The 110,135-nt window shown below is 61.6% G+C and carries 112 protein-coding genes and 4 pseudogenes (1 of these 116 running past the window's edge); 60 read left to right on the forward strand and 56 right to left on the reverse strand.

The window, feature by feature from the left end; genetic code table 11:
• The first annotated feature begins 459 nt into the window (after positions 1-459).
• Entirely contained in the window at positions 460-663 is a 204-nt protein-coding gene (locus ACVIIW_RS19330) for a DUF2934 domain-containing protein (RefSeq protein ID WP_456705196.1), read from the forward strand.
• A gap of 615 nt (positions 664-1,278) precedes the next feature.
• Here ACVIIW_RS19330 and ACVIIW_RS19335 read toward each other — a convergent pair.
• From ACVIIW_RS19335 to ACVIIW_RS19360, 6 genes are all read right to left on the reverse strand, one after another.
• Positions 1,279-1,449, reverse strand: a complete 171-nt coding sequence (locus tag ACVIIW_RS19335) for a DUF2934 domain-containing protein (protein WP_456702177.1) — start codon at positions 1,447-1,449, stop codon at positions 1,279-1,281.
• A 36-nt stretch (positions 1,450-1,485) separates the two neighbouring features.
• Positions 1,486-1,689 carry a CsbD family protein gene (locus ACVIIW_RS19340; RefSeq protein WP_456702178.1) on the reverse strand — a complete coding sequence of 68 codons (204 nt, stop codon included), beginning with the start codon at positions 1,687-1,689 and terminating at the stop codon, positions 1,486-1,488.
• A 359-nt stretch (positions 1,690-2,048) separates the two neighbouring features.
• Complete coding sequence (locus tag ACVIIW_RS19345) at positions 2,049-3,080, reverse strand: sensor histidine kinase (protein WP_456702179.1); 1,032 nt, start codon at positions 3,078-3,080, stop codon at positions 2,049-2,051.
• Between the two features lie 260 nt (positions 3,081-3,340).
• Positions 3,341-4,063, reverse strand: a complete 723-nt coding sequence (locus tag ACVIIW_RS19350; protein ID WP_456702180.1) for an SOS response-associated peptidase — start codon at positions 4,061-4,063, stop codon at positions 3,341-3,343.
• 2 nt (positions 4,064-4,065) lie between these two features.
• Positions 4,066-4,368 carry a hypothetical protein gene (locus ACVIIW_RS19355; protein WP_456702181.1) on the reverse strand — a complete coding sequence of 101 codons (303 nt, stop codon included), beginning with the start codon at positions 4,366-4,368 and terminating at the stop codon, positions 4,066-4,068.
• Positions 4,365-4,874 carry a hypothetical protein gene (locus tag ACVIIW_RS19360; RefSeq protein ID WP_456702182.1) on the reverse strand — a complete coding sequence of 170 codons (510 nt, stop codon included), beginning with the start codon at positions 4,872-4,874 and terminating at the stop codon, positions 4,365-4,367. Before ACVIIW_RS19360 ends, ACVIIW_RS19355 begins: the two co-directional genes overlap by 4 nt.
• A 246-nt stretch (positions 4,875-5,120) precedes the next feature.
• Between ACVIIW_RS19360 and ACVIIW_RS19365 the strand changes: the two genes are divergently transcribed.
• Positions 5,121-5,636: a hypothetical protein gene (locus tag ACVIIW_RS19365; protein ID WP_456702183.1), complete on the forward strand. Its 516-nt coding sequence runs from the start codon at positions 5,121-5,123 to the stop codon at positions 5,634-5,636.
• Positions 5,633-6,496 (forward strand): Kiwa anti-phage protein KwaB-like domain-containing protein, encoded by an 864-nt coding sequence (locus tag ACVIIW_RS19370; RefSeq protein WP_456702184.1) that lies wholly within the window; start codon positions 5,633-5,635, stop codon positions 6,494-6,496. The genes ACVIIW_RS19365 and ACVIIW_RS19370 overlap by 4 nt, the downstream gene beginning before the upstream one ends.
• 147 nt (positions 6,497-6,643) lie before the next feature.
• Here ACVIIW_RS19370 and ACVIIW_RS19375 read toward each other — a convergent pair whose 3' ends face one another.
• The 6 genes from ACVIIW_RS19375 to ACVIIW_RS19400 all read right to left on the reverse strand — a co-directional run bounded on the left by ACVIIW_RS19375 (position 6,644) and on the right by ACVIIW_RS19400 (position 15,166).
• A complete protein-coding gene (locus ACVIIW_RS19375) occupies positions 6,644-7,372 on the reverse strand; it encodes a GIY-YIG nuclease family protein (protein WP_456705197.1) in 729 nt (242 codons plus the stop codon).
• A gap of 154 nt (positions 7,373-7,526) precedes the next feature.
• Entirely contained in the window at positions 7,527-12,401 is a 4,875-nt protein-coding gene (locus tag ACVIIW_RS19380) for an NACHT domain-containing protein (RefSeq protein WP_456702185.1), read from the reverse strand.
• Positions 12,398-13,420, reverse strand: coding sequence for a hypothetical protein (locus ACVIIW_RS19385; protein WP_456702186.1), 1,023 nt, complete (start codon positions 13,418-13,420; stop codon positions 12,398-12,400). Before ACVIIW_RS19385 ends, ACVIIW_RS19380 begins: the two co-directional genes overlap by 4 nt.
• Complete coding sequence (locus ACVIIW_RS19390; protein WP_456702187.1) at positions 13,417-13,914, reverse strand: hypothetical protein; 498 nt, start codon at positions 13,912-13,914, stop codon at positions 13,417-13,419. Before ACVIIW_RS19390 ends, ACVIIW_RS19385 begins: the two co-directional genes overlap by 4 nt.
• A gap of 341 nt (positions 13,915-14,255) precedes the next feature.
• Entirely contained in the window at positions 14,256-14,666 is a 411-nt protein-coding gene (locus ACVIIW_RS19395) for a hypothetical protein (protein WP_456702188.1), read from the reverse strand.
• 68 nt (positions 14,667-14,734) lie between these two features.
• Positions 14,735-15,166 (reverse strand): EF-hand domain-containing protein, encoded by a 432-nt coding sequence (locus tag ACVIIW_RS19400; protein ID WP_456702189.1) that lies wholly within the window; start codon positions 15,164-15,166, stop codon positions 14,735-14,737.
• Between the two features lie 423 nt (positions 15,167-15,589).
• Between ACVIIW_RS19400 and ACVIIW_RS19405 the strand changes: the two genes are divergently transcribed.
• The 4 genes from ACVIIW_RS19405 (at position 15,590) to ACVIIW_RS19420 (ending at position 20,170) form a co-directional block, all read left to right on the forward strand.
• Complete coding sequence (locus ACVIIW_RS19405) at positions 15,590-15,892, forward strand: DUF485 domain-containing protein (RefSeq protein ID WP_456702190.1); 303 nt, start codon at positions 15,590-15,592, stop codon at positions 15,890-15,892.
• Positions 15,889-17,580, forward strand: a complete 1,692-nt coding sequence (locus tag ACVIIW_RS19410; RefSeq protein WP_456702191.1) for a cation acetate symporter — start codon at positions 15,889-15,891, stop codon at positions 17,578-17,580. The genes ACVIIW_RS19405 and ACVIIW_RS19410 overlap by 4 nt, the downstream gene beginning before the upstream one ends.
• A 114-nt stretch (positions 17,581-17,694) precedes the next feature.
• Positions 17,695-19,497 carry a putative nucleotidyltransferase substrate binding domain-containing protein gene (locus ACVIIW_RS19415; protein ID WP_456702192.1) on the forward strand — a complete coding sequence of 601 codons (1,803 nt, stop codon included), beginning with the start codon at positions 17,695-17,697 and terminating at the stop codon, positions 19,495-19,497.
• A gap of 1 nt (position 19,498) precedes the next feature.
• A complete protein-coding gene (locus tag ACVIIW_RS19420) occupies positions 19,499-20,170 on the forward strand; it encodes a 3'-5' exonuclease (protein WP_456702193.1) in 672 nt (223 codons plus the stop codon).
• 147 nt (positions 20,171-20,317) lie between these two features.
• Here the strand turns inward: ACVIIW_RS19420 and ACVIIW_RS19425 are convergent, their stop codons facing one another.
• The 3 genes from ACVIIW_RS19425 to ACVIIW_RS19435 all read right to left on the reverse strand — a co-directional run bounded on the left by ACVIIW_RS19425 (position 20,318) and on the right by ACVIIW_RS19435 (position 21,910).
• Positions 20,318-20,629 (reverse strand): cytochrome c, encoded by a 312-nt coding sequence (locus tag ACVIIW_RS19425; protein WP_456702194.1) that lies wholly within the window; start codon positions 20,627-20,629, stop codon positions 20,318-20,320.
• A 97-nt stretch (positions 20,630-20,726) separates the two neighbouring features.
• Positions 20,727-21,290 (reverse strand): hemerythrin domain-containing protein, encoded by a 564-nt coding sequence (locus ACVIIW_RS19430; protein WP_456702195.1) that lies wholly within the window; start codon positions 21,288-21,290, stop codon positions 20,727-20,729.
• 167 nt (positions 21,291-21,457) lie between these two features.
• Positions 21,458-21,910 (reverse strand): pyridoxamine 5'-phosphate oxidase family protein, encoded by a 453-nt coding sequence (locus tag ACVIIW_RS19435; RefSeq protein WP_456702196.1) that lies wholly within the window; start codon positions 21,908-21,910, stop codon positions 21,458-21,460.
• Positions 21,911-22,179: 269 nt separating this feature from the next.
• Between ACVIIW_RS19435 and ACVIIW_RS19440 the strand changes: the two genes are divergently transcribed.
• The gene (locus ACVIIW_RS19440; protein ID WP_456702197.1) at positions 22,180-22,341 is read left to right on the forward strand and encodes a hypothetical protein; all 162 of its coding nucleotides are present in this window, start codon (positions 22,180-22,182) and stop codon (positions 22,339-22,341) included.
• Positions 22,342-22,493: 152 nt separating this feature from the next.
• The gene (locus tag ACVIIW_RS19445) at positions 22,494-24,782 is read left to right on the forward strand and encodes a heavy metal translocating P-type ATPase (RefSeq protein ID WP_456702198.1); all 2,289 of its coding nucleotides are present in this window, start codon (positions 22,494-22,496) and stop codon (positions 24,780-24,782) included.
• A 136-nt stretch (positions 24,783-24,918) separates the two neighbouring features.
• Here the strand turns inward: ACVIIW_RS19445 and ACVIIW_RS19450 are convergent, their stop codons facing one another.
• The gene (locus tag ACVIIW_RS19450; protein WP_456702199.1) at positions 24,919-25,368 is read right to left on the reverse strand and encodes a c-type cytochrome; all 450 of its coding nucleotides are present in this window, start codon (positions 25,366-25,368) and stop codon (positions 24,919-24,921) included.
• Between the two features lie 284 nt (positions 25,369-25,652).
• On the opposite strand from ACVIIW_RS19450, the gene ACVIIW_RS19455 reads away from it, so the two are divergent.
• The 4 genes from ACVIIW_RS19455 (at position 25,653) to ACVIIW_RS19470 (ending at position 28,223) form a co-directional block, all read left to right on the forward strand.
• Positions 25,653-25,895, forward strand: coding sequence for a hypothetical protein (locus ACVIIW_RS19455; RefSeq protein WP_456702200.1), 243 nt, complete (start codon positions 25,653-25,655; stop codon positions 25,893-25,895).
• 190 nt (positions 25,896-26,085) lie between these two features.
• Positions 26,086-26,529 (forward strand): baeRF12 domain-containing protein, encoded by a 444-nt coding sequence (locus ACVIIW_RS19460; RefSeq protein ID WP_456702201.1) that lies wholly within the window; start codon positions 26,086-26,088, stop codon positions 26,527-26,529.
• A 97-nt stretch (positions 26,530-26,626) separates the two neighbouring features.
• The gene (locus tag ACVIIW_RS19465) at positions 26,627-27,070 is read left to right on the forward strand and encodes a CBS domain-containing protein (RefSeq protein WP_456702202.1); all 444 of its coding nucleotides are present in this window, start codon (positions 26,627-26,629) and stop codon (positions 27,068-27,070) included.
• 40 nt (positions 27,071-27,110) lie between these two features.
• On the forward strand, positions 27,111-28,223 hold the full coding sequence (locus tag ACVIIW_RS19470) for an OpgC domain-containing protein (protein WP_456702203.1): 1,113 nt from the start codon (positions 27,111-27,113) through the stop codon (positions 28,221-28,223).
• A gap of 38 nt (positions 28,224-28,261) precedes the next feature.
• Here the strand turns inward: ACVIIW_RS19470 and ACVIIW_RS19475 are convergent, their stop codons facing one another.
• The 4 genes and pseudogenes from ACVIIW_RS19475 to ACVIIW_RS19490 all read right to left on the reverse strand — a co-directional run bounded on the left by ACVIIW_RS19475 (position 28,262) and on the right by ACVIIW_RS19490 (position 33,132).
• On the reverse strand, positions 28,262-29,857 hold the full coding sequence (locus ACVIIW_RS19475; protein ID WP_456702204.1) for an MBL fold metallo-hydrolase RNA specificity domain-containing protein: 1,596 nt from the start codon (positions 29,855-29,857) through the stop codon (positions 28,262-28,264).
• Positions 29,854-30,774 carry a ribose-phosphate pyrophosphokinase gene (locus tag ACVIIW_RS19480; RefSeq protein WP_456702205.1) on the reverse strand — a complete coding sequence of 307 codons (921 nt, stop codon included), beginning with the start codon at positions 30,772-30,774 and terminating at the stop codon, positions 29,854-29,856. The genes ACVIIW_RS19475 and ACVIIW_RS19480 overlap by 4 nt, the downstream gene beginning before the upstream one ends.
• Positions 30,771-32,304, reverse strand: a pseudogene (locus tag ACVIIW_RS19485) (thymidine phosphorylase family protein). Before ACVIIW_RS19485 ends, ACVIIW_RS19480 begins: the two are co-directional and overlap by 4 nt.
• A gap of 120 nt (positions 32,305-32,424) precedes the next feature.
• Positions 32,425-33,132 (reverse strand): c-type cytochrome, encoded by a 708-nt coding sequence (locus ACVIIW_RS19490; protein ID WP_456702206.1) that lies wholly within the window; start codon positions 33,130-33,132, stop codon positions 32,425-32,427.
• A 117-nt stretch (positions 33,133-33,249) separates the two neighbouring features.
• On the opposite strand from ACVIIW_RS19490, the gene ACVIIW_RS19495 reads away from it, so the two are divergent.
• Positions 33,250-34,008, forward strand: coding sequence for a CBS domain-containing protein (locus ACVIIW_RS19495; RefSeq protein WP_456702207.1), 759 nt, complete (start codon positions 33,250-33,252; stop codon positions 34,006-34,008).
• A 75-nt stretch (positions 34,009-34,083) separates the two neighbouring features.
• Here ACVIIW_RS19495 and ACVIIW_RS19500 read toward each other — a convergent pair whose 3' ends face one another.
• The gene (locus ACVIIW_RS19500) at positions 34,084-34,296 is read right to left on the reverse strand and encodes a hypothetical protein (RefSeq protein WP_456702208.1); all 213 of its coding nucleotides are present in this window, start codon (positions 34,294-34,296) and stop codon (positions 34,084-34,086) included.
• A 410-nt stretch (positions 34,297-34,706) separates the two neighbouring features.
• Between ACVIIW_RS19500 and ACVIIW_RS19505 the strand changes: the two genes are divergently transcribed.
• Positions 34,707-35,306, forward strand: a complete 600-nt coding sequence (locus ACVIIW_RS19505) for a S1C family serine protease (protein ID WP_456702209.1) — start codon at positions 34,707-34,709, stop codon at positions 35,304-35,306.
• 134 nt (positions 35,307-35,440) lie between these two features.
• On the opposite strand, the gene ACVIIW_RS19510 is transcribed toward ACVIIW_RS19505, so the two are convergent.
• Together ACVIIW_RS19510 and ACVIIW_RS19515 are read right to left on the reverse strand one after the other, a co-directional pair.
• Positions 35,441-36,163 (reverse strand): CBS domain-containing protein, encoded by a 723-nt coding sequence (locus ACVIIW_RS19510; protein ID WP_456702210.1) that lies wholly within the window; start codon positions 36,161-36,163, stop codon positions 35,441-35,443.
• Positions 36,164-36,251: 88 nt separating this feature from the next.
• The gene (locus ACVIIW_RS19515) at positions 36,252-36,773 is read right to left on the reverse strand and encodes an Hsp20/alpha crystallin family protein (RefSeq protein WP_456702211.1); all 522 of its coding nucleotides are present in this window, start codon (positions 36,771-36,773) and stop codon (positions 36,252-36,254) included.
• Between the two features lie 538 nt (positions 36,774-37,311).
• On the opposite strand from ACVIIW_RS19515, the gene ACVIIW_RS19520 reads away from it, so the two are divergent.
• The 4 genes from ACVIIW_RS19520 (at position 37,312) to ftsH (ending at position 42,439) form a co-directional block, all read left to right on the forward strand.
• Complete coding sequence (locus ACVIIW_RS19520; RefSeq protein ID WP_456702212.1) at positions 37,312-38,586, forward strand: efflux RND transporter periplasmic adaptor subunit; 1,275 nt, start codon at positions 37,312-37,314, stop codon at positions 38,584-38,586.
• On the forward strand, positions 38,583-39,809 hold the full coding sequence (locus ACVIIW_RS19525; RefSeq protein WP_456702213.1) for an ABC transporter permease: 1,227 nt from the start codon (positions 38,583-38,585) through the stop codon (positions 39,807-39,809). Before ACVIIW_RS19520 ends, ACVIIW_RS19525 begins: the two co-directional genes overlap by 4 nt.
• The gene (locus ACVIIW_RS19530; RefSeq protein ID WP_456702214.1) at positions 39,802-40,488 is read left to right on the forward strand and encodes an ABC transporter ATP-binding protein; all 687 of its coding nucleotides are present in this window, start codon (positions 39,802-39,804) and stop codon (positions 40,486-40,488) included. Before ACVIIW_RS19525 ends, ACVIIW_RS19530 begins: the two co-directional genes overlap by 8 nt.
• Positions 40,489-40,633: 145 nt before the next feature.
• Positions 40,634-42,439 carry an ATP-dependent zinc metalloprotease FtsH gene (gene ftsH, locus ACVIIW_RS19535; protein WP_456705198.1) on the forward strand — a complete coding sequence of 602 codons (1,806 nt, stop codon included), beginning with the start codon at positions 40,634-40,636 and terminating at the stop codon, positions 42,437-42,439.
• Positions 42,440-42,490: 51 nt separating this feature from the next.
• Here the strand turns inward: ftsH and ACVIIW_RS19540 are convergent, their stop codons facing one another.
• From ACVIIW_RS19540 to ACVIIW_RS19550, 3 genes are all read right to left on the reverse strand, one after another.
• Positions 42,491-42,850, reverse strand: coding sequence for a hypothetical protein (locus ACVIIW_RS19540; protein WP_456702215.1), 360 nt, complete (start codon positions 42,848-42,850; stop codon positions 42,491-42,493).
• A 255-nt stretch (positions 42,851-43,105) separates the two neighbouring features.
• Positions 43,106-43,447 (reverse strand): c-type cytochrome, encoded by a 342-nt coding sequence (locus ACVIIW_RS19545; RefSeq protein ID WP_456702216.1) that lies wholly within the window; start codon positions 43,445-43,447, stop codon positions 43,106-43,108.
• Positions 43,447-44,280: a universal stress protein gene (locus tag ACVIIW_RS19550; RefSeq protein ID WP_456702217.1), complete on the reverse strand. Its 834-nt coding sequence runs from the start codon at positions 44,278-44,280 to the stop codon at positions 43,447-43,449. The genes ACVIIW_RS19545 and ACVIIW_RS19550 overlap by 1 nt, the downstream gene beginning before the upstream one ends.
• A gap of 127 nt (positions 44,281-44,407) precedes the next feature.
• On the opposite strand from ACVIIW_RS19550, the gene phbB reads away from it, so the two are divergent.
• The gene (gene phbB, locus ACVIIW_RS19555) at positions 44,408-45,133 is read left to right on the forward strand and encodes an acetoacetyl-CoA reductase (RefSeq protein ID WP_456705199.1); all 726 of its coding nucleotides are present in this window, start codon (positions 44,408-44,410) and stop codon (positions 45,131-45,133) included.
• Positions 45,134-45,184: 51 nt separating this feature from the next.
• Here phbB and mgtA read toward each other — a convergent pair whose 3' ends face one another.
• Complete coding sequence (gene mgtA, locus ACVIIW_RS19560; protein WP_456702218.1) at positions 45,185-47,728, reverse strand: magnesium-translocating P-type ATPase; 2,544 nt, start codon at positions 47,726-47,728, stop codon at positions 45,185-45,187.
• 127 nt (positions 47,729-47,855) lie between these two features.
• Between mgtA and ACVIIW_RS19565 the strand changes: the two genes are divergently transcribed.
• Positions 47,856-49,685, forward strand: coding sequence for a PHA/PHB synthase family protein (locus ACVIIW_RS19565; protein WP_456702219.1), 1,830 nt, complete (start codon positions 47,856-47,858; stop codon positions 49,683-49,685).
• Between the two features lie 9 nt (positions 49,686-49,694).
• Here ACVIIW_RS19565 and ACVIIW_RS19570 read toward each other — a convergent pair whose 3' ends face one another.
• From ACVIIW_RS19570 to ACVIIW_RS19585, 4 genes and pseudogenes are all read right to left on the reverse strand, one after another.
• On the reverse strand, positions 49,695-50,678 hold the full coding sequence (locus ACVIIW_RS19570) for a zinc-dependent alcohol dehydrogenase family protein (RefSeq protein ID WP_456702220.1): 984 nt from the start codon (positions 50,676-50,678) through the stop codon (positions 49,695-49,697).
• 128 nt (positions 50,679-50,806) lie between these two features.
• Positions 50,807-51,511 (reverse strand): annotated as a pseudogene (locus tag ACVIIW_RS19575) (helix-turn-helix domain-containing protein).
• 207 nt (positions 51,512-51,718) lie between these two features.
• A complete protein-coding gene (locus ACVIIW_RS19580; RefSeq protein WP_456702221.1) occupies positions 51,719-52,180 on the reverse strand; it encodes a phage holin family protein in 462 nt (153 codons plus the stop codon).
• Positions 52,181-52,456 carry a hypothetical protein gene (locus ACVIIW_RS19585; RefSeq protein WP_456702222.1) on the reverse strand — a complete coding sequence of 92 codons (276 nt, stop codon included), beginning with the start codon at positions 52,454-52,456 and terminating at the stop codon, positions 52,181-52,183.
• 159 nt (positions 52,457-52,615) lie between these two features.
• On the opposite strand from ACVIIW_RS19585, the gene ACVIIW_RS19590 reads away from it, so the two are divergent.
• The 7 genes from ACVIIW_RS19590 to ACVIIW_RS19620 all read left to right on the forward strand — a co-directional run bounded on the left by ACVIIW_RS19590 (position 52,616) and on the right by ACVIIW_RS19620 (position 61,825).
• Positions 52,616-53,752 carry an MlaE family ABC transporter permease gene (locus ACVIIW_RS19590; RefSeq protein ID WP_456702223.1) on the forward strand — a complete coding sequence of 379 codons (1,137 nt, stop codon included), beginning with the start codon at positions 52,616-52,618 and terminating at the stop codon, positions 53,750-53,752.
• Positions 53,753-53,754: 2 nt separating this feature from the next.
• On the forward strand, positions 53,755-54,534 hold the full coding sequence (locus tag ACVIIW_RS19595) for an ABC transporter ATP-binding protein (protein WP_456702224.1): 780 nt from the start codon (positions 53,755-53,757) through the stop codon (positions 54,532-54,534).
• Between the two features lie 3 nt (positions 54,535-54,537).
• Positions 54,538-55,647 carry an ABC-type transport auxiliary lipoprotein family protein gene (locus ACVIIW_RS19600; RefSeq protein ID WP_456702225.1) on the forward strand — a complete coding sequence of 370 codons (1,110 nt, stop codon included), beginning with the start codon at positions 54,538-54,540 and terminating at the stop codon, positions 55,645-55,647.
• A 237-nt stretch (positions 55,648-55,884) separates the two neighbouring features.
• Positions 55,885-56,727: a universal stress protein gene (locus tag ACVIIW_RS19605; protein WP_456702226.1), complete on the forward strand. Its 843-nt coding sequence runs from the start codon at positions 55,885-55,887 to the stop codon at positions 56,725-56,727.
• A gap of 397 nt (positions 56,728-57,124) precedes the next feature.
• Positions 57,125-58,912, forward strand: coding sequence for a sensor histidine kinase (locus ACVIIW_RS19610; protein WP_456702227.1), 1,788 nt, complete (start codon positions 57,125-57,127; stop codon positions 58,910-58,912).
• Positions 58,909-60,267, forward strand: a complete 1,359-nt coding sequence (locus tag ACVIIW_RS19615; protein ID WP_456702228.1) for a sigma-54-dependent transcriptional regulator — start codon at positions 58,909-58,911, stop codon at positions 60,265-60,267. Before ACVIIW_RS19610 ends, ACVIIW_RS19615 begins: the two co-directional genes overlap by 4 nt.
• A 286-nt stretch (positions 60,268-60,553) precedes the next feature.
• Positions 60,554-61,825, forward strand: coding sequence for an MFS transporter (locus ACVIIW_RS19620; protein ID WP_456705200.1), 1,272 nt, complete (start codon positions 60,554-60,556; stop codon positions 61,823-61,825).
• A 94-nt stretch (positions 61,826-61,919) separates the two neighbouring features.
• Here ACVIIW_RS19620 and ACVIIW_RS19625 read toward each other — a convergent pair whose 3' ends face one another.
• On the reverse strand, positions 61,920-62,246 hold the full coding sequence (locus ACVIIW_RS19625; RefSeq protein ID WP_456702229.1) for a hypothetical protein: 327 nt from the start codon (positions 62,244-62,246) through the stop codon (positions 61,920-61,922).
• 205 nt (positions 62,247-62,451) lie between these two features.
• Positions 62,452-62,676 (reverse strand): hypothetical protein, encoded by a 225-nt coding sequence (locus tag ACVIIW_RS19630; RefSeq protein ID WP_456702230.1) that lies wholly within the window; start codon positions 62,674-62,676, stop codon positions 62,452-62,454.
• A gap of 366 nt (positions 62,677-63,042) precedes the next feature.
• On the opposite strand from ACVIIW_RS19630, the gene ACVIIW_RS19635 reads away from it, so the two are divergent.
• The 4 genes from ACVIIW_RS19635 to ACVIIW_RS19650 all read left to right on the forward strand — a co-directional run bounded on the left by ACVIIW_RS19635 (position 63,043) and on the right by ACVIIW_RS19650 (position 65,739).
• Complete coding sequence (locus ACVIIW_RS19635; protein WP_456702231.1) at positions 63,043-63,597, forward strand: TetR/AcrR family transcriptional regulator; 555 nt, start codon at positions 63,043-63,045, stop codon at positions 63,595-63,597.
• A gap of 57 nt (positions 63,598-63,654) precedes the next feature.
• Positions 63,655-64,848: an MFS transporter gene (locus tag ACVIIW_RS19640; RefSeq protein WP_456702232.1), complete on the forward strand. Its 1,194-nt coding sequence runs from the start codon at positions 63,655-63,657 to the stop codon at positions 64,846-64,848.
• A 214-nt stretch (positions 64,849-65,062) separates the two neighbouring features.
• Positions 65,063-65,407, forward strand: a complete 345-nt coding sequence (locus ACVIIW_RS19645) for a DUF4118 domain-containing protein (protein ID WP_456702233.1) — start codon at positions 65,063-65,065, stop codon at positions 65,405-65,407.
• A 134-nt stretch (positions 65,408-65,541) separates the two neighbouring features.
• Positions 65,542-65,739 (forward strand): hypothetical protein, encoded by a 198-nt coding sequence (locus tag ACVIIW_RS19650; RefSeq protein WP_456702234.1) that lies wholly within the window; start codon positions 65,542-65,544, stop codon positions 65,737-65,739.
• A gap of 204 nt (positions 65,740-65,943) precedes the next feature.
• Here ACVIIW_RS19650 and ACVIIW_RS19655 read toward each other — a convergent pair.
• Positions 65,944-66,165: pseudogene (locus ACVIIW_RS19655) on the reverse strand (LysR family transcriptional regulator); the annotation flags it as partial.
• Positions 66,166-66,410: 245 nt separating this feature from the next.
• Here ACVIIW_RS19655 and ACVIIW_RS19660 point away from each other — a divergent pair.
• The 4 genes from ACVIIW_RS19660 to ACVIIW_RS19675 all read left to right on the forward strand — a co-directional run bounded on the left by ACVIIW_RS19660 (position 66,411) and on the right by ACVIIW_RS19675 (position 70,940).
• Complete coding sequence (locus ACVIIW_RS19660; protein WP_456702235.1) at positions 66,411-68,264, forward strand: putative bifunctional diguanylate cyclase/phosphodiesterase; 1,854 nt, start codon at positions 66,411-66,413, stop codon at positions 68,262-68,264.
• A gap of 158 nt (positions 68,265-68,422) precedes the next feature.
• Positions 68,423-68,635, forward strand: a complete 213-nt coding sequence (locus ACVIIW_RS19665; protein WP_456702236.1) for a hypothetical protein — start codon at positions 68,423-68,425, stop codon at positions 68,633-68,635.
• A gap of 147 nt (positions 68,636-68,782) precedes the next feature.
• Positions 68,783-70,306, forward strand: a complete 1,524-nt coding sequence (locus ACVIIW_RS19670; protein WP_456702237.1) for a Do family serine endopeptidase — start codon at positions 68,783-68,785, stop codon at positions 70,304-70,306.
• A gap of 271 nt (positions 70,307-70,577) precedes the next feature.
• The gene (locus ACVIIW_RS19675; protein ID WP_456702238.1) at positions 70,578-70,940 is read left to right on the forward strand and encodes a hypothetical protein; all 363 of its coding nucleotides are present in this window, start codon (positions 70,578-70,580) and stop codon (positions 70,938-70,940) included.
• A 7-nt stretch (positions 70,941-70,947) separates the two neighbouring features.
• On the opposite strand, the gene ACVIIW_RS19680 is transcribed toward ACVIIW_RS19675, so the two are convergent.
• Together ACVIIW_RS19680 and ACVIIW_RS19685 are read right to left on the reverse strand one after the other, a co-directional pair.
• Positions 70,948-71,241: a DUF6496 domain-containing protein gene (locus tag ACVIIW_RS19680; RefSeq protein WP_456702239.1), complete on the reverse strand. Its 294-nt coding sequence runs from the start codon at positions 71,239-71,241 to the stop codon at positions 70,948-70,950.
• 70 nt (positions 71,242-71,311) lie between these two features.
• Positions 71,312-71,506 carry a DUF3072 domain-containing protein gene (locus ACVIIW_RS19685; RefSeq protein ID WP_456702240.1) on the reverse strand — a complete coding sequence of 65 codons (195 nt, stop codon included), beginning with the start codon at positions 71,504-71,506 and terminating at the stop codon, positions 71,312-71,314.
• A 115-nt stretch (positions 71,507-71,621) separates the two neighbouring features.
• Between ACVIIW_RS19685 and ACVIIW_RS19690 the strand changes: the two genes are divergently transcribed.
• The 3 genes from ACVIIW_RS19690 to ACVIIW_RS19700 are packed head-to-tail and all read left to right on the forward strand — an operon-like array spanning position 71,622 to position 72,323.
• Positions 71,622-71,843, forward strand: a complete 222-nt coding sequence (locus ACVIIW_RS19690) for a hypothetical protein (protein WP_456702241.1) — start codon at positions 71,622-71,624, stop codon at positions 71,841-71,843.
• Between the two features lie 34 nt (positions 71,844-71,877).
• Positions 71,878-72,087 carry a hypothetical protein gene (locus ACVIIW_RS19695; protein ID WP_456702242.1) on the forward strand — a complete coding sequence of 70 codons (210 nt, stop codon included), beginning with the start codon at positions 71,878-71,880 and terminating at the stop codon, positions 72,085-72,087.
• 35 nt (positions 72,088-72,122) lie between these two features.
• Positions 72,123-72,323, forward strand: coding sequence for a hypothetical protein (locus ACVIIW_RS19700; protein WP_456702243.1), 201 nt, complete (start codon positions 72,123-72,125; stop codon positions 72,321-72,323).
• 52 nt (positions 72,324-72,375) lie between these two features.
• Here the strand turns inward: ACVIIW_RS19700 and ACVIIW_RS19705 are convergent, their stop codons facing one another.
• Together ACVIIW_RS19705 and ACVIIW_RS19710 are read right to left on the reverse strand one after the other, a co-directional pair.
• On the reverse strand, positions 72,376-72,609 hold the full coding sequence (locus ACVIIW_RS19705; protein WP_456702244.1) for a hypothetical protein: 234 nt from the start codon (positions 72,607-72,609) through the stop codon (positions 72,376-72,378).
• 73 nt (positions 72,610-72,682) lie between these two features.
• Positions 72,683-72,940, reverse strand: a complete 258-nt coding sequence (locus ACVIIW_RS19710) for a hypothetical protein (protein WP_456702245.1) — start codon at positions 72,938-72,940, stop codon at positions 72,683-72,685.
• Positions 72,941-73,082: 142 nt separating this feature from the next.
• Between ACVIIW_RS19710 and ACVIIW_RS19715 the strand changes: the two genes are divergently transcribed.
• Positions 73,083-73,304, forward strand: a complete 222-nt coding sequence (locus ACVIIW_RS19715) for a hypothetical protein (protein ID WP_456702246.1) — start codon at positions 73,083-73,085, stop codon at positions 73,302-73,304.
• On the opposite strand, the gene ACVIIW_RS19720 is transcribed toward ACVIIW_RS19715, so the two are convergent.
• Both ACVIIW_RS19720 and ACVIIW_RS19725 read right to left on the reverse strand, forming a co-directional pair.
• Positions 73,301-74,794, reverse strand: a complete 1,494-nt coding sequence (locus tag ACVIIW_RS19720) for an HWE histidine kinase domain-containing protein (protein WP_456702247.1) — start codon at positions 74,792-74,794, stop codon at positions 73,301-73,303. The genes ACVIIW_RS19715 and ACVIIW_RS19720 overlap by 4 nt on opposite strands.
• Positions 74,795-74,807: 13 nt before the next feature.
• Complete coding sequence (locus ACVIIW_RS19725; protein WP_456702248.1) at positions 74,808-81,104, reverse strand: HAMP domain-containing protein; 6,297 nt, start codon at positions 81,102-81,104, stop codon at positions 74,808-74,810.
• 293 nt (positions 81,105-81,397) lie between these two features.
• On the opposite strand from ACVIIW_RS19725, the gene ACVIIW_RS19730 reads away from it, so the two are divergent.
• Entirely contained in the window at positions 81,398-81,697 is a 300-nt protein-coding gene (locus ACVIIW_RS19730) for a hypothetical protein (RefSeq protein WP_456702249.1), read from the forward strand.
• 5 nt (positions 81,698-81,702) lie between these two features.
• On the opposite strand, the gene ACVIIW_RS19735 is transcribed toward ACVIIW_RS19730, so the two are convergent.
• Positions 81,703-82,215, reverse strand: a complete 513-nt coding sequence (locus ACVIIW_RS19735; protein ID WP_456702250.1) for a DUF4142 domain-containing protein — start codon at positions 82,213-82,215, stop codon at positions 81,703-81,705.
• A gap of 95 nt (positions 82,216-82,310) precedes the next feature.
• Between ACVIIW_RS19735 and ACVIIW_RS19740 the strand changes: the two genes are divergently transcribed.
• From ACVIIW_RS19740 to ACVIIW_RS19750, 3 genes are all read left to right on the forward strand, one after another.
• Positions 82,311-82,505, forward strand: a complete 195-nt coding sequence (locus ACVIIW_RS19740) for a hypothetical protein (protein WP_456702251.1) — start codon at positions 82,311-82,313, stop codon at positions 82,503-82,505.
• A 118-nt stretch (positions 82,506-82,623) separates the two neighbouring features.
• A complete protein-coding gene (locus tag ACVIIW_RS19745; RefSeq protein ID WP_456702252.1) occupies positions 82,624-82,755 on the forward strand; it encodes a hypothetical protein in 132 nt (43 codons plus the stop codon).
• Positions 82,756-82,840: 85 nt separating this feature from the next.
• Positions 82,841-83,047, forward strand: coding sequence for a hypothetical protein (locus tag ACVIIW_RS19750; RefSeq protein WP_456702253.1), 207 nt, complete (start codon positions 82,841-82,843; stop codon positions 83,045-83,047).
• A 132-nt stretch (positions 83,048-83,179) separates the two neighbouring features.
• Here ACVIIW_RS19750 and ACVIIW_RS19755 read toward each other — a convergent pair whose 3' ends face one another.
• A complete protein-coding gene (locus tag ACVIIW_RS19755; RefSeq protein WP_456702254.1) occupies positions 83,180-83,422 on the reverse strand; it encodes a hypothetical protein in 243 nt (80 codons plus the stop codon).
• Between the two features lie 172 nt (positions 83,423-83,594).
• Here ACVIIW_RS19755 and ACVIIW_RS19760 point away from each other — a divergent pair, with 172 nt between their 5' ends.
• Positions 83,595-83,753: a hypothetical protein gene (locus ACVIIW_RS19760; protein WP_456702255.1), complete on the forward strand. Its 159-nt coding sequence runs from the start codon at positions 83,595-83,597 to the stop codon at positions 83,751-83,753.
• On the forward strand, positions 83,737-83,931 hold the full coding sequence (locus ACVIIW_RS19765) for a hypothetical protein (protein ID WP_456702256.1): 195 nt from the start codon (positions 83,737-83,739) through the stop codon (positions 83,929-83,931). Before ACVIIW_RS19760 ends, ACVIIW_RS19765 begins: the two co-directional genes overlap by 17 nt.
• On the opposite strand, the gene ACVIIW_RS19770 is transcribed toward ACVIIW_RS19765, so the two are convergent.
• From ACVIIW_RS19770 to ACVIIW_RS19795, 6 genes are all read right to left on the reverse strand, one after another.
• Complete coding sequence (locus ACVIIW_RS19770) at positions 83,925-84,389, reverse strand: DUF3147 family protein (protein WP_456702257.1); 465 nt, start codon at positions 84,387-84,389, stop codon at positions 83,925-83,927. The two genes, ACVIIW_RS19765 and ACVIIW_RS19770, sit on opposite strands and share 7 nt — an antisense overlap.
• Positions 84,389-84,736 carry a DUF3147 family protein gene (locus ACVIIW_RS19775; RefSeq protein ID WP_456702258.1) on the reverse strand — a complete coding sequence of 116 codons (348 nt, stop codon included), beginning with the start codon at positions 84,734-84,736 and terminating at the stop codon, positions 84,389-84,391. Before ACVIIW_RS19775 ends, ACVIIW_RS19770 begins: the two co-directional genes overlap by 1 nt.
• Positions 84,733-85,308: a phosphatase PAP2 family protein gene (locus ACVIIW_RS19780; protein ID WP_456702259.1), complete on the reverse strand. Its 576-nt coding sequence runs from the start codon at positions 85,306-85,308 to the stop codon at positions 84,733-84,735. The genes ACVIIW_RS19775 and ACVIIW_RS19780 overlap by 4 nt, the downstream gene beginning before the upstream one ends.
• An 80-nt stretch (positions 85,309-85,388) precedes the next feature.
• The gene (locus ACVIIW_RS19785) at positions 85,389-86,279 is read right to left on the reverse strand and encodes an SDR family oxidoreductase (protein WP_456705201.1); all 891 of its coding nucleotides are present in this window, start codon (positions 86,277-86,279) and stop codon (positions 85,389-85,391) included.
• A gap of 215 nt (positions 86,280-86,494) precedes the next feature.
• Complete coding sequence (locus ACVIIW_RS19790; protein ID WP_456702260.1) at positions 86,495-87,046, reverse strand: DUF4142 domain-containing protein; 552 nt, start codon at positions 87,044-87,046, stop codon at positions 86,495-86,497.
• 87 nt (positions 87,047-87,133) lie between these two features.
• Positions 87,134-87,361 carry a hypothetical protein gene (locus tag ACVIIW_RS19795; RefSeq protein ID WP_456702261.1) on the reverse strand — a complete coding sequence of 76 codons (228 nt, stop codon included), beginning with the start codon at positions 87,359-87,361 and terminating at the stop codon, positions 87,134-87,136.
• 152 nt (positions 87,362-87,513) lie between these two features.
• On the opposite strand from ACVIIW_RS19795, the gene ACVIIW_RS19800 reads away from it, so the two are divergent.
• The 3 genes from ACVIIW_RS19800 (at position 87,514) to ACVIIW_RS19810 (ending at position 91,029) form a co-directional block, all read left to right on the forward strand.
• Positions 87,514-87,888 (forward strand): PRC-barrel domain-containing protein, encoded by a 375-nt coding sequence (locus ACVIIW_RS19800; RefSeq protein WP_456702262.1) that lies wholly within the window; start codon positions 87,514-87,516, stop codon positions 87,886-87,888.
• Between the two features lie 367 nt (positions 87,889-88,255).
• The gene (locus ACVIIW_RS19805) at positions 88,256-89,413 is read left to right on the forward strand and encodes an HlyD family secretion protein (RefSeq protein WP_456705202.1); all 1,158 of its coding nucleotides are present in this window, start codon (positions 88,256-88,258) and stop codon (positions 89,411-89,413) included.
• Complete coding sequence (locus ACVIIW_RS19810; RefSeq protein WP_456702263.1) at positions 89,410-91,029, forward strand: DHA2 family efflux MFS transporter permease subunit; 1,620 nt, start codon at positions 89,410-89,412, stop codon at positions 91,027-91,029. Before ACVIIW_RS19805 ends, ACVIIW_RS19810 begins: the two co-directional genes overlap by 4 nt.
• Positions 91,030-91,169: 140 nt before the next feature.
• On the opposite strand, the gene ACVIIW_RS19815 is transcribed toward ACVIIW_RS19810, so the two are convergent.
• Positions 91,170-91,634, reverse strand: a complete 465-nt coding sequence (locus tag ACVIIW_RS19815; protein ID WP_456702264.1) for a winged helix-turn-helix transcriptional regulator — start codon at positions 91,632-91,634, stop codon at positions 91,170-91,172.
• Positions 91,635-91,797: 163 nt separating this feature from the next.
• Between ACVIIW_RS19815 and ACVIIW_RS19820 the strand changes: the two genes are divergently transcribed.
• The 6 genes from ACVIIW_RS19820 to mauJ all read left to right on the forward strand — a co-directional run bounded on the left by ACVIIW_RS19820 (position 91,798) and on the right by mauJ (position 98,648).
• A complete protein-coding gene (locus ACVIIW_RS19820) occupies positions 91,798-92,535 on the forward strand; it encodes an SDR family oxidoreductase (protein ID WP_456702265.1) in 738 nt (245 codons plus the stop codon).
• A 58-nt stretch (positions 92,536-92,593) separates the two neighbouring features.
• Complete coding sequence (locus tag ACVIIW_RS19825; RefSeq protein ID WP_456702266.1) at positions 92,594-93,595, forward strand: NAD(P)H-dependent flavin oxidoreductase; 1,002 nt, start codon at positions 92,594-92,596, stop codon at positions 93,593-93,595.
• Between the two features lie 107 nt (positions 93,596-93,702).
• Positions 93,703-94,122 (forward strand): hypothetical protein, encoded by a 420-nt coding sequence (locus ACVIIW_RS19830; protein WP_456702267.1) that lies wholly within the window; start codon positions 93,703-93,705, stop codon positions 94,120-94,122.
• Positions 94,123-94,240: 118 nt separating this feature from the next.
• Positions 94,241-95,806, forward strand: coding sequence for an alkaline phosphatase D family protein (locus tag ACVIIW_RS19835; protein WP_456702268.1), 1,566 nt, complete (start codon positions 94,241-94,243; stop codon positions 95,804-95,806).
• 306 nt (positions 95,807-96,112) lie between these two features.
• Positions 96,113-96,931 carry an aldo/keto reductase gene (locus ACVIIW_RS19840; RefSeq protein ID WP_456702269.1) on the forward strand — a complete coding sequence of 273 codons (819 nt, stop codon included), beginning with the start codon at positions 96,113-96,115 and terminating at the stop codon, positions 96,929-96,931.
• A 322-nt stretch (positions 96,932-97,253) separates the two neighbouring features.
• The gene (gene mauJ / locus ACVIIW_RS19845) at positions 97,254-98,648 is read left to right on the forward strand and encodes a methylamine utilization protein MauJ (RefSeq protein WP_456702270.1); all 1,395 of its coding nucleotides are present in this window, start codon (positions 97,254-97,256) and stop codon (positions 98,646-98,648) included.
• A gap of 201 nt (positions 98,649-98,849) precedes the next feature.
• On the opposite strand, the gene ACVIIW_RS19850 is transcribed toward mauJ, so the two are convergent.
• From ACVIIW_RS19850 to ACVIIW_RS19865, 4 genes are all read right to left on the reverse strand, one after another.
• Complete coding sequence (locus tag ACVIIW_RS19850; RefSeq protein ID WP_092227754.1) at positions 98,850-99,068, reverse strand: hypothetical protein; 219 nt, start codon at positions 99,066-99,068, stop codon at positions 98,850-98,852.
• A 104-nt stretch (positions 99,069-99,172) separates the two neighbouring features.
• On the reverse strand, positions 99,173-99,625 hold the full coding sequence (locus ACVIIW_RS19855) for a hypothetical protein (protein WP_456702271.1): 453 nt from the start codon (positions 99,623-99,625) through the stop codon (positions 99,173-99,175).
• 60 nt (positions 99,626-99,685) lie between these two features.
• Positions 99,686-100,918: an aminotransferase-like domain-containing protein gene (locus ACVIIW_RS19860; RefSeq protein ID WP_456702272.1), complete on the reverse strand. Its 1,233-nt coding sequence runs from the start codon at positions 100,916-100,918 to the stop codon at positions 99,686-99,688.
• A gap of 231 nt (positions 100,919-101,149) precedes the next feature.
• The gene (locus tag ACVIIW_RS19865) at positions 101,150-101,653 is read right to left on the reverse strand and encodes a DUF3124 domain-containing protein (protein ID WP_456705203.1); all 504 of its coding nucleotides are present in this window, start codon (positions 101,651-101,653) and stop codon (positions 101,150-101,152) included.
• Between the two features lie 91 nt (positions 101,654-101,744).
• On the opposite strand from ACVIIW_RS19865, the pseudogene ACVIIW_RS19870 reads away from it, so the two are divergent.
• The 4 genes and pseudogenes from ACVIIW_RS19870 to ACVIIW_RS19885 all read left to right on the forward strand — a co-directional run.
• Positions 101,745-101,949 (forward strand): annotated as a pseudogene (locus ACVIIW_RS19870) (cation:proton antiporter); the annotation flags it as partial.
• Positions 101,950-102,084: 135 nt separating this feature from the next.
• The gene (ribB, locus tag ACVIIW_RS19875; RefSeq protein WP_456702273.1) at positions 102,085-103,161 is read left to right on the forward strand and encodes a 3,4-dihydroxy-2-butanone-4-phosphate synthase; all 1,077 of its coding nucleotides are present in this window, start codon (positions 102,085-102,087) and stop codon (positions 103,159-103,161) included.
• A 133-nt stretch (positions 103,162-103,294) separates the two neighbouring features.
• Entirely contained in the window at positions 103,295-104,509 is a 1,215-nt protein-coding gene (locus ACVIIW_RS19880) for an acyl-CoA dehydrogenase (RefSeq protein ID WP_092227544.1), read from the forward strand.
• Between the two features lie 168 nt (positions 104,510-104,677).
• Positions 104,678-105,595, forward strand: a complete 918-nt coding sequence (locus ACVIIW_RS19885) for an MBL fold metallo-hydrolase (protein ID WP_456702274.1) — start codon at positions 104,678-104,680, stop codon at positions 105,593-105,595.
• A gap of 52 nt (positions 105,596-105,647) precedes the next feature.
• Here ACVIIW_RS19885 and ACVIIW_RS19890 read toward each other — a convergent pair whose 3' ends face one another.
• The 3 genes from ACVIIW_RS19890 to ACVIIW_RS19900 form a co-directional block, all read right to left on the reverse strand.
• On the reverse strand, positions 105,648-106,502 hold the full coding sequence (locus ACVIIW_RS19890; RefSeq protein WP_456702275.1) for a DUF1499 domain-containing protein: 855 nt from the start codon (positions 106,500-106,502) through the stop codon (positions 105,648-105,650).
• 302 nt (positions 106,503-106,804) lie between these two features.
• Positions 106,805-108,010, reverse strand: a complete 1,206-nt coding sequence (locus ACVIIW_RS19895; RefSeq protein ID WP_456702276.1) for an ABC transporter substrate-binding protein — start codon at positions 108,008-108,010, stop codon at positions 106,805-106,807.
• A gap of 152 nt (positions 108,011-108,162) precedes the next feature.
• The gene (locus tag ACVIIW_RS19900) at positions 108,163-109,791 is read right to left on the reverse strand and encodes a fatty-acid--CoA ligase (RefSeq protein WP_456702277.1); all 1,629 of its coding nucleotides are present in this window, start codon (positions 109,789-109,791) and stop codon (positions 108,163-108,165) included.
• 65 nt (positions 109,792-109,856) lie between these two features.
• Here ACVIIW_RS19900 and ACVIIW_RS19905 point away from each other — a divergent pair, with 65 nt between their 5' ends.
• Positions 109,857-110,135, forward strand: partial view of an extensin family protein gene (locus tag ACVIIW_RS19905; protein WP_456702278.1) — the 5' end (the start) only. The gene runs 801 nt beyond the window's last position; the window shows 279 of its 1,080 coding nt (coding positions 1-279); it begins with the start codon at positions 109,857-109,859; the stop codon falls past the right edge of the window.

Genomic DNA, 110,135 nt, shown 5'->3' on the forward strand with positions numbered 1-110,135 from the left:
GCTCGGCGATGTACTTTCGGCTTTCGTGATCCCCACCGTTCGGCAATTCCGCGCAGACCTCTTCTAAGACGACGTCCATGTTCGCTTGAACCCGTTCCTCAAACTCGCTCATGCCCTGCCTCTCTACGGCGACCAGCAAGGAAAGCTATGTTGGCTTTGCCCGCAGGTACAGCGCATTGCCTTAAAGGGGTTAAGAGCCTCTTGTGTACAAAAGTGAACTCCCAGTTCGACGTTTGTAGAAGTTGGCCTGCCGGCGAAACAATCGCGCGCCGATGGAGTCGTCTTCAGCAAAGGAGGACGGGAGCGGTTCAGATGGACGAACGGGGAAAACTGGAGCACCAAATCGAACTAGCCACAAAGGCGGCCGCCTAAATTCGGGACGAAACCACTGCCAGCCAATTCAGACGGTTTGCCGACCAGCTAAGGCAAAGGCTTTTCCCATCCCCTCGAGATCAGCAGATCGAAACGCGAGCGCATGATCTCTGGGAACAAGCAGGCAGGCCTGGGGGGCGCGACCTGGATTTCTGGCTTGAGGCGGAGCGAGAATCAGGCGGCAATCGAGCGAGACTTCTGACTAAGGGACCCCACGTATGGTCACTACGAGCTCGAACCTTTGAAGTCTGCGATCCTAGGTCTATGGGCGCAGCCAGCCCGATACATTAACCGCTTTTAACAACCCCGCAGTCGAAATTCACAGCACGTTCATGGCGCTGGCTCTAACCCTGCTTTTTTCCATGCAGGCTGGATGATGAGCGCCCTTGATCAAATGGCTTTGGCGCCGATCCCGGGACGAGAAGGCCATGTCCAGTTCGCAATCTCGTCGACGATGTTGGACCGCGTTGTCGGTCCTAATTGCCCTCACAGCGAGCTCCTTGCAGGCCGGAGCCGATACTGCGACGCAATCAGAATGCCTCGCAGCGGCCATCAAGCAGTACAAGCTGCAGAGCATCGAACTCTCGAAACGACTTGAACTGCGGCCTTCATTGGAATCTATGGAAGATGTCCTTGTTCGAAGGCGGCTGGAAGAAGCTTACTGCGCCCGTTTCGTGGAATGCATTGAACCGTTGCGTGCACGGTTGGGGCCGCGATTTTCTCGTTGCCTAGATCTAGAGGCGGAAGAACGATTAAGGCACGTCACGAAATAGACGGGCCGGGGAGTCCGCCATTCGAACACCAATGCCGTTCCCTCTTGGGTTCGAGATCGTTCAAGAGCTAAAGCGACCAGAACCAGTCGGGCTTAAGAGCATTTCGTACCCGGTCAGATTGGCAAATTGTCTGTCATGCCGGGAGGGGTTCGCCGAGTTCGGTTGACTCTCGGCCTAGCTCCTCTTCGGCTTGATGCCAAAAGGATTCAGCCTGTCCTTCCGGTTCGCCAGCTTGCTTCCACTGGTAAGCTTTCACTCGTATCTCTTCGTCCGTCGGTATGGTCATGGTCTCGAATAGCTCCATAGGAAGAAGGCCCCGCGCTGGCGGGGCCCTGGTTGTTCACCACTTCTGGCGTCCGTACCAGTCGTCAACTTCCTTCTTCGCCTGGTCCTTGGCGTAGCCGTAACGCTGTTGCAAGCGACCTTCCAACTGGTCTTGTTTGCCTGCGATCACGTCAAGATCATCGTTAGTGAGCTTGCCCCACTGCTCTTTGACCTTGCCCTTCATTTCTTTCCAATTGCCCTCAACACGATTCCAATCCATTTGCGACCTCCTTCGTATGTTGGGTAGCAACCAAATCGCGCTTTGTTCGTTCCCGCTTTCGATGCTGTGTATGGTTTGTGTCATGTTCCGTTCGAGAAGCGTGTCGCCCGGTGAGTAAGCGTGGTCGGCTCAGATGCAGCCGGGAAAATGCGTGAATGCGACCAACTCTGCACGCTGGGCTTGACATCCTGCATCTAGAGTCGTGCTTCATATGAATTTGGGTCCGCGCGAACGCGATCGCGTCGTGCAGGGCGGCCTCGCCTACAACTGTGAACCAGGACCGTCGGTCCAGCAGCCTTTGCAGGATGCCGCGTTGCGCTAGGCCGGCGGCTCCGCGAAGTGACTGTGAAGGCGCCGTGTTAGACGGTGCCCGTGGCAAGCGGCTTTGCGCCGCTATCGACTGAATCGAAGTCTGTGCCGATAGGCAGATGCAGTCTCATCTTGCAGATGACCCCAGATTTCTCGAAGAGGATGTCGGTGCTGCCGCCGAACTGAGCGAGCGCCCGCGACAGGAGCCGCATGCCAAAACCTTGTTTTTGGGGGGCATCGACCGGCGGTCCGTCCCTTTCTTGCCAATCGATTTCGAGAATTGCGGCGGAAAGTCTCGAGTTGAGCAGAACGATGCCGCTGGGCACTGATAATGAGCCGTACTTTGCGGAGTTGGTTGCAAGTTCATGAATTAAGAGGGCGACGGTCAAGGCGTACTTGGGCGGCAACTGGAGGTCCGGACCTTGGATCGAGACGCGCGAAGCGACGTAGGGCCCCAGTTCAGTTTTAGCGATGTCATGGACGAATGCGCCGCGTCCATTCGCCTCCTCGATAAGATGATCTGTCGCCGACAGGGCCGCGAGACGGCTCAGGATCCCCTCGCGGACCAAAGGCTGGTCGCGCAATTGCACACTGATGATCGCCTGTATGGTCGCGATCTTGTTCTTGAGCCGATGGGCGAGTTCCTGAACGGCCAACTGCCGGAGCTGCTCCTCCTCTTCAAGGCGTTTCGCCAAGCGCCGGAAATGGTCGGCTCCCAAAACCAATAGAATGCACACGAACGCGAAGACGGCGAGGGTGATTTTGTCTCCGGTTCGCTCCAGGGAAAAGCTGAAGGTCGGCGGCATGAAGGCCCACAAGGCGGTCATCCCGCCTATGACTGCGACCAGAGCTGCAGGCCCGATGCCGCCAAGCAGAGCAGTAAAGGCGACGGCGGGGTAATATGCGATGAGGGGCGAGGCGTCCTGGTCGAGCCACTTGAGCCAAAGCTCGAACAGGCTGGCGCCAGCGACGCAGAAGAGAGCGAAAGCGTACGATTTGGCGGAGCGGGGAGGAATGTGTTCCCGCAGCCGCGCCAACGTGGCGTCGAGCAACGTGGTCAGCTTCTCCGGATCCCACTGCATCGAAGTCCTCCTTGGCCAGATGCAGGCGCTCGCGAAAAATATCATAAGCCGTTGGCGCGTAAAGTCGGCGGCTCTTGCGAGCAATCTCCGGTTGCTGCTGCCACACGGGCCCCACCCCTCGCGCGAGAGCGAGATCGCTAACCGGCCGCCAGAAGGTGATTTTCGACGAGGCGGCTCAGTGCCGCGCGGTTAGCACGGGTCGGGGATCAGCCATTGGCAGGGCGGCCTGTTCACCTATTTCGCAGCGTCTGCGCAGAACCTTAAGTTGCCGGTGCAGGGTCTTCCTTCACGCCCCGAGCGACGATCCGCAGCGTTCCATCCAGAAGCGGCCGCTGCAGCTTCAAGGCTTCATCCGCGGGCGCGGTCATCCAGGTCTCGACCTCTTCGGGCGTCGTCAGGATCACCGGCATCGCCTTCGGATGAATGGCCCCGACCTCGGCATTCGGCTCTGTTGTTAGGAATGCGTAGAGATCGTTTGTAGTCTCGCCTTCCTTGACCTTCCGGACCGACGTCCAGTTAGTCCAGATGCCGGCAAAGCAAAGGAGGGGACGGGTATCGTAGAGCGCGAACCAGATGTCGCCGCCCTCTGCCTTGTTGAACTCGCTGAAGCTGTTGAACGGCACCACGCAGCGGTGCTCTGGTCCCAGCCAGCGCGTCCAGTGTTTCCTCTTTACGTTGCGAATGTTGGTGGTCCCGGAATCGAGCTCCATCCGGAGCAATTCCTTGAAATCCACGGACTTGCCCTTCGCTTGCAATTTTTCGGCACGCTTCTTGGTCGCATCCATTTGCGCCTTTGACGACGACGGCATGCCCCAGCGCGCGAGCGCGAGTTCTCGTCCCTCGGAACCGGTTCGGATGATCGGTGCATTGTAGTCCGGAAACACGCCGGGCATCGGCGCTAGATTGCCGACGTATCGGTTGACGACCCTGAAGAGAGCGCAGATTGCTTCCTGATTTGTGGTGATCGAATACAGATTGCACATCGTCAGTCAAACTCGGCGCCCGGGATAGCAATAGCTTTGCCCGATGCGGTCAGCATCTGTCCCTTTGCGGGCCTCTTCGCATCGTTGTCGGGGAAGCAGGACGTAATTACTTGATCTAGCCAGGGCGAGAATAGAGTTGGCCGGCTTGGCTTCGCGTCAATCATTTTGAGCGTAGCTGCTTCCACCAAATGGCGAGCGTGCAGGTCATCCCGCGCTTCGACCCAGACAGTCTCCTGGACGGTGGACGCAGACCATTTTTCGTCACCGGAACGAGTATTGATCGGAGATAGTCGGAAGATCGTCATGGTCGCCGTTTCCCATCTCTTGCCGCGCCGGATGTAGGGGCACCCGGCTTGGCATAAGTGAGGCCAACGATGAACGCGCGCTGGCGATGAGTGTAATGTTTCCCCTCGCTGCACGGCTGACAGAATAGTGCATCCTCGAGCATCAAGATCGGCGTCCGGGCAGGTCGCCTAATATCTCGTAGTGAGACAAGTGAAAGGCGCCGGCAACGTTTGCACTTGGCCTCAAGCAGATCGTATCCGCCGTTGATCGCTTTGCCGATCGTAGGATTGGCCTGCTTGTCGTCGATGACCGGGCGCATCTCGCCAGTGGCCCATGCCCACATCAGTGCATTCCACGCCTCGCATTCAAGCTTGTCGGCTTCACGGATTTTGGCCTCTGCGGCACTGCGGATCAGCTTCGACTGCTCGAAGTAGGTATCATGGAGCCCGTCAGCATGACGGACGCCCTTGGCCTGAGCCTTTCTCAAGTCGCCGGAGAGCGGAATAGGGACAATGCGTGGGGACATTCCGCATGATCGCCCCGAATCCCGCGTTGGGAAAGTCGCTAGAACTTGGGGATGTGGGGGGCGCGGCTACCGTGACTTGGTCAACCGCCTCGCCAGGTCCCTAAGTTTCAGGCCCTAGGAAAAATGTTCGACGGCTTGGACGTGGAGGCATTCAACAGCCGGCGCGCTTGAGTATGGTCGCCCTTGTAATTGGCTGGGTTTAACGTATATTCACGTTATGTTCTTTTTGGCTCGGACGAGGACTGGATGAGGAATACTCTCAAGACAGTTCTCTTTGTGGCCGCGTTTTCGCCGGCGCTGATCAGCGTCGGCTTTGCTCGTCTATTCGCCGGTGGCGCGCTTTGGGACGCAGTCTACTATGTCTTCGCCGGGTTCGTAGGTAGTCTACTCGTCGTTTACATTTTGTCGGCTCTCAAGTGGAAGTCTGAAGAATTTCCCTTTAGCGCAAAAAAGATCGAGTCAAACGACGTGCTTCTCTTGGGCGTTGTGGTGACGTACATCTTTCCATTTCTCGCAAGAGCGACTGAGATTACGGTCAGCGCGATTCTGCTGATCGGCCTAGTCGTTTGGGTCATTTTTTGGCTTACCGACGCGACGATACCGAGTCCGCTGATGCGGCTAGTCGGGTATCGCTTCTACAAAGCTGAAGCTGCTAACGGCATGGTTTACACCCTGATTACACGCCGCGAGATTTTTGATCCCCAGCAGGTGAGGGCCGTCAAGCGGATTTCGGGATCGATGCTTCTGGAGGTCTCTGATTGAATTTGCTTGCTCTATTGAGTGACCGGCGAATTGTCCGTATTCCGTTGACAGCCGAAGTCCAGCTCGAGATGGACGCGACCTTCGACGCCCAAGAACAAAGATTTAAAAGATCTTGTGAGGAACAGATCGCCTTCGATGGGAAGTACAAGCCAGAGGAAGGCGAGTGCCTTTTTATCGACGATTACGATGATATAGATGGCCTTCATAGAGCAATCGCAAACCCGTTGGGCATACCGCAAATCGCACCGGCTTCCGATGAGTTCGAGGGCATTAAGGCTCTCTTCATGGGGAAGACCGTGGACGGTCGCAGGATCGCGCTTGTTCAAAATTTCGACAAGCGTAAAATCATATCCAACCGGGGTCTCTCAATCTTCCACTCGGCCGATGTTTTCAGGAAAGTAGAGGGGGTTGGTCTAACGATCGGCATGAGCCTATCCGCGATCTTGGAAGACAACAGGCTGTACTTTTTTAGTTTTTTCTCAGCCCGGCAGATTTTTGACCTCTCTCAGTATTTTAGAGAGGCGACAGATGAAGATCTGAACGAGTTCGCTCGGAGCGATATGCTCAAGATTAGTAACCCGGACGCGCTTGTAGCGGCATCAGACAATTGGGTTAGAAGAAAGGTGGCTCTAATTATGCAGAGCGGGATTCTGGAGAGAATTGACTTCGAGGCAACGAAGGCCTCTGCTCTTGTTTTTGGTATCAATATCGAAACTGAGGTGACTGGCGACAAAGTTGCCCTGGTGCTCCCCACGACGAAGCCCGAGCTAAAAAAACTTCTTCGCTTTTTGGACGAAGATTATTTTCAATCTGTACTTTCCAGCACGCCCCATCTGTCTAATTCAAAAAGGCCTATCTAGCGTACCTGCGATTTGCCGCCGTCAATAAGGACCATCACGAGTTGCTGAGGTGTTGTGGCGTGTCGATCAATGCGCGGTGCTCGATTTCGTTGGAGAAGCCCACCGCGATCGTGATGGCCAAGAAGAAAAAGAGTACCTTCTTCGTGCTCAGTTTGCCAAGAGGGCAGCGGGTCGCAGCCCGGTCCGAAGCTCGAGTTCTTCTTGATCCAGTGCTTCCTGTATATGTCGCTCGACTTGAAAGAAGTCGGCTCGAAAAAACTCACGGTCGGAGCGAAGCCGGAATTCGCCGAGGACATGGTGGAGTAACTTTTCACTTTGGCGAGGATCCGATACACGCCAGCAACGCCGTACGCCGAACGGGATAGCGACGCCGGTCGCGTTGTTGATCTCGCGAACTCGTTCCAAGACAGTTCGGCTCGTCATGCCGATCTTCAAGAGGTCCGGCATCTCGCGAGTTGAAAGAATGTAGATCCAGCCAGCATTCGGCTCATCTGCGATCGCCAGCTCGCCAAGGAAATACCGAAGGCAACGTCGCGTGGGCATCTCACTGAGGCGTTTTTGGGCCTGCCGAAGGCCGTTCACATCATCGTCGCGCGCCGCTATCCGCATATCCGCCAGAGCGTCACCAATTGTCTTTGAAAGGCCGCGGCTTGGATGACCAAGTTGACAGCAAACTGTGAACCAGTCCCATTGATCCATTCGAAATATTCGCATGAACATGCCCTTTACGCCGCTAATCGCCTCGCGGACGTCCGCTGGCCAAGGTGGAGCGGCCGGATCGACGACAGCTCGAATAACGGTCTTTGCCCAAAGTTCTCGGGTGCTTTGGGTTGCTCGCTTGGGCGGCGCCATTCCGAAGCCCCACTTTTCGAACACTTCAGTCAACGTGGGCCTCCGTCGAATAAACCGATTCGCTGCGGTGGATCTGATGATAGTCCTTACCGCTCGCCGCAAAACAATTCGCTAATCCTTTGGTAGATGCCTTAACCAAATGCAGCGGGCCATTTTGTAACTAGTTGCTTAGGCGGGCCTAGAGGTCTTGTCCGCTCAAGATATCAAAGAGCGAGTGTGCAACGAGCCTCAATTGCCCCGCCACCAAATCAAATCCGACTTCTCCGACCAGAATCTCATCGCTGGGAAGAGTTTTCGAGTGGCACCATGTTCGCAAGTCGTCAGTCAGGCCGTTCGCTCGTACGAGAAGCCTCGGGAAACTCGCCTCTACGCCCGGCGAAGGTCTATCAAAGACAATGTTGCGCATTCGCTCGCAAGCGGCATTGTCTTGCTTTAGGCGGCGAACCGTAGGCGGTATCCAGTGCGCTGGACTCTCCCATAAGTCTCCTTCCAAATTTTCTGCAGCCCAGCCCAGCGCACCTACGAAAATTTCTTCGGGCGAAATCGTAGACATGAGCTTAAACATAACAGGGATCGGAAGTTGCGGCTGTCCTTGCAGGCGCGACCGGAGAGCAGGCAAGGCGGTGGAGGCGGGCCATCCTTCACACAGAGCCATTATGGCGCCGGTATCGCGAGGATTCCGGTCGAGCATTTTGGTTAGTTGATCTTCAAGCCCTCTATCTAATGAAAAGCTCCGACCGAGCACCTCGCCTGCCGTCATGGTGGTCAGAAATGAGTCCAAATTGCTGCTTCCATTGTAAGATAAGCCGCGGAGACATATGTCGCGAAGCAGCCCACTATTGGGACGTACTCGCTCTACGAGGCGGATTGCCGATGCCGGTACCGCGTTTGCTGATTCTTCGATCACGCTGAGGGCGTATTCCGTCATCGCTTTCGATGAATCTATATCGTTCGCAAAGACTTCAAAAAACTGCTTTCGTTCAACGCCAAGTGCGTTCAGAGCCGCCTCATTTCCTCCCAAAGCCTCACGGATCGAAGCCCATTCGGTTGCGACAAGCCGTAACATGCTGCGGTGCTTGCGTGAGCCAAGACCTCGAACACCGGAGAAGTTCTCAAAATCGACAAGGTCGAGGCGCCCCAGAACGATGAGAGACGATAGAGCCGCCTGGCGACGCGTATCCATCCGCGGCCCAATGGCGTCCAATTCTTCGCGAATCCCGTCTATGTACTCGGGTTCGACATTGCTGGTTTCTTTCCGAATTTTCGCTACCTTGATCGAGCATTCGAGAACGATATCGCCTGCTTCTTCGCGGCACCCAAACGAAAGTAGATCTCGGCTTTGCAAATCCGATGTCGCTCGTTTCGACAGCGCGTCGGCAATATGCGAGCGCATGTTCAGGTCGAGCGGTGCAGCGGCATGTAAAACAAGGCTCCGCATGGAGCTGTCACCAGCGAAGACCTTAGCTACCGTTCCAATGGCGCCGGATTCTCTTTGAAGCTCGCGTTTGGCTAACGCTATGACGCGCGGGTCGCCATAAAACGTCCCAATGACCTCGCGGACCTCGTTCTCAACGACGAAGCGATCCTTGTCGTATCCTCTCTTTATGACGGTATCGATGGCCTCCTGATCTGTCTCGTCAAGGCCTAGGAGGCGTAGCCCTTGTAACGCGAAATCGGCGCGAAACCTTTTCGAGTCCGCGGAAACGACATCAAGCAGTAATTTCCGGCATAGTTTCTTGTCGTCCATCACGAATGGTAGCGCATGCGCGATATCTTGAAGTCTCTCGACCGGTTGATTGGCAGCGTGGTTCAGGGCTTCCCTGACTTCAGCGTCTTGTGCTCCCCACAGATCGATGAGGGCTGACGCTGCCCAAAAAGCCAGATGTCCTTGGGTCACGCACCTCAGCAAGGCGGCCTTCATAGCCGGCGTAGGGGCAACCCTAGCTGCGCGCGAGAGTGTGTAAGCATCATCAGGTCGATATTTTAATGCCCAGCCTTCCAATGCAGGAACAACAATCGTGTCACCTCTAAAATGGGCGGCGAGATGATGCAGATCCTCTCGTTCAAAAAGGAAGTGTGGATGCTCCTTCAAGAGATCCTGAGCAACCAACTCGGCAACCCATCGTTCGCCAGGGAATCCATTAATTAAAAGCCCGAAATCTGGTCGATGTCGTCGAAGGAACCTCCCCCGCTCAGCGTCCGTCTCGCGCATTGCAAAGTCGCGAAGCTTTTCGGTTCCTGACCACCCCGCAATTAGTGCATCTTCGAGCAGTGCAGTTAAGGTATAGTCATCGCGTCCAGCAATCGTCGTTAGCAATTCGAAATCGCTATCCCCGTGCGAACCCAGAGCGACAATTCCACGAACTGCCATTAGAGCAACTAGGGGGCTTTCTGAAGCAGCCGCCGCGCGAAGCACGCTCTCTGTTTTGGGGTGTTTTGGCCAACCCCGCCAAAGAGCCTCAAGCGCTGCGGCGATTGCGCCTATGCTCGGCGGTGTGGCGGCGAGCAAAAATAGGCGGTCGGCAAGTTCCGGATCATCTTTGTATCGTTTCGCAAGCGTTCGCGCAGCAGCTTGAGCCGCACCAAAGAACTCATCATGCAGTCCACGCCAAAGTACCGGCTCGATCAAAGGATCATCGGGCCAGCTCTCCATCGCCGCAAAAGCCTGTTCAAGACCGTAGCTGCTCCACCGCGGGAACCACCCGCTTAGCTTTTCAGATATCTTGGGGCCCAAAGAGGCCGACGAGGCTCCTTCGATTGCTTGCCCCACCAGCTCGAGACGAACTGACGGCCATCGACCAAGCTCAATTTGCTGAAAAGCTTTGTTGGCCAAACGCGCGGTCAGTTGGGGCGTTTTTCTAAATTCTCCAAAGGTTGCCTCGGCCAGCAGGATGTCTCTCGATGCCGTAACCGAAATGTCGCCATCCGCATTCTCAATAGTCGCCAGTAGGCCGTCGATCTCGCTCGGCCGTTGCAGCTTGTGAAGTAGACAAAGGATAACCTCCCTCCAACGCGGATCGGCTGCGCGGGTTTCCACGACCTTTTGCTGCTGATCGAAGTCGAAGCTTGCAAGGTGCGTTGCGGATAAGTGCTCCTGAAACACGCGATGGAAAAATCCGACTTCCCGCGATGATTTTTTGACTAGAATCCCAACGTCTTCCTCGCCAAATGCTAGGAGAGCGCGCGCAAACTGATTTGCATCGGCGGTCGGCGTTCCGATCCGCTCAGTGAGGCATCGGCCGATCACATCGACAGCCTGGTCAATGCTGATTGCGTCCGGTGAAGCACCGTCTCGTCCACTGTGGATCGCGTAAGCGAGCGCGGCGAGCGCCAGTTCCCGGGTCGGCGGATCCAGAGCGTGGCGAGGGACGCTCGCAAGAGCGGCCTTGTCGCGCGCAACAGGATGCAATTCGAGCAAAAGCTTTGTGAGTTCGCCATAAGCGACGAAGCGGTTGCGCGGCAACTGTAAGTGCGCTTGCTTGAGTGCAATCAGACCAGTCAATAGCAAGGGCGTAGCCGCAAGTTGGGCTAGGGCCCCGTTGCGCTGAAGCTCCTCAACGAAAGCGACTGCCTGCGCATTTGCTTTGTTTCTGGCGTCGGCTTCGTCGTTGTCCCGATTTAGATGGCCAAACCAGGTGGTAGCCAGCGCCGTTTGTTGTCCAGGTGAGAATGGCGCAATTTCGGAAATACGCCAAGATCCGTCGAGCCCTGTTATTAGTCGAAAGCCATGCGGCCGGCTTGTCATGATGGCCGGAACAGCGTTCCGCTCTGTGAAGGACTGCAAAAGACCGAAGGCCGTATTCGCGGCCGTTTCGTTGTCCCATTCATCTATTCCATCGACAAGCAGAAGGAGGCGCTTATCGTCGTAAGCTTTGCGCACAAGCTCGATAAGACTAGGCTCATCTTGTCGTCGAAACCATGTTTCAATCGCATCGACGAGTGAGCAACGCTCCCTGTCAGAGGCGATCAATTTGGTCCAGAATGCAAACGATACCCACACAGGTAAGAAGTCGGGGAATCGTCGCCTAAGCGCGTCGAATCGCGCGCTATGGGCCAACATGTCGAGTGCAATGAAGCGGAGTAATGTGCTTTTCCCAGCGCCGGCCAGCCCAAGAACGATGTCATGCCGCGCCGCTGAAACCCAGTTATCGGCAGCAACGCGCGTTTTCTCTCTTCTGGGTGCCTCGACCGTGAGAGTAGCCGGGGGCTTGCCGGTGTGTTCAGTGGATGCCCAATCTGTTCTTGACGCGGGCCGTGGTTGAAGTGCTGGCGCTACGTCGGCAAAGATTTCAGCCTGCAACATTAGATCTGGCGCGATGAATCGATCTGGCAATTGAAGATGCCGCTTGCCACCAGGCGGGGCGTTCAACAGACTCAGAACTCCGGGATCGATGCTCGCAAAATGCGATGCATAGCAGGCGAGAAGCTTGCTCTTGAGTGCGTGGAACTCGGATGGCGTAAGTCGATTGGCGACGGCTTGCGCCGCAGGTCGGCCACAAAAGCGCTCGGTCCAGGCATACCCGAAAAAATCATAAACGATCTCGGGTCTGGATTTCAGCTGTAAACTGATCTGCTCTCCGTCCAACGGCCGAAATTCGATTCCCCGTTCGCGGAGTTGGGACGCGCAAGCCTCTATCTTATCTTGCGCGTTGGTCGAACGAAGGCCGGCTTTTACGCATAGGACAAAAAGATCGCTTTTTGCTGCCCATGAGCTTTCAAGAAAGTCTTTTACGGCCTTCTCAATCTGCGCGGGCCCAAATGACTCGTGGCGTTTGCTTTGCCAAGCGCCATATTTTGTCGTCGATGTCCGGCGAACATAGATATCGATGCCGCCCTGTTCCTGCCCTTGCGTTCCGTAAAGGCAGCAATACTCGACGTCTCCTTCGGATTTTGCGAGCCGGTGACATAATCGCTCGAAGTTCTGCCAGGTAAGTTCACTGAAGGGCAGCTCCTGAGCGTGAGTATCTACAGGTGGCGTTATGTCAGCCGGGGTAGGCGGCTCAAGCAGCCATACCGGATTTTCATTGATCTCGGGCTGGATCAGCCGCGTCATGGGTCAATCTGAAGAAAAGGGCCGGACATCATTTCTTCTAGAGACGGTCGCCTCATCACTTCTTTCGGTACGAATATCGTTAGATCGCGCTTCCATCGGCCTAGGCCCTTGATATCGAGATCGAGCCGGATTGGCAGCCAATCATTGATGGGAGCGTCGGCGAGCAGTTCGATTGCGAATACACGTTCAACGCATTGAAGTGGTGTGTACCGACGGCTATCGATCGGATCACTGTATGGCACCGCCGCCTGACGAATTACCTCGAGCTTTAAAAGCTGCTCGAACCAAACTGATCCGCTTAGCAGACGAAAATACTCAGAAAAGCGTGTCCCAAAATCTCGATGAAATGGGCTTTCCCCCCGCTGGCTGGAGAGACAAGTCTTTATCGACTGCTGCAATGCGTCAACGCCTGAAACTTCGGCGATATGACCATCTACGTTCAAAAATAGATCGTGCCCCTCCTCAGATATGGCGAAATCCGTCGGCAGGTCTGCAGCACCAATGCGCTCCGCATCAGGCTCGACCGGGCACTTGATTTCGTAACGGAGAGCTTTTTGAAGAGTGGGTGAACCTCGCAAAATCCGACCGTTTCCCAAACTGTTGACTAGGACGTATCGGTCGTTCGTTGCTGTGCGCTCATAGTCTGAGACTAGTGCGAGCAAGGCGTGGAGGTCTCCTTCGACGAAATGGTGCAACCGAAAGCACCATTCCGCCTGATTGGCCTCGATCAATTCTCCGCAGAAAACGATATCAGGGCCGAGTGCGATCAAATCACTGGAAGCTGGCATGCCCTTCAAGCCGTCGCGATGATTCTTGGCGCACTGAGCTTCGTGTTCGCGCTTCATCTCGCGAAGTTCGGATCCGGTGTAGGTCGCTTCATCATCGTCAATCAGCTCTGCGTGGTGGCTGCAGAGCCAAATGGCGTTCGAAATATCCCGGCGCTCTCCAGGTGTCATTGACGCTAAATAGCGTGGTCCGCCAGGCGCGGCAGCGTGGATATGCGCCGCCTTTCCGGTCATGCTGACTGCGTGCGGTGCCTCTTCACTAGGCCCCGATGTCGGACATGAGCAGAATCGGAACGAGCAAGTGTATGCTGCACGAAGTGCGAGTGCGCGCTTCGTCTTGGCGGCAAAATCGTCTCGATTGCTCTTCGTCCCGAATTTCTTAGGCATGGCGGGCCAATTGAGCTGACACCAGTTCGATCAAAAGGGAACATCTGTTCCTGAGCCCAAGGAAGCCCAAGATTGATCGTGAACAAAAGCAGAAGATCGCCGCGGTAGTTGCACAAAAAACGCAATAAAATCAAGCGGCGGCAGGTCGAGAAATCCGTTCGGGACGCAGGGGTCGCAGGTTCGAATCCTGCCACTCCGACCATCATTTCAATGGCTTGCCCAGCCTCGCGCGAGGACCGGACCGCGCTCTTCTGCCCCATTTGCTCGCAAAATGCACGCACCGTCTTGCTGTCGCGGGAAGCAGCCATGTCGCCGTGTCGGTGCTGGGCAACGGCGACCATTCTTTCCTCCCCTTCCAGCCCGGCTTGATCGTGTCGGGCTTCTCCAAGGTCCCGCTTTTTGGTTGTGCCTGTTGACCTCACGCACGTTGGCTCGACCGCGCCGATGGCGTTGCTCATGTAGTCCGGCGCGTAGGGAGGTTGCGCATCGCCGACTTGGATCTCTTGGTTTGGATTCGGCCGGGAGGATTCAAACGAAATTGCAGGAAAGATTCGGTCTCCAGATCTTCCGCCGAATCGTCTCTGCTGCTGGTGTTATGATACCTAAGGGGTCGTTGGTTTGGTGAGCAGGCGCACGAGAAGCGAGCGCAGTCCCGGTGCGCCGAAGCCCGGGCGCCCAGGGATTACGGATTGGGCCACGGCGGCTTGATCCCGTACGTCATCAATTGCGATCTCTGCTTGATAAGGACATCGAGAAGGCGACGCTTAGAGCCTTGGCCCGTGTGCCGGGCTACTCTTTCCAAAGCGCTTCGCTGCCGAAGGAGCCAATCGTTCGAAGTTGGATCTGCGCTCTCGAAAACATCGAGCGCATCGAGGACAACGCGGACGAACCACGTCGAATACGTGAGGCAACTGCGTTCAGTGCCCGTTGCACGCGCATCGCGACCTTGCTCCAGCACTTTCTCGAAACGGGGGAAGATACCGCCTTCCTTGCCCATGTTCAGCGCAGTGACGACCCGCACCGCGTCGTCGCTGCGATAAACGAGGAGATCGATCTTGCGCCTGGCGATCTGACGAGGGGCGCGAGACCGCACAGGGCATCAGCGCGCCGCCGGCGGCAAACTTGGGCGACCGCCGCTCAAACCACAGGCTGCAAAGGATATCACGCCTTGGCTAGGTGTCGGAGCCGGTCACCTGTCCCGTGTATGAACGCTTGCATCTCCTCGAGCGTCAGCTTGCCATCCTTGTTGCTGTCCATCGCCTTGAAAAGTCGTTCGTGAGCTGCCTGAAATTCCTGCAGTGAGATGGTCCCATCGCCATCGGCGTCCATCAGAGCGAACATCATACGCATCATAAAAGGTGGTCCCATCGCGCTCCCACCCATCATGCCGCGCCCCATCATACGTCCCTCCATCATTCCCTGCCCCATCATGCCGCCTTGCCCCATCGTGCTCGCGCCTTCATGGCCGGTGGGCTGGGATTGCATTTGTGGCTGATCTGGCTGAGGCGTCATTCGGTCCTGTGCAGTCGCGCCGACCACGCTGCACGTCAGGATGAGAGCGGATATTGTGAGCCTTGGAATGCGCGTGTACATTTCGAACCTCCTCCGAAACGTGTCGCCTGCCTCATTAAGTTCGGCACGAGTGATATTGATCCTCATCCCGGCTTTCGCTTACGCAGCCCTCGCACACTACGATGTGTGCGGGACCGCTGCATTGATCCCCCTCAATGCCAAGGCAGCCTAACGGGCGATGATTTGACGGGCATGGAGGCCTCGCAGGCCTTATGAGCAAGGAAATCCGCTATGGGAGAGCCGCGCAACCGGGTTGTTCGGGTCAGGTGCCGTCACCGCGGACAAGGCATTGTCTTCATTTCTGCGGCCGCTTCACCCGAGGCTCGCATTGAATCATCGGAATTTGATCTGAATCATGAAGTTTGGTCCGCCAACGCTTAAAGCGTGGGCGAGCCTTGTCAGACAAGGGGCATTTCAACGGGAAGAACTCCAGGGATCATTGATGTGAGCAACCTCGCAAGGATTGAACGCGACCCGAACTACCAGGAGCTTGTGCGCCGGCGTTCGTCGCTGGGCTGGACGCTGTCGGTGATCATGCTGGTCATCTATTTCGGCTTCATCCTGCTGGTAGCCTACGCTCCCAAAGTGTTGGGCATTCCACTCGGCAGCGGCGTGACAACCATCGGAATCCCCATAGGCTTGTCCGTCATCGTGCTCGCCTTCGTGCTGACGGGCATTTACGTGCGTCAGGCGAATTCCAGCTACGATGTACTGATCCGCAAGATTGTTGAGGAGAACCGCTCATGAAGAAGTTCTCGTCGGTGCTGGTGATCCTATTCACAAGCATCCCCACGCTCGCGCTTGCCGCTGGCACCATCGAGGGTGGCTCCAGGCAGCCGACCAACTGGTCAGCGATCGGCATGTTCGTCGGGTTCGTCGCGCTCACGCTTGCAATCACCTATTGGGCCGCAAAACGGACCGCGTCGGCTGCGGACTTCTACTCGGCCGGCGGCGGAATTACCGGGTTCCAGAATGGTCTTGCAATTGCCGGCGACTATATGTCGGCGGCTTCATTCCTCGGTATCTCCGGCCTCGTCTACACCTCCGGCTACGACGGCTTGATCTACTCGGTCGGCTGGCTCGTGGGCTGGCCGATCGTCACGTTTCTGATCGCCGAGCAGCTGCGCAATCTCGGCAAGTTCACCTTTGCCGACGTCACGTCGTTTCGGCTGGGGCAGACCGACATCCGTATCCTGGCGGCGTGCGGCTCGCTGGTGACCGTCGCGTTCTACTTGATTGCCCAGATGGTCGGAGCCGGCAAGCTCATCCAGCTGTTGTTCGGTCTGGATTACTGGATCGCAGTCGTACTGGTCGGCGGCCTGATGATGATCTACGTGACCTTCGGAGGGATGAAGGCGACAACCTGGGTGCAGATCGTCAAGGCCGCATTGCTGCTCTCGGGCGCAACCTTCATGGCCGGAGCTGTCCTCTACAAGTACGGGTTCAGTCCCGAAAGCCTGTTCACCAAGGCAACCGAGGTGCACCCCAAGAAGCTCGCAATCATGGAGCCAGGCAGCCTTATTTCGAACCCGCTGTCGGCAATCTCGCTCGGCCTGGCGCTGATGTTCGGGACGGCCGGCCTGCCGCACATCCTGATGCGCTTCTTCACCGTGAAGGACGCTCAGGCGGCCCGTAAGTCGGTGTTCTACGCCACAGGCCTTATCGGATATTTCTACATCCTGACCTTCATCATCGGCTTTGGCGCGATCACGCTGGTTTCGACCGACGCGATGTTCCTGGACGGGACCATTCTGGAAAAGACCAAGAGCGGCATCGCGGCGATCAGGGGCGGCTCCAACATGGCCGCCATCCATCTCGCCAGCGCGGTCGGCGGCAATCTGTTTCTGGGCTTTATCTCGGCCGTCGCCTTCGCCACGATCCTAGCCGTCGTGTCGGGATTGGCCCTGGCCGGGGCATCGTCCATCAGCCATGACCTCTACGGCATGGTGATCAAGGGCGGGACCGCCAATGAGCAGGACGAGATCCGTGTCTCGAAGATCGCGACACTGGTTCTGGGCGTGTTGGCCATCTTCCTCGGCATCGTATTCGAGAATCAGAATGTAGCCTTCATGGTTGGCCTCGCTTTCGCCATCGCGGCGTCCTGCAATTTCCCCGTGCTGGTGATGTCGATTTTCTGGAGGGGCCTGACGACGCGGGGAGCGCTGGTCGGCGGCTTCCTGGGTCTCGTCAGCGCAGTCGTCGGGGTCATTCTCTCGCCGGCCGTCTGGGAGGTCACGCTGGGCTTCGCCAAGGGGTCCGCGCCTGTCAAGCTGGACAATCCGGCCTTGTTCTCGATGGCGCTGGCGTTTGCGGGTATCTGGCTGGTCTCCATTCTGGATCGCAGCAAGCGGGCCGCGCTCGACCGCGACGGTTTTGATGCACAATATGTTCGGTCGCAGACCGGTATCGGAGCTGCCTCGGCGACTACTCACTGAATAAGGCCGGGTCGACGGCGCTTGGCGCCGGCCGGGTCACCGGACCGGCCGGTGCCATCTTTCGATGGTCGATCGTCAGGCCTCTGGATTGTCTGCATCCTCGGGAAGACCGAAATGCCCAAGGCATTCGACATCACCAACCCTCCATTCGATCGTCTGACGCCGCACGAGGCCGAAACATTGCGGGCGGCGCTCGATATAGGCTACTTCAGCCCGGGAGAAGCGATCATCAGCAGGGACGCTCCGGCGGATGCCCTCTATGTCGTGATCAAGGGCACGGTCGAGGAGCGGAGCGAGGCGGATCTGCTCGCGCTGCTCGGTCCCAAGGACACGTTCGACAGTCGCGTGCTCGTTCACGACCACAACGGGCACCACTTTCTCGCCCGCGATGAAACGCTTTGCTATATAATCCCCAAGGCCGTCGCCCTCAAATTGATCAAGGCCAATCCGCGATTTGCGGCTTTCTTCTACCGCGAGATCTCTCAGAAGCTGGATGAGCTTGCCAATGACGAGGAGGCGAAGCGTTACGGCTCGCTGATGCACGCCAGGGTCAGCGAGCTGTTTCTGCATCCTCCATCGTTCGTGGCGGCGAGGGACACGGTTGAAGCCGCCGGTCACCTGATGCACGAGATCGACAGCAACGCGCTGTTTGTTCGGGATGGCGAGCGGATCGGCATCATAACAGGCATGAACCTGTCAAAGGCGGTCGTGTTGCGGCGCCAGCCGATCCAGACGCCCGTTGGCGAGTTTGCCAATTTCGACATCGTGTCGGTCAGACCCGACGATTTCGTCTCTTCGGCCCTTCTACTGATGACGAAACACAATAAGCGGCGTCTCGCCGTGCACGATGGCGAGCGGTTCGTCGGTATTCTCGAGGACATCGACCTCCTTGGATTTCTGGCAGGTAGCGCCCAGGTCGTCGCCGGCCGCATCGATCGCGGCTCCAGCCTGCAGGATCTGGCGATCGCTGCGCGCGAGATCGAGGCGCAAACGCGGGCGCTGCGAAGGCAGGGCGTCAAGGTGGAGGTGATCGCGGAGATCGTTTCGGACCTCAACCGGCGCCTTCTCTCCAGACTGTTCGAAATGGTCGCGCCCGCCGAGCTGCGGACCAGCGGTTGTCTGATCGTCATGGGCAGCGAGGGCCGCGGCGAGCAGACGATGCGCACCGACCAGGACAACGGTCTCATCCTGGAGGGACCGGCCGAAAGTGCGACACTGGAGTTCTTCCGGAACGAGTTCTCGGGTGCGCTGGAGAGCTTCGGTTTTCCGCCCTGTCCCGGTGATATCATGGTGCGCAATCCGGTCTGGTCCAGGCCGCTCGCCGACTATCTCGCGGACTTTCGCCGCTGGATCGTACTTCCAGACCAGACCGCGCACATGAATGTAGCTATCATCTATGATGCGCAAGCGATCGCGGGCAACGCGCAACTGCTTGATAGCGCCAAGACGGCGCTGATCGACATGATCCGAGGCGAGCAGGCGTTCCTGGCCCACTTCGCTCGCGCGGTCGACGCCTTCGAGACACCGATCGGCCTCTTCAACAACCTGATCACGTCCGAGGGCACGGGAGACGCGCTCGATCTCAAGAAAGGCGGCATCTTTCCCATCGTACACGGCGTTCGCAGCCTGGCGCTCGGACAGGGCCTGCACGAGACCTCCACGGACAAGAGAATCTCCCGTCTATGTGACCTGGGCGTGCTGCGAACCGACTTTGGACGCGACTTGAACCAGGCGTTTCGATTCCTGCTGATGCTCCGGCTCGACGGGCAGCTGGCTGCGTCGGCCGGCACGTCGGGTACTCTGGTGAGACCGGCGCATTTGTCCAGTATGGAGCGTCAATTGCTGCGCGACGCGCTCCATGTGGTGAAGCAGTTTCGCGAAATTGTCCGTCATCATTTCAAGCTCGGCATATTTTAGAATGCTGCCACGTGCAATCAAGCGGCTGCTTCACCAGGCGACCCTGAGCGACCAGTCGTACCGCTTCATGTTCGGTCGAGCGCCAGACGACGAGTTCGTCGTCATCGATTGTGAGACGACCGGTCTCAATGTGCGGAAGGACGACATCGTCACGATTGCCGCAATCAAAATCCGCGGCAACCGCATACTGACCAGCATGCACTTCGAAGCCGTAGTCCGTCCCGACAGGGAGATGGGAGCAGAGGCGATCAAGATCCATCGTTTGCGTCGGTCCGATGTCGAGGCGGCGCCAATCGTCTGGAAAGTTCTGCCGAGTTTTCTGCACTTCATCGGGACGCGCCCCCTGATCGGCTACTATGTCGATTTCGACATCGCTATGCTGGACAAGTACATTCTTCCGCTGGTGGGAATCGAGCTGCCTAACGAGCGTATTGAAATTTCGCGGCTGTATTACGAGCGCAAATACGGTGACGCCCCTCCCAACACGTCAATCGACCTCTCGTTCGCTGCGATCCTCCGTGATCTCTGCATTCCTCTGCTGGAACAGCATGATGCTTTCGACGATGCGTTGATGACTGCGATGATGTTCTTGCAGTTACGCGACCTGGCCAAGCGGGGCGTGCGGATCGCGCGCCAACGCTCCAGCCCGGTTTTCAATCCGACTGGGGCGTGACCAGGGCTCGGTGCGCCGGAGCCGGGATGTAGAGTGTTCGTTGCTGGCCGCGAAGCGGACGGAGGGAGCATGCTTAAGAAGCTGACTTCAGATGACCAAGGTTCGCTCCGATGCCTCGTGAGCGCGGCAGCTCGACGATCTCGTCGGTTACCTGAGTGAGCGGATGTATTCGGCCAAATCCGATATTTCTGATCGCTGGAGCGACAGGCTTGGCATATTGGGGTGCGGCTTGAGCAGCAGGAACGCGAGTTTGTTCTGATCGAACTCGGGCGTTCGCGCGATTTGGCTGAATGGCGGCGCATGGTCGATGGCAATCGTCTGGCCGGACTCGACGACATGACAGATTGAGCACCAGCGTTTTGCGATGTCCTTGCCGTGTTGGGGATCGGCCACCGCGGATTGCGCCAGAATCGCGAACACGATAAATACGACGAAGGAAGATTTGAGTGCTTCGGACATGGCAGGTCTTTTACGTTTCGGCTAGATGGCTTATCAGCCCTTCTGCATTTGGCCGGCGTATTCGCTATCAGGAAGCCTATGGCCAGAGAAAACGCGGCTACTTTCGTTCGGCTTCAGCCTCTTGCTCCAGCCGCAGAATATGTGCGCGTAGCGCGTCGAACCGCTCTTCGGCAACATCGCTGAACAGCGGATCCTTGAGACCGGTTTCCGCCGAGGCGATCTCGGTCCAATCCTGCGGCTTGAGTGCATTGAGCGCCGCGGGAAAGAAATCGCGATCTTCCATCATCACGTGGCGGCGCTCGTGCGCAATGAAATCGCGAACGATGAGATCCACATTTTCACGAAGGATTTCCTGATCTGCGAGTACGCCGTCGACCGCGCGAGCGACGCGGCGTAAAAGCTGGGCCCCTTTCTGGTGTTCGCGAGCCAGATCACCGACCTTCGCAGCAGCAGCTGGATCGCGTGTTTTTAGCTTGGCAAAGACGCGGTCTTCCTGGGGATGGTGATACACTTCCGGGTAGACTTCGAAATAACTGATCACCCCGCGAATGACCTCGTAGTCGGGACGTTCTCCGCGGTCGAACACCTCGAGTTCCCGCTCGAGGATGGCGAGCAGCGTCTCGATATTGCGATGCTCTCGGGTTAGGCGTTCGATGATCATGGCAACACTCCACTGAGTGAACCCTTTTGAAGAATGATCCTCTCGCCCGTATCTGCTTTGCGACAGATCAAATATGGTCAGATTTGGCATGCAGCCACGAACGGTGAAATGAGTTTCGTCCGGGCAAAGGCTCGGCGAGCGAAATCGCTGGCGGAAGCCGCTGCTGCTTAGCACGCGATCAGGTCGGTATGTCCAAATCCCCTTGAGTAGTCGAGCAGTGAGACGATCGTGGGTGTCAGGCGAAAGACGCAGATCTCCGAGGTTTTCGGCATGGGGAGATCGAGGCCTTTCTGGTTCGGATATCGCGAGATCAGGAGCCGCAGGGCTTTTTCGAACTCGGCGGGATCCGTTACGAGATTCGCGCGTGCCGCCATCGATAGACCCGCGATGTCCATGACCTGGGCGGGATCGTCGTCCACCGTTAGCGAGACCCGATCGTCCCTCGCAAGGTTGGCTGCCTTCTGGCTGTCCGCTCCGCAAAGAAAATAGATGACGAGTCCATCGTTGGCGTAGCCGACGCTGGTCACCTGGGGCCAGCCGTCAGGTCGTACCGTAGCGATCCTCGCGGTCCGGTGCTGGTTCAAAAGCCGAAGGATTTTCCGCTTGAACTTTTCGTCCATTGCTCGCCTCCGATTTACAGCAGTCTAGCTCCCGACCCGCGGGCAGGTTTTGAGGCAGGTCAAGTATCGTTGAAGCCGGCCGCCAGGCCTGGGCGCAGTCGGCCCATTCATCGCCCGAGGCGATTGTGCCAATGCTCCGGGAGGAGGCGCTGCTTATTTGGCGGCACGTTTGTCGCAATAGCGGACCCATCCACCGAGCTGATTCGTTGAGCTGCATCAAGCTGGCTTTCAACAGCGGTGACATCGTGCGAGTTGGGAGGACTGCTCTGATGCGCCGATTTGCCCTGAAGGCTCTATTTGCGGCCTTGGCTTTCAGAAGAGCCGAGAAGGAGCGGGTCGATTGGGATCGAAATATTTTGATCTTCTCGACGGCGGTAACCGTCGGGTTGGCTGCGCTCTATGTCTACGGCAAGACAACCTCGCGCTGGTGAACTGTTTCGCGGGAACGACTGCGACGATGCGCATTCACCCGTCGTTGCCGACCTTCCGCTTCAACAGGGATGATGCGGTAGCAGCCCTGGACTGCAGGGAATCAATTCAGGAACCACCCAAGCCGGTACGCAAGTAGCTGCGGAATGAGACCATGTCGTTTGAGCGGGTTCTGCGATGGGCCCTGGTTGCGATCGCAATCGCGGGATTGACCGCGGGTATTCTTGCGCGAGCCGCGGGTCGGCCTGATCTGGCCGGCCTCGCATGGGCAATCGGCACGGCGCCCGTGATAGGAGGACTGGCCGTCTCGATCGTCAGGGACTTGTTGGGCGGCCGCCTTGGCGTCGACGCGATCGCACTCCTTTCGATGAGCGCGGCGCTGGCGCTCGGCCAGCCGCTTGCCGGGGCTGTCGTCGCACTGATGTATTCCGGCGGCAACGTGCTGGAGGAAATCGCAATCGCGCGGGCTGAACACGATCTGCGGTCACTCGTCGATCGTGCGCCGCGCCGGGCCCAGCGCAAGACCGGTGAGCGGATCGAAGAGGTTCCGATCGAGGCGGTCTTGGTCGGCGAAGAGCTCCTCGTAAGGGCCGGCGAGATCGTGCCGGTTGACGGCATCGTCTGTTCGGCCACGGCCACTATCGACGAGTCCGCGGTTACGGGAGAGCCGATCCCCGTCGAGAAGACACGCGGCAGCGCCGTCTTTTCAGGTTCGCTGAATGCGGGTGAGACGTTCGAGTTGACCGTTACCGCCCCGGCCGCGGAGAGTACTTACGCTGGTATCGTGCGCATGGTGACGGCGGCACAAACGGCGAAGGCTCCCTTTGTGCGGTTGGCCGATCGCTATGCGCTGATCTTTCTGCCGGTGACGCTCGTCATTGCCTTCCTGGCGTGGCTGATCTCGGGTGATCTGACCCGCAGCCTCGCTGTGCTGGTGGCGGCAACGCCCTGTCCGCTGATTCTGGCCGCACCCGTCGCCTTCATCGCCGGCGTGGCGCAAGCGGCCCGTCGCGGCATCTTGGCCAAGGGCGGAGGGGCACTGGAGGCGCTGGCGCGCGCGCACACCGTGCTGTTCGACAAAACCGGCACCCTTACGGTCGGAGGTGCGCGGTTGCTTTCGGTCGAAGTCGCGCCGGGGGAAAATCCGGACGAGGTCCTCACGCTTGGGGCATCGCTGGAGCAGGCCTCGCATCACGTGCTCGCCAAGACCGTCGTTGCTGCGGCCGTTGATCGCGGCCTCGAGCTGAAAGCGCCGGAGCAGGTCAAAGAGACCATGAGCACCGGCCTGTCTGGCCTGATCGACGGCCGGCAGATAACCGCTGGCTCGCGAGAGCTCCTCCGCTCGAGTGCCGAGCTGTCGCCGTGGGAGCTGCGGGCAATCCGACGCGCATCGTGGCGCTCGGCACTGATCGTCTTTGTTGCCGTGGACGGCCGTGCGATCGGCGCGCTGCTACTGGCCGACGAGCTGCGGCCTGATACGCCGCGAGCGATCCGGCTGCTGCGCGACGCCGGCATCGCGCGATTGGTGATGGTCACGGGCGATCGCGCCGCAGCGGCGCAGGCCATCGGAGCCGCGCTCGACCTCGATGCCGTGCTGGCCGACCGCGTTCCCTCGGACAAGGTCGAGGCCGTGCGCACCGAACAGCGGCTGCATCCGACCATCATGGTCGGCGATGGTATCAATGATGCACCTGCGTTGGCCGTAGCCGATATCGGCATCGCGCTGGGCGCGCGCGGCGCGAGCGCCTCGTCCGAGGCGGCGGATGTGGTGATCCTGACCGATCGGCTTGATCGCGTCGGCGAAGCGATCATAATCGCGCAGCGAGCGTGGCGTATCGCACTCCAAAGCATCATTATTGGGATGGGATTGTCGATAGGGGCGATGGTGGCCGCCACCGTCGGCTGGCTGGGTCCAGTCCCGGCGGCGATCGCACAGGAGGTGATCGATGTTGCCGTCATCCTGAACGCGCTGCGCGCGCTCACTCCAGCTCATGGGAGCACGGGTCGTCGGATATCCGCAGAGCAGGGCCTGGCATTGCATCACGACCATCAGACGCTGTTCAGGGATCTCGACCGGCTCCGCAAGATCGCCGATGCGATCGACGATGCGACGCCAGACTCCGCGGCGGGCTTGATCGAAGAGGCTCATCGCCTGGTTCAGGGCAGCGTCGTCAAGCACGAGCGCGAGGACGAGCGCAGCGTCTATCCGAAGATTGCAGGGGTGCTGCGTGAACGCCACGGCCTTTCGGCAATGAGTCGCGCGCATCGTGAGATCTTGCACCTTGCGCGGTTGCTCGCGCGGATCTCGGCTGATCTGCCGTCGGAAAAAATCGACCGCTATCTTGTCCGAGACGCCCAACGCGTAATCGAGGCGATCGAAACGCTGGTGCGCATGCATACGGCTCAAGAGGAGGACATTTACGAAGCCGTGGCCGCGCAGTAATCAGTCTGGCGAGCTTTAGGCAGCCCGAGGCCAAGTAAAAGGGCCTTCTTCGTTAGAGCGCGATCTGGCCGAGGACTTGCTACTTTCTCTCCAGCGTTGTTCGGCATCGGCGCACGTGCCGCGCGGCTGTCGCCTGCTACTCTTGCTGAATGCGGCCGAGATAATCGATAACAGCGAGAATGCGTTTTCGCACGACGACGTCCGGGCTTTGCTCTGGTCCAGCCATCTTCCAATAATACGGATCAACATAGTGGGGCAAGTTGACGATGGGGTTGAATCGCTCTCCCCAAACTGGCATTTCACGAGTGCCGTGAGCTGGAATTGTCTTCGATCCATCTATGGTTTCATAAACAGCGTTCGTAGGAAATACGCCGTTGTTGTTCTTGGCCAACATCGTCAAATCGGGAGGCGGTAACTTAAGTTGGTTGCTAACCGGTCCTTTGCCCCTCGCATCCGCACCGTGACAGCTGGCGCACGAGGATCGAAATTCTGACCTACCGATGTCGAGGTCTTCAGCCTCGGCTGCGGCGGCGAAACCAGTGGTCAGACTGGCCACTACCAAAAATGTTCCACCAAAGCGTACCATGTCGTGCTCCGACGCAGGCTGGTAAGATGTAAAATATTAGCGGCTTCGCATCCCGACAGTTTTGATTCGCATCAAGTCTGGCTTTCGGCTTGAGCTCAAAGGTGGTTTGAGATGCGGCGGATTTATGCAGCCGCGAGTGCCTTAACCGCCCCTGTGGGTCGCCAGCAGCTCTCAATTGATCTCGCTCAATCCCTTCGCGGCGCTAGAGGCTAAAGTCTTCCAGGAGTCCTGTGAGGCCGATCAAACTCGCTTCAATATCGTACAGTCTCTGGCAGGTGAGCTGAATGATGCCCCCCAAATTGACATTGCCCGACTTGGAGGAGCGGCTGCAAGAGTTGCAGGAAGGCGCGCTTGTTCAGATCAGCCGCAGCGACTACGAGCGCCTGTTTGGATTGAACGATGCTGCGCTCGGTCGTCTCCGCAATTTCGCCCGCGGTCACCAATGCGTGGCGAGTTTCGCGGGCACTGCCATACTGTTTCATAAGCGTGTCGCGTTGGCGGACGAGGAGCCTGCTCCGCCACAGTAGCGCGATTGGTGATGGCGGTGCTCAGCTTGCAAAATCCGCCGGCTCCATTCGCGTGGACAAAGGCGGGCGTTTCAGGCAGGCGATTTGCCCGTCATCTTGCCGGATTTGCGAGCGATCGAGATTGATCAGGATCAACGACGGGGGTCCGCCAAGCGGTAGGAATCATCGACTTCCGAGGGAGTAGATCCGAATGCTGATACCGCATGGTGCCGTAGTGTTCGTCGGCGACGGACGAAAGGCGCTATTCTTCCGCAACGAAGGCAGCGAAAAGCTCCCGAGCCTGAAGGTGGAGGCTGTCTTCGAGGACGAGAATCCCCCGGCTCACGACCAAGGGAGCGATCGGCCTGGCAGGGTGAGCAAGGCCTTGCATTCAGGGCAGAGAAGCGCCGTGGAGACGGTTGACTGGCACGAGCTTGAGGAGCGCCGCTTTGTGAAGCAAGTGGCGGCTGCCGCGGAAGGTCTTGTGCGCGGCGATCCGTCGACTGCACTGATCATCGTCGCTCCGCCTCGAACCCTGGCAGCGCTTCGGTCGGATTTTCATCGTGATGTGAAGAGACGGATCGTGGCGGAGCTTGCGAAGGATCTCACCAGGCATCCGGTCGGCGACATCGAAAAGCATTTGCTGGACGAGTAGGGCCGGCCGTGTTGGTGCGGCCTCGCGCGAGGTAGCAGCTCCGACTACCGGCGTTGGCGGTTCCGATGGGAGAGAAGCAATGCGGGCGTCAGATATCATGCGGACCTCGTTCGCAGCTGTGAGGCCGGAAGCACCGCTTCTGGAGGCCCTCCATCTCCTTCTCGAGACCAATCAACGTGGCCTGCCGGTTCTCGATCGCGAAGGGGGCTTGGTCGGCATTATTGCCGAAGGCGACTTCCTCCATCGTCGCGAGCTGGGCGTCACTTATCCCGAAGGGTGTTGGCTCGAATGGCTGCTGGGGAAGCAGGAAGGCGAACTGGCTCGCGAGCGAACCAGGGGACTTCGGGTCGAAGCAGTCATGAGCCGTCATCCCGTTTGCGTCGAGGAGAATGCCACGATCGATGCTGTCGTCAAGGAAATGGATGTCTACCAGATCTCGCAGCTGCCGGTGCTCCGCAAGAGAAAGGTCGTGGGTATCGTTGGCCGGATGCAGATGCTCACGGCGCTGGCAAGCTGTCTTGGCAAGCCCGGCAAGCCTTAAGGAAATAGGTCAGCCGAGCGGCGGGATTCGAGCTTTTGCGATGGGTCCACTCGACAAGATTCCACACCGAGACATTCGGCTCGATGCCTGCAGGGGCATTGCACTCTGGTTCGTCTTCATCAACCACATCCCAGGGAATATCTGTAGCTGGCTTACGTTGAGCCATTATGGATTCAGCGACACCACTGAAGTCTTCATGTTTGTCTCGGGGCTGACGTGCACGATGGCATATGGACACGTGTTCAGAAGCGCCGGGACTTGGGCGACGATCTGTCATACGATTCGGCGGAGCTGGGAGATTTATTCGGCATTTCTCCTGCTGACGCTGTTTCTGGTCGTGGCCGTTCATTGGATGGATGCCGACCTCGCAGACGAGGCAAATGTGGCGATCGTCCTCCAGAAACCGGGAGAAGCGCTGTCGCGTGCGGCAATCCTGCAATACCGGCCCGTCAATACGGACGTGCTGCCGACCTTCGTGCTCTTTCATTTGCTGTTTGCGCCGTGGCTCCTGCTTTTGCTCAGATGGCCCAATGCGACCTTGGCCGTTTCGGCTCTCCTGTACGGCTTGGTCCAGGCCTACGGCTGGAACCTTCGGGGATGGCCGACGAACGACTGGTATTTCAACCCGTTCGCCTGGCAATTCCTCGTCACGATCGGTGGATGGTGGGCGGTGGTGGGGCATGGGCGGTTGGCGCCCTTCGTGATGTCGCGTCCGGCGATCATGCTTTCGGCCGCATACCTGATTTGGTCACTGGCTGTTACAATGAGTTGGATCAATCCGGCTCTTGAGCTCGTAGTTCCTCGATTCCTGAAAGCCTTGGTCTATCCGATAGACAAGTCGGATCTTGATCCGCTGCGGCTTCTGCATTTCCTTGCGCTTGCGGTCTGCGTCGCCAATATCGTGCCCGCGCATTGGGCCGCCTTACGGTCGCGCGCGGTGTTGGGCGCCGTTCGTTGTGGAGAGAATTCGCTCGAGGTTTACTGTGTTGGAGTTCTGCTGTCGCTTTTCGCTTACTTCCTTCTGAGGACTGCATCCGGCGGCGTGCTTGCACAAATCATGGTCAGCGGCATGGGGATCGCGGTTCTCACAGTCTTTGCCACCGTGTTGACCCGAACCACAGACCGAGCCGCGTCTCGACTGAGATTGCTCTGACTCGATCTCTCTTCCGAGGCCGTATCGGCGAGCACCGTTCATCCCCCTTCGAGCGCTTTGCGCAATTTCCGGATGATGACGCCGCGCGATCGATCGTCGGCCGCGGCTTCGATCTGGTCATTGATATCGAGAACCAATTTGGACATATCATTGTGCCAGTCCAGGTTGACAACCGCTTCGGGCGCGAGCCTGCGGCGGCGAGCCACTTCGATCGGCGTCGGCGCGGCAGTCGACAGCTCGTAGACATCGTCCAGTATTGGCGTGAAGATCCGCGCTGTTGGAACGGTTCGCTCGGCGATTCGGTTCAGAAGGCCTTCGAGCGCGTGCTCTTCACCGTGCACGATGAAAAGGCCACGATGAATGGGACGGCGCGAGGCTATCCAGCGCGCGAGTTCGGGGCCGTCAGCGTGTCCCGAATATTCGTCGATATACCGAATTCTCGCGGCGACCTTGATCTCCTCGCCCTGGATCCTCACCGCCTTCGCGCCATCGCGCAAGAAGCGGCCCAGGGTGCCCTGGGCCTGGAATCCGGTGAGAAGGACTGTGCCCTCCCTGCGCCATAACCATCGCTTCAGATGATGGCGGATGCGACCTGCGTCGCACATGCCGCTTGCGGCAATGATGATGTGGAAGCCGGAGAGCCTGGCGATCGATTTGCTCTCGTCAACGGTTTCCGTGAAGCGCAGCTGACTGGAACCAAGCAGCCGGTCCAGATCGACGGCCGGATCGAGGCTCGCCGCGTTGTTCCTGAAGACCTCCGTGGAACGGATCGCTAAAGGCGAATCAAGGAAGATCGGTGCCGTCGGTATCTCCCCGCGGGCCATCAAGTCGGCCAGGTCAACGATCAGCTCTTGGGTCCGTTCAACCGCAAAAGCGGGGATTAGCAGCGCGCCGCGTCCAATGGCGGCATCTCGCACCTCCTGGGCGAGATGGGAACGACGCAGTGCGGGTGTTGTGGACGGCCGGTCGCTGTCGCCGTAGGTCGACTCGCAGAACACGTAATCGAGGCTGGTCGGGCCTTCCGGGTCCGGCTCCAGTAGTTTGGCGTCGGGCCCGATGTCACCCGACATCAAAACGCGCAAGGGGCCTTCATCTCTGCCTTGAGCGGCGAATTCCAACTCGATCGAAGCCGAGCCAAGCAAATGGCCGGCATTCCAGTAGCGGGCGCGGACGCCCGGTATCACCGTGTACCACGCCTGGTACTCGACCGGCCGAAAGGCATCGAGAATCGCAATCGCATCGGCTTGCGTGTAGATGGGCGCGACGGCAGCACGCCCTCGGGCTGCGTTGCGGCGATTCAGGGCGGCAACCTCCGTCTCCTGGATGTTGCCCGCATCGGGAAGCATGTACGAGCAGAGCTCGATGGTACCTCGCGTTGCTAGGATCGGGGCTGAAAAGCCTTCGCGCTTCAGCTTGGGCAGGAGCCCGCTATGGTCGATGTGGGCGTGGGTCAGCAATACCGCATCGATGTCGGCCGGGCGAAACGGGAACGCGCCATAATTCAGCGCTTTCAGCGTCTTTTGTCCCTGGAACAGGCCGCAATCCACCAGGAATCGTCCTGCCGGCGTTTTGAAGAGATAGCAGGAGCCGGTAACGGTGCGGGCCGCGCCGCAGAATTGGACGGTAACGCTCAAGGGGGGCTCCCACTTTCCGGTATGCCAACCACGTCTCGGCGCAATGCGCGAGCGAGAAGATCGTCGAGGCTGATGGCGTTGGTTGGATGCGGCACGCTGTTGGTGGATCGGACGGAACGAATGCCGGCGCGACCGAACGCGGTCATAAGCGCCGGTGGAAATAGTGCGTGGACGATGATGGCCCCGATGGAAGAGGCTCCCGAGGCGACAAGAGCTTCCGCGCAGGCGGTAAGCGTCCCACCGGACGATACGATGTCGTCGATGAAAAGCACCGGACGGCCGACGAACAGCTTCGTGTTCGGGAATGCGATGTGCACCGATTGATCACCCCGGCGTACTTTTCGCGCCACGCTGTAGGCAAGTCCGAGGCGGCCGGCGATGTCGGCCACCCAAGGTCGCGACTCTTCATCGGGGCCGACCACGACCGTCGCGGGAGCGACTGCCTCGGCATGGAGCTTGGCCTCGATCGCAGGAGCCGCCGATAGATTGTCCGCATCTATTCCAGGGAACACGCCGGCGAGGCTGGGCGTGCGATGGAGATGTGCATCAACCGTGATAACGCGATCGAAGCTGCTCGCGAGAAGAGTACCGACTGCGCGCTGGCTGATCGCCTCACCCGGCTGGAACGCAGCATCCTGGCGCATGTAGCCGAGATAGGGCGAAACGAGCACCAAGCGCCTCGCGCCGTTGCGCCGTAAGGCTTCCGCAGCGAACAGCAGCGCAATCAGCTTGTCATTGGGCTGATCGAGCGAGCAACAGACTATTGTGGTGTTTGCCGCCGGGCCTACAGTTGCCCGCAGCTCTCCATCCGGAAATCGATGCAAGTTGATCGCATGGCCTGGGATGCCGAGGGCCTCGGCGAGCCGAGGCCCAAAATGAGCTGACGTGGGCAGCCATTGAACCGCAGTTGCGATCATGGCGCGGCCTCGGCTTGCGCTTCGATCCGGTAAGCGGACTCCAGCTGGGCCATGCCCATGGCAAGGTCAAATCCCGAGGGCTCGAACGCGTGAATGCGATAGAGCGGCTCGCCTTGCTCGACCCGATTGCCGATCTTCTTGAACAACTTGATTCCCGCGCCGTTGTCGAGCGGGGCGCCGGCCGTCCGCGCCAGGCGGTTGAGACGCAAGCAATCGATCGCTGCAACGACACCATCTCGTTCGGCGCGAACGTCGATGGCAAGGCTGCCAATTTTGCTCGCGGAAGGCGCAGGGCCCTGGGCTTCGATGATCTTCACCATCTGTCGAAGCGCCGCCCCGCTTTCCAGGAGCTCAGTTGCCCGCGCATAGCCGGTGCCCCCCCCGCAAATCAGGGTCGTATTCCAGAAGGTAGGCGGCAAGGCGTAGCGACTTCTCACGAAGATCGCGCGGGGCTTGGGGCTCATTGGCGAGGACCGCCATGACGTCCTGTGCCTCAAGCGCCGGGCCGATTCCATTGCCGATTGGCTGCCGTCCATCGGTGGTCACGACCTCCACTTCGAGGCCAAACCGATCGCCGACGAACTGAAACAGCTTGCGAAGTCGCATAGCCTGCGACGCAGTCGTAAGCTTGGCATTGGGACCCACCGGCAGGTCGACGAGAAGGTGTGTCGAGCCGGCGGCCAGCTTCTTCGACATAATGGATGCAACCATCTGTTCGTGCGTATCCAGCGCCAGGGGGCGCTCGACGCCGATCAGAATGTCGTCTGCCGGGGATAGGTTGACGTGCCCGCCCCATACAAGGCAGCCATTGCACGAGGCGACGACCTCTTTCATGGCTTCGACGCTGAGGTCGACCCGGGCCAGCACCTCCATGGTATCGGCCGTTCCGGCTGGCGACGTGATCGAGCGCGATGACGTCTTCGGGATTGTCAGTCCGTGCGCGGCTACAATCGGCACCACGATCATCGACGTGCGATTGCCGGGAATGCCGCCAATGCAATGCTTGTCGACGACAGTTTTTGTATTCCATCTGAGCTGCGTACCGGCTCTGGCCATGGCCTCTGTGAGCGCGATCAGCTCCCCGGATGTCATGAAATTTGCGGTGCTGACGAGGAAGGCAGCGATCTCCATGTCCGAATAGCGGTAATGCGTGAGATCGTCGACAATTGCGCTGATCTCGGGAGCCTCAAGTGTCTTGCCCTGGATCTTGGCGCGAACCGCGTCCAAACTCGGCGGGGACGGAGCAGGGGTAACTTCCACGTAGGTGCCCGCCGGCTGTCCAAAGCGCCGAAATGCCGGCTCCGCCATGCCAAGCTGGTCGGGCCCGACCAGGCCGTCATCATCGGTGAGAAGCACAGTTGCCAGTTGCGTCTTGGAGCCGCTGCGCAGCTCGACCCTGGAAAAGCCACGAAACAGGTCCGGCCGCAGCGCCGTTGAACGGCGGGAGATCACAACGACGTTCTCCCGGCCGGTGTCGAGATTGACACACCGGGATTTGAGCTGCGCGCGGCCGGGCGGAATGGCGTTCATCAATGAAGATTCTCGCGGATGAAGCAAGGATAGGCGGCTGCAGACGAGACCGGTTTGCGACAGATCAATCGGCCGCCTGCTCTTTGGCGCGGGCTTGGATAAGCCGGCGCTGCGGATGCCTCAGCGAGACCCGTTCGGTTCTAACGTTTCCAGGTACGCGACAAGCGCCTCGATCTGGTATTCGGTGAGCCTTGGATTTGGCATTGCCTGGTCAGGCCCTAGCCAGCGGTGCCTTGAAACCAGAAATTGCCGGAGCTCGTCTGCAGAAAACGACGGCCGCTTGATGATCTCCAAGAAGTTCGGTGCCGAGGGCCGGGGTGCCGGCGCTTCCTTTGCGGCGTCGGAAACGACATGGCACGTTCCGCAGGATGCGCGAGCGAGCGCCCGTCCTTCAGCCACCTGGTCCGTAAACAGCTGATTGGGAACGGGCAACGTGAGCGGCACCTGAATTGTAATCGAGGCATACCCGCTCGCCCGGTGGCAGTCGTTGCAATCGTTTGTCAGCGCTGAGTACGCCTTCGTGAAGGCAGGCACGTCTTTCGATTGTATCGCCTCACGTACGCCTTGGAGCTTCTCCTCGGCGCGACTGGTGCGCGATGCATCGGTCAACAGCTTGCCTGCGGTTTCGAGACTGCTGTCGATCTGTTCAGCCTCATAGTTTGCCAGGCTCCAATTGCTCAGCTTGCCCGCAAACCATAGCTTGGCGTGCTGAAGTTGCAGTCTGGTCATAAGATCGGATAGTGCAGCAGAAACGTCGGCAGGCGCCCCTGCGCCGGAGACCGAGAGTGATGCGAGGATCGCGACCGACAACAGCGTTCGCAGGCGCATGGTCGATCTCTCCGATGTTGTTCATCAGAATGACATTCTGACCCGTCCCGGTGTTGATCTGAATCAAGACGTCATTTGACGCGGCAAATACCTCTTAAGTCTTTCCGGAGTGGAGACATGCGCGCGTACCAGATAATGTCTCAACGGGTGATGACGATCCGACCCGATGCCCCGATTGTCGACGCCATCAAGTTAATGCTTGATCATCACATCAGCGGTCTGCCGGTTACGGATTCCGCCGGAAAGCTTGTCGGAGTCCTGTGTGAGAGCGATTTCCTCAGGCGAGGCGAAATTGGAACGGAACATGCGCGCAACCGAGTGCTGTCAGTCCTGCTTGGGGGCGAACGGATTGCGGGCGAATTCGTCAAGGAGCACGGTCGCAAGGTCGAACAGCTGATGACGCGCGAGCCGGCGACGACCAGCGAGCAGGCGTCTGTCGAAGAAGTCGCCGATCTGATGGAGCGCCGGCATCTGAATCATGTTCCGGTGATGCGCGGCGATCGCATCGTCGGCATCATCACTCGGTCGGATTTCCTCTCGGCAGTTGCCGGTCCGCTGACCAGCACGTCCGGCTATTCGCAGGATGATAATCAGATCCGTCGGTCCGTTCTCGCGGCGTTGGCCGGGAGACCATGGCAACCCATCGGCCTAAACGTTAGCGTCAACAAAGGCGCGGTGACGCTACGGGGCGTCGTCAAGGGCGAAAACGCTCATCGGGCTGTTATCGTGACATGCGAGAACGTTCCAGGTGTTCGAGACGTGGTTGACCGCCTTTGTCTTCGCTCCGCCCATCCCGACCCGGAGGACGACTATGGCGGAGGCGACTTCGTGTCGCTGCACGCCGAGCCATCGACACTCGACGACGAACCTTTGTGATGCCTCGTTAGTCCTCATGTATCATCAGCGCCCTGATTGCTTCGCTAGTCATCTCACGATCCTCCAACAGTCGATCTAGATCGAGTGTCTCTCGTGCTGCGCGATCGCGGTAAGAGCATGTCCCGGGCGGGTCTCGTGGACGGCCTGGGCCGTCGCTTTTACGTTCATCTCCGGATGGCTCAGGCGGGCAGCCAATGTGGTCGCGATCATGGCGGTGCTGGCGAGCAGCACAGCAGCGACCACCTTCAGGTGCGTTGCCCTGTCAGCCGAGTAAATCGAGTGGTTCATTGCAGGCCCCTTTGTCAACGAGCCAGATGCGTGCTGGTGAAATCGTTCTAGAGCATCGGCCGAACGGCCGAAATTCTGGGGTTTCACCTAAGGAAGTATCCGTAGGCTCGGAAGAGAGATGGCACGGCTCGCGGTCATCCAACATTCGCCGGGAGATTTGCGAGGATGGCGAGGCGATATTTGAGGATCCTCAAATAGCACCGGATCCAGATCATTAAGCTCGTTAGGCAATGTAGCTCTGATCGCTGGACGGGTGTCCTATGTCACGCAGCATCTCTTGCCGATGTCTAAGATGGATAAGCGTTTCGGCCTGCAGTCTGGCGCTCGTCCTCGAGTCCGGTGCCTCTTGGGGCAACGACGTCCATAGAGAACAAGGCGAGACTTACCAGACGACGAGCCTTGCTCTCCTGGTGAAGCGCATCTCGCCCGCTGTGGTGCGGGTACAAGGCTGGGGCGTGCCGTCGGAACGGCGAATATTCGACCCGGAAGCAGTCTTCCCGGATCCACCCACGCCTCGAGAGTGGCAAGGAGCGGGCGTCATCGTGGACGCCCTGGCAGGCCTGATCGTGACCGCAAATCACTTGGTTGCAAACGCAACGACTGTAGAGGCGTTGCTTCAGGATGGACGAGCATTGAACGCCGTCGTGCTTGTCCGATCCGATCGCGACGACGTTGCGCTACTCCGGATCGAGGCCGGCAACCTTCATGCGTTGGATCTGGAGAAGCCTGGCGTGCTTGATGTGGGAGAGCCGGTTTTGGCCATCGGTGATCCCGATGATTGGGGACAGACCGTGACCTTCGGCATCGTTTCGGGGCTGCATCGTGCCTGCCCTGGCATAGCCAATCGCAATCTGATCCAATCAGACGTACTTGTGGGTCCCGGAAGCTCAGGAGGTGCGCTCGTGAATCTACATGGCAAGCTCATCGGCGTGATCGTTGCGCGAAGGGACGGATTTGCTTTTGCAGCGTCGGTCGACGCGATCACGAGGCTTTTTGTGGCTGCCCAATAGGAAGAGAGTTTTCTGAGCATCTTAAGCCGAAGTTCAGCGCGCCGCGCGCAATGAACAGCGCCGTGATCGGCGCTGCTATGACAAATAGAATGCGGACGATTCATCCGAGCATGATCGCTCCGATCTGAGGATGCTCAGCCCGCCGCCTTCATATCTTCCGGGGACTCCACACAATAGCCGGAGTAGGTATCAACGAGGCAGAGATGATCGTGAACTTGCTTGACGCCGCTGGTGTTCTCGGCGGCGATGATCGTCGCGCGCCGCGCCTCATCGGTCGTGATCAGGCCGTGCAGTTGGACGATCCCTCGGCGGCAAGTCACCCTGAAACCGATGGGACGCCAGTCGGTGGCATCCACGGCACGCGTAACGCGCTGGCAAATGTGCTCATCGTCAGCAGTCGGGTCCGGGATTTCGTGCGCAAGACTCGCCATGGCTTGCAGGAGATTGCTTCTCGTCACGATGCCGATCGTACTCTTGCCTCGCATCACAGGAACTCGCTTGATATCGTGCTTCTCCATCAAAGCGACGATATCCGCCAACGACGTCTCTTCCCGGACTGTGATGACCTTCCGCGTCATGACATCCTCGACTTTTCGTCCGCGCTCGTGAATGAACTCCGCGGCCGCTCGTCCGGGTCCCATGAAGAATTTCAACCAGGCCGCATGATTCCGTCCCGTGCCGATCTCGCTGCGGCGGAGAAAGTCGCTCTCCGAGACCACGCCGACCAGATTGCCGGTATCGTCGATAACGGGCAGCCCACTGATATGCATCCGAAGCATGATCTTCGCGGCTTCTTCGATTGTGGTGTGCGGCGTTACGGCGACGACGTCTCTCGTCATGACATGAATTGCGTGCATTGTGTGCCCTCCGGAAGCAGATGATGGGGGTATGGGTCCGGCATCGGCGCAAGGCTGCGACTAAGGCAGCCTCGCACCGGCGACGTTATCAGGCGGCTTTCACGTTGATCGTCTTTGCCGGCTTTTGGGCTTCCTCCGTCTTCGGAAGCGTGAGCTTGAGTACGCCGTTCTTGAAGGTCGCCTCGATCTTGTCGGCGTTGACGCCGTCCGGCAGGGTGAAATAGCGCTCGAAGGTGCCGTAACGGCGCTCGGAGACGTAGTAGTCCTTCTTCTTTTCCTCCGTTTCCTCGCGCTTCTCGGCTTTAATGGTGAGGCTGCCATTCGCGAGGGTGATGTTGATGTTCTTCTCGTCGAGGCCAGGAAGTTCAGCGGTGATCTCGTAGGCCTTGTCGCTTTCGGCGACGTCGACGGCCGGCGCTGAAATCGACTTGGAGAGGTCGCGTTCGAGTCGCGCGAGCGATCGGAACGGTCGATTCCAGAAGCCGTTGCCGAAATCGTCGAAGATCTGGTCGATTTCGTTTCTCAACGCTTCAAACGGCCGCCACGTCTCACCAGCGGTTGCGGGCGTAGTGGACGATTTTGTGACGGGCAGTTTTGTCTCGGTTGCCATGATCATGTCTCCTTCGAGGTGTGACCATCTCGGTCGCCGCGAAGAATAGTCTCGGCCATCGAGCCGGACTTGATTTCGCTCAACTCGAAAACGATGCCCCCAACTTTTCGGAGTCTTGGAGGCGATGGAAAGGAATGCGAGTAGTGCGTGTTCGACGCGGTGCGAGTTCGTTGACGAGCGTGCATCCGATCAATGAGGCAGTAAGGCAGACGCTTCTCGATGTCGGGGGCAGCACCGCCGGCTATGCATCCGATCCCCTTGGTAATCATTGATCGCCAAGTTGCACGTAGGCGCGCTTCACAGCAGCCCAAGCCGTTCGGCCCGCCGAACAAGACTTGCTTGTACGCTTGGCTTGAATTGATCCTGGCCAACGCAGGCTAAGGTCGTCGATCCTCCTCCGTGCGGCCAGCCGGGGATAGGTTCGTCTCAGGGTATTGACCTAGCGCAATCTGTCCACGGCACCGGTACGGTAGTTCGACCATCGAAACATGAAGCGGAAGCCCGCCGATCGTTTTGTCGCGATTTGGATGGCGCGGTCATGGTCGAACAAGCACTGCCATACCCGAAACAGAAGAACATGGGCCGGTTCTCGGCGGCATCGGCATGGTCAGGCTTCATCGCTCACAGATGGTTCATCCTGACGGTCGTTGTGCTGCTCGGCCTAGGTGCCTGGCAGGGTGTCCGGGTCCTACTTGGTCCCGCCGTCGTAGTCGACCAGGTCTTGCGTGCGCGCTTGATAGAAACCGTGGTGGCAAGCGGGCATGTCGAGACACCCTACCGGGTCGAGATCGGCAGCCAGATCACCGGGACGGTAGAGGATGTGCTGGTGCAGGAGGGCGAGAAGGTCGCCAAGGGGCAGCCTTTGATTGCGCTGGAAGCGCGCGAATTGAAAGCCACGGTGGTCCAGACCCAGAGTGCGGTGGCCCAGTCCGAAGCCCGGATTAGGCAGCTCGAGGAGCTCACGCTTCCTTCGGCCAAGGAAGCGCTGACGCAGGCCCAAGCGACGCTTCTGAACGCTCAACTGACCTATGACCGTACGGCGCAGCTCGAACGCAATGGTTATGCGACAAGGGCCGCCTTAGACGACGCACAGAAGACGCTTGACGTCGCGCGTGCCGTAAAACGAGCGGCTGAATTCCAAGTCTACACCGCGGGCCCGGGCGGCAGCGACTATGTCATGGCCCAGACACAGCTCAATCAGGCGCGGGCCAACCTGGACACGGCGGAATCCCGCTTGAGCTATGCGACGATCGTAGCTCCTCGCGACGGCGTTCTGATCACCCGGAGCGTCGAACGTGGCACCGTGGTACAGGCGGGAAAGGCGCTCATGGTGCTTGCGCCGTCGGGTGACTTGCAACTGGTATTGCAAATCGACGAACGCAATCTCGGCAAACTCGCACTTGGACAGAACGCGCTGGCATCCGCGGATGCCTATCCGGACCGGCATTTTGCCGCCGCGGTCTCCTACATCAATCCGGGCGTCGATATTTCCCGCGCGACTGTCCAAGTAAAGCTCACCGTGGCGGACCCACCCGAGGATCTGCGTCAGGACATGACCGTCTCGGTCGACATCGAGGTCGCAGCGAAAGACAACGCGAAGGTACTGCCTGTGCGCTCGGTGCACGACATCCTCTCCGGTCAACCCTGGGTGTTGGCCATGAAGGATGGGCGGGCAACCAAGCGTCCGGTGAAGCTCGGCTTGCGCGGCAACAGCCAGGTCGAGATCGTCGAGGGGCTGGAGCCCGGCGACGTTGCGATCCCGCAAAGCTCCGGCGTACTGACCGGGCAGCGCGTGCGGGCCGTCCTGCCATGAACCACTGGCTCCCATTCGAGTGGATCGCCGCCGTACGCTTCCTGCGCGAGGGAAGATTGCAGACCATCTTCATTATCGGCGGCATCTCGATCGGCGTTGGCGTCATTGTCTTCATGTCGGCGATGCTCGCGGGCATGGAAGCAAATTTCATCAAGCGTGTGTTGACGTCGCAGCCGCAGATTCAGCTCATCACGCCGGATCAGGTCGCGCGCTCCTTGCGCAATGGCGCCGGCGAGATCGAGGACGCCGTGGTGCAGCGGCCGAGCCAGCGGGTGATCTCGATCGACCAGTGGCCGAAGGTCAGGACCCAGATGCTTGCGATGCCCGAAGTCACTGCAGTCTCGCCGACCATCACCGGGTCGGTTCTTGCAGTCCGTGGAGACGCCAGCCGTGCCGTGACGCTGACGGGGATCGAACCGGAAACGTATTTTGTGATTGTCAGGGTGCCGGACTACATCGCCGCGGGCGAGGCACGGTTGACCAGTGAAGACATCATCATTGGCACCGAGCTGGCCAAGAATCTCGGAGCGACCGTCGGCGACAAGCTGAACCTGCAGGCGTCTCCTGGCGCCAATCGAGTCCTGACCATTTCCGGGCTGGTCGATTTCGGTAACAAGGGCGTCAATCAGCGTGCGGCATTCGTCGCGCTGCGCACCGGGCAGTCTCTGCTCGGCATGATCGGCGGCGTCACCACTATCGACATGGCCATCAAGGACATCTACGCAGCCGAAATACTCGCCAAGCGGATACAGGCATCGACGGTTGTGGAGGCCGATAGCTGGATTGCCACCAACGCGCAGTTCTTCACCGCGGTGCAGGCGCAGATCTACACGAACACGCTGATCCGTCTGTTCGTCGGCTTGTCGGTAGCCTTCGGTATTGCTGCGGTTCTTGTCGTCTCTGTGATCCAACGCTCCAAGGAGATCGGCATCCTTCGGGCAATGGGCACTTCGCGTGGACAGATACTGCGTGTGTTCCTGTTGCAGGGTGGGCTACTCGGCTTCGTCGGCTCGTTGTTCGGCGCCGCAATGGGCGCACTTGCTCTAATCTACTGGCACGCCGTCGCCCGCCAAGCGGATGGTACGGAATTCTTTCCGCTGATCCTTGAGCGAAGCCTTTTCCTCTACACGGCGCTACTCGCCACCTTCACGGGCTTGCTGGCCGCGATGGCACCGGCGGTGCGTGCCGCGAAGCTCGATCCGCTGGAGGCGATCCGTGGCTGACGAGATCCTGAAGCTCGAGGGTGTCTGCAAGGCCTACAATGTCGGCCTGCCAATCGAGGTCGAGGTGCTGCACGATATCGATCTTCAGCTTGATCATGGCGAGTTCCTGGCGCTGATCGGCCCGTCCGGCTCGGGCAAGAGCACCCTGCTCAATATCGTCGGTTTGCTCGATCGGCCGACGTCCGGCCGGCTTCTGATCAAGGGGCGGGATACGGCATTGCTCGGTGATGACGAACTCACGCGTCTGCGAGGTCACACCATCGGCTTCGTGTTTCAGTATCATCTGCTGATCTCGGCGTTCACCGCGCGCGAAAATATCATGATGCCGCTGCTGGTAGATCGTGGCTTTCCAGCCGCGGATATCGAGACGCGGGCTGATCATCTGCTGGTCCAGGTCGGCCTGGAAAAGTTTGGGAGCAATCTGGCCAACAACTTGTCGGGCGGTCAGCAGCAGCGGATAGCGGTGGCCAGAGCGCTTGCCATGAACCCGGATCTCGTGTTGGCGGACGAGCCGACCGGCAACCTCGATACGAAGTCGGCCGATGCCATCTTTGAGCTGATGCGGCGAGTCAACCGGGAGAGCGGCACGAGCTTTCTACTCGTCACACATAACCTCGACCTTGCGCGCCGCTGTGACCGCATCATCCAGGTGATCGACGGCCGGATCGCGGATCGTTGAATTCAGTTTCCCCTCGTTGGCACATCGCGGTTTTGACGTGAATCAAGCCGAGACCCTCGGCTCTGGTTACCATTGAACCTCTGGTCGACCCCGATGGGAGCAGCAGGTGGAGCCCGATAACGTTTCGCGCAAGCAGGCCATAGCGATGGGCCTCATTTTCGTGGGTGGTATGCTGCTCGTGGTCCTGCAGTTTGTCTTGTCGACGTACAATTCAATCGAGGCCATTCCCTATAGTCAATTTGAGCAATTGCTCGCCCAGGAAAAGGTCGCCGAGGTTTCCGTCGGTCCAGATACCATCAATGGAAAATTGAAGGAGCCTCTCCCCAGCGGAAAATCTGCATTCGTTACAGCGCGGGTCGATATGGCCTTGGCTGACCGGATTGGAGCAAAGGGAGCAAGTGTTACTGGCGTTCCCGGAAACGGCCTTTTGCAAACATTGCTATCCTGGATCTTCCCGGTCATCGTCTTCTTCGTGATTTGGTTCTGGGTCGGTCGCGGCATGACCGGTCGGCAGGGCTTCGGAGGGCTCATGGCGATCGGTAAGTCCCGTGCTAAGGTCTACGTCGAGAATGACATCAAGGTCACCTTTGCGGATGTGGCCGGAGTGGAGGAGGCGAAGTTTGAACTCCAGGAGGTGGTCTCGTTCCTCAGGGACCCCGGGAGCTACGGCCGGTTGGGCGCGCATGTGCCGAAGGGAATCTTGCTGGTGGGACCGCCAGGGACCGGAAAGACCCTGCTTGCCCGCGCCGTGGCGGGAGAAGCCGGCGTCCCGTTCTTCTCGATCTCAGGCTCGGAATTCGTCGAGATGTTCGTTGGGGTTGGTGCTGCGCGCGTTCGGGACCTGTTTGAGCAGGCCCGCAAAGCGGCACCTTGCATCATTTTCGTCGACGAACTCGACGCGCTGGGACGAAGCCGCGGACCGATGTCGTTCGGGAGCCACGACGAGAAGGAGCAGACCCTTAATCAGCTGTTGTCCGAACTCGACGGCTTCGATCCGAGCGCCGGCGTCATTTTGCTGGCCGCGACCAACCGACCCGAGATCCTGGATCCCGCGCTGCTGCGGGCGGGGAGATTCGACCGACAGGTTCTCGTCGACCGTCCCGACAAGATCGGGCGCGTTGCCATTCTCAAGGTGCACGTCCGCAAGATCCGCATGGGCAAGGATGTCGACCTCGACAAGGTAGCAGGTCTTACGACGGGGTTCACGGGTGCTGACCTCGCAAATCTCGTCAACGAGGCCGCGATCGCAGCGACCAGGCGGAGCGGCACGGAGGTCGCGTTCACCGATTTTGTCACGGCGATCGAACGGATCGTGGCCGGGATTGAGAAGAAGAGCAGGGTGCTCAGCAAGGACGAGCGGCGGAGGGTTGCCTATCACGAGATGGGCCACGCCCTCGTGGCGGCCAGCCTGCCCGGCGTCGACCCTGTCCAGAAGGTATCGATCATTCCGCGGGGAATCGGTGCACTGGGGTACACCATCCAGCGCCCGACCGAGGACAGGTTCTTGCTTACGACCGCCGAGCTGAAGAACCGCATTGCTGTGCTGATGGGAGGACGCGCGTCGGAGCGCATGATCTTCGACGGAGCCATTTCGACCGGCGCGGCCGATGATCTTCAACGTGCGACCGAAGTCGCAATCGAGATGGTGACCAAGTACGGCATGGATGAGACCGTGGGGCAGCGCACCTACGCCCCAAAGCCGCAGGCCTTCCTCGCGGCGGCGCAGGATGCGGTCGTTGCGGCTGCGGAAGCGACCGGCCGCGAGATCGATCTCGCCGTGCGTAACCTGATCGAGGAGGGTGACCGTTGCGCCCGGGAGATCCTGCTACGACGACGCACCGAGCTCGAAGCCGGTGTTGAACTACTCATCGCAAATGAAACGATAACGTCGGACCAGTTCGCCCCCTTGCGCGGCACGCATAGCAAGGAAAGCGAGCCGGTCGCCGCATGATTGCTGCGGGGGATCGGGCGCGCGCGCGATTTGGGGTGCGTCAAACCCCAATCATTTCTTCTGAGCCTTGCCCATTGGTGCGAATATCTGATTGGCGGGCGGCAGCTGGCCGCTCGGCAGGCCTATCGCGATAAAGCTGCGTTCCAGCGAGGTGTGGCAGGCATTGCAGCCGTCGGTCAGTGCGCGCATGGAGGCGGTGAACCTGCGACCATCCCCAGCGTCGATCGCAGCTGCGATCGAGAGCAGCGGATCCTTCATCGTGGTTACGTTGGTTACCGGAATGCCGGGGTAGAATACGGCAGCTTGGGCTAGACTATCCGTCAACTGGCGCAATTCGTACGCGGCAAGTTCCCAGTTCTTTGACTTGCCCGCGAACCACAGTTTCAGGTGCTGAAGCTGCGCCGCGTTCATAACTTCGACCAGGCGGGGCGTGTATTGTCTGACAGTTGGAGAAGGTTCGAAGTCCGATTGGGCAGTCGCGGATGTGCCAGCGCCTGCCAAGATCGCAAGAGCCAAGCACGAGTTCCGTAGAGTCATCTAACCGGTCTCCAGAAATGTCGTTTCCTTGAGGCGGCTGGTGGGGTGCTCGCCGAAGTCCCTACCAAGTCGGGTCGGAGATGCCAGGCCAATTCCGATCAGGCCTGGCTCGAGCCGCACCACGAGCCCTCATTGCTCCAATGTCTTCAAAAACACCATGAAATCGCCGACCTGATCGGCATCGAAACGAAATTCCGGCATTGCCGGATGCCCCGTGACGATGCCCTCGGCCAGGGCCTCTTGCAGCATCTCGATCGGATATCGTTCGTGTAACGTCCTGAACGGGGGAGCGATTTTGAGAGGGCTGGGGCTGACCTTGTCGGTCGAGTGGCACTTCGCACAATACAGCAGCGCAAGACGCCGGCCTTGTTCGACGCTTGAAGCCGTAGCTGGGCTCGAGGGGAGAAGCAAGTCCGCGGCAAGTATGGCGCCTGCTATCGCACGCACAGTCCTCCTCACATCGTGCTCCATCAATGCGACATCATGACAGGAACAGTCATGCTGCGGAACGTCTCCTGCGTGACACCGCCGAACACCGTTTCCTGAAATCGAGAATGGCCGTAACCGCCCATGACCAGTAGATCGAGGCTTTCATCCGCAGCGATCGAAAGGATGCTCGCTTGCAGATTACTGCGGTCGCATTGAAGTGAAACGGTCTTTGCCGGCAAGCCCTTCCGCGCTAGGTGCGTCAGGAGGCGTTCGGGCGATGCGTCGGGCGGCGCCTCGGATGCATTGAGGGTGATGATGGTCAGAGCGTCTGCCAGGGTGATGAACGGCATCGCGTCCCGTAAGGCGCGGGCGGCAAGGCGACTACCGTCCCAGCAAATACCGACACGTGCCGCCTTAAACGTACCCCGGAAGGTATAAGGAATGAACAGCATGGGCCCGCCCGACTGCAGCAGGAGTTCCTTAGGAAGCTGATTGTCGAACGTCTCGCAATCAGGGTCGCCTTGTGACACGATCGTCAGATCATAGAGGCGAGCCGCTGCCCCAGCTTTCAAGACGATCTCGGCAGTTGTCTCGCTCAGTGCGTATTTCCCGTAGTTGATTCGGGCGTTCTTCGCCTCGATCTCGAAAATTCGCAGCGCAGCTTGGGCGCGTTCCAGCGCACGTTCATACTCGACTTGCAGAGATGCTGCGATGGCCGCGCCGCCTTCCGCCACAAACGGCACATTCGTCGAGGCATATCCTGTTGCAAGTGCATCCAGATGCGCGCCGGCACTGATCGCCAGGGAAACGGACGCATCGATGGCGGGGCGCGGCGAGCGCTCTGTTGGAATATGCACCAGTAGATCCTTGAACATGCGTGCCTCCCGTTTCGGTCTTGCCGTCACAGATCAGCACATGTCGCCGTTGGGAGACTTGACGCACGTCAAAGCGGCAGCAGGAACGCCGGATATCGTCCTAACCGCGCAGGCGGGAGTGCTAAACATGGCGCGGGTGGCATTGGTTACGGGCGGTACCAGAGGCATTGGTGCCGCCATATCGCAAGCGCTTCAGACGGCGGGCTACGGGGTAGCTGCCACCTACGCCGGAAACGCCGAGGCGGCCAAGGCCTTCATGAACCGAACGGGCATCTCGTCCTATCAATGGGACATTGGTGATTTCGATGCTTGCGCCATCGGAGTGAAGTCCGTTGAGACCTCGCTCGGGCCGATCGACGTTCTCGTCAACAATGCCGGGATCGTTCGTGACGCGACGCTTCACAAGATGAGCAGGACGCAATGGGATGCCGTGATCCGCACCAATCTCGACGGTGCGTTCAACATGTGCCGGCAGGTCATCGACGGCATGCGTGCGCGACGATATGGTCGAATCATCAATATCTCGTCGATCAACGGACAAAAAGGCCAGTTTGGTCAGACCAACTATTCTGCGGCGAAAGCCGGCGAGCTTGGGTTCGCCAAGGCGTTGGCGCTGGAAACGGCGCGCCTGGGAATCACGGTCAACGCCATCTGCCCGGGCTATATCCATACCGAGATGCTGGATGCTGTGCCGCGAGACGTTCTGGAGAAGAGCGTCCTGCCGGAAATTCCGGTCGGCCGTCTTGGACAGCCAGAAGAGATTGCGCGCGCCGTCGTGTTTTTGGCGGCAGAAGAGGCGGGTTTCATCACCGGATCGACGCTGTCGATCAATGGCGGTCAGTACATGATCTGAAGGTCGCCCGACCTACCGCTTTCAACTCGCCAAGACGCTCACTCCCGGGCCTTACAGAATCGAAACTGCGAGGCGCTTGGCAATCTCCGCGGAGACGAGATAAGCGGCCGCGATAGCGAATATCGTCGCCACGAGTGCGGCAGAAGGAGCGGTAAAGCCGAATAGGTGTGCCCATGGGCCGAGCGCAAGTCCCTCGCCCAAGATGAGGGCGCCGAAGGACGTTGCGATCAAGATGGCGTGGGGGCGGATTGCGCGCCACGGTCTCCGGCGAGACCTGATTACGAAAATCACCAGGATCTGCGTCGATATTGATTCCACGAACCATCCGGTCTGAAACAGTGCCGCGTCGGCTTCAAATAGCTTGAGAAGAACGGCAAAGGTGACCACGTCAAACACGGAAGAGACCATTCCCATCACGATCGTGAAGCGAAGGATATCTGCCATGTTCCAGGTTTCCGGTCGCGCGACGTCTTCATGGTCGACCTCATCGAAAGGAATGCCAACTTCGGAGAGGTCGTAGATCAGGTTGTTCAACAGAATCTGCAGGGGTAGCAGTGGCAGAAACGGAAGAACGATCGAGGCCAAGGCCATCGAAAGCATGTTGCCGAAGTTGGAACTTGTTCCCATTCGGACATACTTCAGGATGTTGGCAAACGTCCTGCGGCCTTCGCGCACGCCGGCCGCAAGGACTGAAAGGTCGGCAGCGAGCAGGATCATGTCGGCGGCTGCGCGGGCGACTTCGGTCGCGCCCGTGACGGATATGCCGACATGGGCTGCGTGGATCGCCGGGGCGTCGTTGACGCCGTCTCCCATGAAGCCGACCACATGGTTGCGATGGCGGAGTGCGGCAATGATCCGTCGCTTCTGATCGGGATCGATGCGGGCAAACAGATCGATATTATCGACCCGGGCCGCGAGCGCTGCATCGGTGAGCCCGGAGATCTCAACTCCGGTCATGACACGATCCGACTGAAGACCGACCGAACGAGCGACGTGAGAGACGACGGCGCCATGGTCACCCGAGAGTATCTTTACTGCTATGCCCAGCGAGGTAAGAGCTTCAATGGCTGAGGCTGCATCCTGCTTCGGTGGATCAGCGAAGACACAGAACCCAATCATTGTCAGATCCGCCTCGTCGCCAATGGCAATCGTCTGCTGTGCCGGAGAAATGGATCTGACGGCGACAGCTAGAAGCCGAAAGCCGTCCCGGGCATATCGGTCCTGAATATCGCCCATTCTTTTCTGCCAGGCGGAGTCGAGCGGATGGGCCAGACCATCGATGTCCACGGCGACGCAGCGGGCTAAAATGGCTTCCGGAGCCCCTTTTGCGATCAAAATGTGTTCGTCGCCCCGTGCCACCAGGACCGACAGGCACCTCCGCTCGAAGTCGAACGGTACTTCTGAGAGTCGAACCCAGCCATCTATGCCGCCGTCTTTCGCTGAGAGTATCGCCCGGTCGAGCGGACTTCTGACCCCGGCTTGGAAGGTGCTGTTGAGGTACGCGAGGCGCAGAATGCGATCACTAGGTCGCCCTCTCGGATCGACATGCGCGTCAAGCGTGATTGTGGCGTCCGTCAACGTTCCCGTCTTGTCCACACAAAGCGTGTCCATCGCGCCAAGATCGTGAATGGCCGACAGCCGCTTGACGATAACCTTTCGTTCCGCCATGCGCAGAGCGCCTCGGGCGAGCGTTACAGTCATCACCATGGGCAGCAGTTCGGGTGTCAGGCCGACGGCGAGTGCCACCGCAAACAAGAAGGACTCCATCGCAGGACGTTGCGCGACGAGATGCGCCATCAATACGAACAGGGTGAGAAACAGTGTAAGCCGAAGGATCAGCAGTCCAAGCTTTCGGACACCCTCCTCGAGCGATGTTGGCGGCACGTTGGCTGCCAGTGCTGCAGCGATCGCACCAAATCGCGTGCCGCTTCCGGTTTTCACCACCATCATCTCGCCGCTTCCGCCGACAGTGCTGGTTCCGGCGAACAGGGCATTCGTTGCTTCTGCTGGCATGGCCGCGGAGCAGGGGGCATTCGTCTTGAAGGCCGGAAACGGTTCGCCCGTCATCAAGGCCTCATTGACCTGCAATTCATGGGCGTCGAGGACGATGCCATCGGCAGGTATGAGGTCACCGATGCGGAGTTTCACGATGTCTCCGGGGACGAGCGACGTCACCGGTATCGTAACGTCTTTGCCATCCCGAACGACGTCGGCTTGAATGGCGACCGATTCCCGCAACGCGTCGGCCGTCAGTTCGGCGCGATGTTCCTGAACGATGTCCAACGTGAGGGACAGAGACAGCACGGTCGCGATGATTGCGAAACTGCCAATGTCGCCGCTTAGCCCAGATACGAGCGCAGCGGCCAGCAGCATCGCAACCAGGGGGTTCCAAAGGCGTTGGCCGAGTTTGTGCAGGACCGACCGGCGTTGAGAGGAGTCGGCACGGTTCGCGCCGAAGATCGCCAGGCGCCGGTCCGCTTCGACCTGCGATAGCCCGTTCGGACCGGACCCTAGCGCGCGGCAGAGGACGTCACTTGGTGCTTGCCAGAATTCGGCAGCGGCCAAAGCGTCGGCCGCGCTGGGCTGCTCGATCATCGAAGGCCTCGCCGAGCCGTTGGTCACTAGGCCAGGAAGGTAAGAGGCAGCTCAATCTCCGAGTTGATGCAGCTCAATTCGTTCCCGGACAACGTGGTTAGCTTGCGGGGGGCCAAAGGAGTTCACCATGTCGCCTCCAGCATCCGTCGGCCGTATTCCGATTGCTTCAAATTCTGACCGGATCCTCGTCGAGCCCATGGCTATCGAGGCACAGACAACAGCGCAGCCGTCCAGCTCCGATGCCGCGGTCGATGACATCGATCGATCCTTCCACGCGGCGCTGGCGCGGTTGACCGGCGGGGTCTCGCCGGCAGCGCTGGCCTTAGCTTTTGCCGATTGGCAGCTGCACCTTCTGGCCTCGCCGGGCAAGCAGGCCAGTCTTGCCGGCCGGGCGATCCAGAATGCGTTTGACCTCGTCGATGCCATGGTACCGAGGCATGCGGTATTCAAGCCTTGGTCCGTGATCCGGCCGCTGGAGAACGATCGCCGTTTCACAGGACCCGATTGGGAGCTGCCATCCTTCAATCTCCTGGCCCAGGCTTTCCTGCTGAACCAACAATGGTGGCATTCGACGACGACCGGTATTCACGGACTGGCCCATTCGAACGCGGCGATCGCCGACTTCGCGCTTCGCCAATGCCTGGATACGGTGGCGCCGACGAATTTTGCCGTCAGCAATCCTGAAGTCCTGCGCAAGATCATGGAGACTGGCGGCGGCAACTTCGTCTATGGCCTGCACAATTTTGTCGAGGATTGGCAGGCCCTGCTCGCTGGCGCAAGGCTCAGGAGCGATCAGACCTATGTGGTGGGTAAAGACGTTGCCATCACACCCGGCAAGGTCGTCTATCGCAACGAGCTGATCGAGCTCATCCAGTATTCCCCGACGACGCCGACCGTGCGGCCCGAACCCGTTCTGATCGTGCCTGCCTGGATCATGAAGTATTACATTCTCGATCTGACGCCGCGCAATTCTCTCGTCCGTTACCTGGTCGAAAGCGGCTTCACTGTCTTCATGATTTCGTGGAAGAACCCAACGCCACAGTATCGCAATTTCGGTCTCGAAGATTACCGCGAGCTCGGAGTGGATGCCGCGATCACGACCATCAACTCGCTTCGGCCTGGACAGGCTATTCACGCCGCCGGCTATTGCCTCGGCGGTACCCTGTTGTCGATCGCGGCGGCCCGGCTGGCCCGCGAGCGGCCCGACTGCCTGCGAACGGTGACGTTGCTCGCGGCGCAAACCGATTTCACGGAAGCCGGCGAGCTCACCTTGTTCATCAATGAAAGCCAGGTCGCGTTCCTGGAGGACATGATGTGGCGGCAGGGGCTGCTCGCAACGGCACAGATGGCAGGGGCCTTTCAGATGTTGCGGACAAATGACCTGCTTTGGTCGCGCGTCGTGCGGGACTATCTGATCGGAGAGCGGGCCGCGCCAAGCGAGCTGATGTCGTGGAACGCCGATGCCACGCGCATGCCCTACCAAATGCATTCAGACTATTTGCGGCGCCTGTTCCTCAACAATGATCTCGCCGAGGGACGCTATCAGGTCAATGGCAGGCCAGTCTCGCTCGCGGATCTGCACATACCGATGTTTGTCGTCGGCACGTTGCGCGACCATGTCGCGCCGTGGAAGTCGACGTACAAGATGAACTTCCTTGCCGATGCAGACGTCACCTACGTTCTGACGAGTGGCGGACACAACGCCGGCATTGTCGCGCCGCCAGGCGAAGAGGGGCGCAGCTACCAGGTGCGCACAAAGAAGGCTCATGATCCGTATCTCGGTCCGGACGAATGGATCAAGTGCGCGCCGTCTCACGAAGGATCGTGGTGGACGGAGTGGACGCGATTTCTCGCCGCGCATTCCGGTCAGTTTGTTCCGAGCTCCTTGGCGGCAGATTCGGGACAGAAGAGCGCGGCCTCGGATGACGCGCCGGGCTCTTACGTGCTCGAGCAGTAGACGCGGGGGTCACGGCTGCAAAACCGCCGCGCCAGTCAGCTTGCCCGCCCTCAGACGGGCAAGCGCTTCATTGGCCTCGACGAGCGGGAATACCGTCGTGTGCGTCTGGATATTGATCTTTGCGGCGGCGGCGAGAAAATCGATGCCGTCCCTTCGCGTGAGGTTCGCGACCGATACGATCTGCCGTTCGCCCCAAAGGATACGATAGGGGAACGTCGGAATGTCGGACATATGAATGCCGGCGCAAACAACGCGACCGCCCTTGCGCACCGCGCGCAGGGCAAGCGGCACCAACGCTCCGACCGGCGCGTAGATGATGGCGGCATCGAGTTCGGTCGGCGGAACGTCCTCTGAAGCGCCGGCCCAGTCGGCGCCGAGCGAAAAGGCAAGTTGCCGCGCTTCCTTGTCGTCGCCACGGGTGAAGGCGTAAACTTTCCGTCCCTGTGAGCGGGCCATCTGCGCGACGATATGGCCGGCCGCGCCAAAGCCATAAATGCCGAGCGTCTTGCCGTCGCCGGCCATCACAAGGGATCGCCAGCCGATCAGCCCGGCGCAGAGCAGGGGTGAAAGGGCGGCGTCCTCGCCGTGCTCGCCGAGTGGAAAGCAATATCGGGCATCGGCGACGAGGTGGCTGGCAAAGCCGCCATCGCGCGTGTAGCCGGTGAATTCAGGGCGATCGCACAGATTTTCCTTGTCGGTGCGGCAATAAATGCACTCACCGCAGGTGAAGCCGAGCCATGGAACACCTACGCGCATGCCCAGCTCCAGCTCGTTGACGCCCGCACCGAGTGCATCGATGCGGCCCACGACTTCATGCCCCGGGATAATCGGATAGGAAATGTCGGGCAACTCGCCATCCACCACGTGCAGGTCAGTCCGGCACACGCCGCACGCGCTGACCTTGACGCGGACCTCGCCGGGGCCGGGGACCGGGTCGGGTCTTTGCTGGAATGTCAACCGCTCGCCGCGCGCGGAGAGAACCATCGCGTACATGTCGCATTCCCCGCGGCTCGTCGTGCGTCGTCCGGGTCTTGTCTCGCCGGATCTGAAGTGAGTGTGCGCCGTTCGCTACGCCAGCGCAACATCCGACTTCCCACAGGTTCGCGGCGCACGAGGATGAATCAGGCGTCGAGATTGTGCAGGCGCTGGCGGTTGCGCAGCACAATCTGGCGGGCGCCAGAGAAACCGAGTATGCCCTGAGCGTGCAGCTGTGACAGCGCGCGGGACACGGTCTCGAGGGTGAGGCCGAGATAGTCGCCGATGTCGCGGCGGCACATCGGCAGTGCCATCATGCCCGCGACGGCGAGACGGCGGTCCATTTCGAGCAGAAAGGTCGCGACGCGCTCCATCGCGGTCTTGCGTCCGAGCAGCAGCATGTGGTTTTCGGCGTGGCGCAGCTCCGAGGCGGTCATTGTCCAGAGCTTGTGGGCGACCTGGGCGTCGGTGCCGGAGGCCTTCTCAAGGCTCGCGCGCTTCACCAGGCGCACCGTGGTGTCGATGATGGCCTCGGCGGCGAGCCTATGGCTGGCGCCGGATTCCAGACCGAACACGTCGCCGGGAAGGTGAAAGGCGCCGATCTGGCGGCGGCCGTCGGAAAGAAGCTTGTAGCTGCGCACCGCACCGGTGATGACCTGCTAGACATATTCGGCCGGCTCATCCTCGCCGTAAATCTCCTCGTCCTTGCGGTACGAGAATTCGGTGGCGACAAGGCCGACATGGCCGGTGATCGCGCCGAGCCGATCGGCGACGGGATGGAGGGTAACGGCAACCCTGCTGCCGCTGATCGGAGTGTTGATTGCCTTGGTGTCGAGTGACTGGGTCAGCATCTGAGCCATCTCCGTTGTGATGACCGATGCTTACGCCGGAACGAGGCGCGGGAAAATTTCGAACGATATCTTAAGGGGCTCTACTTACGTAGAATCCCGCAGGTCAGCCTAAAGGTGCTTCTGATGGGACCGCACGCATGATGCGGGGCGGTCCAACTGCCGATGTTGCCGATCTCCGCCATTTTGTCTTCCGCTGCGCGCCATCCGCTAGGGGGGTGCAACAGGCGGCTTCCGCAGGCTCTTGACTGCGATCGCAACTAGCGGCGTGAGAAGCGGGAGCAGGCCGCTCAGCGGGTGGTGGATCGTTCCCGTCACTTGAGCGTGGAGCGCGCGCGCCTCGAGCTGAATGGCTTCGATTGCTGCACCATGGATTTCATTGGCGAGCTCGATCTCGCGTCCTGACGGCGGCCGCCTCGCGACGAGGAACAGCATTGCCGCGATGCCGAAATTGATGGTGCCGAGAACGGCCGCCGCGACGATTGCGCTCCAGATCTGGACCAGGGCGAAATAGGCCGACAATTCCAGCATCAGCAGACCGAAGGTGGCGATCAGCGCTGCGAAAGTCCGCAGGCCGAGCCCGATCAGGAGGTGCCGCAGTCTGATGTCGGCGATGATCCTGTCGGTGCGCCAGAGCACGCGCAGGTGTTTGATGATATTTTCCGTAGCCACCTAGTGTCTCCTCAGCATGAATCCGACGACGACGCCAAGTGCGAACGCCGAAGCGAGCGACGCCGCCGGACGCTCTGCGAGGAGGCTATGGAGCTCCTCTTGCTCCTCGCTGACGGTCTCGCCGAGTTCGGTCAGCGCGGCCTTGATCTGGTCGGCCAAGGCCTCGACACGGTCTTCCGGCGCATTGAGCGTCTGCTCCCCGGCCTTGTTCAGCAGTTGCGTAACATCGATCTTCATCGCGTTCAGTTCGTCGGTCATGCTGCCGGTGTCGAACATTGGCGGCCTCCATTGAATGGAAGAAGCCTATGCGAGCCGGTTCGTGAGCGATTGATTTGCGTCAACGGCGTGTTCCCGGTTTGACGCAGGTCAATCCAGGTGCGTGGCGGCGACCTAGAAACCTAGACGGATCAGGAGCGATCCCGTGAGGATGCAAGCGTGAACTCGGAACCAATGCTGCTGACGACGCCGTCTGGCGACGGGCTCGAACTGCGGCCCGAGGGGTCATGGATCGCCGCCAACGTGTCGAGGCTCGAAGCGCTCTCTCTAGCGGCAAGAGCGGCAGTCGATCGATCGAAGGCAGTGACGCTTGATATGGCCGGTGTCAGCGAGCTCGACACGCTCGGCGCCTGGCTTCTGGAGAAACTGTCGCGTCGGGCAGAATCCTCCAGCCGATCGGTCGAGGTGGTCGGAATAGCCGACAATTTCGCCGGCCTGTTGGACGAAGTGCGTCAGGTCAACCGGCACAATCCACTGCCGACACCTATGCCCAACCCGGTTCTGCACGGGCTGCACGATCTCGGCAAGTCCACGGTCGATGCGCGGGAGGACATCAGGATCTTCCTTCAGATGCTCGGCGCACTGTTCATGTCTGTGGCGGGGGTCCTACGCCGCCCGCGGTCGTTGCGGCTGACGTCACTGGTCTACCAGCTCTACCGCATCGGCTGGCACGCGATCCCGATCGTCATGCTCATCACTTTCCTGATCGGCGCGATCATCGCGCAGCAGGGCTTTTTTCATTTCCGCCGGTTCGGCGCGGAGTCCTACACGGTCGACATGGTCGGCATCCTCGTGCTGCGCGAGTTGGGCGTGCTGATCGTTGCGATCATCGTCGCTGGCCGTTCGGGAAGCGCATACACCGCCGAGCTCGGTTCCATGAAGATGCGCGAGGAGATCGATGCGCTCTCGACCATGGGGCTCGATCCGGTCGACGTCCTGATCCTGCCGCGGATGGCCGCCCTCGTGATTTCATTGCCGATCCTCGCCTTCATGGGCTCGATCGCGGCGCTCTATGGCGGCGGGCTGGTCGCGCAGTTTTACGGCGACATGGGCCCGGCAATCTACATTGCGCGCCTGCATGAGGCCATTTCCGTCACCCATTTCGAGGTCGGCATCCTGAAAGCGCCGTTCATGGCGCTGGTGATCGGGATCGTCGCCTGCAGCGAGGGATTGCGCGTCAAAGGCAGCGCCGAATCGCTTGGCAGGCAGACGACGACCTCGGTGGTGAAGTCGATCTTTCTGGTGATCGTTCTCGACGGCCTGTTCGCGATCTTTTTTGCCTCGATCGGAATGTGACGATGTTGGATTCAGTGCAGGAGCCTGCGATCCGCGTCCGTGACCTCGTGGTCGGCTTCGGTCGGCAGACCGTGCTGGACAATCTGTCGCTTGACGTCCGCCGCGGGGAAATCCTGGGACTGGTCGGAGCGTCCGGCGGCGGCAAGTCGGTCCTGATGCGCACCATCATCGGGCTCGTCCCGCGGCGAGGGGGCACTATCGAAGTCATGGGACAGCCGATCGGCAGTGCGCATGACCGCAGCGCACATGGCGCGGCCGGCACATGGGGCATCTTGTTCCAGCAGGGCGCGCTGTTCTCCTCGCTGACGGTCCGGCAGAATGTCCAGTTCCCGCTACGCGAAAACCTCGTCCTGTCTCAGGATCTGATGGATGAAATCGCGATCGCTAAGCTTGAGATGGTTGGGCTGCGGGCGGAGGACGCCGACAAATATCCGTCCGAGCTGTCCGGCGGCATGACCAAACGCGTTGCGCTGGCACGCGCCCTGGCGCTCGATCCGCCGATCCTGTTCCTGGACGAGCCGACCTCCGGTCTCGATCCGATTGCGGCCGGTGACTTCGATGCCCTGATCCAGACCTTGCAGAAGACCCTGGGGCTCACTGTGCTCATGGTGACCCATGATCTCGCAAGCTTGACCACAGTCTGCGACCGCGTCGCGGCGCTGGCCGACGGCAAGATCGTGGCGATCGGTCCGATGCGCGAACTTCTTCAATCCGAGCATCCCTGGGTGCGAGCCTATTTCCACGGCAAGCGTTCCCAGATGCTGCAACCCCACATGAGATGAGACATGGAAACCCGCGCTCCCTATGTGTTGATCGGCGCCTTCGTGCTGGCTGCGATCCTTGCGGTCTTCGGCTTCGTCTATTGGCTGAACAATACGGGCGGCATTGGGCCTCGCACGACCTATCGGGTACAGTTTCAGGGGCCGGTGCCCGGCCTCCTGGTCGGCGCCGGCGTGTTGTTCAACGGCATCCGCGTCGGCGAGGTCACAGAACTGGGTCTCACCCAGGACAATCCGCGTTTCGTCAATGCGACGATTTCGGTCGCGTCTGCGACCCCCGTGCGGGCCGACACGAGGGTTGGCCTCGATTTCCAGGGGCTGACCGGCGTGCCGGTGGTGGCGCTGGAAGGCGGCACGAGCGTCGCCAAATCGGGCGAGGTAGTGACCTTGATCGCCGACGCCGGGGCGGGGCAGAGCGTGACCCAGGCCGCGCGCGATGCGCTGCGGCGGGTTGACACTGTACTAGCTGAGAACTCTGGTCCGCTGAAGGATACGATAGCCAATGTTAGGACCTTCTCGGACGGACTGGCGCGCAACACAGGCAAGCTCGACGGCATCGTCGCGGGGCTGGAAAGAATGACCGCGGGCGGAGCGCAAGGTCCGAAGGTCACTTATGATCTACATGCTCCAAGAGATCTCGGATTGGCAGGAAAGGCCCTGACCGCTTCATTGGCGGTTCCGGAGCCCACTGCCGTTGCAATGCTGCAGACGCAGCGCATGTTATTTGCCCCGGGCTACGACAATGCGGGCTTTGCCGATTTCCTGTGGGCCGATAGCGTTCCAAAGCTGCTACAGGCGCGGCTGATCGACAGCTTTGAGAATTTCGATATCGCACATGCTCCCTTGCGTACCGCCGATTTGAGCCAGGCTGACTACCAGCTCTTGATCGATATCAGGCGCTTTGGCATCTCCACGGACACCCCGCAGGTCGAGATCGAATTCTCCGCGAGGATCGTTGACAAGGAGGGCAAGGCAATAGCATCGCGGTTGATGGAAGCGAACGAGAAGCTCGAGAAGATCGAGCCAGCCGCCGCAGTCGCGGCATTCGATGTGGCATTCGCACGAATCGTGAAGAGCCTGATCAGTTGGACGGTATCATCAGTGGTGAAAACCTAGCTCGCTCTCCGCGGATAGGGCGAGCGAAGTCCACCACAATTCGTCGAGACAGACCAACCACGGAAGGATGCGAGCCACCACCCGGACACGTCCGTCAGCAGAACCATAATCGTAGAGCGTCCAGTGCACGACCTCCGATGACAGTCTCTGCCAGGGCTGGGAATGCGACGCTTGTCTTGATGAGGATCAATTGGTTGGGCTGGACGAGGCTTAGCTTGGCGGGCAAGGAGAACTCAGATGGCCATCAAGGACGTCTTTTTGCCGCTGGTCGATGAACCCACCGCCCCGGCGCTTGCTGCAATCGAGAAATGCGTGGCCGTCGCAGCCCATCTAGGCGCGAGGATCACAGCGGTTGCAGCTGAACAAGACATAGTGGCGCGACCGAAAGTGGTGATCTCCGCCGACCTGGACAATGCCGCAGAAACTGAAGCCTTTCGCAGTGTCACAGATGCGAGAAGTCTTCTGAAGGCGTTCGAGAGCGGCGCTTCGCGCGTCGGGGTCCGGGCCGAAAGCCGTTTGCGTAAAGTTGCGCCAGAAATGGTTGCGCCGGTCCTGGCAGAATGCGCAAGATTCAGTGATCTCACGTTGATACCCGTCAAATCACACGACAGCCGGACGGAAGCAATCGTCGAGGCGTTGCTGTTCGAATCCGGTCGTCCCCTTCTCCTCTGTCCGGAGGACCGCGCGGGCGAATTGCGGCCGACCTTCGACGATGTCATGATCGCCTGGGACAGTTCGGCGCGTGCGGCTAGGGCAGTCGGTGATGCATTGCCGATCCTTCAGGAGGCGAACTCGGTTCGGCTGGTCACTGTCACGGATGAGAAGAGCGATGCCATCATGCAGTCTGGAGCGCAGGTGCTCGATCACCTCAGGGAACATGACGTCTCTGCGGAATTTGAAACCGTGCCGATCGACGGTAGCTCGATCGGCAAGGTGCTCGCGAACTGGGCACACCTTAACGGGATCGACATTATCGTGATGGGGGCCTACCGCCATTCTCGGCTCAACGAGAACATCTGGGGCGGCGTCACCAAGACCATCCTCGGCAAGCCGCCGTGCTGGGTTATGATGTCGCATTAGGGGCGCCAAGCCTCGTCGCGAAGCAGGATCCAGCCCGCGGCCCTCGCCCACACGAGGATCGACGTTGACGTCGACTTACCGTCTGGACAATTTTGCTGTCGCCTCGTTCGGCGGCGCTCGTCGGGTCCAGCCCTCGCCAGGTTTCTGTTGGCCGCGGCGATGAAAGGCTTGGCGGACCGGCCGCCAGCGCCTCGAGGCGCCTTTCTGCAAGGATTTCGGCGCCGGGTCAGGGCCGATTTGGCCCTCGCAGGGCGACCTGTTCGGCGGGCATGGCGCCAAAGCCTGACAACTCCACGGCCAATGACCGACCGCCCGGGCGTTCCACCAGAGAGCCCCGGCAATCGGCGCCGGTCTCGCGATGTGCTACCTAGCGATATCGCCTCGGTCCGGAGCCTCGATGCAACCTCCTCGTCCAGCCCTGCTTCGACACACGCTGATCGCAATATTCGCACTCGCGGCGATCGGGGCGGCGGGTTGGCTGGCTTACGTTCTGGCGCTCGATGCCGGCTTTGCGCGCATGCAGCGCGAGGCCAATGACCGGCTTGCGCTGATCGCCAGCACCTTCGATGCGACGGTCGCGCGCTATCGCTATCTGCCGGCGGTGCTGTCGCTCGCCGATCCCATCCGTGAGCTTTATCGCAGTCCAAGGGACGCCGCGGCGATCGCCGCCGCCAATCGCTACCTTCAATCCCTCAACCAGAGTGCGCGATCCGCGGAGCTATATGTGCTCGACAGTACCGGCCTCGCGCTGGCAGCGAGCAATTTCGACCAGGAGTCGAGTTTCGTCGGGCACGGCTACGCGTTCCGCGGCTACTTCGTCGATGCCATGCGCTTCGGCGAGGGCCATTATTACGCCGTCGGTGCAACGACCGGACAGCCCGGCTATTTCCTGTCGCATCGGATCACCGAGGGCGGCAAGACCCTCGGCGTCGCCGTGGTCAAGATCGATCTCTCCGCGCTCGAGGCCGAGTGGGCGCGTGCGGGCGACCTCGTGGCGATGGAGGATGAGAACGGCGTGATCTTTCTCGCCAGCCGCGAGGACTGGAAATATCGCCCGCTGGTGCCGGTCCCCGCCGCGCGCCTCGCAGAGCTGAACGCCGTGCAGCAATTCGGTCAGGCCATCGACCCGGCGCCGGTCTTCGTGCCCAAGGGCAATCGTCAGCGCATCCAGATCGGTCACGCGCGCGGCCGCGGCGATATCGAGCTCGGTGAGTACGCGCTTCAGATCCGTCCCGGCGACCAGGGCTGGAAGCTGCTGCTGTTCTCTGACGTGGTGGACGCCAGGCGCAACGCGGCGACGGTCGCGATCGCCGGCATGTTCGCCCTCATCGCGTCGCTGCTGGTGGTGCTGGTTGCCTATCAGCGGCGTCAGGTCGTCAGGGCCAAGCTCGACGCGCATGACGTTCTCGAGCGACGGGTAGCCGAGCGCACGGAGGAGCTGCGCCGCACCCTCGAAAGCCTCGTGCAGAGCGCCAAGCTCGCCAGCCTCGGTCAGGCGCTTGCCGGTGTCGCGCACGAGATCAACCAGCCGCTGGCGGCGCTGATCACGTACCTCGCGAGCAGCCGCGTCCTGCTCCGCCGCAACGAGGTCGATCGGGCGGCCGCAAACCTCGATCTGATGTCGTCGATCGCCGAGCGCATGAAAGCGCTGATCGATCATTTGCGGACGTTCGCGCGCAAGGAGACCGGCACGCGCAGCGCCGTCGCGCTCGCGCCCGTCATCGACAATGCGGTCCGCCTGCTGCACTACCGCATCGACCACGAGCAGATCGAGGTGGAGCGCCTCGCGCCTGCCGAGCCGCTCCATAGCCTCGCCAACCCGATCCGGCTCGAGCAGGTCGTGGTCAATCTGCTGTCGAATGCGATCGATGCCATGCGCGGGTCCGACCGGCGGGTGCTCCGGGTCGCGCTCTGCAAGGAAGGCACCAGTGCCATGATCGAGGTCGGCGACACCGGCGCCGGCATCCCACCCGAGCACCTCAAAGCGCTGTTCGACCCGTTCTTCACCACCAAGGAGACCGGCGAGGGGCTTGGCCTCGGGCTCTCGATCTCGTACGGGATCGTCAGGGAATTCGGAGGAGATATCTTGGTGGACAGCGCGCCGGGCAAGGGCTCGACTTTCAAGGTCGTCATCCCGCTCATGGATATCGCGCCGGGTGCGCAGCGGCAGGAATTGCAGGCATGAGCGGCTCCGTGCTCGTCGTCGACGACGAGGAGATCGTCCGCAATTCGGTGCGGCAATGGCTGGAACTCGGCGGCTTCACGGTCCGCGCCGCGGCCGGCGCCGACGAGGCCATGCGCCTGGTGCAAGACCTCCCGCCCGACGCCGTCCTGACCGATTTTCGCATGCCGCAGCGATCCGGCCTTGAATTGATGCGCGACATTCACCGCGCCGACCCGGACATTCCCGTGGTGCTCCTGACCGCGCATGGCGACGTGCCGCTGGCGGTGGCCGCGATGCGCGACGGCGCCTACGATCTGTTGCAGAAGCCTCACGATCCCGAGCTGCTCTCGGCGGTCATGACGCGCGCGGTCGAGCGGCGGCAGCTGAAATTGCAGCTTCGCCAGCTCGCAGATCGTCTCGCCGCGCCCGGCGCGATCGATGCGCGACTGATCGGCCTGTCCAGGCCGACGCAAGCGGTGCGGGCCAGCGTGCTCGAACTCGCCGGCCATGATCGCGACGTGATCATCACCGGCGAGACCGGGACCGGCAAGGAGGTGGTGGCGCGGGCTCTGCACGATTTCGGGCCGCGCGCGAACGCCCCCTTTGTCGCCGTGAACTGCGCTGCGATTCCGGCCGAGCTGTTCGAGAGCGAATTGTTCGGCCATGAGGCCGGCGCCTTCACCGGCGCACGTGGCCCGCGCATCGGGAAATTCGAGCACGCCCATGGCGGCACGCTGCTGCTGGACGAGATCGAGAGCATGCCGCTTCCGTTCCAGGCCAAGATCCTGCGCGCCCTCCAGGAGCGCACGATCGAGCGGGTCGGCTCCAACAAGCTCCTGCCCGTCGATGTTCGCGTGGTCGCCGCCGCCAAGGGCGATCTCGCGGCCGCGAGCCGCCAGGGACGCTTTCGCTCCGACCTCTATTTCCGGCTTGCGGCGGCGGAGATCCACCTGCCGGCGCTGCGCGAGCGCGGCAACGACGTCCTGCTGCTGTTCGAGCATTTTGCCGCCGCTGCTGCCAGGGGCGCTGGTCGCGCGCTGTCGCCGCTGCGGGCGGACGATCTCGATGCGCTGCTCGCCCATGACTGGCCGGGCAATGTGCGCGAGTTGAAGAACGTTGCCGAGCGCTACGCGCTGGGGCTCGCGGCGACCGGCCGCAGCGTTGCCGAGATCCTTCGGCGCGGCGAGCCGGGAGCGCCGCAGCGGACGCTCGCCGATCGTGTCGCGGCCTATGAACGCGCGCTGATCGAGGCCGCCTTGCGCGAGCACGACTGGTCGATTGCCGCCGTCACCGAGGAGCTCGGCGTGCCGCGCCGGACGCTGAACGAGAAGATGGCGAAATACGCGTTGGCGCGGCCCGGCCGCAAGGAGCCCTGAGCCGGGAAGCCGTCGGCGGAAATCCGCTGATGGCGGCCGTCGCATCGGCGGATTCTTGCCGATGCCTTGGCCCTCGCGAGGCGATCCTCCTCGAAGATCTACCCTATTTCCAGCAGCTTTCCGTATTTCCGACGCGCCCCTCACGCTTGGCATGGCCGTTGCTGGAGCAGCGACGAAACCATCCGGTTTTCCAATAAATCAGCGGAGGAATGTCGTGAGTTCACAGGAAGCCTCGATTCAAACTGTCGGCGCACCCGTCACGGAGAGGCGCGCGAACACCGCCGACATGAAGCGCCGGCTGCGCGCGATCTTCGTCGGCTCGGTCGGCAATCTCGTCGAGTGGTACGATTTCTACGCTTATGCGGCGTTCTCGCTCTATTTTGCCAAGGCGTTTTTCCCTGACGGCGACGAGGTGGTGCAACAGCTCAATGCGGCGCTGCTGTTCGCGGCGGGCTTTCTGGTGCGCCCGCTCGGTGGCTGGCTGTTCGGCTATCTCGCTGATCGCCACGGCCGGCGCAATGCGCTGACACTGTCTGTCGTGATGATGTGCTTCGGCTCGCTGATCATCGCGGTGACGCCGACCTATGCCTCGATTGGCCTGGCCGCTCCCATCGTCCTCGGCCTTGCGCGAGTCCTGCAGGGGCTGAGCCTGGGCGGCGAGTACGGCACCAGCGCCACCTATCTCAGCGAGGTCGCCGACGAGAGGAATCGCGGCTTCTACTCCAGCTTCCAGTACGTGACGCTGATCGGCGGACAGCTCTGCGCCATCCTCGTGCTGCTTCTCCTGCAGAAGGTGTTTCTCTCGACCGACGAGATCCGCGCCTGGGGCTGGCGCGTGCCGTTTGCGTTCGGCGCCGTGCTCGCGGTCGTCGCTGCACTGATGCGCAGCAACCTTCACGAGACCGATGCCTTCAGGAGCAGCCAGGGTGCGACGAAGAGATCAGGCTCCATCCGCGCATTGCTGAACTATCCGCGCGAGCTGATGCTGGTGGTGGGCTTGACCATGGGCGGCACGGCGGCGTTCTACACCTACACCACCTATATGCAGAAATTTCTCCGTCTCTCGGTGAAGCTGACCGACGATCAGACCACCATGGTGACGGCGGGCAGCCTCGTCTTCGCGATGGTGCTGCAACCGGTCTATGGTGCGATATCCGACCGCATCGGGCGCAAATGGCTGCTGATCGGCTTCGGTGTGTCGGGCACGGTGTTCACCATCCCCCTGTTGACGTCACTGCAGGCCGCTCACGATGCATTTTCGGCGTTCCTGCTGATTGCCGCCGCCTGGATGATCGTATCGGGCTACACCGCGATCAATGCGGTGGTGAAGGCCGAGCTGTTTCCGACCAGCGTCCGCGCGACGGGGGTCGGGGTGCCCTATGCGCTGACGGTCTCGATCTTCGGCGGCACCGCCGAATCGATTGCGTTGTGGTTCAAGTCCGTTGGTCACGAAAGCTGGTTTTACTGGTACCTGACCGGCTGCATCGCAGTGTCGCTGCTGGTCTACCTGACGATGCGTGACACGAGGACGATGTCTGCGATGAACCGCCACGAATAGGTTTGTTCAGGCAAACGGCGCGGCCGAGATCGACCGCGCCGTCCTGAGTTTCCAGTACAGAGCGTCAGTACTCGTCTGGTGCGAACGCGCGACATCATCTGCGCGCCACCAATACCCCCACCAGGAACGCCACCATCAAAGATGGCAGCGGGGCCTCACGCACCATGCCGCGAACGATGTCGGACCAGTGCTGATCCGGAACGAGTCTCGGCGACCTGACTTCGGCGACCGGCTTGATACCCCACTCTGACGCGAGGTCGGCGATTTCGCTTGAGGCCAGGCGCACGCCGTCACGCACACGGAAGATCGCCGCATCCGCACGGTCGCGGGGCGCAAGCGGCATCACCGTCGCAATCGCTGTGCGCAACGTCATCTCGCCGTAGCCTTGCAGCCGTACCAATTCCTCGGGGTCGGAGGTCATGCGATTGTTTCCTCACAGCGCGAAGTGGCGCGCGATGGTGAAAACCATCGTCGCACACAGGACCAGCGTGGAAACCGCGCCGGCCACACCGCGTGCGAGATGGGCTCGCGTCAGGTGCCTGGTCATGATTCTGCTCCATGCTCACCATGGAAATGGCCGGGCTGGATGTTGGTTCCTTGAGCCGAGCCGAATCATCGAGGCCTGACTACTTCCGCAGCAATTCCCCCAGCGCCGCCGTCGCCTCCGCGCAGCGGATGTCGTCGATCTCCCGCGACAGGCTGAGCGCGCTGGATTTCAGCTCGTCGATCTTCCAGCTTTCCGGATGCTGCTTTTCGAGCTGGCTGAGACGCTTGTTCAAATCGTCCAATTTCGACTGAAGCTGCCCGATGCTGGCGGCCCCATTCACGTTCCAAACGCGCTGTGCACGCATTCTCATTCCCCTGATAGTCTCACGGCCTTGTGAGCAGGGTTCGTGGCGGCAATGGGCGTTTCTTTTGTCCAGTCTTAGATCGTCTGGAACCGTTGCAGATCGGCAACGAAAGCGGCGGGACGATGCGCACCGCGCGGCAGCTGCCTTGTCCTCCCTGGGAAATATTCCATTTTGCCGAAATTTGGAGGGGCGCGGCGGTGATGAGATCAGCCAAAAGCTCGGGCGAACGGCGCTCGGAGTGGTTCCGAATTCACAACGTCGTGTCTTTATTCGGAAACGATCATTTCCTAATATGTCGCAATGCAAAAAGCCGTCGCAAAATCCGAGCCATCGGTCCATCCGCCCGGCCGGCCCCGGGAGTTTGACATGGATACCGCGCTGGACGGTGCCATCAGGGTATTTTGCGAGCGCGGCTATCATGCGACCTCGATTGGAGACCTCACCGCGGCCATGCGCCTTGCGACGGGCAGCGTCTACAAGGCCTTTCGCGACAAGCATGCCGTTTTCCTGGCCGCGTTCGAGCGTTACGTCGCGGTGCGTGGGGAGCAAACCCGCAGGGCGGCCGCGCGCGGTGCGAACGGCCGCGACAAGGTGCGCCGTGTGCTCCTGTCCTATGTCGAGCACTCCCAGGGCAGCGAGGGACGCCGCGGCTGCATCGTGGTCGGCAGTGCGATCGAGCTGTCGGCGGTCGATCCGGTGATGCGTGCGCGCGTCACGGCGCAGCTCAAGACCAACGAGGCCTTCCTCGCCGGTCTGATTCGCGAAGGGCAGGCTGACGGCTCGATTGCCCACCATGTCGAAGCCGACGACACCGCGCGGCTGATGATCTGCGTGACGCAGGGCCTGCGCGTCGTCGGCAAGGCACGCGTGCCGCTCGACGGCGAACGCCTGGTCGGCGTCGCGATGAAGCTGCTTGCCTGAATTTTTGCCAAATTAGGAAATGAACGTTTCCTATATGAGGAAATCGGAGACGCTGCAATGACGATGAATGCCACGATCGACGCCACGCCCGGGAGGGATGCGGTGTCGCAGCGACTGACCTTCGTGCTCGCCGCGGCCTGTGGCATGGTCGCCGCCAACATCTACTACGCCCAGCCACTGATCGCCCCGATCAGTGCCGCGCTCGGCCTGTCGCATGCCGCCGCAGGCCTCATCGTGACGATGACGCAGATCGGCTATGGCACGGGCTTGCTCTTCATCGTGCCGCTCGGCGATCTGGTCGAGAACCGAACGTTGATCTGCACCGTCATTGCGCTCGGCGCGGCGGCACTCGTCGCGGCCGGGTTTGCGACCCATGCGTTGCCGTTCCTGATCGCGGCACTGTTCATCGGGCTCGGCTCGGTCGCGGTGCAGATCATCATCCCCTATGCCGCGCATCTCGCGCCGGAAGCCATTCGCGGCCGCGTCGTCGGCAACGTTTCGACCGGGTTGATGCTGGGCATCATGCTGGCGCGACCGGCCTCGAGCTTCGTCACCGCGGCGTTGTCGTGGCACGCGGTGTTCTTCTGCTCGGCGGCATTGATGGTCTCACTGATTGCTGTGCTTCGCCTCACGCTGCCGAAGCGCAAGCCGGTTGCGCGGATGCATTACGGCACGCTGCTGCTGTCGATGCCGCATCTGGTGCGCACCATGCCGCTGCTCAGGCGGCGCGCGCTCTACCAGGCCGGCCTGTTCGGCGCCTTCACCCTGTTCTGGACGGTGGTGCCGCTGCAACTCGCGAGCCAATTCGGCTTCGCCCAGAGCGGCATCGCGCTGTTCGCGCTGGCCGGCGTCTCCGGTGTGTTCGCGGCGCCGATCGCGGGACGGCTGGCCGATCGTGGTCATAGCCGCAGCGCCACGATTGCCGCGATGCTGTCCGTCGCGCTTGGCTTCCTGGTGACCCATATCGGCGCGGCCGGATCGATGCTCAACCTCGCCTGTCTCACTGTGGCTGCGATCGCGATCGATTTCGGCGTGCAGGGCAATGTCGTGCTCGGCTTCCGCGCCATCTTCGTGCTCGGGCACGAGCATCGCAGCCGCCTCAACGGGCTCTATATGGCGACGTTCTTCGCCGCCGGAGCGGCCGGATCCGCGCTCGGGACCTGGGCGTTCGCGCAAGGCGGCTGGACGCTGGCCTCGGCCATTGGCCTTGTGCTGCCGGTCGCCAGTCTGCTCTACGCGGCCACCGAATAGCGGTATGATTGTATTCCGAGGCCGTTTACCACGCCTTGGATCGGACGGTCCCGCGGGTGCAGTTTCCGCCTCGCAGATTCCCTGCAGCTGTAGTACTTTGGTCGCAAGCGGCCGGGTCAACGGCGGCAGGGGAGGCGCTATGAGGCGTGCGGGACTGGTTGACGTAGCGCGACTACGGCCATGGTCGTGGCAGGCATTTCTGCTCGGATTCGTTTTGGTCGCATCATCGGCTGCACTTCAGGGCATCTGCGTCGCCCTCGGCGTAAAGCTCTATTTCGCGGCGTTCGTGCCCAGCATTTTCGTCGTTGGCATCCTCGCCGGCGCACCGGCGGCGGCGTTCGCCGCGCTGATCACCGTTCCCCTGGTATGGTGGGCCTTCATGCCGCCCTTCTTCGAGATCACCCCGCTGAGCACCGCCGATGCGGATTCCATCAACCTGTTCTTCCTGCTCGCCGTGCTCGCGATCGGCCTCGCCGATCTCTGCCGCGCGAGCATGATGATCAATCGAGGCGGCGGGTTGAAGCCTTCGGGCGAGAGCGCGGCAACGAATTCGCAATGAACGGCGGCGCGCGAGCAGCGCGTTGCGCTTGCGCAACAGTCCGGCAACCATCCGCACAGCTGCATCGCGCCGCTAACTTTTCAAAAAAGATTTGGCCGCAATTTCTCCCGCGGGATTACGAGGGAGTTTTCGACATGAACGGACTCGCCATTTTCGAGAACGTGCGCCGCTATCGCGGCATCGCATCGCTCTATCGCCAGACCGCGGCGTTTCGGCCGGGCCAGCGCTGGTCGCTGTTGGAGCAGGCCGGTGAGTGGGAAGCTCGCGCGCTCTCGGAGCTGGAAGCCTATTTCGCGGCCCGCGCCGATCACGCGGCTCCGCTCGCTGCCTGAAGCATTGGGCCATACCCGTGGCGACTACGGAGTTACCCCGGCATCTGCGTGTGCTAGCGACTTGCCGGGATCTCCACGACGGCCGGGACGCGCGATGACCACCTTCAACCGCATTTTCACGACAGAACGCCTGCTCCAGATCATCGTCATCCTGGCGGCGACGATCGCGATGAAGCTGATGGGCTGAACGCTCGCCGAGCGCCATCGCTCGCCGAGAACGGGCACCTCGGACAGATGGTTCGAGCCTTCCGAGCCCGGGAAATCGAACATCGCGTGCGCCGGCGGCAGGCGCACCTTGTCGCTGCGGCGGATCAGATGCCATTGCCGCACGATCGGCAGTCCCGCGACGTCGAGCACGATGAGGCGGCCTTCGGCGAGAAAGGCGATGCCGAGCCCCGCGATCGCCGCCTGCTTGACGGTCTCGTTGCCGCGTGCCGCCGGTTGTGCCAAGGCATGTCACTTCCCCGGTGTGCTACGGGGATTGCCGCTGAGACAATCAACCCCTTTCAGGCCGCGGTAACCAACGCGCCCGAGACGAACTTTCGATTAACGGTCGCGCAATCCTAAGCGCCGCAACCTGCAGTCCAGGGGCGCCGAGAGAGCGTGGGGATGCGGATCGAAGACATTTGCGGGCATGACGCCCGCACGCGGCGTCAAGCGATGGTTTGAGCATGCACCGCTTGTTCGTCGAGCAGCTTCGCTGCGCCACCGATGAGTCCGGACAGGTTGATCTCGCCAAGCTGGGCGAGCTCGTCAGCGCGGCCTATGAGGCCAGCGATCGCGAGCGCCAGCGGGTTATCGAGGCAAGCGCCCACTCGCCCGATGAGGTCGAGCAGGATCTGCTGCGGACCCAGGAATTCCTCGATACCATCGTCGAGAACATTCCGATTGCCGTGTTCGCGAAATGCGCGAAGGATTCCCGCTACATCCTGCTCAACCGCGCCGGCGAGGACTATTACGGCCTGACGCGCGAGCAGATGCTGGGCCGGACGCCGGAGGAGATATTCCCGCCTGACGTCGCCCGCATGGTCAACGAGCAGGACCGCAGGGTTGTCGCCAGCGGCATGCCGATGTTCCTCGAGGAACATCTGATCGAGGTCGGCGTGAAGGGCCATGACCGCGTCATCAACTCGCGCAAGATGCTGATCACGGACGGCTCAGGCGATCCGCAATATCTCGTTGGCGTAATCGAGGACGTGACCGAGCGCGTCAACACCCAGGAGCGCATCAGTCACCTTGCGCAACATGACGCGCTGACCGACCTGCCGAACCGCAGCGCATTCAACGCGGCGCTCGCCGAGCGGCTGGAACGCGCGCAGAAGGCGTCGACCAGCTTTGCGGTGCTGAGCCTCGATCTCGACCGCTTCAAGGACGTCAACGATGTGTTCGGCCATCCCGTCGGCGATATGATGATGCGGGCAACCGCCGAGCGTCTTGCCGCGGAAGCCGACGGCGCCTTCGTCGCCCGCATCGGCGGCGATGAGTTCATGATCCTGATGCCCGACGACGCCAGGCGCGAAGACGTGCTGTCGCTGGCCGAGCGCCTGGTCGAGGCAATCGGCAAGGAACTCGAGGTCGACGACTATCTGCCCCATGTCGGCCTCAGCGTCGGCATCGCAGTTTATCCCGATGACGGCCCCGATGCCGCGACGCTGCTGGCGAACGCCGATTCGGCGCTGTATCGCGCCAAGCGCGAGGGGCGGGGCAGGGTCTGCTTCTTTGAAACCGAGATGGACCGGGAACTGCGCGACCGCCGGCTGCTGCAGCACGATCTGCGTCAGGCGATGGAGCAGAACGAACTCCTGATCTACTTCCAGCCACAGGCGCGGATGGACGGCGAGATCATCGGATTCGAGGTGCTGCTGCGCTGGAAGCATCCGACGCGCGGTTTCGTGCCGCCGGACCAGTTCATTCCGCTTGCCGAGGAGAACGGGCTGATCATCCAGATTGGCGAATGGGTCTTGCGCGAGGCGTGCCGGGAGGCAGCTTCCTGGCCGCGGCCGTTGCAGGTCGCCGTCAATCTGTCGCCGATCCAGTTCCAGGCTGGCGATCTCGAACGATCTATCCATCAAATCCTGCTAGAGACGGGGCTCGCGCCGACACGGCTCGAAGTCGAGATCACCGAGGGCGTGCTGATCGGCGATTTCGGCCGCGCCGTCAACCTGCTGCGGCGGCTGAAGGCGCTCGGCATCCGCATCGCGATGGACGATTTCGGCACAGGGTATTCATCGTTGTCTTATTTGCAGTCGTTCCCGTTCGACAAGATCAAGATCGATCGCAGCTTCATCCTGAACCTCGGGGCGACGCCGCAGTCGGCGGAGATCGTCCGTGCGGTCCTGAGCCTTGCACACGCCCTGCACATTCCGGTCGTTGCGGAGGGGGTGGAGACGGAGTTGCAGCGCGCCTTCCTGGCAGGTGAGACTTGTGAGGAGATGCAGGGCTATCTGATCGGCCGCCCCGAACCGATCGAACATTATTTCGATTTGATCGGCATCAACGTCGAACGTCGCCGTTACGCCTTGTGAGTTCCGATCGCGTGGCCCGATAGGAACCAACGCGCCTCTGCGCATTTCCTAAAAGTTAACGCAGGTTAAGCGCGGGCGCGCAAAAAATGTTTTGCACAACCGCCATCGGCGTGACGCAAATCAGGGTAATAAGACCTGCAATTGCGAGGGAGGGTCTCATGGAGAACGTACGTCGCTACCGCGCGCTGGCGTCCCTCTGTCGCCAGCAGGCGGCCTATCGGCCGCTCCAGAACTGGCAGCTGCTCGGTCAGGCCGAACATTTCGAACATCTCGCCGAGATCGCATTGAAGGCGCATTTCGACGCTTGCAATGCGCAACCCGAAGAGGACGCCACCGGCGACGCGGCATGGGAACATCCAGCTGCGGCCTGAGGGTGCTTTCGTCATTGCTCGGAAGAATTCCCCTGCGGCGGCCCGCCGCACGACCTTTGCCAAGAATTAATCGCGTGGACGGGACGTCGTAAGGTGACGATCTCCATGTTGGGTGCAAGGCGACTTACCCAACATGGAGATTTCGACATGACCCATCGCGAGAATTCCGACACCACCAGGACCCGTAGGATTCTGAAGCCGCGCCGGATTGCGCTGCTCGGCACCGTGGCCGCGCTTGGCGTGGCCGTGCTGGTTGCTTCTCCCGCGTCAACGCCGTTCGGCGTGACTTCCCTGATTTCGCCGGCGCAGGCAGCTGACAGCGCAGCGACGCCGCCGGGCTTCGCCGACCTCGTCAGCAAGGTCAAGCCGGCCGTCATCTCCGTGCGGGTGAAGATCGACCGCGACAACGACAAGAGCGCGATGCTGCAACAGAACCGGATGGATCAGGACGAGGATTCTCCGTTCGAGCAGTTCGGCTTCCGCTTCCCGGGCGGGATGAATGGCATGCCGCGCCAGCATCACCAGGTGATCACGGGCGAGGGCTCCGGGTTCTTCATCTCCGCAGACGGCTATGCCGTGACCAATAACCATGTCGTCGACCACGCCGAGTCGGTGCAGGTGACGACGGACGACGGCACGATTTACACCGCGAAGGTGGTCGGCACCGACCCGAAGACCGATCTCGCGTTGATCAAGGTGGAGGGCAAGACGAACTTCCCGTTCGTGAAATTCTCCGATCAGAAGCCGCGGATCGGCGACTGGGTGGTCGCTGTCGGCAATCCCTTCGGCCTCGGCGGCACCGTGACGGCCGGCATCGTCTCGGCCAGTGGCCGCGATATCGGCAACGGTCCTTACGACGACTTCATCCAGATCGATGCGCCGATCAACAAGGGCAATTCCGGCGGTCCGGCCTTCGACATGAACGGCAATGTGATCGGCGTGAACACTGCGATCTATTCGCCGTCGGGCGGCTCGGTCGGCATCGGTTTCGATATTCCGTCCGCGACTGCAAAGCTCGTCGTCGCCCAGCTGAAGGACAAGGGTGCGGTGACCCGCGGCTGGCTCGGCGTGCAGGTGCAGCCGGTGACCGCGGAGATCGCCGACAGCCTCGGCCTCAAGGCGGCGCGCGGTGCGATCGTCGACAACCCGCAGGATGGCAGCCCGGCGGCGAAGGCCGGCATCGAGGCGGGCGACGTCATCACCGCCGTCAACGGCACGGCGATCAAGGACTCGCGCGATCTCGCCCGCACCATCGCCGGGTTGGCGCCGGGCACATCGGTGAAGCTCGACGTCCTCCACAACGGCGACAGCAAGACCGTGACACTTGCGCTCGGCGAGCTGCCGAATGAACAACAGGCCAAAGCCGACGCGGGCAAAACGCAGCAGGCCCCCGGCACGCCGCGCCTCGGCCTCAGCCTGGCGCCGGCCGGCGAGGTTCAGGGTGCAGGCCAGAAGGGCGTCGTGGTCACCGAAGTCGACCCGCAGGGCCCGGCGGCACAGCATGGCATCCAGACCGGCGACGTCATTCTCAATGTCGGCGGCAAGGCGGTCGCCAATGTCGGCGACGTTCGCTCCGAACTGGCCCAGGCCAAATCGTCGGGCAAGCACAGCGTGCTGTTGCAGGTGAAGAACGCGGAGGCGACCCGCTTCGTCGCGGTGCCGCTCGCATAGCCTCGCGCTCTCGATGGCAAAGTCAAAAGGCGGCCTGTGGGCCGCCTTTTTCGTGCGCGCGCGAGATACCCACAGGGCACCGATAACATTCTCGTTAACGGCAGCAATGGTGACCGGTTCGCCCGAAAAAGCCGCGTTCGCAAGTCAGACTTCGGAATAGTGTGTTGTGCTTCGGCTGCAATGAAGCCGCCGAGGTGAATTGCAAGAGTGAAACGTCACGGCCGGCTGTTTTGTGGAACCGACCGGCGGTTCGCATTTGATCGGTGCCGACATGGATCGATTGAAGCTCTCGCTGAAGCTTGCGCTGATCGTAGCGCCGCTTGTGCTGTGGACCGGAAGCGCCTCGGGTCGCGATGACGGCCGCTTCACCGACTCGCCGCTCAAGCCCTGGTTCGACAGCCTGCGCAGCCATCTTGGTCCGTGCTGCTCCGATGCCGACGGCGTCGCTGTGGCCGACCCCGATTGGGAGTCCCACAATGGGCACTATCGAGTCCGTCTCGACGGGGAGTGGGTGGAGGTCCCCGATGAAGCCGTGATCACCGAGCCGAACCGCGCCGGTCGCACCATGGTGTGGCCGGTCAAGACTGTGTTCGGTGTTTCGATCCGCTGCTTCATGCCTGGCAGCATGATCTGACGCCGCGTCATCGCTTGCTGGATTTGCGCTTCGAGCTCTTCCTGGTCGTCTTTCTCTTGGTCGCCTTCTTGGACGTCTTCTTCTTGGACGTCTTCCGCTTCGACGCCTTCTTCGGGACCTTCTTGCCCTTCGCGCGCGCTTCGGACAAACCGATTGCGATCGCCTGCTTGCGGCTCTTCACGCGTCCGCCGCGACCGCCCGGTCCGCTCTTGGCGGTCCCCTTCTTGTAACGGCGCATTTCGCGCTCGACGTCGCTGCCGGCACTGCGTGAGTAGCGGCGCTTCTTTGCCTTGCGTGCCATCAACTCTCTCCCTTGGCCCAAGGAAAGAACCGTATTGCTGACGCAACGTTCCAACGGCGCGGGTCGCGCTTCAGAAGGAGTTCGCGAGTTCGATTTCCGCCTCCAGCACCTGGATGCGGCGCGCGGCTTCGGCAAAGGACAGAGCGCGATCGTACTGGGCTGGCTGATAGGCCTCTTCGCTGAGCCGTTTCAGCCGCAGCCCCTGGGCCCGGGTCATCTGATCCATGAGAAAAGCCTTGGCCTCATATTTACCGTGAACCTGCATGTCCGCTCTCCATCTCGAATTCGTGGCTTGACTATATGTTCTTATTTTGTTCTAACAAGCCATGGACAACCGGATTAATGAAATTCGACGCAAAATCAGGGCCTTGAGGCTTGAGATGGCCGATATCGAGGCGACCGTGCGCGATCTCGTCAATCGCGATCGAGACTGCACCGGACGGGTTCAGGCGCAGATGGATCTGCGCCGGAAAATCACTCTGCTGATCACCGAATGGAAAGCCGCAGGCGGCGGCGAGGTGTTGCCCGACAGCCGTGACCGGGTGCGCCTTCGTCCGCCGAAGAGCGAGAGCAAGGCGGCAAGCGTGGCTGCGCCGCGCTGAAGCAGACGATGCATGTGCTGGATGGAGGCTTGTGGTGGAGGAAGACTCGGACACCTACCGGATTCTGAAACTGCGCGCCGAGATCCTCGAATTGGGCTCCGCGATCCGGCAGTTGCAGCGCGAGGGCCTCGACGATGCTGCGGCCCAGATCCTGATCATGCGCAAGCGGGCCCGGCTTGACCACCTCGTGAAGACAGCCTCCGCCGGCGGCTGCCTTAACATCACTGACATCCGACGCAGCTAAAGCAGTCGCGCAACGCGACATGCTGGAGCTCGTCCATGCCGCATGCCGACATGACCGCCGCGCTGCAGGCGGTGCTCGATGAAGTCTGCGCGGACATTCCCCCGGGGGATACGACGTTGCGCGAGCGCGTCGCCGCGAGCTTGCGTGCAGCCGCGCGCGAGGATGATTGCTCGCTCGAGGATTTGAAACAGGTCGGCCGCCGCGCACTGACCCGCACGCCGACGATGTGGCGTTAAGGGACGTCCGGCCGGAAAGCCCCGCGTCACCGCGGGGCTCCTATTGCGGCGCTTACTTGCTCGTACCGTTCTGGGGCTTGGTCATGCTGCCGCCCTGGTCGCTGCCGGGGCCGGCGCCACCCTGGCCCGACGCGTCGGGAGCAACGTTCTTCTTCATGTTCGCTCCCGTCGTGGTCTGCGACATGGAGGAATGGTGCTTCTTGTGCGACTTGGCCTGCGCGGCGAACGGCGCGGCGGCGAGGCCGGTTGCCAGCATCACGGCAAGAGCGAGCTTGATCGTCTTCATGTGAAGGAACTCCCTGAGTTGAATTGACGCAGGCAGCCAACCGCTTTCGGTCGCAGGAGTTCCGAACAAAGTGTCAAGATTGCTTGTCCTCGCTGAGGATGAATACAATTCCCGTCAGCGCTGCGCCAATCGCAAACGTCGTCACCAGAGTCGCGGCAAAAACGAATGCCGCCGAACGCCCGCTCTGGTTCAGCAACTCGGCGACCGCAGGATTGGCCAGGATGAGCGCGAGCGTGAATGCAAGACCGAGTGCCGCGCCCATCATCGCGTGCGTCATCAACTTGATGATGCCGGTGGAAGAGATGAGGCTCGACGATTTTTTTGCGCGCATGGCTCTGCCGCTCGAACTGGCAGGCAAACGCGAGCGGCGATCGCGGGTTCCAGCCCCGTGAAAGAATTGTCACGACCCGCTTCATCCGGCGTTCATCCGGGCCTTGCGAAGATGGATCACCGTCAACACGGGAACATTTGATATGGGTAAAGTGGTCTTTCTCTATCGCTCGTTGGCGTACCGTAACGCGGCGGCCGACATGCTGCGCAAGGCGCGCAAGCTGCCGCGCGGTGCCGAGCGCAGCGCGGCCCGCCGTTATGCGACGGCCTTGCGCGATCTTGCGCAGACGGAAGCCTGGCTCGAGGGGCGCGTCGCCGACGAGCCGCGGCCGATGCCGCGATTGAAACTCGCTGCGTCGCGTTAACCGGAGGCGCGCTGAAGCTCCAGAGAGTCGCTGGCTTCGAACTTGTCCTGCGCTTCCGATGTTGCCGCGCTCTTGCGCGTCAACGGAACGTCGAGGCGGCACAACAGGCCCTCCGGACGCCAATCAAATTGCGCCTGTCCGCCGAGTTGGGATTCCACACTGGCCAGCAGGCTTCTCGTTCCGAAGCCACGCGCTTTCGGCGCTCTGACCCGGGGACCGCCGGTTTCTTCCCAAGTCAAGGTGAGGAGATCGTTCTCGGCCTGCCAGCCGATCGTGAGCCGTCCCGACCGTGTCGAGAGCGCGCCATACTTCGCCGAATTGGTGAAGAGCTCGTGCAGCGCCAGCGCCAGTGTCTGCGCCGTCGCCGGCAGCAATTGCACCTCCGGGCCCGCAAACTTGATCTGTCCGCCCACCGAGTAGGGTGCAAGCTCCTCCTCGATCAGCCTCGAGAGCTCGGCGCCCCGCCAGCTCGACAGCGACAGGATGGTGTGCACGCGCGCGAGCGCGTTGATGCGGCCCTCGACCGCGTTGACATAAGCCTTGACCTCGTCGGCGCGGGTCAGGCGCACGATCGACTGTGCGAGCGCGAGTGCGTTCTTGGCGCGATGATCGACCTCGCGCGCCAGCAGGTTCTGTCGCTCCTCGGCGCGCTTGCGTTCGGTGATGTCGACCGTGACGCCGCTCACCCGCACGACGCGGCCGTTGGGATCGACGGTTGCGGCCGCCGTGCCGACGCACCAGCGCACCTCGCCATCAGGCCGGCGGATACGAAACTCGCCTTCATAGGCGTGAGTGCCGGTGTTGAAGGCGGCAATGGCCCGGCTGAACTGGTCGGCGTCGTCGGGATGCAGCAGTGCCTGGACGCTGGCCGAGGTGACGTTGAAGGTCTCCGGCGTCACGCCGAAAATGCGGTACTGGCCCTCGTCCCACATCCAGTCGCCGTTGATCCAATCCCAATCCCAGGATCCCATCTTGCCGGCAGCGATCGCCATGCTGCGACGCTCTTCGCTCTCGCGCAGCTTTGCGGTGGAATTCTCGAGCTCAGCCGTGCGGGCGCGGACGCGATCCTCGAGATCCTGGTTCAGCCTTTCGAGCTCGCGCGTCTTGCGGTACAGCTCGGCAAACACCTTGACCTTGGCACGCAGCACCTCCGGTATGACAGGCACCGGCACGTAGTCGACCGCGCCCATCTCGTAGCCGCGCAAGCGGTCGATGTCGCTGACTTGAATCGCCGAGATGAAGATCATCGCAGTCTTCTGGAAGCGCGGATGCTCGCGGATCATCGCGGCGAGCTCGAAGCCATCGAGCTCGGGCATGCAGACGTCGACCAGGATCACCGCGATCTCGGTCTTGAGCAGCACCTCCAGCGCCTCGCGGCCTGACGAGGCGATCACGAGGTTCTCGCCGAGTTCCTTCAGGATCACCTCGTAAGCAAGCAGCTTGGCCGGCTGGTCGTCGACGAGGAGGATATTGACCTTTTCATGGTCCATTCGCGGATCCCACTCAGCGATGCAGCCACATGCGGATTGCAAGCAGCAATTGATCGGTATTGACGGGCTTTGCCAGATAATCCGAGGCGCCGGCCTCCAGGCATTTTTCGCGGTCGCCCTTCATCGCCTTCGCCGTCAGCGCGATGATCGGCAGGCGCAGGAACGCCGGGTTCTCCCGGATCACGCCGATGGTCTGATAGCCATCCATCTGCGGCATCATGATGTCCATGAGCACGATGGCGATTTCAGGGTTGGATTCGACCAGCGTCACCGCCTCGCGGCCGGTGGTCGCCGTCAGCACTTTCATGCCGCGGCGCTCCAGCACGCTCGATAGCGCGAAGATGTTGCGGGCATCGTCGTCGACGAGCAGTGCGGTCTTGCCGATCAGATCCTCGTCGGAACTATTCAGCTTCTCCAGCATGCGCTGCTTCTCGACCGGCAGCTCCGTGATCACGCGATGCAGGAACAACGCAGTCTCGTCGAGCAGGCGCTCGGGCGATTCCACGCCCTTGACCACGATGCTGCGCGCCATGGTGTGGAGTTCGGCATCCTCTTCCGCGGAGAGTTCACGGCCGGTGAACACCACCACGGGAACGTTCGACAGCGCATCGTCGCGACGGATCTGGTCCAGCACCTCGAAGCCGCTCATGTCGGGCAGCCTGAGATCGAGCACCACGCAATCGCAGGGCACCTCGCGCAGCGTCGAGAGTGCGCCGGCACCGGTGTCGGTGGTGACGATCTCGATGTCGTCGTGATGCAGCAGCTCCCGGATCGACAGCTGCTCGGCTGCGTTGTCCTCGACGATCAGGAGCCGCTTGCGCCTGGGACGCGCATATTCCTTGATTTGGGTCAGCGCCGCGGCAACGCCCTCGGTCGTCGTCGGCTTGTTGACGAAGGAGAACGCGCCGCGGGCCAGCGCATGCTGGCGATCCTCGTCGAGGGTAATGATCTGCACGGGAATGTGGCGCGTCAGCGGGTTGTGCTTGAGCTGGCTCAACACCGTCCAGCCGAGCATGTCGGGCAGGAACACGTCCAGTGAAACGGCGCTCGGCTGGTATTGCTTGGCAAGCTCGAGCGCTTCGGCGCCGCGCGCGGCCACGAGCACCTTGAATCCCTTGTCGCGTGCAAGATCCACCAGGATGCGGGCATAGTGCGGATCGTCCTCGACGATCAGGAGGATGCTGTCGCCGGGTTCGAGATTGAGCCGGTCGTCGGGTAGCTGCTCGATGACGCGTTCGGGCGCAGCGGCGATCGGCTGAAGCGCCGGCGTCTGATTGTATTGCTGCGGCGCCGGCGTCGCGCGGGGCGCCAATGTCGGGCCCGAATATTTCAGCGGCAGATACAGCGTGAAGGTCGAGCCTATGCCCGGGGAGCTGCGCAGATGGATCTCGCCCCCGAGCAGGCTCGCGAGCTCGCGGCTGATGGCAAGGCCGAGACCGGTGCCGCCGTATTTGCGGCTGGTGCCGGCATCCGCCTGCTGGAACGCCTCGAAGATCAGCTTTTGTTTCTCGGGCGGAATGCCGATCCCGGTATCGGAGACCTCGAAGGCGATGACGGCCGGCGCAGAGTTCAGCACCGGATGATCCGTGCTCCAGCCGCCGAGCGCGCCGGCGACCTTCAGCCGTACCTCGCCTTCGGCGGTGAACTTGAAGGCGTTGGAGAGCAGGTTCTTCAACACCTGCTGCAAGCGCTTGGAGTCGGTGACGATGCTGCGCGCGAGGTTCGGATCGACGTCGATCTTGAACGAGAGATTGCGGTTCTCCGCCTCGTGGCGGAACGGCCGCCCGACCGTCTCGAGCAGGTTCGTCGTGAGGATTTCCTCGGCGTCAACAGTCACCGTGCCGGATTCGATCTTGGAGAGATCGAGAATGTCGCTGATGAGGTTGAGGAGATCGGTGCCGGCGCCGTGGATGGTGCGGGCGAACTCGACCTGCTTGGCGGAGAGGTTGCCGTCCGGATTGTCGGTGAGCTGCTGGCCGAGGATCAGGATCGAATTCAGCGGCGTGCGCAGCTCGTGGCTCATATTGGCCAGGAATTCCGACTTGTACTTCGAGGTCAGGGCGAGCTCGGTCGCCTTTTCCTCGAGCGCGCGGCGGGCCTGCTCGATTTCCTGATTCTTGCGCTCGACCTCGACGTTACGCTCGGCGAGCTGCTGGGCCTTCTGCTCGAGCTGGTCGTTGGTCTGCTGCAATTCGCGCTGCTGCGTCTGCAGCTCGCCGGCGAGCTGCTGCGACTGCTTGAGCAGGCCTTCGGTCTGCATGGTCGCTTCGATCGAATTGAGCACGATGCCGATGGAGTCCGTCAGCTGCTCCAGGAACGTCATCTGCGAGGTCGTGAACGTGGTGAGCGAGGCGAGCTCGATCACCGCCTTGACCTGGCCCTCGAACAGCACAGGCAGCACCACGAGGTTCTTCGGTGCGACGCGGATCAGCGCCGAATTGATCGGCACCACGTCGGCGGGAATGTCGGCGACCACGCGGGGACGCCGGTCGAGCGCGCACTGGCCGATCAGGCCGTCGCCGAACGGCAACACGCGTGGATAGGGATAAACGCCGTCGCCGGCATACGAGGCGAGCAGCAGCAACTGCGGATTGTCCTCGCTCTCGACCTGGTAGATCACGCCGGTATGTGCGTTCACCAATGGCGACAGCTCGGTCAGCAGCAATCGGCCGACGGTGGTCAGATCGCGTTGGCCCTGCAGCATGTTGGTGAATTTTGCGAGGTTGGTCTTCAGCCAATCCTGCTCGGTGTTCAGCTCCGTCGTCAGACGGAGGTTCGTGATCATCGTGTTGATGTTGTCTTTCAGCTCGGCGACTTCGCCGCGGGCGTCGACCTGAATCGACCGCGTCAGGTCGCCCTTGGTCACGGCGGTCGCCACTTCCGCGATCGCGCGCACCTGCGAGGTGAGGTTGGCTGCCAGCAGGTTGACGTTGCCGGTGAGATCTTTCCAGGTACCGGCCGCGCCGGGCACGTCGGCCTGACCGCCCAATCGACCTTCGACGCCGACCTCGCGCGCCACCGAGCTCACCTGATCGGCGAAGGTCGCGAGCGTCTCGGTCATGTTGTTGATGGTGTCGGCGAGCGCCGCGACTTCGCCCTTCGACTTCACCGTGAGGTTCTGCTTGAGGTCGCCATTGGCGACCGCGGTCACCACCTTGACGATGCCGCGGACCTGCTCGGTCAGGTTCGCCGCCATGAAGTTGACGGTATCAGTGAGATCCTTCCAGGTGCCGGCCACTCCGGGCACCTGCGCCTGGCCCCCGAGCTCGCCTTCGGTGCCGACTTCGCGCGCCACGCGGGTGACTTCACCGGCAAAGGCGTTGAGCTGGTCCACCATGGTGTTGATGGTGTTTTTCAGCTCGAGGATTTCGCCCTTCACGTCCACGGTAATCTTGCGCGACAAGTCCCCGCGCGCCACGGCGGTGGTGACTTCGGCGATATTGCGGACCTGCGTGGTGAGGTTTGCGGCGAGCAGATTGACGTTGTCGGTGAGGTCCTTCCAGGTGCCGCCGACGCCGGGCACGACGGCCTGACCGCCCAGCCGGCCCTCGGTGCCGACCTCGCGCGCGACGCGCGTCACTTCGGCGGCGAAGGAGCGGAGCTGCTCCACCATGGTGTTGAGGGTGTCCTTGAGCAGCAGGATTTCGCCGCGCACGTCCACCGTGATCTTCTTGGACAAATCGCCGCCGGCGATCGCGGTCGCGACCTCGGCGATGTTGCGGACCTGGGCCGTCAGGTTCGAGGCCATGAAGTTGACGTTGTCGGTGAGGTCCTTCCAGGTGCCGGCAACCCCCGGCACTTCGGCCTGGCCGCCGAGCTTGCCTTCGGTGCCGACCTCGCGTGCGACGCGCGTGACTTCGCCGGCAAAGCCATTGAGCTGGTCCACCATGGTGTTGATGGTGTTTTTCAGCTCGAGGATTTCGCCCTTCACGTCCACGGTGATCTTGCGCGACAAGTCGCCGCGCGCCACGGCCGTCGTCACCTCGGCGATGTTGCGGACCTGCGCGGTGAGGTTGCCGGCCATCGAATTCACGGAGTCCGTCAGATCCTTCCAGGTGCCGGCGACGCCGGGCACGTTGGCTTGGCCTCCCAAACGTCCCTCGGTGCCGACCTCGCGCGCGACGCGCGTCACCTCGCCGGCGAAGCGGTTGAGCTGGTCGACCATGGTGTTGAGGGTGTCCTTCAGCTGAAGGATCTCGCCGCGAACGTCCACCGTGATCTTGCGCGAGAGGTCGCCGCCGGCGATCGCGGTCGCGACCTCGGCGATGTTGCGGACCTGGGCCGTGAGGTTACCCGCCATCGAGTTCACGTTGTCGGTGAGATCCTTCCAGGTGCCGGCGACGCCCGTCACCTGGGCCTGACCGCCGAGCTTGCCTTCGGTGCCGACCTCGCGCGCGACGCGCGTGACTTCGCCGGCGAAAGCGTTGAGCTGGTCCACCATGGTGTTGAGCGTTTCCTTCAGCTGAAGGATCTCGCCCGATACGTTCACCGTGATCTTCTTGGACAGATCGCCCTTGGCGACGGCAGTGGCGACCTCGGCGATGTTGCGGACCTGACCGGTGAGGTTCGAGGCCATCGAGTTGACGGAGTCGGTCAGATCCTTCCAGGTGCCGGCGACGCCGCGCACCTGGGCCTGACCACCGAGCTTGCCTTCGGTGCCGACCTCGCGCGCGACGCGCGTGACTTCGCCGGCGAAGGCGTTGAGCTGGTCCACCATTGTGTTGATCGTGTCTTTCAGCTCCAGAATTTCGCCGCGCACGTCCACGGTGATCTTCTTGGACAAATCGCCGCCGGCGACGGCTGTCGTCACCTCGGCGATGTTGCGAACCTGTGCGGTCAGGTTCGACGCCATCGAGTTCACGCTTTCCGTGAGGTCCTTCCAGGTGCCGGCAACGCCGAGCACGTTGGCCTGGCCACCCAATCGTCCCTCGGTGCCGACCTCGCGGGCGACACGCGTGACTTCGCCGGCAAACGCATTGAGCTGGTCCACGCAGGTGTTGAGCGTCTCCTTCAGCTGAAGGATCTCGCCCGACACGTTCACGGTGATCTTCTTCGACAAGTCGCCGCCCGCGATCGCGGTGGCGACGTCGGCGATGTTGCGGACCTGCGCGGTCAGGTTCGACGCCATGAAGTTGACATTGTCGGTGAGGTCCTTCCAGGTGCCGGCGACGCCCGGCACCTGCGCCTGGCCGCCGAGCTTGCCTTCGGTGCCGACCTCGCGAGCCACGCGCGTCACTTCGGAGGCGAAGGAGTTGAGCTGGTCCACCATGGTGTTGATGGTGTCCTTCAGCTCGAGGATTTCGCCGCGCACGTCGACCGTGATCTTGCGGGACAAGTCGCCGCGCGCCACGGCGGTGGTCACGTTGGCGATGTTACGGACCTGTGCGGTCAAGTTACCGCACATCGCGTTGACGGAGTCGGTGAGGTCTTTCCAGGTGCCGGCGACACCTGGCACGATGGCTTGACCGCCGAGCTTGCCGTCGGTGCCGACTTCGCGCGCGACGCGCGTCACTTCGGAAGCGAAGGAGCGCAACTGGTCCACCATGGTGTTGATGGCTTCCTTGAGCTGAAGGATCTCGCCGCGCACGTCGACCGTGATCTTCTTGGACAAGTCGCCGTTGGCGACCGCGATCGTCACCTCGGCGATGTTGCGAACCTGGTTGGTCAGGTTGTTCGCCATCGAGTTGACGCTCTCGGTCAAGTCCTTCCAGACGCCGGTCACCTCAGGCACCTGGGCCTGACCGCCGAGCTTGCCCTCGGTGCCGACCTCGCGCGCGACGCGCGTCACCTCGGAGGTGAACACGCCGAGCTGCTTGATCATCGTGTTGACGATGGTTGCCGATTGCAGGAATTCACCGCGCAGCGGGCGGCCCTCGACGTCGAGCTTGACGGTCTGGATCAGGTCGCCCTGCGCCACGGCCGCGACCGCGCGGGTCACCTCGCGGGTTGGCCACAACAGATCGTCGATCAGCGTGTTGACGGAGCCTTCCATGTCGGCCCAGGAGCCGCTGGCGAGCCCGAACTTCACGCGCTGCCGGGTCTTGCCTTCGCGTCCGACCACCTGGCCGACCAGCTCGAGCTGCTGCGCCATGCGCTGGTTGGCCGCGATGATGTCGTTGAGAGTGTCGGCAATCTTGCCGTCGATGCCGAGATAATCGCCGCTCATGCGCACCGAAAAATCGCCGCTGCGCATCGCCTGAAGCGCGAGCAGCAGTTCGGCCCGGGAATCCGGCTCCGAGGTGCCATTGGGTTTGGCTTTTGGGACGCGACGACCGGAGCGTGATGCTGTTCCGGAATCGAGGTCGCTCATTCTCATTCCCCCGCAGGCGCCGGCCGAATCCAATGGCGTGACGCGACTGTTCAAATAGAGCGTCAGCCAAATTCGAAATCAAGCGCCACGGTTGCGACGCGAGGAATTGGAACTCGCCGTGCTCAGCCCGGCTAAAGTAACCGTGAGGGTTGCCGAGAGTTCCAATGGATTATGTAAAAATTCTCTCCCCTTAGCACCGGTTAAGATTGTTCCAATTCCGAAACTCCGGCGCTACTCGCCCAGGAACGCCCGCACGGGCCGCGAGGTTAGCTCGCAAAGACAGGGAGAGCTCAATGAAAGCCGGACTGGCCGTTCTCATCGCCGTACTGTTCGCCACCGGGGCGGCGCTCGCCCAGACCGGGGCGCCAAGCGGGCGCGGGGCCGTGACGGGCGATCCCGCGGCCAGTTCCGCCACCCCGCCAGCTGGCTCGCCAACCACGGGGACTGCCGCCCGGTCGAACCCCAGCGGTAGCGGCACGTCGACCTCCGGCGGTAAGGATGCAAATGGCGACGCCGGCCGGGACAGAATGCCCGACAGCGATCGCAACGTGCGGCCGACGAACCAGCAGCCTCATCCTGAGGACAACAAGTAAGGCCGCTATTTGTCGGCCATAGTGCGCTCCGCATCCTTCAGTTGGGAGCGGAGCGTCGGGAGCTGGTCGCGCGCGAAGGCTGCAAGGGCTGAATTGTCGGCGACCTTCAAATAGCGTTCGAGCAGGCTGATGACGGATTCATACTCGGGGATCTGCGCCGCATAGAAACTTCGGACGTAAGCCGGTCCCTCCGTGTCATCGGGCTTGGCGATGCCGACGCCGGCTGCTTTTGTCTTGCTGACGCACGGTTCGGTCCCGATGGCGTCCTGAATCTGCTTCAATGCCTTGTCGCGCTTGAGCGCTTTATCGGCGCGGAGCGCGGCGAGGTTCTTGACCTCGGCATTGCCTTTGAGATCGGTGCTCTCCAGCAGGCCTTGCTGGAAGCGGCTGAACGCGTACAGGCCGCTGATGACGTCGGTTGCATCCGGCGCGCGATCGCCGCGGACTTGCTCGCCGGTGCTGTCGGCAAACGCCGCGGTGCTGATGAGGGCCAGGACAACGGCGATAAATATCCGCATGCGGACCAATGACCGCTGGTGCGCGAAGTTCCAGCGGACGTTACGATCCCGTAACGGCGGTTGCAGGGCAGGGGTTCAGTACCCACGTGTCATCCATGAAACAGTCTGACATCTTCAGGGATAATGCCGAGAACTGCCTGCAACTGGCCGAGTGCTCGGAAGGGAAACCCGCCTATCGGCGCTATTTGCGCATGGCGGACGCCTGGACGGCTTTGGCCAAGGAGCAGGATTGGCTTGATGGCGAAGTCCCGCCCCTTAAGGTTGGAATCCTGGAAAGCCGGAGCGCCTGACCACTCTCTTTTTCGTGAATCTGCGTGTGAGGCCGCTCACGGAATGGGCGGCGCCGATCTACGATCATCCGGGAACGGTCGATCGCCTGATTTTTGTTTCCAGAAGGAGGTTTTCGCGATGACTCCACGTCTGGCACTTCTTTCATTCATCTTGGCCTTCGGTGTCTCGGTCGCGTTTGCGGCGGTGACGACGGTTCGCCAGGTGCATCACGAAAATGCATCCGTTGCGGTGCATTCGGCGCATAGTTAGCGCCCCCCTCTCTCGCGCTTCCCTCGGAACATTCGACGGGTCGAAGCGTAGGCGCTTCGACTATCGGAAGAAGCGAGAGGACATCATGGCACATTCCGACCAAGGCATCATCAAGGACAACCGCGCGGAGGAGCAGCCGCGCGACAAGCGGCGCGCGCAGACCGTGCACAAGACCGACCAAAAGGGATCGCCGTCGCGTGAGGCGACGCGCGATCCCAAGCTCAACGACGACACCAAGACGCCGGGCTCCGGCATGACATCGGACGATTCCGGAGCGGCGCCGAGCGGCTAATCAGGCGAGGAACCATTCCTCTGACGAGGAGTCGACAGATTGCTTCCGGTGACATGCCCCCGGTGCTCCGGAAGCAATTTCCAAGAGCGGCCCTGGCACGCCCCGTGCCGGGGCCGTTTGCCGTTCGCGGGATCAATCCTCGGAATCGCCGTTGCTTTGCACATGCCCGTCGGGCCCCCGGCCGAAGACGCCGAAATCGCTCGACTTGACGCCAGCGACGGCGTCGATGCCGGCCGCGGCCAGCCCAAGCTTGAGCAGTTCGCGGACTGCTGCCGCTCGCGTCGGCATGCGGTGCTTGAATCGGAAATCGTCGATGGCGGCCAGTTCTTCCGGTGCCAGCATGACCTGAAGGCGCTCGGCGCGAAGGTCGTTCATGGTCAATCACACAAATTGAGCCGATTGAGTAGCCTACTCAACGGACGAACTTGATGCGAGTTCCGCAAAACTCCGAAAGTTCGCCAGCTGAGTAACAATCTAAAGTAAATCAATGGGTTATTATTGAAACCAGTTGTGCCGTGGCGCATTCTCTAGGAAAGGGAGATAGGCCATGACAGACGAAGTCAGGTTACCCCGCAAGCTTGCCGATGAGCCGGAAGGATCAAAGCCGGTCCGTCCCAGTCACCAGAAGGTCATCGATCAGGTCGAGCGCTGGGCCAATAGCCCTGGCCTGCAGCCACCGAGGAAGGAAGATGCGAAAGCGGTCTGAGCCCCACACCTTCGAACAGCAACTCGACGCACAGAGACTGCGGCTCGAGCAGGAGTTGTCGCGCCTGTCGGAGGGCAGTGAGCGCGATGCCGTTGCCGCGCGCATCGAGCAGCTTCAGATTGCTGCGGCGATGTACGATTTTCTGGTGCCGCGGGACGAGCCTGTCACGCCTCACTGAGCGCGCTCTGAGCGTTCCGCCTGGATGCCGCGTGAAGTGATGCGGAGCTTTCGCCTCAACAACCATGCGGAGACCGAGACGACCGCCCAGGCCAGGATGGCGGCCACGAATGCCCCGATCACGCTGGCCGCGACAAGAGCGTAGAAGGTAGCGGCGAACGCCACAAGACCAATGCTCCCCAAGCCGGCCCCCGCAGCATCGAGAGCTGCGGCCTGCTGCCCGCGCCTTCGCCCCGAGAGACCCGCCTTCTCCTTGGCCTGGCGCTCATGGCTTTCGATCAGCGTCGCGCTGGCGCAGAAGATCGCAGGGAGCGCGAGAAAGAGCCCTCCGACGGCGAGGCCAAAGCGTGCAGTCACGGCGCCCGCGAAAACCGTCGCCAATCCGCCCAGCAGGAAGCGAATGCCGTACTCGTACCACCGCGTTTGCTTCAGGGCCGACGATGATAGTTTGACCGGCATCAGGCGTTGCCCCCGAGCCCCGCGAGCAGACCGAAGGCGACCGCAAGCCACACGACTGACGCGACGAGGGTCGCAGGCAGCGCCGCGAGATGAAATCTCATCAGGAGATGGCAGACGGCGAGGCTGTAGCAGCCGAGGGCCATTGCCCCATAGATCATGGTCCAGCTTTCTGCCGCAGCATATCGGGGGCCGTGTTGGACGACGGCGATGCTCAGCGTGGCCAGCGCAACCGATGGCGCCGCGGCGAGGAGGCCGGCAAAGCTCTTGGGCCGCAAGATGTCGCCGAGAATTGCGAAGGCTGACACGATCATGCCGCCGGCGATGAAGCGGAGGAGATACTCGGTCATCGCCGAGCCCGGGACGCCATGCGTGATCGGCCGAGCGTGAGCGGACGTAGAATTCTCTCGATGGCGATGCCCAAGCTGAAGCCGGCCAGCACATCGCTCGCCCAATGCGCAAGCAGGACGACGCGCGTCAGCGAAAGCCCCACGGCGAGAACGCGAACGATCCGCCGCGGCGCTGTCGGAAGCAGGCCAGCGGCGGAGGCGAGGGCGCCCATGTGGACGGCGTGGCCGGACGGAAATGCATCTCGCGATCGCCCCGACAAGGGAACCCCGTGGCAATGGCCCAGAGCCGTCAGCCGATCCGGTCGCGTCTGATCGAACACCGACTTCAGCACATGCGGCAGCGCGGCGGTGACCAGCGACACCAGCACGATGTGATTTGCGGTCGGACGCTGCCTCGGCTCGCGCAGCTGGGCATAGACCCATCCAGCCAGGGCAAGCCCCATCAAGACATGCTCATCGGCTCCCCAGGTCAGCGTCTCGGCTGCATGCTCCAGCTTCGCGTTTGTGTGGTTCGCGATCTCCGTGGCGATCGCATTATCCACGCGTGTCGGTGTTACGGTGAAGAGGGCCATTGATCCAATGTGAACGAGCTATCATCATGACAGTTGCGTTACGCTCGTGTGACAACGGATCTTCTGGCCCACCGGTTCCCTTATGGCTGCCCGGATCCACCGGCTGCGCCATACACCTGTCCCGTCGCATAGCTCGCATCGGCGGCCGCGAGCTGCACGTAAATCGAAGCGAGTTCGGCAGGCTGACCGGGGCGGCCGAGCGGCGTCATGCCGCCGAATTTTTCCAGCTTCTCCATCGTGGCGCCGCCCGACACCTGCAGCGGCGTCCAGATCGGTCCCGGGGCTACGCCATTGACGCGAATGCCCTTGGATGCGAGCTGCTTGGCCAGCGACTTCACGTAATTCATGGTCGCGGCCTTGGTCTGCGCATAGTCGTAGAGATCAGGTGAGGGATCATAGGCTTGCTCGGATGTCGTGCCGACGATGCATGATCCGGGCTTGAGATGCGGCAGCGCCGCCTTGATGATCCAGAATGGCGCATAGATGTTGGTTTTCATGGTCGCGTCGAAATCTTCCGACGAGACGTCGAGGATCGAAGCGCGCGTCTGCTGCCGCGCCGCGTTGTTGACGATGATATCGAGCCCGCCGAGGCCCTGCACGGCCCGCTCGACCAACGTCTTGCAGAAAGCTTCGTCCTTGAGGTCGCCGGGAATCGCAAGCCCGGTGCGTCCCTCCTTCTTGATCAGCGCGATCACCTCCTGGGCGTCCGGCTCCTCGGCCGGCAGGTAGTTGATGGCGACGTCGGCGCCTTCGCGCGCATAGGCGATCGCCGCAGCCCGGCCCATGCCGGAATCGCCGCCGGTGATCAGCGCCTTGCGGCCAGAAAGGCGGCCAGAGCCCTTGTAGCTGGTCTCGCCGTGGTCGGGCGGCGGCTCCATCTTGCCGGCGAGACCGGGCCACGGCTGCGACTGCTTCTTGAACGGCGGCTTCGGATAGCGGGTGACGGGATCGATCAGGTCCTGCTCGGCCATCGTGTTTCCTTTCGCTGTCGAAGACGCCAGCGAGGCCGCAGCGAGCGTGGCGCTCGCGGCCTGAACGATGTGCCGGCGGGATAGTGAGGTCTTGTCTTGCTGGGCCATGCTGCTCTCCGCGATGTCGCGATCTCAATGCGCCGGGAGCCGCAACGTTGCTGGGAAAGCAAGGACGCCGGCCGAGCCGGCGTCCTCGAGGGGCCCTTCAAAAAAGATTACTTGGACTGACCGACGCTCGGCGCCTTGCCGAGTTCCCTGGCCATATCGAGATGGTGCTTGAGCGTCGGCAGGGTCTTGCCGGCCCAGTCCTTCAGCGCGGAATTGTCACCGCCCTTGGCGTAGCGATCGAACAGCGAGATCGCGTCCTCGTGTGCGCTGACCTGGTAGGAATTGTAGTCCGAGCTGAAATCCTTGCCCGAGGCGCTCTTGAGCTTGTCGAGCTTGCTCTGGTGCGAGCTGTCGAGCGCCGTCGGCAACGTGGCTTGCACCTTGCCATCATTGACGAGCGCCTTGAGCTCGCTGCTGGTCTTGGTGTGGTCAGTGACCATCTGTTGCGCGAAGGTTTTCTCCTGCGCGTTGCCCTTCTGCTCGGCGAGCTTGCTCGATTCGATCTCGAACATGTCGCTGATGGCGACTTCCTTGACGAAGTCAGCGGTGGCCGGCGCGACTCCCAGCGCGGAGTTGACGCCGGTCTTCTCACCGAGCGACTGGGCGAGGGCAGGGGTTGCGAGCAGCACGCAGGCGGCGACGATGATGGATCGTTTCACGGGCGGACCCTCCAGATTGAGCGCGGCCGTCAGGGCCGCGCGATGTTGCGCCGACCAACACCGCCTTGAGGCGGAGGTTCCTATCAGCTAATCCCTCGGATTCCTGCCGGTACGTCGGTTGATGGGATCGGTGGCCTTCCGGCGCAGCCGTTCCGGCAGGAACGGTTCGGCGGGGGTCGCCGTCGCTTCGGCGCGCACATCCGCGTGGTGCTGCGCCTGCTCATGCGAGGTGCGGTTGTCGTTGATCTGCCGCTTCACGTCGAGGCCGCCGACGGGGTCATTCACGCCATGCTGGGTGTCACGAAAATCGCTCATGGTTCACCTCGTTCCCGGGACATTGCGGGCGTCTTTGCTGAAACCAAGAACAGCGCGTTCCCGGCGATGTTCCTGCGTGGTCGCAGATGCCATCAGGAACGATCGCCCGTTCGAGCCCGTTGATTCACACATTGTCTGAGTGGAGAATCGAAATGTTGAATCAAGGTGAGCTGGACCGCAGCGAGATGGGCCGATTGATCGGCAGCGACAAGGTCGAGGGAACGTCGGTCTACGGCGCCGATCGCAACAAGATCGGTTCAATCGAACGTGTGATGATCGACAAGGTCAACGGCAGGGTATCCTACGCTGTGCTCGGCTTCGGCGGATTTTTGGGCCTCGGCAACGACCATTATCCCCTGCCGTGGCAATCGCTGAAATACGACACCGAGCTCGGCGGCTATGTCACCGGCATCACCGCCAAGTCGCTCGAAGGCGCCCCGAAATATGCTGAGAGCAGCGATTGGAACTGGGGCGACGATGCTGCGCTGCGCGGGATCAATGCCTATTACGGCGTTCCCGTCGTCTGAACGTTTCTGCAGAAAGGAACATCGATGAGCAAGGAACGGCCCACTGACGATCCCCGGGATCGGACCGACTGGGGTTCGCACAGGCAGACGGACACACCCTGGAAGGGCACTCCGGAGAAAGAACAGGGATCGGACAAGGTAAAGCCCGACCTCGAGAAATGGCAGGACTCGAACACGCACTGATGAGTGCGCGGAGCTGGTGAAGCGCGGGCACCGCGGTGACGCGCTTCTTTTTTGCGCAATGCAATCACGAATAGCGGCGTGGCTCCCGAGCCGCGGAACCATGCTTCAATGCTGCGGTTAGGCCTCCCGGCGTGGGCGCATGGCCAGGCCGTTTGCCGAAAAAGTCCCGATCGAGGTGCTCGCAGTGGATGCTCAAACCCGGGAGCATGGGCCGTCCGCGGAGCAACCGCAGAAGGTCGAAGCTCCGAAGAACTCGCCGGAATCAAAGCAGCCGACCAGGGAGCAATCGGGCAAGGCGGACAAGACGCCGTCGCTGCGCGACCGGCTTGCCGAGCACTGGTTGCTCGCAACCGTCGGCGCCATCGTGCTGATCGCAGCCTTGGTCGGCGGTCTGCTCTATTGGCTGGATGTCCGCCATTATGAATCGACCGACGATGCTTTCGTCGCCGCGCGCAGCTTTTCCGTGGCCTCGAAGGTCGGCGGCTACGTGACCGACATTCCGGTCACGGACAACCAGCACGTCGGCGCCGGCGATCTTCTCGCCAAGATCGACGAGCGCGATTACCGCATCGCCGTCGATCAGGCCGCGGCGCAGGTCGAGGTTTCCAAGGCCAACATTGCCAATGTCGAGGCGCAAATCGATTCCCAACAGGAGCAGATCAAGCAGGCGCAGGCCCAGCTCGAACAGGCCCGGGCCCAGCTCCAATTCTCGCAGGAGGAATCCGCGCGCGCCCAGGATCTGGTCGAGAAGGGCGCGGGCACCGTGCAGCGCCAGCAGCAGACCCGCTCCGATCTGCAGGCCCAGCAGGCCAACACCGAACGCGCCAATACGGCGGTGATAGCGGCGCAGGTCGGCATCAAGACGCTGCAAGCCCAGCTCGAAGGCGCCAAGGCGCAGCTCGAGCAGTCGCAGGCGCAGCTCGATCAGGCCAGGCTGAACCTGCAATACACCAGCGTCGTCGCCGCGCAGTCCGGCCGCGTGGTCAAGCTCTCCGGCGCCAAGGGCACCTTCGTCACGGCAGGACAGAGCCTGATGATGTTCGTGCCTGACGAGGTCTGGATCGTCGCCAACTACAAGGAAACCCAGCTTGCCGACATGCGGCCCGGCCAGCCGGTCGAGATCCGCATCGATGCCTATCCCGCACGCAAGCTGACCGGCCATGTCGATTCCGTGCAGCCCGGCTCCGGCACCGCGTTCAGCCTGCTGCCGGCCGAGAACGCCACCGGCAATTACGTCAAGGTGGTGCAGCGCGTGCCGGTGAAGATCGTGGTCGACAATTGGCCAGCCGATCTGCCTGTTGGTCCCGGCATGTCGGTCGTGCCCTGGACCAGGGTGCGATGACGGACGCGACGCAGGACGGCGCATCCGCCGGAGGTTGGTCGCCGGAACGCTCGGCGGCCGGCGGGCACAATCCCTATCTCATTGCCTTCGTGGTCTCGATCGCGACCTTCATGGAGGTGCTCGACACCACCATCGCCAACGTCGCGCTGCGCCACATCGCCGGCGGTCTTGCCGTCGGCATCGACGAGAGCACCTACGTCATCACCAGCTATCTCGTCGCCAACGCCATCGTGCTGTCGATCTCGGGCTGGCTGTCGACCGTGATCGGCCGCAAGCGCTTCTACATGATGTGCGTGGCGACGTTTTCGGTGGCGTCGCTGCTGTGCGGCTTCGCCTGGAATCTGGAGGCGCTGGTGCTGTTCCGGATTCTCCAGGGCCTTGGCGGCGGGGGCATGGCCACCAGCGAGCAGGCGATCCTCGCCGACTCCTTTCCGCCGCAGAAGCGTGGACAGGCCTTTGCGATCTACGGCGTCGCCGTGGTCGTCGCGCCGGTGATCGGCCCGACGCTCGGCGGCTGGATCACGGACACCTACAGCTGGCACTGGGTGTTCCTGATCAACGTGCCGATGGGGCTGCTCTCGCTGTTCCTGGTCGGCGCGCTGGTCAAGGAGCCGTCCGGCGCGGAAGAGGAGCGGCAGGAACTGCTGAGCAGGGGCCTGCGCGTCGACTATGTCGGCTTCGCGCTGGTCGCGATCGGGCTCGGCTCGCTCGAATTCGTTCTCGACGAAGGCCAGCGCAACGACTGGTTCGGCTCGAACATGATCATCGTCTTCGCGGTGCTGTCGGCTGTGTCGCTGCTCGCGCTGATTCCTTGGGAGCTGACGCGTGAGGATCCGATCGTGGACCTCCGTCTGCTCGGCCGCCGCCAGTTCGCCGCCTGCTTCCTGGTCATGCTCGCCACTGGCGCGGTGCTGATCTCGACAACCCAGATTCTGCCGCAGTTGCTCCAGACCGAGTTGAACTACACGGCCACGCTGGCCGGACTCGCCTTGTCGCCCGGCGGGATCGCGACGTTGATATTGATGCCGGTGGTGGGCCGCCTTGTCGGCACGGTTCAGCCGAAATATCTGATCATGTTCGGGGCCGCCATCGTTGCACTGTCGATGTGGCATCTGACCGGAATCAATGGCGACATCACCTACGGCTATGCGGCGCTGTCGCGCATCTTCCTCGCGATGGGTCTGCCCTTCCTGTTCCTGCCGGTGACGACGGCGTCCTATGACGGTGTGCCGCCGGACAAGACCAACCAGGCCTCGGCGCTGATCAACGTCGCCCGCAACATCGGCGGCTCCATGGGTGTCGCGCTGGCGCAGACGGTATTGGCGCAGCGCCAGCAATTCCATCAGAGCCGGCTGATCGAGCACGCCGCGCCGTCCGATCTCGGCTACCAGCAGACCATCGATGCGATGACCCGGTACTTCCAGGCTCAGGGCTCGAATGCGAGTGATGCTGCTTCGCAAGCGGTGGCCTGGGTCGGCAAAACCTTGCAGCAGCAGGTCGACTTCCTCGCTTATATCGACGTGTTCTGGACGCTCGCCATCATCGCGGTGCTGATGATCCCGACGGCCGCCGTGCTGCGTCCGATCGATCTCGGCGCACCGTCGCGGGGGCATTGAGCTCCTTCCGTCATTCGAGCGCAGCGAAGCGATCCGGAGTCGCTCCGCGAAAAGATTCTGGATCGCTTCGTCCCTTCAGCGCAAGATTGCTCCGCAATTTGTCGCGAGCGCCTCGCAAGGACGATGGTGCGAGACGGAACTCACCCCACCGCTTCCTTCTGCCCGGGCCCCGCATGCACATGCACCTGTTTCGCATGCAGCGGTTCGCCGCATTCGGAGCACACCATGACAGGGTCGAACAGCTTGCCGCAGGTCTTGTGCTGGTGCAGCAGCGGGCGGCCGCGCTCGTCGCCCATATGGGTGTCGCCCCAATGCACCATCGCCATGATGACAGGGTAGAAGTCGAGGCCCTTCTGCGTGAGGATGTATTCGTAGCGTTTCGGCGCCTCGGAATAGGGCACGCGCCGCAGGATGCCGAAGCGCACCAGCTTCTTCAGTCGCTCCGAGAGAAGATGCCGGGTGATCTGGAGCGAGGACTGGAACGCCTCGAAGCGGCGCACGCGCAGGAAGCATTCGCGCAGGATCAGGAGCGTCCAGCGGTCCCCGACCACCGCCACGGTGCGCGAGAGCGAGCAGGGCTCTTCCTCCAGCATGTCCCACTTCATGATCCGGTCTCCGGCCTCGATCGCCTAAGTCTGAAAAAGGAACTGACTTGAATGATCAGCGATATTCTAAAACAAGCTTACCATACGGGGCCTGAATTTGACAGTTCTATTTTAGAACTATAGCCTTCGCTCCAATCACAGACTTTCACCGGAGGAGGCGACCTTGCCCAAGCGAAATGCGACCGTGGCCGTGATCGGGGCCGGCGATTTCATCGGCTCCGAGATCGCGAAGAAATTCGCAGCCGAAGGCTTTTCGATCTACGCCGGCCGCCGCAACGGCGACAAGCTCGCGGCGCTGGTGAGCGACATCGAAGCGGCCGGCGGCGAGATCCACGCGCGCTCGCTGGATGCGCGAAAGGAGGAGGAGATCATCTCCTTCCTCGACGACGCCGACAAGCATGCGCCGCTGGAGGTCTGCATCTTCAATGTCGGCGCCAACGTCAATTTCCCGATCCTCGACACCACCGAGCGCGTGTTTCGCAAGGTCTGGGAGATGGCCTGCTATTCCGGCTTTCTCGCGGGTCGCGAGGCGGCACGGCTGATGCTGCCCCGCGGCGGCGGCAAGATCTTCTTCACCGGTGCGACGGCATCCTTGCGCGGCGGCAGCGGCTTTGCCGCGTTTGCCAGCGCCAAATTCGGACTGCGCGCGGTGGCGCAGGCGATGGCACGCGAGCTTGGGCCGAAGAACATCCATGTCGCCCATCTCATCATCGATTCCGGTGTCGACACCGAATGGGTGCGGCAGCGTCGGCTCGAGTCGCTCGGGCCCAACGCGCTCGACAATCCCGATCTGCTGATGCCGCCCTCCGCGGTCGCCGATTCCTATTGGCAGCTCTATCAGCAGCCGAAGAGCGCCTGGACCTTCGAGATGGAGATCCGCCCGTTCGGCGAGAAATGGTGAACACGGCGCCAAAGTCCGGCTAGACTGATCTCGAGCAAAATTCTTGGAGGATCTGTAAGTGAAGACCGCGATCACCGAACTGTTCGGCATCGAGCATCCCATCATCCAGGGCGGCATGCATTTCGTCGGCTTTGCCGAGCTGGCCGCCGCCGTCTCCAATGCCGGCGGCCTCGGCATCATCACCGGGCTCACGCAGAAGACGCCGGAGCTCCTCGCCAGGGAGATCGCCCGCTGCCGTGACATGACCGACAAGCCGTTCGGTGTGAACCTCACCTTCCTGCCGACCTTTGCGGCGCCGCCTTATCCGGAATACATCGCAGCCATCGTCGAGGGCGGCATCAAGGCGGTGGAGACCGCGGGGCGCAGCCCGGAAGCATACATGCCTGCCCTGAAGGCTGCCGGCATCAAGGTCATCCACAAATGCACCTCGGTTCGCCACTCGCTGAAGGCCGAGCGCATCGGCTGCGATGCCGTCAGCGTCGACGGGTTCGAGTGCGGCGGCCACCCCGGTGAGGACGACATCCCCAACATGATCCTGCTGCCGCGCGCGGCGGAGGAGTTGAAGATCCCGTTCGTGGCGTCCGGCGGCATGGCCGATGGGCGCAGCCTCGTCGCGGCGCTGTCGCTGGGTGCATCAGGCATGAACATGGGCACGCGTTTCATCGCGACCAGGGAAGCGCCGGTTCATCAGAACGTGAAGAACGCGCTGGTGGCGGCGACCGAGCTCGACACCCGCCTGATCATGCGGGCGCTGCGCAATACCGAGCGCGTATTGAAGAACGCCAATGTCGATCGCCTGCTCGAGATCGAGCATGCCCGGGGTGACAAGCTCACGATCGACGACATCCACGACCAGGTCGCGGGCGTCTATCCCAAGATCATGCTGGATGGGCAGATGGATGCCGGCGCCTGGAGCTGCGGCATGGTCGCGGGACTCATCCACGATATCCCCTCCTGCAAGGAACTCGTGGATCGAATCATGGATGAAGCGGAACAAATCATCCGCAACCGTCTGATAGGGTTCCTGGATGGGACAGGTACGACGCGAAAGGTCGCGTGACACCGCCAAACTTCTTAACCAAGGCGGCAGTTGACCGCTGGAATTACGCGCGGCGCCTCCTAAATAGGAGCAAATTACTCCTTGACGATCAATTTCAGGAGGCGTCTGTGGTCCTGAAAAGCGTTCCCGTTGCGGTTGCCCTTGCGCTCGTGCTTGCGGTGGGCGGTTTCGCGCGCGCGGACGACTACAAGCCTGACGAATATTTTGGTCTCGATCTCTCCAAGGCGGTCCTGTCGCCGAAGCGGCTCGGGCCCGAGACGCAGTTCGCGCCGGTCGCGCTGGAGGCGAAGGGCGGCAACGAAGCACAGGCCCATGCCCAGCCCGTCGACGTGCCGAAGAAGGTTGCGGCCGAACGCGTGCACGTGTCGGAGCCGAAGATCGCTCGCACCAAGGGCACTCAGCCGCGCGGTGCAGCGCGCACCAGGCTCGCGCACCGCCACGGCAATCCGCTGGACGCGCAGGCGATGGACACGCGCATCCAGACCTGGCCGTGCCGTTCCGGCGGCATCTGCAACTGGAAGCACTGAGCCGGTCCGAGACCGTCACCTCCGCGTCGCAAAACCGTCGGCGCGGAGTCAAGGAAACGTAAGCTAGCCGTCAAACGGCGCAGGCACCTTCCGTCGCGAATCGACGAAGGTCTCCTGAATGGCAACGCTCCGCGCCCCGGGCGCATGGACTCGGCGGCAGTTCTTGGTTCGCTCCGCGTCCTCACTCGCCACCGCCTCGCTCGCAAAACCTTCCATCAGTCGCGCCGCTGACCGCCCGCAGGTCACGGGCGGGATTCAATCCGGCGACGTCTCGGACGGGGCTGCCGTGATCTGGGCCCGTTCCGACCGGCCCGCCCGGATGAGGGTGGAGTGCTCGACCGTCGAGAGCTTCAGGACGATCATTGCGTCAGCGTCGCGCGACGCTCTGCCGGATGCCGATTTCACCGCAAAGCTGCGGCTCGACGATTTGCCCGCCGGGCAGGACATCTTCTACCGCGTGCGGTTCGACGACCTCGCGACCGGTCTCGCCGGCGAAAGCCGCGTCGGCCATTTCCGCACCGCGCCGCTTGCAGGACAATCAATCTCGTTCGTATGGTCGGGCGACGTCGCAGGACAAGGCTGGGGCATCGATAGCTCGCGCGGCGGCTATCGCAGCTATCGCACCATGCTTGAGAACCGTCCGGATTTCTTCATCCACTCCGGCGATCACATCTATGCCGATTGCACGATCCCGTGCGAGCAGAAGCTGCCGAACGGTGAGATCTGGCGCAATGTCGTGACCGAGGAAAAATCGGAAGTCGCGCATACGCTGGCGCAATTCCGTGGCAACTACAAATACAACCACCTCGACGAGAACTTCCGCGCGTTCCATGCGGAGGTGCCGATGTTCGCGCAATGGGACGATCACGAGGTCACCAACGATTGGTCGCCGACCGGCAGCTACGACGACGCCGGCTATGAGGACGACGGCACGCCGCGCCTGGTCGCCCGCGCCCGTCGCGCCTTCTTCGATTTCATGCCGATCCGCAATGTCGGCGCGCGGCCGGGGCGCGTGTATCGCGAGATTCCCTACGGCCCGCTGCTCGACGTCTTCATGATCGACATGCGCAGCTATCGCGACGAAACCTGGAACAAGGGCCATGATCATCGTGGCTGGATTCTGGGTGCCGAGCAGCTCGCCTGGCTGAAGCGCGAGCTCGCCGCCTCGCGCGCGACCTGGAAGGTGATTGCGGCCGATTTGCCGATTGGCCTGATCAGTCTCGATGCCGTGGCCCTCGGCGACGGCCCGCCTGACCGGCGCGAGCACGAGATCGCCGATCTGCTCGCATCCATCAAGCGCGCCGGGGTCCGCAACATCGTCTGGCTCACCGCCGACATGCACTACACGGCTGCCCACTACTATGATCCAAACAGAGCGCAATTCAGCGATTTCGAGCCCTTCTGGGAGTTCGTCTCCGGTCCGCTGCATGCCGGCACCTGGGGGCCGGGCGAACTCGACGACACGTTTGGCCCGGTCGCGATGTATCGGAACGGCGCCAGCGAAAGCCAGGGCGAGAACCTCGCGCCCTGCTTCGGCCTGCAATTCTTCGGCCGTGTGGACATCGACGGTGGGAGCGGCGTGATGACCGTGACCTTGAAGGACGTCGGCAACCGCGACCTCTGGTCGGTCGACCTCGTGCCGCAGCCGCAGGCCCGTCCGGCCGTGGTGGCGCAGCATTCGTGAGGGGCCGCTGGTTGTCCAACCTCTCCCGCGAGCGCGGGGCAATCGCACATGGTGTGCAGGATGCAGCATCGGCAGCGGGCTCCCTGTCCCGCAAGCGTGAGAGGCGGAGCCCGCGCACGATGCGTTGATATGCGATGGCCAGCCCCGCAAGCGGCAGGGAGGCTCCTAACCCTATCTTGATTGGCCGTCACGTGCCTGTCGCGCTATGATGCCCGTTCCCGCCACCTCTTTTCCATCATCGAAGAGTCTGCTCACGCGGCATCGCCGCGTGCATCCGGCGGCTGGAATTCCTCAGGAGCCTGTTCAATGGACCATCTGAAAACACGGGGCATCAGCATGCCCAAGCTCGGCCTCGGCACCTTCCGCATGCAGGGCGATGCCTGCCGCGAAGCGGTCGAGAGCGCGCTGTCGATCGGCTATCGCCACATCGACACCGCCGAAATGTATGCCAACGAGGATGCGATCGGTGCCGCGCTCGCGACGGCCTCCGTGCCGCGCGGCGAACTGCATGTCACGACCAAGGTCTGGCACGAGAATCTCACGCCGGACGCGATCCGCCGCGCCTTCGATGCCAGCCTGACCAAGCTAAGGCTCGATCACGTCGACCTCTATCTCGTGCATTGGCCGTCGAGATCGGCGAACTGGGGCGCGGTATTCGAGGCGCTGATGAAGCTGAAGGAAGAGGGGCGGACGCGCGCGATCGGCGTCGCCAATTTCACCACGGCGCTGCTCAAGATCGCGGTCGAGGACGTCAGGGCGCCGATCGCCTGCAATCAGGTCGAATATCACGCGATGCTGGATCAATCGAAGGTGCTGGCCTATCTCAAGGCGACGTCGATCCCGCTCGTCGCCTATTGCCCGCTCGCGCAGGGACGTTTTGCGACCGATCCGGTGCTTGCCGAAATCGGCGCGAAGCACAATGCGAGCGCCGCGCAGGTCGCGCTGAAATGGCTGCTCGACCAGGATGGCGTCGCCGCGATCCCGAAGGCGTCACGCCGCGAGAGCCAGAAGGCCAATCTGGATGCGCTGAAGATCAAGCTGGACGATGCGGATCGCGAGAAGATCGCAGCGCTGCCGAAGGACAAGCGGTGCGTCAATCCCGGCTTCGCGCCGGCCTGGGATTAGGGCTCTTTACCCTCTCCCGTTGTGGCAGAGGGCGGCTTTGCGAAGCAAAGCCGGGTGAAGGGGGACTCTATGTACGGACCGCGTTTCGAGTGGCAAGAACCCCTCATCCGGCGCTTCGCGCCACCTTCTCCCATAAGGGGAAAGCAGATTGCAAGCGATGTCAGGTACTTGGTGGGACAAAGTCCCTGAGAAAAACCCACGACGGTTACGGTGATTGCGACTATTGCTATCCGCAAAGGGACAGCCCCAACTCTCCCACGCGCCAAAAGAAGAAACGCATAGGTGATACAATCAGCTTCGCACGCGAATCGGATCGGATGCGATGCTGCCCAAAATACAGAATGCGAGCGAGGTGATCGTCGGCGAACTAGCCGTTCCGGGCAATTGGATCGTCGGGAATATTGAGACCACCGGTTCGTGGCCGGTCAAATCCCAAAAGGTGATCTATCGCGGGCGAGAGATTTGGATTCTTCCGATTGCACACGATCTAGTTCCGGCAGTCGCGGCTAGGTGTCCACCCTCTGATAGCCGCGAGGATTGCGAACGACTGTTGATGAGGTTCCTGAGCGCGCTCGCTTGGGTCAATCGCACCGGAATACTGGTCAGCGGATTCGGTGGCGGCGGACTGCCAAGGCAGATGAGGCACGAGTCCAGCCTTGGCATATCGATCTGCCAAGACTTCGACCTGCAATATCTTCCTGAGCCGACCGATGACAAGGCACTGCTCGCCCTTGCATTGATGCGCGAGGGTCGCGGGCTGAATCATCCCGGATATTCCTTCCTGTCTTTCTACCGCGTTCTTGAAGTCGCGCTAGGTCAAGGCAAGAAACGGCAAATCGAATGGATCAATGATCAGATCACGCACGGCTTAGGGCATTATCCAAAAGATGCGATCGACGGTCTCCGACAACAAGGAATCGCCGACATCGGAGCACACTTGTACGAGTCGGGTCGCTGCGCCATAGCGCATGCTGCCGAGGAGCCAATTATTGACCCCGACGATCCTATCGATGCACGGCGGTTATGGACTGAACGTCCGCTCATGCTTGAACTCGCCGAACGGGCAATTGAAGAGAAGCTTGGTGTTGAGACCGCATTTACAGTCTACGACAAGCATCTCTATGAGCTTGAAGGGTTCAAGCGCGTCTTAGGCGAAGAAATTGTCGGCCACTTGGTTCGCGCCGATGATCCGCCGAATGAGCTTATGGTGGATATCCCGAATATCGGCGTTCGCATACGGAAACACGAGCCATACGCGCCGCTTTCAAATCTGACCATCAGAGAGGCGTCGAGCTGCAAGCACAAGGCCTGCCTCGTGTTTGCTCTTGGCGATGATCTCATCAGATTCCGCGTGACGCTCGACTTCGCCGAGGAGCGCCTGCACTTTAGCTTATTCCATGACATCGCCTATCGCGACGACGGCACGGCTGAAGGGGCCGAGATGTTTGCGGAAGTGTTGCGTTTCCAAGCGGATTTGCTTGGCAACGGCCAACTTCAGATCACCAACGCAGATACAGGTGAACTGCTGTCTCGGAAGGATGCCTACCTTCCCGTCAACATAATCCAGAATCCCCACGGTTCAGATGCGCTCATAGCTCGCTGGCGGTGGTTGGCACGAAAGCGGCGCCACTTAAATTCCCTCTTCGAACAAGAAATGGCGCGTTGGGCGCAGCCCTATGACATTCGAGTCACGCCGCCCTTGGGTGCGACGCCTTGAACTCCGGCGCGCGATCCGGCCTTTCTCACGCTGCCCGCACCTCGAACGCCGCAGCAGCCGCGATGCCGCGTTGAACTCGCCAAGATCAGCTTCAGGCTATCGAGTCGATATCCTCGACGTCACTTTTTCCCACAAGGGGAGAATGAGGGACACGCACAGAAAATGGCCCCGCGAGGGGCCATTTCCAGTTTGCGTTGCGCATTAGTCCCAGTGGCGATGATGACGCTTGATCACCACGACATTGTCGCGATGGTGCCAGCCGCGATGCCAGCCGTAGTCACGATGCTCGCGGAATTCGGCGCGGGCGCCGTACGGGCCGTGATGGCCGTGCTTGACGATCACAGTCTCAGCACTTGCCAGCGTCGGCGCCGCAACCGCGAGCGCACCCAGAGCGGCAACGACATAACCAAGCTTCTTCATGATGTCCTCCTCCAATCGAATGCAAATTTAAACGGCGCATTCGCATGAACGTTCCGGAGGAACGGCAAGAGAATTCTGAATGGATGTTCAGGATCAAACAATGGTTAATCGCAGCGCTGCTGCAGCGGCGTCGGCGCGCCGGTCTTGACGTATTTGCCGTCCCTGATCGTGTACTCGCCGCGTTCGCTGCGATTGTAGATCGCGCGCAGGCTGCCGTCGTTCGAAAGCATCAGCCCGAATTCGCGCGTCTGCCGAAGCGAGGGGAAGTACACCATCACATTGAGCAGGCCTTCGGCGTCGACGGTGGCGGACACCACCTCGTTCTCATCCTTGGCGTCGCCGAAGTTGCGCCCGTACATCACCCGGCCGTCCTTCCGGACCTCGTAAGTCAGCAGCGCGCCCTTGTCGCGGTCTGGTCTGACAGCACAGTCGACGGCCCACGAGCCGAGCAACCCCCACTGCTCGACCGTCGCCGCGAGCGTCTCGGCATGCGCGAGCGGCGCGAACACGATCCAGAGCACCGCGGCCGTGGCCCAGCGGCTCAAACAACGCGTCATATCCTGAAAGGCCCCGCCTCGAAGAATTCCAAAGTGTATATCCCGACGCGGTCGCGACCTCTAGGCGCGCTTCTCGACATTGGCGCTGCGCGCCGGCACGCCGAACTCATTGCGGCAGACCTCGGCGAGTACGGCGACCCCCTCCCGGATCTGCTGATGCGACGGGCTCCCAAAGCACATCCGGAGGCGTGAGCCGGCGTAAGCCTTGTTGGTCGACCACTCCGGTCCGGGATTGATCGCGACACCGGCGGCAAGCGCAGCCTTGTGGAGTTTGAGCGTATCGACCTGGTCGGGCAGCTTCAGCCAGAGGAAGATGCCGCCCTTCGGCTCCTCGAATTCGGCCGCGGTCCCGAACTGTTCGTTGAGCGCTTCCATCAGCGTATCGAGCTTGGCGCGTAGCGCTTTCGTCAGCGTCGGCACATGGCTCGCGAAATGCTGAAGGCAATAGGTGCCGAGCACCATCTGCTCCAGCGCCCCGGAGCCTGCATCCGTCTTCAGCGCCAGCATTCGCGACATCGCATCCCAGGGTGCCACGATGAAGCCGACGCGCAGCGCCGGCGCGATCGACTTCGAGAACGAGCCGATATGGATCACGCCGCCGTGCTGGCTCATCGCGTAAATCGCCGGTGGCCGTTGTCCCGACCAGACCAGATCGCTATAGCAATCGTCCTCGAAGACGGGGACGCCGTACGCGGCGGACAGTCGCAGCAACTCGGCGCGGCGCGTCTCCGGCATGATGGTGCCGGTCGGATTCTGCACGGTCGGAATGGTGTAGATGTATTTCGGCCGGATGCCGCGGTTCTTCAGCTCCGCCAGCGCCGCGGCCAGCACGTCCATGCGCATGCCGTGCTCGTCGAGGGGAACGCCGACGGCGTTGACGCCCAGCCGTGCGAGCCGGTCGAGCGAACCCTGATACGTTTCCTGCTCGACGATCACGGTGTCGCCGCGCGCCAACAGGGCGTTGTTGACGAGGTCGAGCGCCTGCAGCGAGCCGGAGACGATCATGAGGTCGTCGACCGTGCAGCTGATTCCGGCGTCGCGCTTCAGTTTTGTCACCAGGAATTCGCGGAGCGGCACGTAGCCCTGGGGCCCATGCGCCAGTCCGTAGGTGGCGAGCGAACGGCCCTCGCGTTGCAGGGCCAGCGTGGCCGCCTCGATCAGCTCATCGACCGGCACCTGCTCGGAATCGTTGTTGCCGCCGACGAAGCTGTATTTGGCGAGGCCCGTCCAGCGTGCAGAGGGGGCCGGCAGCCCTGCGGGAAACAGGGGCCCGAAATCGAAGCTGAACGTCATGGCAGCGCTCCTCGTTGTTTTTATTGGGCGGCCGGCCTGATCCGGGCCGGGCGCCGCGATCTCGATGATGTCATCATGCCAGTGTTTTGCCCGACGCGTCAAACGGAATTCGTAAAATCAGCATTCATGTCATGCGCGGCCGCTATGCCGTTGATTTTTGGATCCGGCTACTGTGCATGGGGTTGTTTTCGTGTTTCGATCTGGGCCGCGACAGCGCTCGCACGAGCTGCTTTACTTTTTGCCGACCGTCCTGGTCGGGCGTCCCTGGCTGATGAAAGCGTAATGCGCATTGGCGACGCCGCCAACCATCAAGGCCTCGACCGCCGGCTCGGCGATCTCGCCGGTGGCGGCCCAGTCGACGATGAAATTGGCCCCGGTCCCGCCGCGCACGTCATCGGTCGGAATGAAGATCGAGATGGTGGCGAGCGGCTTCACGGCGACCGGCGCCTTCAGATAGCTCTCGACCTGCTTGCCCGCGGTGTCGAAATAGGCGATGCGCCTGACCACCAGTGCTTGCGTCTCGGACGCATTGTGGACGCTCAGCGTCACCGAAAAATCGACCCGCAGCTTGCCCTGGCTCATCGCGACGCTGGAATAGGCCGGCACGTAGAAGCCGCCGGTCACGGCGAGTGGCTCATTCGGCATGGCTTGAAGCGAATCGGCAAAAGTCTGTTCGAGGTTCACTTTGGGCTGCGCGGAGGCTTGCCCGGCGAAGGCGAGCGGGCCTAGCAGCATTGCGGTGGCGAGAGCCGCATGAATGTGACGAATTGCTCGTTTGCCGCGCTGCACCCGGTCTCCAGGGTGCGGCAAAACGGACCAATCTGGCATGCACGAGCTCATTCGCGACACTCTCTGTATCCTGTCTGCCCGGATGCTGGGCCTGCTCGCCCATTCTGCCGGCAACCGCTGATCCCGCCCTACCTTATCGCCGGCCTCTGCACAGGTCCATTCGGTGCCGGCTGTGCTCGCGGCTCTCCATCAGCGCCATCGCGGGGTTCGGCCTGATCTTCATGCTGTTCATGATCGGCCTCTTCGATGCAAGCCCAAAGGCCCGTCCGACGGCGGCCGGCGGGCATATGCGGTTGCATCCAGGACACTAGCGCTTGGGCCCAAGTCCAGCTAAGGCGTCCGTCAGGCCTCCGGCCATAACCGATAGAGATTGGGACATGCCCGATACCGTCCAGGAAGTCTTGCAGGCCTTTGCCCGAGGCGAACTCGTCGTGGTGACCGACGACGATGATCGCGAGGGTGAGGGCGATCTGATCGTTGCCGCCTCATTCTGCACGGCGGAAAAGATGGCCTTCATCATCCGCCATACCTCCGGCATCGTCTGCGCGCCAATCACCACCGAGGACGCGCGCCGGCTGCGGCTCGATCCGATGGTCGCCCATAACGATTCCGCCCACACCACCGCATTCACGGTCTCGATCGACTACAAGCCTGACGGCGGCACCGGCATTTCGGCGGAAGAGCGCGCCTCCTGCTGCCGCGCTCTGTCCAATCCCAATGCCGGCGCCAACGACTTCGCCCGTCCCGGCCACATCTTCCCGCTGATCGCCAAGGATGGCGGCGTCCTGCTGCGCTCCGGCCATACCGAGGCGGCGGTCGATCTCTGCAAGCTCTCAGGGCTTCCGCCGGTCGGCGTCATCAGCGAGCTGATGAACGACGACGGCAGCGTGATGAAGGGCGAGCAGGTCGCGCAGTTCGCCGCCAGGCACAAGCTGAAGCACGTGACCATCGCCGACATGATCGCCTACCGGCAGGCGCGCGAAAAGCTGATCGAGCGGGTCGCGACGTTCACGACCGAAAGCCCGATCGGGCCGCTCCAGGGCTACGCCTACCGCTCGCCGTTCGATTCGATCGCCCATGTTGCCTTCGTCTATAACGGCGTCGGCGACGGCAAGAACGTGCTGACGCGCTTTCACAAGCCGAATATCGTCAAGGACACGTTTACCGGCCACAAGCGCATGGCGGCGGTGCTCGAGCACTTCAAGAAATCCGGTCGCGGTGTGCTGGTCTATCTGCGCGACGGCGCGGCCGGCGTGCCCGTGTCGCCGCTGCCGGACGAGACGCAGACCGAAGCCGACCGCAACCGCCAGTGGCGCGAGGTTGGCGTCGGCGCGCAGATCCTGCGCGATCTCGGCGTCACCTCGATCCGCCATCTCACCTCGTCGGTGCACGACTACAAGGGCCTTTCGGGCTTCGGCATCGAGATCGTCGCCAACGAGCAGCTCGAAAGCTGACATGCAGCGTCATTCCGGGCTCGCGCTTTGCGCGCCCTGGAATGACGAGACCAGGATGTAATTGCACTTGTTGCCGCGGCGTTTTAATTTGTCCGGCAATTTCTTGACGGAACCAGACCCGAAAGGACGTTTCATGAGCGTGCGCCCTCAGACCAAGGACAAGCCGGCTGCGGCCTCCTTCCAGTGGGACGATCCGTTCCTGCTCGACGAGCAGCTGACCGAAGACGAGCGCATGGTGCGGGACACGGCGCGCGCCTACGCCCAGGACAAGCTGCTGCCGCGGGTCACCAAAGCCTATCTGGAAGAGACGACCGACCGCGAGATCTTCAACGAGATGGGCGAGCTCGGCCTCATCGGCATCACGCTGCCTGAGGAATATGGCTGCGCCAATGCGAGCTACGTGGCTTACGGCCTCGTCGCGCGCGAGATCGAGCGGGTCGATTCCGGATATCGCTCGATGAACTCGGTGCAGTCTTCGCTGGTGATGTACCCGATCTACGCCTATGGCGACGACAGCCAGCGCAAGAAGTACCTGCCCAAGCTCGCCAGCGGCGAGTGGGTCGGCTGCTTCGGCCTGACCGAGCCCGATGCCGGCTCCGATCCGGCCGGCATGAAGACACGCGCCGAGAAAGTCTCGGATGGCTACCGCCTGACCGGCAGCAAGATGTGGATCTCGAACGCGCCGATCGCCGATGTCTTCGTGATCTGGGCCAAGTCGGCCGAGCACGACAACCAGATCCGCGGCTTCGTGCTGGAAAAGGGCATGAAGGGCCTCTCCGCCCCGAAGATTGGAAGCAAGCTCAGCTTGCGCGCTTCCATCACCGGCGAGGTCGTGATGGATGGCGTCGTGGTTCCCGAAAGCGCGCTGCTGCCCAACGTCTCCGGCCTCAAGGGTCCGTTCGGTTGCCTCAACCGCGCCCGCTACGGCATCTCCTGGGGCGCGCTCGGCGCGGCGGAGGATTGCATGCACCGCGCCCGCCAGTACACGCTCGACCGCAAGCAGTTCGGCAAGCCGCTTGCCGCGACCCAGCTGGTGCAGAAGAAGCTCGCCGACATGGAGACCGAGATCGCGCTCGGCCTTCTCGGTTCGCTGCGGGTCGGCCGCCTGATGGACGAGGGCAAGTTCGCCCCCGAGATGATCTCAATCATGAAGCGCAACAATTGCGGCAAGGCGCTCGACATCGCCCGCGTCGCGCGCGACATGCACGGCGGCAACGGCATCTCGGCCGAGTACCACGTGATGCGCCACGTCCATAATCTCGAGACTGTCAACACCTACGAGGGCACGCACGACGTCCATGCCCTGATCCTGGGCCGCGCGATCACGGGCATTCAGGCGTTTTTCTGAGCAAGCCGCCTGAGCGTGGAGTGAGATTTCAAACTGCGTCATGGCCGGGAAAAGCGCGAGCGCGTCTTCGCGCTGACGTCCCGGCCGTCCACGTCTTGGACCACGCGAAGAACCTGGATGCTCGGCACACGGCCAGGCATGACGGCGCCAGCAAGGTATGAGCAAGCCATGTCCGACAATGACGACGTCCCGTTCAACCGCAACTTTCCGCTGAAAGCCGGCGTCGTCGAGGAAGTCCGCCCCGGAGTGCGGCGGGTGCTCTGCAGCAATCCGAGCCCGTTCACCTTCACCGGCACCGTCAGCTACATCGTGGGCCAAGGCAACGTCGCGATCATCGATCCCGGTCCAGATGACGAGGCGCATGCGGCCGCGCTGCTCGATGCTGTCAGCGGCGAAACGGTGAGTCATATCTTCGTCACTCACACTCACCGCGACCACTCGCCCAACACGGCGCGGATCAAGCGGGCGACCGGCGCGCGCGTTTATGCCGAAGGCCCGCACCGCGCCTCGCGGCCGCGCTTCGAGAGCGAGAAGCACAATCCGGAATCCGGGTCTGATCGCGATTTCGTGCCCGATGTCAGGCTCGCCCATGGCGATGTGGTCGAAGGCGCCGGCTGGCGGCTCGAGGCCGTGGCCACGCCCGGTCACACCGCAAACCATCTCGCCTTCGCCTGGCCCGAGCGAAAATTCAACTTTGTCGGCGATCACGTGATGGGCTGGTCGACCTCGATCGTGGCGCCGCCCGACGGCTCGATGATCGACTACATGGACTCGCTCGATCGGCTGGCTGCGCGCGGGGAGGATCTGTATTTCTCCGGCCATGGCCCTGAAATCCCGGATGGTCCGCGCTTCGTGCGCTTTCTGATCCGTCACCGCAAGGCGCGCGAGGCCTCGATCCTGCACCGCCTCGGCAAGGGTGAGACCGACATCCCGACCATGGTCCGCGCGATCTATATCGGCATCGATCCGAGGTTGACGACGGCCGCCGGCTACTCCGTGTTGGCCCATCTGGAGGACCTGGTCGCGCGCGGAATTGTCGCGACTGACGGCGATCCCGTGATTGGCGGGACGTACCGGATGGCTTGAGGCGAGTGGCGAATAAGAGGGCTTTCACTCGCTATTCGCGACTGGCTATTCGCTATTTCTTCACCGTCTTCGCGGGCGCCTTCGGCGGCGCCACTGGCGTCTTCTTCACCGGTTTCAGCGCGTCGGCATCGGCTGCGGTGTTGAGATCGTCGATGAACTTGGTCACCCGCGCCGCGTTGCTGCCGAGGTCGCTCTCGAAATAGCGCGAGGCCGAGCGGATATCGACGCGGGAATCGTCACCATCAGGCACCACCCTGATCGAGACGTCCTCGCGAAAGCCCATGATCGGCGTGCGCGCCACCGCCTCGATGCGGCCCATGCGTCGCGGCGGCTGCGGCTCGCGTTCGTCGATAATGGTCCATTTGCGCTTGATGACGAGCCGGCGCGCGATCGCGTACGCCCGGTCGACGGGGATCTCAAGCTCGATCGGCTCGATATCGGGGTAGAAATGGCGCTGCTGCTCGGCCGAATAGAGGCCGGCATAAACGGCGGTGTTGGTGCCATCGCCGGTGCGCAGGCGCGACAGCGCGTCAAAGCGTGGAGGGTCGATCGGGTCGGTCGTAATGTCGTGGATCGGCGGCAGCTTGCGATAGAGCAGGGCTTGATACGCGGGATAGGCAAGGATCGCCCCGTCGATCAGGAAGGCGAGCAGGATGCGCGCCATGCCGCGCGAGCCGTTCTGCCAGATCGCGGCAAAGCCGGCGAGGCCGAACAGGATGGACAGTCCAGCGATCGCGAGCCCGCCAAAGAAGGTGGCCAGCGCCGGCTTCATCTCCAGGAAGTCGAAACGGACGATGATGATCGAGACCACCACCGCCACCACCGCGAACACGGCGAGATTGCGCGCCCAGTTCGCGAGGCTGGACACGGGCTCCGACTGGTAGGGAGCGGAAAACCTGCGGGCCATGCTGTTCCATCAACGATGTGAGCCGCCGGGCGAAAGCCTGACGACGGGAGCAAGCTGACCTAGCGCATTTTCCGCAGGGCTGTGAAGCGGTTTGTCCCGGTTCTGAACCGGTGAAAGTTCGGGTGGGAGCGATCGACCCAAGGGCCGCGACGAGCCACATGGGTGTGTATGGCGGTTCGAAAGCGAGGGGCTGTTCGCAATTGTGCGGCCCGAAAACGAACACGGCCCCTTGAAGGGACCGCGTGAGAGAGGTGCACCGACAGGTGCGCCTCGCTCATGTGCTCTCGATTTTCGACCAGGCCTCAGTGCGTGACCAGGGGGCAGGCCGAATCCGACAGCTTGCCGAATGCCTCCTCGCCGGACATGGTCTGCACCAGCTTGTAGTAGTCCCAGGGCTGCTTGGATTCCTCGGGCTTCTTCACCTGCATGATGTACATCTCATGCTCCATCAGTCCGTCGGCGCGGATCTTGCCGTTGCTGGTGAACATGTCGTCGATCTTCATCTTCTTGAGCTCGGCCATCACCTTGTCGGAGTTGGTGGTGCCGGCAGCCTTGACCGCGTTGAGATAGGCCATGGTGGCCGAATAGTAGCCGGCCTGGTTCATGGTGGGCTCGCGCTTGGTCTTCTCGTAGTAGCGCTTGGCGAAGGCGCGGGTCTTGTCATTGAGATCCCAGTACCAGCCGGTCGTCAGATAGAGCCCCTGCGCGGTCTTGAGCCCGAGGCTGTGAATGTCGCTGATGAAGGCGAGCAATGCGGCCGGCTTCATCGTCTTGGCGATGCCGAATTCGTCGGCGGCCTTGATCGAGTTGGTAAAGTCGTTGCCCGCATTGGCGAGGCCCAGCACCTGCGCACCCGAGTTTTGGGCCTGAAGCAGATAGCTGGAGAAGTCGGAGGTCGAAAGCGGCACGCGCACCGCGCCGACCACCTTGCCGCCATTGGCCTCGACGACGTTCGAGGCGGCTTCCTGCAACTGGGTGCCGAACGCATAGTCTGCCGTCAGGAAGAACCAGGTCTTGCCACCCTGTTTCACCATGGTCTTGGCGGTGCCATTGCCGAGCGCCGTGGTGTCGTAGACGTAGTGCACGGTGTAGGGCGTGCAGTCCTTGCCGGTCAGCGATGCGCCGGCGGCGCCGATCGCGATGAACGGGATTTTCTTCTCCTTGGCAACATTGTTCATAGCCAGGCTGACGCCGGTGTTCGAGCCGCCCAGGATCATGGTGACGCCGTCGCGGTCGGCCCATTCGCGGAATTTCTGCGCACCAAGGTCCGGCTTGTTCTGATGGTCGGTGACCATGAACTCGATCTTGTTGCCGAGGACGCTGCCACCGAAATCCTCGATTGCCATCTTGGCCGCTTCGACCCCGCCAGGGCCGATCACGTCGGCGTAGAGACCGGACATATCATCGATATCACCGATCACGACCTTGTTATCGGCCGCCTTTGCGGCGGTGATGGCCGCCATGGACGCGGCCAGCAGCCACGGCAGCATTCGCAGCGAAAATTTCATCTTGAGCGTCCCTCTTATTGGCTTGGAGTGCGGCGGCGACGTTAGGGAGCCGCCGCGGCGGCTCCAATTCGTCTTTGGTCGCGTGGCCGCAAACGAAACAGGCCCCTCCGCGATGGCAGGGGCCGAATTCGACTTTGGTATGTCTGCGGGCGTTAAGCTGCCGCGTTCGGGAAGCGGTAGTCCTTGAACTGGTCGCGCAGCGCGGTCTTCAGGATCTTGCCGGTCGCGGTGTGCGGTATGCCCTCGACGAAGGCGACATCGTCAGGCATCCACCATTTGGCGATCTTGCCGTCCATGTACTTCAGGATGTCGTCGCGCGTCGCCTGCTGGCCTTGCTTGAGCTGCACGATCAGCAGTGGACGCTCGTCCCATTTGGGGTGGAAGACGCCGATCACGGCGGCCTCCGCCACGGCCGGGTGGCCGACCGCGAGGTTCTCGAGGTCGATCGAGGAGATCCACTCGCCGCCGGACTTGATCACGTCCTTGGAGCGGTCGGTGATCCGCATGTAACCGCCCTCGTCGATGGTCGCGACGTCGCCGGTATCGAAGAAGCCTTCCTCGTCGAGGATGTTGGCATCGACACTGAAATAGGCCTTGGCGACGGCGGGGCCGGCGACCTTGAGGCGGCCAAAGGTCTTGCCGTCCCAGGGCAGCTCCTTGCCGGCATCGTCGGTGATTTTCATCTCGACTGCGAAGGGCGCATAGCCCTGCATCTGCAGGACGTCGAGACGCGCATCGCCGGTCGCGTTCTGGAACGGCGGCTTCAACGCCGAGACGCTGCCGATCGGGCTCATCTCGGTCATGCCCCAGGCGTGCCGGACGTTCGAGCCCATGTCGAGGAATGCCTTGATCATGGAGCGCGGCATCGCCGAGCCGCCGCAGATCACCATCTTCAGGTCCGGCAGCTTCAGGTTATTGGCACTCATGTGCTGGAGCAGCATCAGCCACACCGTCGGCACGCCGGCCGTGTGCGTCACCTTCTCGGTGGAGAGCAGCTCGTAGACCGAGGCGCCGTCGAGCTTGGGGCCGGGCATGACGAGCTTGGTGCCCTGCGAAGGTGCGGAGAAGGCGATGCCCCAGCTGTTGGCGTGGAACAGCGGAACCACCGGCAGCATCGTCTCCGAGGCGCTGGTGCCGAGCGCATCGACGTTGTTGGCCATCAGTGCGTGCAGCACGTTGGAGCGATGCGAATACAGCACACCCTTCGGGTCGCCCGTGGTGCCCGACGTGTAGCACATCGCGGCCGCCGTGTTCTCGTCAAAGTCCTTCCATTTGAATTTGCCGTCGGCCTCGGCGATCCAGTCCTCGTAGGCCACGACGTTCTTCAAATTGGTCTCGGGCATATGCGCCTTGTCGGTGAGGATGACGTACCGCTCGACGCTCGGCAGCTTGTCGGCGAGCTTCTCCAGCACCGGCACGAAGGTCAGGTCGACCATCACAATGCGGTCCTGCGCATGGTTGATGATCCAGGCGATCTGCTCGGGGAAAAGTCGGGGATTGATGGTATGGCAGATGGCGCCGATACCCATGATGCCGTACCAGACCTCGAGATGGCGCCAGGTGTTCCAGGCGATCGTGGCGACACGGTCGCCGAGCTTGATGCCGTCGCGGTCCAGCACCTGCGAGACCTTGAGCGCGCGCTTGTGGATTTCGGCGTAGGTGGTGCGATGGATGGGTCCCTCGACCGACCGCGTGACGACCTCCTGCTTGCCGTGAATCTTGGCGGCGTGTTCGATGATCCGGTGGCAGAGCAGGGGCCAATCTTGCATCAAACCGAGCATTCAGACGTTCCTCCGAGAAATCGCTGGGCGCATTGTCGCTCTCAGCGCAGGGCCAAAGAATTGTCATGAGTTTTAGCCTGCCGGACTTTCGCCGCAAATGGTCTTGTCGCGGCAATATGTCCGCCGGCGCGGCGATGGTTACCGCTGCGGTCGGGCTCACGCTCGTGCTCGCGGATCGGGCCGAGGCGAGAAACCATGCTGCACTGCTCGATATCTTTGGTCCTGGTGCACCACGCCGGCATAAGTCCGTTCATTTCACCAAGGTACCACTCCCAAGACCGCGCCCTGAGGAGGCTCCCAAGGCAGCGGCTGAGGCCGCGCCGGAGGCCCCCGACAAGCCTTCT

This window comes from Bradyrhizobium sp. USDA 4449 (assembly GCF_054056275.1).

Excerpts from the sequence above, each read along its gene's own strand:
- ACVIIW_RS19335 (WP_456702177.1), bottom strand. The coding sequence starts at position 1,449 with ATGGAGCTATTCGAGACCATGACCATACCGACGGACGAAGAGATACGA.
- ACVIIW_RS19340 (WP_456702178.1), bottom strand. The coding sequence starts at position 1,689 with ATGGATTGGAATCGTGTTGAGGGCAATTGGAAAGAAATGAAGGGCAAG.
- ACVIIW_RS19345 (WP_456702179.1), bottom strand. The coding sequence starts at position 3,080 with ATGCAGTGGGATCCGGAGAAGCTGACCACGTTGCTCGACGCCACGTTG.
- ACVIIW_RS19350 (WP_456702180.1), bottom strand. The coding sequence starts at position 4,063 with ATGTGCAATCTGTATTCGATCACCACAAATCAGGAAGCAATCTGCGCT.
- ACVIIW_RS19355 (WP_456702181.1), bottom strand. The coding sequence starts at position 4,368 with ATGACGATCTTCCGACTATCTCCGATCAATACTCGTTCCGGTGACGAA.
- ACVIIW_RS19360 (WP_456702182.1), bottom strand. The coding sequence starts at position 4,874 with ATGTCCCCACGCATTGTCCCTATTCCGCTCTCCGGCGACTTGAGAAAG.
- ACVIIW_RS19365 (WP_456702183.1), top strand. The coding sequence starts at position 5,121 with ATGAGGAATACTCTCAAGACAGTTCTCTTTGTGGCCGCGTTTTCGCCG.
- ACVIIW_RS19380 (WP_456702185.1), bottom strand. The coding sequence starts at position 12,401 with ATGACGCGGCTGATCCAGCCCGAGATCAATGAAAATCCGGTATGGCTG.
- ACVIIW_RS19385 (WP_456702186.1), bottom strand. The coding sequence starts at position 13,420 with ATGACCGGAAAGGCGGCGCATATCCACGCTGCCGCGCCTGGCGGACCA.
- ACVIIW_RS19390 (WP_456702187.1), bottom strand. The coding sequence starts at position 13,914 with ATGGTCGCCGTTGCCCAGCACCGACACGGCGACATGGCTGCTTCCCGC.
- ACVIIW_RS19400 (WP_456702189.1), bottom strand. The coding sequence starts at position 15,166 with ATGTACACGCGCATTCCAAGGCTCACAATATCCGCTCTCATCCTGACG.
- ACVIIW_RS19410 (WP_456702191.1), top strand. The coding sequence starts at position 15,889 with ATGAAGAAGTTCTCGTCGGTGCTGGTGATCCTATTCACAAGCATCCCC.
- ACVIIW_RS19415 (WP_456702192.1), top strand. The coding sequence starts at position 17,695 with ATGCCCAAGGCATTCGACATCACCAACCCTCCATTCGATCGTCTGACG.
- ACVIIW_RS19420 (WP_456702193.1), top strand. The coding sequence starts at position 19,499 with ATGCTGCCACGTGCAATCAAGCGGCTGCTTCACCAGGCGACCCTGAGC.
- ACVIIW_RS19425 (WP_456702194.1), bottom strand. The coding sequence starts at position 20,629 with ATGTCCGAAGCACTCAAATCTTCCTTCGTCGTATTTATCGTGTTCGCG.
- ACVIIW_RS19430 (WP_456702195.1), bottom strand. The coding sequence starts at position 21,290 with ATGATCATCGAACGCCTAACCCGAGAGCATCGCAATATCGAGACGCTG.
- ACVIIW_RS19435 (WP_456702196.1), bottom strand. The coding sequence starts at position 21,910 with ATGGACGAAAAGTTCAAGCGGAAAATCCTTCGGCTTTTGAACCAGCAC.
- ACVIIW_RS19440 (WP_456702197.1), top strand. The coding sequence starts at position 22,180 with ATGCGCCGATTTGCCCTGAAGGCTCTATTTGCGGCCTTGGCTTTCAGA.
- ACVIIW_RS19445 (WP_456702198.1), top strand. The coding sequence starts at position 22,494 with ATGTCGTTTGAGCGGGTTCTGCGATGGGCCCTGGTTGCGATCGCAATC.
- ACVIIW_RS19450 (WP_456702199.1), bottom strand. The coding sequence starts at position 25,368 with ATGGTACGCTTTGGTGGAACATTTTTGGTAGTGGCCAGTCTGACCACT.
- ACVIIW_RS19455 (WP_456702200.1), top strand. The coding sequence starts at position 25,653 with ATGATGCCCCCCAAATTGACATTGCCCGACTTGGAGGAGCGGCTGCAA.
- ACVIIW_RS19460 (WP_456702201.1), top strand. The coding sequence starts at position 26,086 with ATGCTGATACCGCATGGTGCCGTAGTGTTCGTCGGCGACGGACGAAAG.
- ACVIIW_RS19465 (WP_456702202.1), top strand. The coding sequence starts at position 26,627 with ATGCGGACCTCGTTCGCAGCTGTGAGGCCGGAAGCACCGCTTCTGGAG.
- ACVIIW_RS19470 (WP_456702203.1), top strand. The coding sequence starts at position 27,111 with ATGGGTCCACTCGACAAGATTCCACACCGAGACATTCGGCTCGATGCC.
- ACVIIW_RS19480 (WP_456702205.1), bottom strand. The coding sequence starts at position 30,774 with ATGATCGCAACTGCGGTTCAATGGCTGCCCACGTCAGCTCATTTTGGG.
- ACVIIW_RS19490 (WP_456702206.1), bottom strand. The coding sequence starts at position 33,132 with ATGCGCCTGCGAACGCTGTTGTCGGTCGCGATCCTCGCATCACTCTCG.
- ACVIIW_RS19495 (WP_456702207.1), top strand. The coding sequence starts at position 33,250 with ATGCGCGCGTACCAGATAATGTCTCAACGGGTGATGACGATCCGACCC.
- ACVIIW_RS19500 (WP_456702208.1), bottom strand. The coding sequence starts at position 34,296 with ATGAACCACTCGATTTACTCGGCTGACAGGGCAACGCACCTGAAGGTG.
- ACVIIW_RS19510 (WP_456702210.1), bottom strand. The coding sequence starts at position 36,163 with ATGCACGCAATTCATGTCATGACGAGAGACGTCGTCGCCGTAACGCCG.
- ACVIIW_RS19515 (WP_456702211.1), bottom strand. The coding sequence starts at position 36,773 with ATGGCAACCGAGACAAAACTGCCCGTCACAAAATCGTCCACTACGCCC.
- ACVIIW_RS19520 (WP_456702212.1), top strand. The coding sequence starts at position 37,312 with ATGGTCGAACAAGCACTGCCATACCCGAAACAGAAGAACATGGGCCGG.
- ACVIIW_RS19525 (WP_456702213.1), top strand. The coding sequence starts at position 38,583 with ATGAACCACTGGCTCCCATTCGAGTGGATCGCCGCCGTACGCTTCCTG.
- ftsH (WP_456705198.1), top strand. The coding sequence starts at position 40,634 with ATGGGCCTCATTTTCGTGGGTGGTATGCTGCTCGTGGTCCTGCAGTTT.
- ACVIIW_RS19540 (WP_456702215.1), bottom strand. The coding sequence starts at position 42,850 with ATGAACGCGGCGCAGCTTCAGCACCTGAAACTGTGGTTCGCGGGCAAG.
- ACVIIW_RS19545 (WP_456702216.1), bottom strand. The coding sequence starts at position 43,447 with ATGGAGCACGATGTGAGGAGGACTGTGCGTGCGATAGCAGGCGCCATA.
- ACVIIW_RS19550 (WP_456702217.1), bottom strand. The coding sequence starts at position 44,280 with ATGTTCAAGGATCTACTGGTGCATATTCCAACAGAGCGCTCGCCGCGC.
- phbB (WP_456705199.1), top strand. The coding sequence starts at position 44,408 with ATGGCGCGGGTGGCATTGGTTACGGGCGGTACCAGAGGCATTGGTGCC.
- mgtA (WP_456702218.1), bottom strand. The coding sequence starts at position 47,728 with ATGATCGAGCAGCCCAGCGCGGCCGACGCTTTGGCCGCTGCCGAATTC.
- ACVIIW_RS19565 (WP_456702219.1), top strand. The coding sequence starts at position 47,856 with ATGTCGCCTCCAGCATCCGTCGGCCGTATTCCGATTGCTTCAAATTCT.
- ACVIIW_RS19570 (WP_456702220.1), bottom strand. The coding sequence starts at position 50,678 with ATGTACGCGATGGTTCTCTCCGCGCGCGGCGAGCGGTTGACATTCCAG.
- ACVIIW_RS19585 (WP_456702222.1), bottom strand. The coding sequence starts at position 52,456 with ATGTTCGACACCGGCAGCATGACCGACGAACTGAACGCGATGAAGATC.
- ACVIIW_RS19595 (WP_456702224.1), top strand. The coding sequence starts at position 53,755 with ATGTTGGATTCAGTGCAGGAGCCTGCGATCCGCGTCCGTGACCTCGTG.
- ACVIIW_RS19600 (WP_456702225.1), top strand. The coding sequence starts at position 54,538 with ATGGAAACCCGCGCTCCCTATGTGTTGATCGGCGCCTTCGTGCTGGCT.
- ACVIIW_RS19605 (WP_456702226.1), top strand. The coding sequence starts at position 55,885 with ATGGCCATCAAGGACGTCTTTTTGCCGCTGGTCGATGAACCCACCGCC.
- ACVIIW_RS19610 (WP_456702227.1), top strand. The coding sequence starts at position 57,125 with ATGCAACCTCCTCGTCCAGCCCTGCTTCGACACACGCTGATCGCAATA.
- ACVIIW_RS19615 (WP_456702228.1), top strand. The coding sequence starts at position 58,909 with ATGAGCGGCTCCGTGCTCGTCGTCGACGACGAGGAGATCGTCCGCAAT.
- ACVIIW_RS19620 (WP_456705200.1), top strand. The coding sequence starts at position 60,554 with ATGAAGCGCCGGCTGCGCGCGATCTTCGTCGGCTCGGTCGGCAATCTC.
- ACVIIW_RS19625 (WP_456702229.1), bottom strand. The coding sequence starts at position 62,246 with ATGACCTCCGACCCCGAGGAATTGGTACGGCTGCAAGGCTACGGCGAG.
- ACVIIW_RS19630 (WP_456702230.1), bottom strand. The coding sequence starts at position 62,676 with ATGCGTGCACAGCGCGTTTGGAACGTGAATGGGGCCGCCAGCATCGGG.
- ACVIIW_RS19635 (WP_456702231.1), top strand. The coding sequence starts at position 63,043 with ATGGATACCGCGCTGGACGGTGCCATCAGGGTATTTTGCGAGCGCGGC.
- ACVIIW_RS19640 (WP_456702232.1), top strand. The coding sequence starts at position 63,655 with ATGACGATGAATGCCACGATCGACGCCACGCCCGGGAGGGATGCGGTG.
- ACVIIW_RS19650 (WP_456702234.1), top strand. The coding sequence starts at position 65,542 with ATGAACGGACTCGCCATTTTCGAGAACGTGCGCCGCTATCGCGGCATC.
- ACVIIW_RS19660 (WP_456702235.1), top strand. The coding sequence starts at position 66,411 with ATGCACCGCTTGTTCGTCGAGCAGCTTCGCTGCGCCACCGATGAGTCC.
- ACVIIW_RS19665 (WP_456702236.1), top strand. The coding sequence starts at position 68,423 with ATGGAGAACGTACGTCGCTACCGCGCGCTGGCGTCCCTCTGTCGCCAG.
- ACVIIW_RS19670 (WP_456702237.1), top strand. The coding sequence starts at position 68,783 with ATGACCCATCGCGAGAATTCCGACACCACCAGGACCCGTAGGATTCTG.
- ACVIIW_RS19675 (WP_456702238.1), top strand. The coding sequence starts at position 70,578 with ATGGATCGATTGAAGCTCTCGCTGAAGCTTGCGCTGATCGTAGCGCCG.
- ACVIIW_RS19680 (WP_456702239.1), bottom strand. The coding sequence starts at position 71,241 with ATGGCACGCAAGGCAAAGAAGCGCCGCTACTCACGCAGTGCCGGCAGC.
- ACVIIW_RS19685 (WP_456702240.1), bottom strand. The coding sequence starts at position 71,506 with ATGCAGGTTCACGGTAAATATGAGGCCAAGGCTTTTCTCATGGATCAG.
- ACVIIW_RS19690 (WP_456702241.1), top strand. The coding sequence starts at position 71,622 with ATGGCCGATATCGAGGCGACCGTGCGCGATCTCGTCAATCGCGATCGA.
- ACVIIW_RS19700 (WP_456702243.1), top strand. The coding sequence starts at position 72,123 with ATGCCGCATGCCGACATGACCGCCGCGCTGCAGGCGGTGCTCGATGAA.
- ACVIIW_RS19705 (WP_456702244.1), bottom strand. The coding sequence starts at position 72,609 with ATGAAGACGATCAAGCTCGCTCTTGCCGTGATGCTGGCAACCGGCCTC.
- ACVIIW_RS19710 (WP_456702245.1), bottom strand. The coding sequence starts at position 72,940 with ATGCGCGCAAAAAAATCGTCGAGCCTCATCTCTTCCACCGGCATCATC.
- ACVIIW_RS19715 (WP_456702246.1), top strand. The coding sequence starts at position 73,083 with ATGGGTAAAGTGGTCTTTCTCTATCGCTCGTTGGCGTACCGTAACGCG.
- ACVIIW_RS19720 (WP_456702247.1), bottom strand. The coding sequence starts at position 74,794 with ATGGACCATGAAAAGGTCAATATCCTCCTCGTCGACGACCAGCCGGCC.
- ACVIIW_RS19725 (WP_456702248.1), bottom strand. The coding sequence starts at position 81,104 with ATGAGCGACCTCGATTCCGGAACAGCATCACGCTCCGGTCGTCGCGTC.
- ACVIIW_RS19730 (WP_456702249.1), top strand. The coding sequence starts at position 81,398 with ATGAAAGCCGGACTGGCCGTTCTCATCGCCGTACTGTTCGCCACCGGG.
- ACVIIW_RS19735 (WP_456702250.1), bottom strand. The coding sequence starts at position 82,215 with ATGCGGATATTTATCGCCGTTGTCCTGGCCCTCATCAGCACCGCGGCG.
- ACVIIW_RS19740 (WP_456702251.1), top strand. The coding sequence starts at position 82,311 with ATGAAACAGTCTGACATCTTCAGGGATAATGCCGAGAACTGCCTGCAA.
- ACVIIW_RS19745 (WP_456702252.1), top strand. The coding sequence starts at position 82,624 with ATGACTCCACGTCTGGCACTTCTTTCATTCATCTTGGCCTTCGGTGTC.
- ACVIIW_RS19750 (WP_456702253.1), top strand. The coding sequence starts at position 82,841 with ATGGCACATTCCGACCAAGGCATCATCAAGGACAACCGCGCGGAGGAG.
- ACVIIW_RS19755 (WP_456702254.1), bottom strand. The coding sequence starts at position 83,422 with ATGAACGACCTTCGCGCCGAGCGCCTTCAGGTCATGCTGGCACCGGAA.
- ACVIIW_RS19760 (WP_456702255.1), top strand. The coding sequence starts at position 83,595 with ATGACAGACGAAGTCAGGTTACCCCGCAAGCTTGCCGATGAGCCGGAA.
- ACVIIW_RS19765 (WP_456702256.1), top strand. The coding sequence starts at position 83,737 with ATGCGAAAGCGGTCTGAGCCCCACACCTTCGAACAGCAACTCGACGCA.
- ACVIIW_RS19770 (WP_456702257.1), bottom strand. The coding sequence starts at position 84,389 with ATGCCGGTCAAACTATCATCGTCGGCCCTGAAGCAAACGCGGTGGTAC.
- ACVIIW_RS19775 (WP_456702258.1), bottom strand. The coding sequence starts at position 84,736 with ATGACCGAGTATCTCCTCCGCTTCATCGCCGGCGGCATGATCGTGTCA.
- ACVIIW_RS19780 (WP_456702259.1), bottom strand. The coding sequence starts at position 85,308 with ATGGCCCTCTTCACCGTAACACCGACACGCGTGGATAATGCGATCGCC.
- ACVIIW_RS19785 (WP_456705201.1), bottom strand. The coding sequence starts at position 86,279 with ATGGCCGAGCAGGACCTGATCGATCCCGTCACCCGCTATCCGAAGCCG.
- ACVIIW_RS19795 (WP_456702261.1), bottom strand. The coding sequence starts at position 87,361 with ATGAGCGATTTTCGTGACACCCAGCATGGCGTGAATGACCCCGTCGGC.
- ACVIIW_RS19800 (WP_456702262.1), top strand. The coding sequence starts at position 87,514 with ATGTTGAATCAAGGTGAGCTGGACCGCAGCGAGATGGGCCGATTGATC.
- ACVIIW_RS19810 (WP_456702263.1), top strand. The coding sequence starts at position 89,410 with ATGACGGACGCGACGCAGGACGGCGCATCCGCCGGAGGTTGGTCGCCG.
- ACVIIW_RS19815 (WP_456702264.1), bottom strand. The coding sequence starts at position 91,634 with ATGAAGTGGGACATGCTGGAGGAAGAGCCCTGCTCGCTCTCGCGCACC.
- ACVIIW_RS19835 (WP_456702268.1), top strand. The coding sequence starts at position 94,241 with ATGGCAACGCTCCGCGCCCCGGGCGCATGGACTCGGCGGCAGTTCTTG.
- ACVIIW_RS19840 (WP_456702269.1), top strand. The coding sequence starts at position 96,113 with ATGGACCATCTGAAAACACGGGGCATCAGCATGCCCAAGCTCGGCCTC.
- mauJ (WP_456702270.1), top strand. The coding sequence starts at position 97,254 with ATGCTGCCCAAAATACAGAATGCGAGCGAGGTGATCGTCGGCGAACTA.
- ACVIIW_RS19850 (WP_092227754.1), bottom strand. The coding sequence starts at position 99,068 with ATGAAGAAGCTTGGTTATGTCGTTGCCGCTCTGGGTGCGCTCGCGGTT.
- ACVIIW_RS19855 (WP_456702271.1), bottom strand. The coding sequence starts at position 99,625 with ATGACGCGTTGTTTGAGCCGCTGGGCCACGGCCGCGGTGCTCTGGATC.
- ACVIIW_RS19860 (WP_456702272.1), bottom strand. The coding sequence starts at position 100,918 with ATGACGTTCAGCTTCGATTTCGGGCCCCTGTTTCCCGCAGGGCTGCCG.
- ACVIIW_RS19865 (WP_456705203.1), bottom strand. The coding sequence starts at position 101,653 with ATGCTGCTAGGCCCGCTCGCCTTCGCCGGGCAAGCCTCCGCGCAGCCC.
- ribB (WP_456702273.1), top strand. The coding sequence starts at position 102,085 with ATGCCCGATACCGTCCAGGAAGTCTTGCAGGCCTTTGCCCGAGGCGAA.
- ACVIIW_RS19880 (WP_092227544.1), top strand. The coding sequence starts at position 103,295 with ATGAGCGTGCGCCCTCAGACCAAGGACAAGCCGGCTGCGGCCTCCTTC.
- ACVIIW_RS19885 (WP_456702274.1), top strand. The coding sequence starts at position 104,678 with ATGTCCGACAATGACGACGTCCCGTTCAACCGCAACTTTCCGCTGAAA.
- ACVIIW_RS19890 (WP_456702275.1), bottom strand. The coding sequence starts at position 106,502 with ATGGCCCGCAGGTTTTCCGCTCCCTACCAGTCGGAGCCCGTGTCCAGC.
- ACVIIW_RS19895 (WP_456702276.1), bottom strand. The coding sequence starts at position 108,010 with ATGAAATTTTCGCTGCGAATGCTGCCGTGGCTGCTGGCCGCGTCCATG.
- ACVIIW_RS19900 (WP_456702277.1), bottom strand. The coding sequence starts at position 109,791 with ATGCTCGGTTTGATGCAAGATTGGCCCCTGCTCTGCCACCGGATCATC.